This window comes from Franconibacter sp. IITDAS19 (assembly GCF_023079515.1).
Classification (GTDB): domain Bacteria; phylum Pseudomonadota; class Gammaproteobacteria; order Enterobacterales; family Enterobacteriaceae; genus Franconibacter; species Franconibacter pulveris.
Genome location: NZ_JALJCP010000002.1, coordinates 340008 through 452517, shown reverse-complemented (window position 1 = coordinate 452517; position 112510 = coordinate 340008). Strand labels below are relative to the sequence as shown.

General features: G+C 56.4%; 106 protein-coding genes and 4 pseudogenes (1 of these 110 running past the window's edge). 60 read left to right on the top strand and 50 right to left on the bottom strand.

What is annotated here, in order from left to right; genetic code table 11:
- The 3 genes in view from MT962_RS08020 to ugpC are tightly spaced (at most 9 nt apart) and all read left to right on the top strand, a layout consistent with a single transcriptional unit that may run on beyond the window.
- Positions 1–1437 carry the 3' portion of a glycoside hydrolase family 65 protein gene (locus MT962_RS08020; RefSeq protein WP_247365350.1) on the top strand. Its footprint begins 819 nt before the window's first position, so the window shows 1437 of its 2256 coding nt (coding positions 820–2256); the start codon falls outside the window, past its left edge; the stop codon is at positions 1435–1437.
- The gene (pgmB, locus tag MT962_RS08015) at positions 1434–2117 is read left to right on the top strand and encodes a beta-phosphoglucomutase (protein ID WP_024556154.1); all 684 of its coding nucleotides are present in this window, start codon (positions 1434–1436) and stop codon (positions 2115–2117) included. Before MT962_RS08020 ends, pgmB begins: the two co-directional genes overlap by 4 nt.
- A gap of 9 nt (positions 2118–2126) precedes the next feature.
- Positions 2127–3209 carry a sn-glycerol-3-phosphate ABC transporter ATP-binding protein UgpC gene (gene ugpC, locus MT962_RS08010; RefSeq protein WP_024561557.1) on the top strand — a complete coding sequence of 361 codons (1083 nt, stop codon included), beginning with the start codon at positions 2127–2129 and terminating at the stop codon, positions 3207–3209.
- Between the two features lie 53 nt (positions 3210–3262).
- Here ugpC and MT962_RS08005 read toward each other — a convergent pair whose 3' ends face one another.
- A complete protein-coding gene (locus MT962_RS08005; RefSeq protein ID WP_024556156.1) occupies positions 3263–4282 on the bottom strand; it encodes a LacI family DNA-binding transcriptional regulator in 1020 nt (339 codons plus the stop codon).
- Positions 4283–4424: 142 nt separating this feature from the next.
- On the bottom strand, positions 4425–5306 hold the full coding sequence (locus MT962_RS08000; RefSeq protein ID WP_247365349.1) for an alpha/beta hydrolase: 882 nt from the start codon (positions 5304–5306) through the stop codon (positions 4425–4427).
- Between the two features lie 273 nt (positions 5307–5579).
- Here MT962_RS08000 and MT962_RS07995 point away from each other — a divergent pair, with 273 nt between their 5' ends.
- From MT962_RS07995 to tyrR, 4 genes are all read left to right on the top strand, one after another.
- The gene (locus tag MT962_RS07995; RefSeq protein ID WP_188723598.1) at positions 5580–6170 is read left to right on the top strand and encodes an ABATE domain-containing protein; all 591 of its coding nucleotides are present in this window, start codon (positions 5580–5582) and stop codon (positions 6168–6170) included.
- Positions 6171–6269: 99 nt separating this feature from the next.
- The gene (locus tag MT962_RS07990) at positions 6270–7667 is read left to right on the top strand and encodes a YcjX family protein (protein ID WP_247365489.1); all 1398 of its coding nucleotides are present in this window, start codon (positions 6270–6272) and stop codon (positions 7665–7667) included.
- Complete coding sequence (locus MT962_RS07985) at positions 7664–8716, top strand: YcjF family protein (RefSeq protein ID WP_024561849.1); 1053 nt, start codon at positions 7664–7666, stop codon at positions 8714–8716. Before MT962_RS07990 ends, MT962_RS07985 begins: the two co-directional genes overlap by 4 nt.
- Positions 8717–8847: 131 nt before the next feature.
- Positions 8848–10410, top strand: coding sequence for a transcriptional regulator TyrR (gene tyrR / locus MT962_RS07980; RefSeq protein WP_028019910.1), 1563 nt, complete (start codon positions 8848–8850; stop codon positions 10408–10410).
- A gap of 64 nt (positions 10411–10474) precedes the next feature.
- On the opposite strand, the gene tpx is transcribed toward tyrR, so the two are convergent.
- Positions 10475–10981, bottom strand: coding sequence for a thiol peroxidase (gene tpx, locus MT962_RS07975; RefSeq protein WP_024561294.1), 507 nt, complete (start codon positions 10979–10981; stop codon positions 10475–10477).
- 135 nt (positions 10982–11116) lie between these two features.
- Between tpx and ycjG the strand changes: the two genes are divergently transcribed.
- Entirely contained in the window at positions 11117–12082 is a 966-nt protein-coding gene (gene ycjG, locus MT962_RS07970; protein ID WP_024557719.1) for an L-Ala-D/L-Glu epimerase, read from the top strand.
- Here the strand turns inward: ycjG and mpaA are convergent.
- A complete protein-coding gene (gene mpaA, locus MT962_RS07965) occupies positions 12073–12786 on the bottom strand; it encodes a murein tripeptide amidase MpaA (RefSeq protein ID WP_247365348.1) in 714 nt (237 codons plus the stop codon). The genes ycjG and mpaA overlap by 10 nt on opposite strands.
- A gap of 200 nt (positions 12787–12986) precedes the next feature.
- Here mpaA and MT962_RS07960 point away from each other — a divergent pair, with 200 nt between their 5' ends.
- Positions 12987–14606, top strand: a complete 1620-nt coding sequence (locus MT962_RS07960) for a peptide ABC transporter substrate-binding protein (protein ID WP_024557717.1) — start codon at positions 12987–12989, stop codon at positions 14604–14606.
- A gap of 158 nt (positions 14607–14764) precedes the next feature.
- Here MT962_RS07960 and MT962_RS07955 read toward each other — a convergent pair whose 3' ends face one another.
- Positions 14765–14974 carry a DUF1471 domain-containing protein gene (locus tag MT962_RS07955; protein WP_247365347.1) on the bottom strand — a complete coding sequence of 70 codons (210 nt, stop codon included), beginning with the start codon at positions 14972–14974 and terminating at the stop codon, positions 14765–14767.
- A 27-nt stretch (positions 14975–15001) separates the two neighbouring features.
- Positions 15002–15931, bottom strand: coding sequence for an aromatic alcohol reductase (locus tag MT962_RS07950; RefSeq protein WP_247365346.1), 930 nt, complete (start codon positions 15929–15931; stop codon positions 15002–15004).
- Between the two features lie 143 nt (positions 15932–16074).
- Here MT962_RS07950 and MT962_RS07945 point away from each other — a divergent pair, with 143 nt between their 5' ends.
- The gene (locus MT962_RS07945) at positions 16075–16989 is read left to right on the top strand and encodes a LysR family transcriptional regulator (protein ID WP_024561298.1); all 915 of its coding nucleotides are present in this window, start codon (positions 16075–16077) and stop codon (positions 16987–16989) included.
- A gap of 104 nt (positions 16990–17093) precedes the next feature.
- Here MT962_RS07945 and MT962_RS07940 read toward each other — a convergent pair whose 3' ends face one another.
- Positions 17094–18029, bottom strand: coding sequence for an AraC family transcriptional regulator (locus MT962_RS07940; protein WP_247365344.1), 936 nt, complete (start codon positions 18027–18029; stop codon positions 17094–17096).
- A 98-nt stretch (positions 18030–18127) separates the two neighbouring features.
- Between MT962_RS07940 and MT962_RS07935 the strand changes: the two genes are divergently transcribed.
- The gene (locus tag MT962_RS07935) at positions 18128–18871 is read left to right on the top strand and encodes an SDR family oxidoreductase (protein WP_247365343.1); all 744 of its coding nucleotides are present in this window, start codon (positions 18128–18130) and stop codon (positions 18869–18871) included.
- A 105-nt stretch (positions 18872–18976) separates the two neighbouring features.
- On the opposite strand, the gene MT962_RS07930 is transcribed toward MT962_RS07935, so the two are convergent.
- Positions 18977–19195, bottom strand: coding sequence for a KTSC domain-containing protein (locus tag MT962_RS07930; RefSeq protein WP_024557711.1), 219 nt, complete (start codon positions 19193–19195; stop codon positions 18977–18979).
- Positions 19196–19430: 235 nt separating this feature from the next.
- On the opposite strand from MT962_RS07930, the gene MT962_RS07925 reads away from it, so the two are divergent.
- The 4 genes from MT962_RS07925 (at position 19431) to MT962_RS07910 (ending at position 21843) form a co-directional block, all read left to right on the top strand.
- On the top strand, positions 19431–19616 hold the full coding sequence (locus tag MT962_RS07925; RefSeq protein ID WP_024557710.1) for a hypothetical protein: 186 nt from the start codon (positions 19431–19433) through the stop codon (positions 19614–19616).
- 295 nt (positions 19617–19911) lie between these two features.
- Complete coding sequence (locus MT962_RS07920; RefSeq protein ID WP_071788484.1) at positions 19912–20085, top strand: GhoT/OrtT family toxin; 174 nt, start codon at positions 19912–19914, stop codon at positions 20083–20085.
- A gap of 343 nt (positions 20086–20428) precedes the next feature.
- Positions 20429–21412, top strand: coding sequence for a zinc transporter ZntB (gene zntB / locus MT962_RS07915; protein WP_024557709.1), 984 nt, complete (start codon positions 20429–20431; stop codon positions 21410–21412).
- 278 nt (positions 21413–21690) lie between these two features.
- Complete coding sequence (locus MT962_RS07910) at positions 21691–21843, top strand: hypothetical protein (protein WP_154663427.1); 153 nt, start codon at positions 21691–21693, stop codon at positions 21841–21843.
- Between the two features lie 51 nt (positions 21844–21894).
- Here MT962_RS07910 and ttcA read toward each other — a convergent pair whose 3' ends face one another.
- Complete coding sequence (ttcA, locus tag MT962_RS07905) at positions 21895–22830, bottom strand: tRNA 2-thiocytidine(32) synthetase TtcA (protein ID WP_188723590.1); 936 nt, start codon at positions 22828–22830, stop codon at positions 21895–21897.
- Positions 22831–23345: 515 nt separating this feature from the next.
- Here ttcA and MT962_RS07900 point away from each other — a divergent pair.
- From MT962_RS07900 to dbpA, 3 genes are all read left to right on the top strand, one after another.
- Positions 23346–23558: a cold-shock protein gene (locus tag MT962_RS07900; protein ID WP_024557707.1), complete on the top strand. Its 213-nt coding sequence runs from the start codon at positions 23346–23348 to the stop codon at positions 23556–23558.
- A 16-nt stretch (positions 23559–23574) separates the two neighbouring features.
- Entirely contained in the window at positions 23575–23757 is a 183-nt protein-coding gene (locus MT962_RS07895; RefSeq protein WP_071788483.1) for a hypothetical protein, read from the top strand.
- Between the two features lie 197 nt (positions 23758–23954).
- A complete protein-coding gene (dbpA, locus tag MT962_RS07890; protein WP_247365342.1) occupies positions 23955–25334 on the top strand; it encodes an ATP-dependent RNA helicase DbpA in 1380 nt (459 codons plus the stop codon).
- Positions 25335–25375: 41 nt separating this feature from the next.
- Here dbpA and nifJ read toward each other — a convergent pair whose 3' ends face one another.
- Positions 25376–28906, bottom strand: coding sequence for a pyruvate:ferredoxin (flavodoxin) oxidoreductase (nifJ, locus tag MT962_RS07885; protein WP_247365341.1), 3531 nt, complete (start codon positions 28904–28906; stop codon positions 25376–25378).
- A 171-nt stretch (positions 28907–29077) separates the two neighbouring features.
- Positions 29078–29293, bottom strand: coding sequence for a fumarate hydratase FumD (fumD, locus tag MT962_RS07880; RefSeq protein WP_024557704.1), 216 nt, complete (start codon positions 29291–29293; stop codon positions 29078–29080).
- 282 nt (positions 29294–29575) lie between these two features.
- Here fumD and MT962_RS07875 point away from each other — a divergent pair, with 282 nt between their 5' ends.
- Positions 29576–29842 carry a DUF333 domain-containing protein gene (locus MT962_RS07875; RefSeq protein ID WP_024557703.1) on the top strand — a complete coding sequence of 89 codons (267 nt, stop codon included), beginning with the start codon at positions 29576–29578 and terminating at the stop codon, positions 29840–29842.
- On the opposite strand, the gene hslJ is transcribed toward MT962_RS07875, so the two are convergent.
- A complete protein-coding gene (gene hslJ / locus MT962_RS07870) occupies positions 29843–30268 on the bottom strand; it encodes a heat shock protein HslJ (protein WP_024557702.1) in 426 nt (141 codons plus the stop codon).
- 86 nt (positions 30269–30354) lie between these two features.
- Entirely contained in the window at positions 30355–31344 is a 990-nt protein-coding gene (locus tag MT962_RS07865) for a 2-hydroxyacid dehydrogenase (RefSeq protein WP_247365340.1), read from the bottom strand.
- Between the two features lie 212 nt (positions 31345–31556).
- On the opposite strand from MT962_RS07865, the gene MT962_RS07860 reads away from it, so the two are divergent.
- From MT962_RS07860 to MT962_RS07845, 4 genes are all read left to right on the top strand, one after another.
- Positions 31557–34199, top strand: a complete 2643-nt coding sequence (locus MT962_RS07860; RefSeq protein ID WP_247365339.1) for a YdbH family protein — start codon at positions 31557–31559, stop codon at positions 34197–34199.
- Entirely contained in the window at positions 34181–34381 is a 201-nt protein-coding gene (locus MT962_RS07855) for a YnbE family lipoprotein (protein WP_125454201.1), read from the top strand. The genes MT962_RS07860 and MT962_RS07855 overlap by 19 nt, the downstream gene beginning before the upstream one ends.
- 9 nt (positions 34382–34390) lie before the next feature.
- Positions 34391–34711, top strand: a complete 321-nt coding sequence (locus tag MT962_RS07850) for a YdbL family protein (RefSeq protein WP_024561656.1) — start codon at positions 34391–34393, stop codon at positions 34709–34711.
- Positions 34712–34785: 74 nt separating this feature from the next.
- Positions 34786–35115: a hypothetical protein gene (locus MT962_RS07845; protein ID WP_247365338.1), complete on the top strand. Its 330-nt coding sequence runs from the start codon at positions 34786–34788 to the stop codon at positions 35113–35115.
- Positions 35116–35472: 357 nt separating this feature from the next.
- Here the strand turns inward: MT962_RS07845 and MT962_RS07840 are convergent, their stop codons facing one another.
- Positions 35473–36369, bottom strand: coding sequence for a LysR family transcriptional regulator (locus tag MT962_RS07840; protein ID WP_247365337.1), 897 nt, complete (start codon positions 36367–36369; stop codon positions 35473–35475).
- Between the two features lie 111 nt (positions 36370–36480).
- Between MT962_RS07840 and MT962_RS07835 the strand changes: the two genes are divergently transcribed.
- Positions 36481–37644, top strand: a complete 1164-nt coding sequence (locus tag MT962_RS07835; RefSeq protein ID WP_247365336.1) for an alpha/beta fold hydrolase — start codon at positions 36481–36483, stop codon at positions 37642–37644.
- Between the two features lie 465 nt (positions 37645–38109).
- Positions 38110–39096 (top strand): DUF4238 domain-containing protein, encoded by a 987-nt coding sequence (locus MT962_RS07830; RefSeq protein WP_247365335.1) that lies wholly within the window; start codon positions 38110–38112, stop codon positions 39094–39096.
- Between the two features lie 213 nt (positions 39097–39309).
- Here the strand turns inward: MT962_RS07830 and MT962_RS22300 are convergent, their stop codons facing one another.
- The 4 genes from MT962_RS22300 to MT962_RS07810 form a co-directional block, all read right to left on the bottom strand.
- On the bottom strand, positions 39310–39642 hold the full coding sequence (locus MT962_RS22300) for a hypothetical protein (RefSeq protein ID WP_348773174.1): 333 nt from the start codon (positions 39640–39642) through the stop codon (positions 39310–39312).
- 489 nt (positions 39643–40131) lie between these two features.
- Positions 40132–40971 (bottom strand): MBL fold metallo-hydrolase, encoded by an 840-nt coding sequence (locus MT962_RS07820; RefSeq protein ID WP_247365334.1) that lies wholly within the window; start codon positions 40969–40971, stop codon positions 40132–40134.
- Positions 40972–40984: 13 nt separating this feature from the next.
- Positions 40985–41311: a hypothetical protein gene (locus tag MT962_RS07815; RefSeq protein ID WP_247365333.1), complete on the bottom strand. Its 327-nt coding sequence runs from the start codon at positions 41309–41311 to the stop codon at positions 40985–40987.
- Between the two features lie 6 nt (positions 41312–41317).
- Positions 41318–41848, bottom strand: a complete 531-nt coding sequence (locus MT962_RS07810; protein WP_247365332.1) for a sugar ABC transporter — start codon at positions 41846–41848, stop codon at positions 41318–41320.
- Positions 41849–42013: 165 nt separating this feature from the next.
- Between MT962_RS07810 and MT962_RS07805 the strand changes: the two genes are divergently transcribed.
- Together MT962_RS07805 and MT962_RS07800 are read left to right on the top strand one after the other, a co-directional pair.
- Positions 42014–42913 (top strand): LysR substrate-binding domain-containing protein, encoded by a 900-nt coding sequence (locus MT962_RS07805; protein ID WP_247365331.1) that lies wholly within the window; start codon positions 42014–42016, stop codon positions 42911–42913.
- Between the two features lie 281 nt (positions 42914–43194).
- Positions 43195–43545, top strand: a pseudogene (locus tag MT962_RS07800) (IS30 family transposase); the annotation flags it as partial.
- 133 nt (positions 43546–43678) lie between these two features.
- Here MT962_RS07800 and MT962_RS07795 read toward each other — a convergent pair.
- Positions 43679–44692, bottom strand: coding sequence for an AraC family transcriptional regulator (locus tag MT962_RS07795; protein WP_247365330.1), 1014 nt, complete (start codon positions 44690–44692; stop codon positions 43679–43681).
- A gap of 61 nt (positions 44693–44753) precedes the next feature.
- Here MT962_RS07795 and MT962_RS07790 point away from each other — a divergent pair, with 61 nt between their 5' ends.
- On the top strand, positions 44754–45956 hold the full coding sequence (locus MT962_RS07790) for an MFS transporter (protein WP_188723581.1): 1203 nt from the start codon (positions 44754–44756) through the stop codon (positions 45954–45956).
- A 370-nt stretch (positions 45957–46326) separates the two neighbouring features.
- On the opposite strand, the gene MT962_RS07785 is transcribed toward MT962_RS07790, so the two are convergent.
- The 3 genes and pseudogenes from MT962_RS07785 to azoR form a co-directional block, all read right to left on the bottom strand.
- Positions 46327–46791: a lysozyme inhibitor LprI family protein gene (locus MT962_RS07785; RefSeq protein ID WP_247365329.1), complete on the bottom strand. Its 465-nt coding sequence runs from the start codon at positions 46789–46791 to the stop codon at positions 46327–46329.
- Positions 46781–47710: pseudogene (locus MT962_RS07780) on the bottom strand (peptidoglycan-binding protein). Before MT962_RS07780 ends, MT962_RS07785 begins: the two are co-directional and overlap by 11 nt.
- Positions 47711–48279: 569 nt before the next feature.
- A complete protein-coding gene (gene azoR / locus MT962_RS07770) occupies positions 48280–48885 on the bottom strand; it encodes an FMN-dependent NADH-azoreductase (protein WP_024557488.1) in 606 nt (201 codons plus the stop codon).
- A gap of 208 nt (positions 48886–49093) precedes the next feature.
- On the opposite strand from azoR, the gene hrpA reads away from it, so the two are divergent.
- Together hrpA and MT962_RS07760 are read left to right on the top strand one after the other, a co-directional pair.
- Complete coding sequence (gene hrpA, locus MT962_RS07765; protein WP_247365326.1) at positions 49094–52996, top strand: ATP-dependent RNA helicase HrpA; 3903 nt, start codon at positions 49094–49096, stop codon at positions 52994–52996.
- Positions 52997–53153: 157 nt separating this feature from the next.
- The gene (locus MT962_RS07760; protein ID WP_247365325.1) at positions 53154–53981 is read left to right on the top strand and encodes a hypothetical protein; all 828 of its coding nucleotides are present in this window, start codon (positions 53154–53156) and stop codon (positions 53979–53981) included.
- Between the two features lie 92 nt (positions 53982–54073).
- Here the strand turns inward: MT962_RS07760 and MT962_RS07755 are convergent, their stop codons facing one another.
- The 5 genes from MT962_RS07755 to MT962_RS07735 form a co-directional block, all read right to left on the bottom strand.
- A complete protein-coding gene (locus MT962_RS07755; protein WP_024561391.1) occupies positions 54074–54727 on the bottom strand; it encodes an O-methyltransferase in 654 nt (217 codons plus the stop codon).
- A gap of 125 nt (positions 54728–54852) precedes the next feature.
- The gene (locus MT962_RS07750; protein ID WP_247365324.1) at positions 54853–56235 is read right to left on the bottom strand and encodes an efflux transporter outer membrane subunit; all 1383 of its coding nucleotides are present in this window, start codon (positions 56233–56235) and stop codon (positions 54853–54855) included.
- Positions 56235–57317 (bottom strand): HlyD family secretion protein, encoded by a 1083-nt coding sequence (locus MT962_RS07745; RefSeq protein WP_247365323.1) that lies wholly within the window; start codon positions 57315–57317, stop codon positions 56235–56237. The genes MT962_RS07750 and MT962_RS07745 overlap by 1 nt, the downstream gene beginning before the upstream one ends.
- A gap of 22 nt (positions 57318–57339) precedes the next feature.
- Positions 57340–59010 (bottom strand): MFS transporter, encoded by a 1671-nt coding sequence (locus tag MT962_RS07740; protein WP_048887494.1) that lies wholly within the window; start codon positions 59008–59010, stop codon positions 57340–57342.
- Positions 59010–59438 carry a MarR family transcriptional regulator gene (locus MT962_RS07735; protein WP_247365322.1) on the bottom strand — a complete coding sequence of 143 codons (429 nt, stop codon included), beginning with the start codon at positions 59436–59438 and terminating at the stop codon, positions 59010–59012. The genes MT962_RS07740 and MT962_RS07735 overlap by 1 nt, the downstream gene beginning before the upstream one ends.
- A 361-nt stretch (positions 59439–59799) precedes the next feature.
- Between MT962_RS07735 and MT962_RS07730 the strand changes: the two genes are divergently transcribed.
- A complete protein-coding gene (locus MT962_RS07730) occupies positions 59800–60282 on the top strand; it encodes a GNAT family N-acetyltransferase (protein ID WP_024561389.1) in 483 nt (160 codons plus the stop codon).
- Positions 60266–60673, top strand: coding sequence for a fosfomycin resistance glutathione transferase (gene fos / locus MT962_RS07725; protein WP_024561388.1), 408 nt, complete (start codon positions 60266–60268; stop codon positions 60671–60673). Before MT962_RS07730 ends, fos begins: the two co-directional genes overlap by 17 nt.
- A gap of 7 nt (positions 60674–60680) precedes the next feature.
- Here the strand turns inward: fos and MT962_RS07720 are convergent, their stop codons facing one another.
- Positions 60681–62000 carry an MFS transporter gene (locus MT962_RS07720; RefSeq protein WP_247365321.1) on the bottom strand — a complete coding sequence of 440 codons (1320 nt, stop codon included), beginning with the start codon at positions 61998–62000 and terminating at the stop codon, positions 60681–60683.
- A 504-nt stretch (positions 62001–62504) separates the two neighbouring features.
- On the opposite strand from MT962_RS07720, the gene MT962_RS07715 reads away from it, so the two are divergent.
- The 3 genes from MT962_RS07715 (at position 62505) to aldA (ending at position 65410) form a co-directional block, all read left to right on the top strand.
- Positions 62505–62813, top strand: coding sequence for a hypothetical protein (locus MT962_RS07715; protein WP_024557499.1), 309 nt, complete (start codon positions 62505–62507; stop codon positions 62811–62813).
- A gap of 153 nt (positions 62814–62966) precedes the next feature.
- A complete protein-coding gene (locus MT962_RS07710) occupies positions 62967–63770 on the top strand; it encodes a YdcF family protein (RefSeq protein ID WP_247365320.1) in 804 nt (267 codons plus the stop codon).
- Between the two features lie 200 nt (positions 63771–63970).
- Positions 63971–65410, top strand: a complete 1440-nt coding sequence (gene aldA / locus MT962_RS07705) for an aldehyde dehydrogenase (RefSeq protein ID WP_247365319.1) — start codon at positions 63971–63973, stop codon at positions 65408–65410.
- Positions 65411–65430: 20 nt separating this feature from the next.
- On the opposite strand, the gene MT962_RS07700 is transcribed toward aldA, so the two are convergent.
- From MT962_RS07700 to MT962_RS22225, 3 genes and pseudogenes are all read right to left on the bottom strand, one after another.
- A complete protein-coding gene (locus tag MT962_RS07700; protein ID WP_247365318.1) occupies positions 65431–66351 on the bottom strand; it encodes an alpha/beta hydrolase in 921 nt (306 codons plus the stop codon).
- 90 nt (positions 66352–66441) lie between these two features.
- Positions 66442–66735, bottom strand: a complete 294-nt coding sequence (locus MT962_RS07695) for a PsiF family protein (protein WP_235147559.1) — start codon at positions 66733–66735, stop codon at positions 66442–66444.
- Positions 66730–66882: pseudogene (locus MT962_RS22225) on the bottom strand (PsiF family protein); the annotation flags it as partial. The gene MT962_RS07695 and the pseudogene MT962_RS22225, both read right to left, overlap by 6 nt.
- A 251-nt stretch (positions 66883–67133) precedes the next feature.
- Between MT962_RS22225 and cybB the strand changes: the two are divergent.
- The 6 genes from cybB to MT962_RS07660 all read left to right on the top strand — a co-directional run bounded on the left by cybB (position 67134) and on the right by MT962_RS07660 (position 73324).
- Positions 67134–67667, top strand: a complete 534-nt coding sequence (gene cybB, locus MT962_RS07685) for a cytochrome b561 (protein ID WP_024557504.1) — start codon at positions 67134–67136, stop codon at positions 67665–67667.
- A gap of 135 nt (positions 67668–67802) precedes the next feature.
- Entirely contained in the window at positions 67803–69128 is a 1326-nt protein-coding gene (locus MT962_RS07680) for an MFS transporter (protein ID WP_247365317.1), read from the top strand.
- Positions 69129–69340: 212 nt separating this feature from the next.
- A complete protein-coding gene (locus MT962_RS07675; RefSeq protein ID WP_024557506.1) occupies positions 69341–69616 on the top strand; it encodes a metal/formaldehyde-sensitive transcriptional repressor in 276 nt (91 codons plus the stop codon).
- Between the two features lie 34 nt (positions 69617–69650).
- The gene (locus MT962_RS07670) at positions 69651–70769 is read left to right on the top strand and encodes an S-(hydroxymethyl)glutathione dehydrogenase/class III alcohol dehydrogenase (protein ID WP_048887501.1); all 1119 of its coding nucleotides are present in this window, start codon (positions 69651–69653) and stop codon (positions 70767–70769) included.
- A gap of 171 nt (positions 70770–70940) precedes the next feature.
- Positions 70941–72632 (top strand): methyl-accepting chemotaxis protein, encoded by a 1692-nt coding sequence (locus MT962_RS07665; protein WP_024557508.1) that lies wholly within the window; start codon positions 70941–70943, stop codon positions 72630–72632.
- Positions 72633–72826: 194 nt separating this feature from the next.
- Entirely contained in the window at positions 72827–73324 is a 498-nt protein-coding gene (locus MT962_RS07660) for a ferritin-like domain-containing protein (protein WP_024557509.1), read from the top strand.
- A gap of 82 nt (positions 73325–73406) precedes the next feature.
- Here the strand turns inward: MT962_RS07660 and MT962_RS07655 are convergent, their stop codons facing one another.
- The 4 genes from MT962_RS07655 to pcaH all read right to left on the bottom strand — a co-directional run bounded on the left by MT962_RS07655 (position 73407) and on the right by pcaH (position 77052).
- Positions 73407–74462: an alkene reductase gene (locus MT962_RS07655; RefSeq protein ID WP_247365316.1), complete on the bottom strand. Its 1056-nt coding sequence runs from the start codon at positions 74460–74462 to the stop codon at positions 73407–73409.
- 121 nt (positions 74463–74583) lie between these two features.
- A complete protein-coding gene (locus tag MT962_RS07650) occupies positions 74584–75507 on the bottom strand; it encodes a LysR substrate-binding domain-containing protein (RefSeq protein ID WP_024560761.1) in 924 nt (307 codons plus the stop codon).
- A gap of 187 nt (positions 75508–75694) precedes the next feature.
- Positions 75695–76315 carry a protocatechuate 3,4-dioxygenase subunit alpha gene (gene pcaG, locus MT962_RS07645; protein ID WP_048887504.1) on the bottom strand — a complete coding sequence of 207 codons (621 nt, stop codon included), beginning with the start codon at positions 76313–76315 and terminating at the stop codon, positions 75695–75697.
- Positions 76312–77052 carry a protocatechuate 3,4-dioxygenase subunit beta gene (pcaH, locus tag MT962_RS07640; RefSeq protein ID WP_247365315.1) on the bottom strand — a complete coding sequence of 247 codons (741 nt, stop codon included), beginning with the start codon at positions 77050–77052 and terminating at the stop codon, positions 76312–76314. Before pcaH ends, pcaG begins: the two co-directional genes overlap by 4 nt.
- A 243-nt stretch (positions 77053–77295) precedes the next feature.
- Here pcaH and MT962_RS07635 point away from each other — a divergent pair, with 243 nt between their 5' ends.
- The gene (locus MT962_RS07635; RefSeq protein ID WP_024557514.1) at positions 77296–78639 is read left to right on the top strand and encodes a VOC family protein; all 1344 of its coding nucleotides are present in this window, start codon (positions 77296–77298) and stop codon (positions 78637–78639) included.
- 42 nt (positions 78640–78681) lie between these two features.
- A complete protein-coding gene (locus MT962_RS07630) occupies positions 78682–80178 on the top strand; it encodes a carboxylesterase/lipase family protein (RefSeq protein WP_247365314.1) in 1497 nt (498 codons plus the stop codon).
- On the opposite strand, the gene MT962_RS07625 is transcribed toward MT962_RS07630, so the two are convergent.
- A complete protein-coding gene (locus MT962_RS07625; protein WP_247365313.1) occupies positions 80165–81025 on the bottom strand; it encodes a LysR substrate-binding domain-containing protein in 861 nt (286 codons plus the stop codon). The two genes, MT962_RS07630 and MT962_RS07625, sit on opposite strands and share 14 nt — an antisense overlap.
- Before the next feature lie 108 nt (positions 81026–81133).
- Here MT962_RS07625 and MT962_RS07620 point away from each other — a divergent pair, with 108 nt between their 5' ends.
- The 3 genes from MT962_RS07620 (at position 81134) to MT962_RS07610 (ending at position 85351) form a co-directional block, all read left to right on the top strand.
- Complete coding sequence (locus MT962_RS07620) at positions 81134–82303, top strand: pyridoxal phosphate-dependent aminotransferase (RefSeq protein WP_024560766.1); 1170 nt, start codon at positions 81134–81136, stop codon at positions 82301–82303.
- A gap of 12 nt (positions 82304–82315) precedes the next feature.
- On the top strand, positions 82316–83089 hold the full coding sequence (locus tag MT962_RS07615) for an ABC transporter substrate-binding protein (RefSeq protein WP_024557518.1): 774 nt from the start codon (positions 82316–82318) through the stop codon (positions 83087–83089).
- A 606-nt stretch (positions 83090–83695) separates the two neighbouring features.
- Positions 83696–85351, top strand: a complete 1656-nt coding sequence (locus MT962_RS07610; RefSeq protein WP_024557519.1) for a glucan biosynthesis protein — start codon at positions 83696–83698, stop codon at positions 85349–85351.
- Between the two features lie 79 nt (positions 85352–85430).
- Here the strand turns inward: MT962_RS07610 and MT962_RS07605 are convergent, their stop codons facing one another.
- From MT962_RS07605 to hpxO, 3 genes are all read right to left on the bottom strand, one after another.
- Positions 85431–85790 (bottom strand): type II toxin-antitoxin system HicB family antitoxin, encoded by a 360-nt coding sequence (locus tag MT962_RS07605; protein WP_024557520.1) that lies wholly within the window; start codon positions 85788–85790, stop codon positions 85431–85433.
- Positions 85787–86062 (bottom strand): type II toxin-antitoxin system HicA family toxin, encoded by a 276-nt coding sequence (locus MT962_RS07600; RefSeq protein WP_024557521.1) that lies wholly within the window; start codon positions 86060–86062, stop codon positions 85787–85789. Before MT962_RS07600 ends, MT962_RS07605 begins: the two co-directional genes overlap by 4 nt.
- A 119-nt stretch (positions 86063–86181) precedes the next feature.
- Positions 86182–87339, bottom strand: a complete 1158-nt coding sequence (hpxO, locus tag MT962_RS07595; RefSeq protein ID WP_048887509.1) for an FAD-dependent urate hydroxylase HpxO — start codon at positions 87337–87339, stop codon at positions 86182–86184.
- Between the two features lie 237 nt (positions 87340–87576).
- Between hpxO and rimL the strand changes: the two genes are divergently transcribed.
- Positions 87577–88131 (top strand): 50S ribosomal protein L7/L12-serine acetyltransferase, encoded by a 555-nt coding sequence (gene rimL, locus MT962_RS07590; RefSeq protein WP_024557523.1) that lies wholly within the window; start codon positions 87577–87579, stop codon positions 88129–88131.
- Here the strand turns inward: rimL and ydcK are convergent.
- Entirely contained in the window at positions 88128–89108 is a 981-nt protein-coding gene (ydcK, locus tag MT962_RS07585; RefSeq protein ID WP_188723563.1) for a YdcK family protein, read from the bottom strand. The two genes, rimL and ydcK, sit on opposite strands and share 4 nt — an antisense overlap.
- Before the next feature lie 124 nt (positions 89109–89232).
- On the opposite strand from ydcK, the gene tehB reads away from it, so the two are divergent.
- The gene (gene tehB, locus MT962_RS07580; RefSeq protein WP_024557525.1) at positions 89233–89826 is read left to right on the top strand and encodes a tellurite resistance methyltransferase TehB; all 594 of its coding nucleotides are present in this window, start codon (positions 89233–89235) and stop codon (positions 89824–89826) included.
- A gap of 204 nt (positions 89827–90030) precedes the next feature.
- Positions 90031–90708, top strand: a complete 678-nt coding sequence (locus MT962_RS07575) for a DUF3313 domain-containing protein (protein WP_024557526.1) — start codon at positions 90031–90033, stop codon at positions 90706–90708.
- Positions 90709–90735: 27 nt separating this feature from the next.
- On the opposite strand, the gene MT962_RS07570 is transcribed toward MT962_RS07575, so the two are convergent.
- Positions 90736–91959: a benzoate/H(+) symporter BenE family transporter gene (locus MT962_RS07570; RefSeq protein ID WP_281732650.1), complete on the bottom strand. Its 1224-nt coding sequence runs from the start codon at positions 91957–91959 to the stop codon at positions 90736–90738.
- 216 nt (positions 91960–92175) lie between these two features.
- Positions 92176–92364, bottom strand: a complete 189-nt coding sequence (locus tag MT962_RS07565; protein WP_024560771.1) for a hypothetical protein — start codon at positions 92362–92364, stop codon at positions 92176–92178.
- 364 nt (positions 92365–92728) lie between these two features.
- On the opposite strand from MT962_RS07565, the pseudogene MT962_RS07560 reads away from it, so the two are divergent.
- Positions 92729–93316: pseudogene (locus tag MT962_RS07560) on the top strand (XRE family transcriptional regulator); the annotation flags it as partial.
- Between the two features lie 195 nt (positions 93317–93511).
- On the top strand, positions 93512–95476 hold the full coding sequence (locus MT962_RS07555) for a U32 family peptidase (RefSeq protein ID WP_048887513.1): 1965 nt from the start codon (positions 93512–93514) through the stop codon (positions 95474–95476).
- Between the two features lie 27 nt (positions 95477–95503).
- Here MT962_RS07555 and MT962_RS07550 read toward each other — a convergent pair whose 3' ends face one another.
- Both MT962_RS07550 and MT962_RS07545 read right to left on the bottom strand, forming a co-directional pair.
- Positions 95504–95734, bottom strand: a complete 231-nt coding sequence (locus MT962_RS07550; protein ID WP_024560773.1) for a DUF2554 family protein — start codon at positions 95732–95734, stop codon at positions 95504–95506.
- Positions 95735–95889: 155 nt separating this feature from the next.
- Positions 95890–96219, bottom strand: coding sequence for an SMR family transporter (locus MT962_RS07545; RefSeq protein WP_024560774.1), 330 nt, complete (start codon positions 96217–96219; stop codon positions 95890–95892).
- A gap of 189 nt (positions 96220–96408) precedes the next feature.
- Here MT962_RS07545 and MT962_RS07540 point away from each other — a divergent pair, with 189 nt between their 5' ends.
- Together MT962_RS07540 and MT962_RS07535 are read left to right on the top strand one after the other, a co-directional pair.
- Complete coding sequence (locus tag MT962_RS07540; RefSeq protein ID WP_247365310.1) at positions 96409–98103, top strand: AAA family ATPase; 1695 nt, start codon at positions 96409–96411, stop codon at positions 98101–98103.
- On the top strand, positions 98087–99028 hold the full coding sequence (locus MT962_RS07535) for an HNH endonuclease signature motif containing protein (RefSeq protein ID WP_024557533.1): 942 nt from the start codon (positions 98087–98089) through the stop codon (positions 99026–99028). Before MT962_RS07540 ends, MT962_RS07535 begins: the two co-directional genes overlap by 17 nt.
- A 57-nt stretch (positions 99029–99085) precedes the next feature.
- Here MT962_RS07535 and MT962_RS07530 read toward each other — a convergent pair whose 3' ends face one another.
- The 3 genes from MT962_RS07530 to MT962_RS07520 are packed head-to-tail and all read right to left on the bottom strand — an operon-like array spanning position 99086 to position 101633.
- Entirely contained in the window at positions 99086–99220 is a 135-nt protein-coding gene (locus MT962_RS07530) for a DUF2474 domain-containing protein (protein ID WP_071788478.1), read from the bottom strand.
- On the bottom strand, positions 99220–100230 hold the full coding sequence (gene cydB / locus MT962_RS07525) for a cytochrome d ubiquinol oxidase subunit II (RefSeq protein ID WP_247365308.1): 1011 nt from the start codon (positions 100228–100230) through the stop codon (positions 99220–99222). Before cydB ends, MT962_RS07530 begins: the two co-directional genes overlap by 1 nt.
- On the bottom strand, positions 100230–101633 hold the full coding sequence (locus tag MT962_RS07520; RefSeq protein ID WP_024557535.1) for a cytochrome ubiquinol oxidase subunit I: 1404 nt from the start codon (positions 101631–101633) through the stop codon (positions 100230–100232). Before MT962_RS07520 ends, cydB begins: the two co-directional genes overlap by 1 nt.
- A gap of 202 nt (positions 101634–101835) precedes the next feature.
- Between MT962_RS07520 and MT962_RS07515 the strand changes: the two genes are divergently transcribed.
- The 7 genes from MT962_RS07515 (at position 101836) to MT962_RS07485 (ending at position 109917) form a co-directional block, all read left to right on the top strand.
- On the top strand, positions 101836–103266 hold the full coding sequence (locus MT962_RS07515) for a PLP-dependent aminotransferase family protein (RefSeq protein WP_024560778.1): 1431 nt from the start codon (positions 101836–101838) through the stop codon (positions 103264–103266).
- A 397-nt stretch (positions 103267–103663) separates the two neighbouring features.
- Complete coding sequence (ydcS, locus tag MT962_RS07510) at positions 103664–104809, top strand: putative ABC transporter substrate-binding protein YdcS (RefSeq protein WP_024557537.1); 1146 nt, start codon at positions 103664–103666, stop codon at positions 104807–104809.
- Positions 104810–104823: 14 nt separating this feature from the next.
- Complete coding sequence (locus tag MT962_RS07505; RefSeq protein ID WP_024560041.1) at positions 104824–105837, top strand: ABC transporter ATP-binding protein; 1014 nt, start codon at positions 104824–104826, stop codon at positions 105835–105837.
- A 1-nt stretch (position 105838) separates the two neighbouring features.
- Positions 105839–106783, top strand: coding sequence for an ABC transporter permease (locus MT962_RS07500; protein WP_024557539.1), 945 nt, complete (start codon positions 105839–105841; stop codon positions 106781–106783).
- Complete coding sequence (locus MT962_RS07495; protein WP_024557540.1) at positions 106773–107579, top strand: ABC transporter permease; 807 nt, start codon at positions 106773–106775, stop codon at positions 107577–107579. The genes MT962_RS07500 and MT962_RS07495 overlap by 11 nt, the downstream gene beginning before the upstream one ends.
- A gap of 23 nt (positions 107580–107602) precedes the next feature.
- Positions 107603–109027: an aminobutyraldehyde dehydrogenase gene (gene patD / locus MT962_RS07490; protein WP_247365306.1), complete on the top strand. Its 1425-nt coding sequence runs from the start codon at positions 107603–107605 to the stop codon at positions 109025–109027.
- A gap of 221 nt (positions 109028–109248) precedes the next feature.
- Positions 109249–109917 (top strand): DUF3313 domain-containing protein, encoded by a 669-nt coding sequence (locus tag MT962_RS07485; RefSeq protein ID WP_024557542.1) that lies wholly within the window; start codon positions 109249–109251, stop codon positions 109915–109917.
- Between the two features lie 161 nt (positions 109918–110078).
- On the opposite strand, the gene MT962_RS07480 is transcribed toward MT962_RS07485, so the two are convergent.
- From MT962_RS07480 to MT962_RS07470, 3 genes are all read right to left on the bottom strand, one after another.
- On the bottom strand, positions 110079–111215 hold the full coding sequence (locus tag MT962_RS07480) for an HlyD family secretion protein (protein WP_024560039.1): 1137 nt from the start codon (positions 111213–111215) through the stop codon (positions 110079–110081).
- A 3-nt stretch (positions 111216–111218) separates the two neighbouring features.
- Entirely contained in the window at positions 111219–111545 is a 327-nt protein-coding gene (locus tag MT962_RS07475) for a DUF3302 domain-containing protein (RefSeq protein ID WP_024557544.1), read from the bottom strand.
- A 711-nt stretch (positions 111546–112256) separates the two neighbouring features.
- Positions 112257–112451 carry a hypothetical protein gene (locus tag MT962_RS07470; protein ID WP_024557546.1) on the bottom strand — a complete coding sequence of 65 codons (195 nt, stop codon included), beginning with the start codon at positions 112449–112451 and terminating at the stop codon, positions 112257–112259.
- Positions 112452–112510: the final 59 nt, after the last annotated feature.

The window sequence follows — 112510 nt, the reverse complement described above, 5'->3', positions numbered from 1 at the left end:
GCCGCCGTATGGCAGGCATGGTGGCGACAATGCCGGGTAACGGTGCAGAGCGCGACGCAGGGCGATCAACGCGCGCTGGATTTCGCGCTTTATCATCTGGCGGCCATGACGCCGGTTCATGATGAGCGCAGCAGCATCGGGGCGAAGGGGTTAACGGGAGAAGGTTACAAAGGGCATGTTTTCTGGGATACGGAGGTCTTCCTGTTGCCTGTCCATCTGTACACGCAGCCGGAAATCGCGCGTCAGCTTTTGCGCTACCGCTGGTTGAACCTCGCCGGCGCCCACAATAAAGCGCAGCAGAACGGTTTTGCCGGCGCATTGTTTCCCTGGGAAAGCGGACGCACTGGCGAAGAAGAAACCCCTGCCTGGGCTGCAATTAATATTCGTACCGGGCTGCGGCAAAAAGTCGCGTCTGCACTGGCGGAGCATCACCTTGTGGCGGATATCGCCTGGGCCGTCGTGGCGTATTATCAGGCAACGGGCGATGACGCCTTTATGGCGAAGGAGGGCGTGGAGCTACTGAGAGAAACTGCGCGCTTCTGGTTAAGCCGGGCGACTGAGGTCGACGGCGCGCTCGAACTGCATGATGTCATTGGCCCGGATGAATACACGGAGCACGTGAATAACAACGCCTATACCAACTATCTCGCCTGCTACAACGTGGCGATGGCCCGCCATTTCAGCAAGCGTTTTGCTAAACCCGATGAGGCTTTCAGCAGCCAGCTGGACGATTTTCTCGCCCGCCTGAGGCTGCCGCAGCCACGCCCTGACGGCGTTATCCCACAGGACGACACGTTTTTCAGTAAACCAACTATCGATCTCACGCGCTATAAAGCGAACGCTGGCAGTCAGTCGATATTGCTGGATTACTCGCGCGCCGAAGTGAACGAGATGCAGATCCTGAAGCAGGCGGACGTGGTGATGCTGCTGTACATGCTGCCCTGGCTGTACGGTGAGCCGGTGTTGCGGGCAAACCTGGCTTATTACGAACCGCGCACCATTCATGACTCCTCGCTCAGCAAGGCGATTCATGGAATTGTCGCCGCGCGCTGCCACGAGCCTGAACAGGCGTACCGCTTCTGGCGGGAAGGGTGCCAGATAGATCTCGGCGACGCGCCGCACAGCAGCGACGACGGTATTCATGCCGCCGCCAGCGGCGCTATCTGGCTTGGCGCGGTGCAGGGGTTTGCGGGCGTCGTGGCAATGCAGGATGAACTGCACATTAACCCGGTGCTGCCGAAGGCGTGGACCAGCGTCGCGTTTCCCTGCTGCTGGCGCGGCCGCAAGCTTTACCTCACCCTGACGCACCAGCAGTTAAGCGTAGAGAGCGATGGGCCGGTCATGCTGCATGTGTGCGGCAAAGCGGTTGAAGTGGACGGCAGAGCCGATTTTTTTATCCCGGCGTCCGGGAGCGGTACCAGCCAGGAGGGCATATGAAACCGCAGGCAGTGATTTTCGATCTCGATGGCGTTATTACCGACACGGCGCACCTGCATTTTGTCGCCTGGCGCAACGTGGCGGCGGAAGTGGGCATTATGATCGATGAAAAATTCAATGCTGAGCTCAAAGGCATCAGCCGTATGGCTTCACTTGAGCGCATTTTGCGCCATGGCGGCAAAGACGCGGCGTTCGACCTGTCGGCCCGCGAGGCGCTGGCAGGGCGAAAAAACGCACTGTACGTTGATTCGCTTTCGCAGCTTACCCCGCAATCCGTGCTGCCGGGCATGACTTCGCTGTTGCATACGTTAAAAGCGCAGGGGATTAAAACGGGTCTGGCTTCGGTGTCGCTCAATGCGCCGGCAATCCTGACCGCGCTGGGTCTGCAATCGCATTTCGATTTTTGCGCCGACGCAAGCAGGCTTAAACGCTCCAAGCCGGACCCGGAAATTTTTCTCGCCGCCTGCGAGGGGCTAAAGGTCGACCCGGCACGCTGTATCGGAATTGAAGATGCGCAGGCGGGCATTGAGGCGATTAACGCCAGCGGCATGCTTTCCGTGGGTATCGGCGTTGGGCTAAAGCATGCGGATCTGCTGCTGGACAGTACTGAAGAGCTTACCTGGCCGCGGCTAGAGGCTTTCTGGAACCAACAACAACGCGCTTGCGCGTCCAGCCACTGAGGGATAACTATGGCTCAGCTCTCTTTACAACATATCCAAAAAATTTATGACAACCAGGTGCATGTGGTAAAAGATTTCAACCTGGAGATTGCCGATAAAGAGTTCATTGTCTTTGTCGGCCCTTCTGGCTGCGGCAAGTCCACGACGCTTCGCATGATAGCCGGGCTTGAGGAGATAAGCGGCGGCGACTTGCTAATTGACGGCGTGAGAATGAACGATGTGCCCGCCAAGGCGCGCAACATCGCCATGGTGTTTCAGAACTACGCGCTCTACCCGCATATGACGGTTTACGACAACATGGCGTTCGGCCTGAAAATGCAAAAGATCGACCCGCAAGAAATTGACGGGCGAGTCATGTGGGCGGCGCAAATTCTGGGGCTGAAAGAGTATCTCAAGCGTAAACCCGGCGCGCTTTCCGGCGGGCAGCGCCAACGCGTGGCGCTCGGACGGGCGATTGTGCGTGAGGCGGGCGTTTTTTTAATGGATGAGCCGCTCTCAAACCTCGACGCCAAACTCCGCGTGCAGATGCGCGCAGAGATCAGCAAGCTGCACCAGAAGCTTAATACCACCATGATTTATGTGACCCATGATCAGACCGAAGCGATGACCATGGCGACACGCATCGTCATCATGAAAGAGGGTATCGTACAGCAGGTGGGGGCGCCGAAAGAGGTTTATAACCATCCGGCAAATATGTTTGTGGCGGGTTTTATTGGCTCGCCAGCCATGAACTTTGTCCGCGGCGCGATTGACGGCGATTGCTTTGTCACCGAAACGCTTAAGCTGCAGGTACCGCAGCATTTACTGAAGTCGCTGAACGATCGCGGCTATCAGCGAAAAGCAGTGGTGCTCGGCATTCGTCCGGAAGATATTCTGACGCAGCCCGGCAATGGGCAGCCTGTCTCAGCGCATATCAGCGTGGCGGAATTAACCGGAGCGGAGTTTATGCTTTATTGCACCGTCGGCGGTCATGAACTGGTGGTGCGCGCCAGCGCAGAAAAAGATTATCAGGCGGGTGAAACTATTCCGCTGTGGTTTGATATGCAAAAAAGCCACTTCTTCGATGTCGAAACAGAGTGCGTGATTAGCTAAAACCAGGCCGGGATATGCCCGGCCTTTTTAATGAATTTCAGCAGGCAGATAAGTTAATTCTCATTTCGCAGTGAACCTTTAAGCACTATACGGGTGGGAATAATCACTTCCGGCTGCGCTTTGCGCCCGGCAATAATATCAAAAAGCACCTCACTGCTTTTTTCCCCTAACGACTGCGTCGGCACGTTAATGCCGCCCGGCTCAGGTGTTAACGTAAGAGAGAGCATCTCATTGCCGTAACCAATAATGGAAAGTTGCTGTGCGATGACGATATTTTTCATCGCCGCCGCGCGGTAAACGCCGACCATTTTCAGGCTATCGGCAACGAAAATCGCGTCGGGCGGCGAGGGTAGCGAAAGCAGCGTTTCAGCCGCCGCCAGCGCGCTCTGCTGGGTATAACCGCCATCAACGATAAGACTGGGATCGCAATCCAGATGATGTTTTTCCAGCGCCGCCTTAAAGCCCGCCAGCCGATCAACGCTGACATGGTGGTCCAGCGGCGCGTGGAGGCAGGCGAGCCGTCGATGACCACGTGCGATGAGCGCTTCGGTAAGCTTCAGGCTGTCGCCGAAGTTATCGGTATCGACAGAATAAATATTGCGATAATTGCCCGCGACTTTACCAATCACCACCACAGGAACGGCGCATTTCTCCAGCTCGCTATAAAACGTGTCGTCCATGGGCGAGCTCAGCATAATAATGCCTTTAATCATCTTCTGGCGGATTTTGAGCAAACATTTATTCAGGGCGTCCTGGGGATCTTTCGACGTTTGTAAAATAACGTCGAAACCTTCCTTCTCCGCCCGAGCGGTTATGGCGTGCAGCACTTCAGAGAAAAAAGGATTGCCCGCTGTTGTTTTGGTCGAGCGCGTAGTGATGACCAGAATGGCATCAAAGCCTGCCGACGAAAGGGCGCGGGCCATTATATTTGGCTGATAGTTTAATTCTTCTATCGCTTTTAAAACACGCTCTCGCGCCTGTGGGGAAATATTGGTTTGATTATTCAGCACGCGGGAGACGGTGGATTTAGAGACCTTCGCCACGCGGGCAATATCATAAATAGTGGGGGACATTGTCGACAGTGCTCCGTCACTTCGTCAAAACGGGAACATCTTACGTAAGCGTATAAAAGATGTCCATTCGCAAAGCGGACTGCCGGGAGGCACAGAGAAAAATGAGGCAATAGCCGCTACGCGGGAGCGGCTATTTAGAGGTTTATCGCTGTTCGCCGCCAATCACTTCGCGAATGCGGCTGGCTATCTGCTCAACGTGCGTTTCCAGCGCGAAATGGCCGGTATCCAGCAGCGCCACCACGGCGTTGGGGTTATCGCGTTGATACGCGTGCGCGCCTGGGGGAATGAAAAAAGGATCGTGCTCGCCCCAGATTATCAGGGAAGGAAGCTGGCGCTGGCGGAAAAAAGCCTGGAAATCAGGATAGCGTTTAAGGTTGTTCGCATAATCCAGAAACAGATCGAGTTGAATCTCTTTATTTCCAGGGCGTTCAAGCAGCAGGGCGTCCAACTGCCAGGTCTCCGGCGCCACGCGTTCCGGGTTCTTCACGCCATGCAGATATTGCCAGCGGATCCCTTCCAGATTCAGCACGGCGTCATGCACAAGCTGGCGATTTTCCGTCGACGGCGTATCCCAGTAAGCACGAATCGGCGCCCAGGCGTCTCCCAGCCCTTCAAGGTAGGCGTTGCCGTTTTGTGAAACCAGACCGGTTACCCGCTCCGGGTAATTCAGCGCCAGGCGCAACCCGGCAGGCGCGCCGTAATCAAACACGTAAAGCGCATAACGTTCCAGCCCCAGCGCATCCACAAATGCGGTCAGCGTCTCGCCGAAGGCGTCGAAGGTGTAGCGATAATTCCGCTCAGTCGGCACATCCGTAAACCCGAAGCCGGGAAGATCGGGGGCGACCAGATGAAATTTGTCAGCCAGCAGCGGGATCAGCTCACGAAACTGATGCGATGAGCTGGCGAAACCGTGGAGCAGCAACAGCGTTGGGTTAGAAGGCGCGCCGGCTTCTCGATAAAACACGCGAATGCCGTCTGCTTCAGTGAATTGATAACGTACCGGGTAATGCTGGTTCATCGTCATGGCCTCTTATGTAACTATTAAAAATCAGTTTAGTGGTTACCGCCTTTCAGTATGGCGAACCTTTGTAACCAGTCAAACTAATTTTTAAGGGTTTCAAAGAGGGTTCCAGTCTTATCCGGCAATCAACCGTCCTGGATCCTTACTTTTTCCTCGTGTTAATTGTTTGATACTGAACGATGTCTGGCGGGATAAGCACCTGCGGAATATCTTGTAACTGCTAAACCAGGTTTTTGAGGTTACAATAGCCCTTTGTTGTTACGCAGGAGGTTGGCCGTGAATTCTCTCTTTCCCGCACCGTTCGCTAACGGACCGCTCTTTCTGGCGGATCACGGCGCGCTGGATTTTCTTAACACGGTGGCGCTGGCAGAGGGGCAACGGCATGACTTCTGGCAGCGTGACGACGATGTAAAAGCCTGGCTGGCGCAATCCGGCCTGGTCGCGCTGCCGGATGAAACCCCTTTCGAACCCGGTGCGCTTTTGCATGAAGCGCGTGAGCTGCGCGAAACAATCAGAACGCTGGTGGCACAGAAAAAGGCGGGCGAGGCGGTCAATCCGGCGCCGCTTAATCGCTATCTGGCTTCAGCCAATAGTCATCAGCAACTGGTGACGGGAGAGGATGGCGCGCTACGTATTGAGCGGATCTATGCCAGCCAGACGCCTGCGCAATTACTCGCGCCTGTCGCGGAGCTGGCGGCGTCGCTGCTGGCTGAGCCCCAGTTCGAGCTGGTTCGGGAATGCGAGCATCCTGAGTGTTGCCTCTGGTTTTATGACAGAACGAAATCCCACCGCCGCCGCTGGTGCAGCATGGCGCTCTGCGGCAACCGGGCGAAAGTCGCCAGGTTCAGGCAGCAAAAGCGAGGCTAGGGCGGAACGCTGCGCGCAGCGGCGCCGACGCGGGTTTATAACGGCCTTAGCTGTTAATATTACAGCCATTCCTGAGTATTTGCGGACGCTATAACAATGATGCAGCGATTCAGAAACGAAATGCAGTCTCTGGTTAACCGCGGCGTGGATCGCCATTTGCGGCTGGCCGTCACCGGCCTTAGCCGTAGCGGTAAAACCGCTTTTATCACCTCGCTGGTGAATCAGCTTTTGTCAGTCAACAGCGGAGCCAGGCTGCCGCTCTTCAGCGCCGTGCGCGAAGAGCGCCTGCTCGGCGTAAAGCGCGTGCCGCAACGGGATCTCGGCGTGCCACGTTTTGCCTATGACGAAGGTCTGGCGCAGCTTTACGGCGAGCCGCCCGCCTGGCCGACACCTACCCGCGGCGTCAGCGAAATGCGTCTGGCGCTGCGCTTTCGCTCGCGGGAATCTCTGCTGCGCCATTTCAAAGAAACCTCAACGCTTTATCTGGAAATTGTCGATTATCCCGGCGAGTGGCTGCTCGATTTGCCAATGCTGGCGCAGGATTACCTCAGCTGGTCGCGGCAAATGACCGGGCTGCTTAAAGGCGACCGTGAAGTCTGGTCCCGCCGCTGGCGCGCGCTGTGCGAAGGGCTGGACCCGCTGGCGCAGGCGGATGAAAACCGGCTGGCGGAAATTTCGCAGGCGTGGACGGACTATTTGCTGGCCTGCAAGCGTGAAGGGCTGCACTTCATTCAGCCGGGGCGCTTCGTGCTGCCAGGCGACATGGCGGGCGCGCCAGCGCTGCAGTTTTTTCCCTGGCCCGATGTGGACGCCGTGGGAGAGTCAAAGCTGGCGCAGGCGGATAAATCGACAAACATCGGGATGCTGCGCGAGCGCTTCAACTATTACTGTGAGAAAGTGGTGAAGGGGTTCTATAAAAACCATTTTTTACGCTTCGATCGCCAGATTGTGCTGGTGGATTGTTTACAGCCGCTCAACAGCGGGCCGCAGGCCTTCAACGACATGCGCCTTGCGCTGACGCAACTGATGCAGAGTTTTCACTATGGTCAGCGCACCCTGTTTCGCCGCCTCTTTTCACCCGTGATTGATAAGCTGCTGTTCGCCGCGACTAAGGCGGATCACGTTACGGTAGACCAGCACGCTAATCTGGTGTCGCTGTTGCAACAGCTGGTGCAGGATGCCTGGCAAAACGCCGCGTTTGAGGGCATTAGCATGGACTGCATGGGGCTTGCTTCCGTGCAGGCGACGCAAAGCGGGCTGGTCGATCATCATGGTGAGAAGATCCCGGCGCTGCGCGGGCACTGTTTGAGCGACGGCGCGCCGCTTACCTTTTATCCCGGAGAGGTGCCGCCGCGCCTGCCTGGCAGCGCATTCTGGGAAAGCCAGGGTTTTCAGTTTGAGAATTTTCGCCCGCAGGTGATGGATGTCGATCAGCCGCTGCCGCACATCCGGCTCGACGCCGCGCTGGAGTTTTTAACAGGAGACAAACTGCGATGAGCGATCCGATTAAACCGCGCATTGATTTTGCGCAGCCGCTGGAAGCCGGGAAGCGCGAACAGCTGAAAGCCGCCCGGGCCTTTAACGAACCAGAAGCGGAGAAATTTATCCCGGCGGCGACCGGCGAAGTCCCGGAAGAGGGGCAGGCGGAGGCGGTGGTGGAGGCCGCATTGCGGCCCCGGCGCAGCATCTGGCGGCGGATGGTGACCGCCGGACTGGCGCTCTTCGGCGCAAGCGTCGTGGCGCAGGGCGTACAGTGGACGATAAACGCCTGGCAAACCCAGGACTGGATAGCGCTTGGCGGCTGTGCCGCAGGCGGACTTATCGTGGCGGCGGGCGTCGGTTCGCTAGCCACCGAGTGGCGCAGGTTATGGCGATTGCGCCAGCGCGCTGATGAGCGCGACGAAGCGCGGGAACTGCTGCATAGCCAGAGTATGGGCAAAGGGCGCGCCTTCTGCGAGAAGCTTGCCGCGCAGGCGGGGCTGGATCAAGGACACCCGGCGATGCAGCGCTGGTATGCGACGCTTCACGAAACCCATAGCGATCGCGAAGTGGTCACGCTGTATGCCCATCTGGTGCAGCCGGTGCTGGACAGCCAGGCGCGGCGCGAAATCAGCCGCTCGGCGGCAGAATCGACGCTGATGATTGCGGTCAGCCCGCTGGCGCTGGTGGACATGGCGTTTATCGCCTGGCGCAACCTGCGGCTTATCAACCGCCTCGCCGCCATTTACGGCATCGAACTGGGCTACTTTAGCCGTATCCGGCTGTTTCGCCTGGTGCTGTTAAATATCGCCTTCGCTGGCGCGAGCGAACTGGCGCGCGAGGTTGGTATGGACTGGCTTTCGCAGGATCTCGCCGCCCGGCTTTCCGCCAGAGCGGCGCAGGGCATTGGCGCAGGGCTCTTAACCGCCCGGCTCGGCATCAAAACGATGGAGCTTTGCCGCCCGTTGCCCTGGCTTGACGATGACAAACCCCGCCTGGGCGATTTCCGCCGTCAGCTTCTGACGCAGCTCAAAGAGACGATGCAAAAAGGCAAGGGCGGCGCGTGATGCCGCCCCGTTTACAGCCAGGCGCCCGTTTTTCCGTTACTCTGTAAATATTTGTTGACAGAATGTTCCGCACATCCTTCTTCTGAAGTATCATTCAGTTATTCGTTGGCTTTATACGTGTAGGTGCACTGATGCGTCTGGAAGTATTTTGTGAAGACCGCCTTGGTCTGACCCGCGAGCTGCTGGATCTTCTGGTGCTGCGCAATATTGATTTACGCGGAATTGAAATTGACCCTGTCGGGCGGATCTACCTGAATTTCGCCGAGCTGGAGTTCTCTGCCTTCAGCGACCTGATGACGGAAATCCGTCGTATTCCCGGCGTAACGGACGTCAGAAAAGTCCCCTGGATGCCTTCCGAGCGCGAGCACCGCTCGTTAAGCGCGCTGCTGGAAGCGTTGCCGGAACCGGTCTTTTCACTGGATATGAAAAGCAAGCTGGAGCTTGCCAACCCGGCGAGCTGCGCGCTCTTTAACCAGAATGAAGAGCGGCTTCGCAACCATAACGCCGCCGCGTTGATTAACGGCTTTAACTTCCAGCGCTGGCTGGAAAGCAACCCTGAAGGGTCGCACACCGAGCACGTAGTCATCAATGGACAAAACTTTCTGATGGAAATCACCCCGGTGCACCTGGATGACGACGGCGGCGGCAGCGTGCTGACGGGCGCGGTGGTGATGCTGCGCTCGACGGTGCGCATGGGGCGCCAGTTGCAGAACATTTCAAGCCAGGATCTCAATGCGTTCAGCCATATCATCGCCGTCAGCCCGAAAATGCGTCAGGTGGTGGAGCAGGCGCGCAAAATGGCGATGCTCAACGCGCCGCTGCTGATAGTGGGCGACACAGGGACCGGTAAAGACCTGCTGGCGCACGCCTGCCATCAGGCGAGCCCGCGCGCGGGCAAACCTTACCTTGCGCTTAACTGCGCTTCAATCCCGGAAGATGTGGTGGAAAGTGAGCTGTTTGGCCATGCGCCGGGCGCTTACGCTAACGCCGTGGAAGGAAAAAAAGGCTTTTTTGAGCAGGCTAACGGCGGCTCGGTGCTGCTGGACGAGATAGGCGAGATGTCCCCGCGCATGCAGGCGAAGCTGCTGCGTTTTCTTAATGACGGCACATTCCGCCGGGTGGGCGAAGAGCACGAGGTGCATGTAGACGTGCGCGTCATTTGCGCCACGCAAAAAAACCTGGTGGAACTGGTGCAGAAAGGGGCGTTCCGCGAAGATCTTTATTACCGGTTAAATGTCCTGACCCTTAACCTGCCGCCGCTGCGCGATCGTCCGCAGGACATCATGCCGCTGACGGAGATGTTTGTCGCCCGCTTTGCCGACGAGCAGGGAATCGCGCGACCCAAACTGGCACACGATCTGAGTACGGTGATGACGCGCTACGGCTGGCCGGGCAACGTTCGCCAGTTGAAAAACGCCGTCTATCGTGGGCTTGCCCAGCTTGAAGGGTATGAACTGCGCCCGCAGGATATTTTGCTGCCCGATTTTGACGCCGCCGCGCTGCCAGTGGGCGAAGAGGCGATGGAAGGCTCGCTTGACGATATTACCCGCCGCTTCGAACGTTCGGTGCTGGTCCAGCTTTATCGCACCTATCCCAGCACCCGGAAACTCGCTCGCCGCCTTGGCGTTTCGCATACGGCAATCGCTAACAAGCTGCGCGAATACGGCCTGAGCCAGCGCAAAGGCGAAGAATAAAAAAACCTCCCGCAGGAGGTTTTTCTGATTAAACCCCTCTGAGAGGGGTTTTTTTATGTGGCGATTACGCCTTCAGTGCATCCAGCGCCGCGTCGTAGTTCGGCTCGTGGGTGATTTCATTCACCAGCTCGCTGAAGACCACCTCGTCGTTTTCGTTGATAACCAGCACGGCACGCGCGGTCAGGCCTTTGAGCGCGCCTTCGCTGATGCCCACGCCGTAAGCCTGCTGGAACTCCGGGTTACGCAGGGTGGAGAGGGTGATAACGTTGCTCAGGCCTTCCGCGCCGCAGAAGCGAGACTGGGCGAACGGCAGGTCGGCGGAGATGCACAGCACCACGGTGTTCTCCATATCGGTCGCCAGCTGGTTGAACTTGCGTACAGAGGCCGCGCAGACGCCGGTATCAATGCTCGGGAAAATGTTCAGTACTTTGCGCTTACCGGCAAACTGGCTCAGCGCGACATCAGACAGATCTTTGGCGACCAGGCTAAACGGCTGCGCCTTGCTGCCTGCCTGCGGGATCTGGCCTGCTACGGAAACCGGGTTGCCCTGAAAATAGACGACTTGTGACATGATTATCTTCCTGTTTACATATAGTTAACGTCGCCGCTAGTTTAAGTCATGATTACCGCCTTGAATATAAAAAACTGAACGGCAGGGCAACTTTCTCCTCGCTATACTGAGGCAAAGCTCGATGCGAGGAAAATAATGAGAAGCGTAAAAGTCTATCAGGAAGCCTGGCCCCTGCACTCCCCCTTTGTCATTGCCCGGGGCAGCCGTAATGAGGCGACCGTCGTAGTGGTGGAATTGGTGGAAGAGGGCATTAAAGCCGCAGGCGAATGCACCCCTTACCCGCGTTACGGCGAGAGCGTGGATTCCGTCATGGCGCAGATTATGGCGGTAGGGCCGCAGCTGGAGGCGGGGCTCGACCGCGCGGGGCTGCAAACGCTTCTGCCCGCAGGGGCGGCCCGCAATGCGATAGACAGCGCGCTCTGGGATCTTGAGGCGCGGCGCAGCGGTCAGAATCTGTCTGCGCTGCTGCACATCGCGATGCCGCAGACTATCACCACGGCCCAGACCGTTTCTATCGGCACGCCGGATCAGATGGCGGCGAGCGCGGCGGCGCTGTGGGAGAAAGGGGCGCGGCTGCTGAAAGTGAAACTCGACGATCATCTGCTTACCGAACGTATCGTCGCCATTCGCGAAGCGGCGCCGCAGGCGCTATTAATCGTCGATGCCAACGAATCCTGGCGCAGCGAGGGGCTGGCGGCCCGCTGCCAGTTGCTGGCGGATCTCGGCGTAGCGATGCTTGAGCAACCTTTGCCAGCGAACGACGATAAGGGGCTGGAAACCTTTATTCATCCACTGCCCATTTGCGCCGATGAAAGCTGCCACACGCGCGAAAGCCTGCCGGGGCTCGCAGGGCGTTACGAGATGGTCAACATCAAACTTGATAAAACCGGTGGCCTGACGGAAGCGCTGGCGCTGGCGCAGCAGGCGAAGGCGCAGGGATTCGGCCTTATGCTGGGCTGCATGCTTTGCACTTCCCGGGCCATCAGCGCCGCATTGCCGCTGGCGCCGCTGGTGCGCTTCGCCGACCTCGACGGTCCCACCTGGCTTGCGGTGGATGTCGAGCCCTCCCTTAACTTCACGACCGGCACGCTTCATCTTTGAGGTTGCCAGTGCAGCAGCGCTGTCATGGGCGCCAGATAGCGCTCGGTGGCTTCGTCAGCGGAGATAGCCGGAAACTCCGCCGTAATGCAGGGCAGATCCATGTCGGCGCACCAGCTGCCAAACGAGCCTGGCGTTTCGTACCCGACGCTGCCTACCAGCGGCAGGGCGAAGGCGCGGGCAAGCCACTCGCCAAGCGGGCTACGCGCCGGGTCTTCAATGCAGCCCAGCGGATCGTGAAACGAGACTATCCAGGCGGGTTTACTCTGATGAATGAGCTGACAAAGCGCGGCGGTTTCCGGCTCGGAGGCGGGGTGTTCGCCGGTGGAGAGCGTGACGTCGCGCGCCTCGGCGGCGCTGTTCCAGCGATAAACCGTCTCGCCCGGCTTCCAGTTGGCGGCGGGGAAGTTACGGTTGAGATCCACCCCGCGCGCGTTAGCGCGCAGGCCAAGCTGGCACCCGTCCGGGTTCACCGCCAGCACCACCGAATGCAAACGGTGGCTTGATTCCAGCGTGCGAAGCGCGCAGGAGAGCGTCACCATCGCCGCGTTTTCATCGCCATGCGTGCCGGCAATAATAAGCCCGCTCTGCGCGCTGGGCTGCGTGGCGGGAAACCAGAGCAGCGGAGCGCCGAGCGCGGAAGCGCCGTAGCGTTCCGCGCCGGGCGGCAGTGGCCCGCGCTGCGGGCGAGGACGTAAAGCGGTCATGGAGTACCTTAATCTGGTGGCGGGGTTTCTGGCAGTGTTGTGCAAAACTACTGATAATTCAACCTGCTCCTCTATCTGGTTTCGCTTCCAGCGAGCGTGCAAAAAGCGCACGTGCGGTTTGCAATTGCTGCCGATAACCCAAATAATTCGCCAACACGAAACCCAATGACGGGTTGCGCTAACTAACGAGAGGGGATCGCATGAAGTTTCCTGTTTATCTTTCCGCAGGCGCACTTTGGGTGGCCGGTACGCTATCTGTCGCCTGGGCTGCACAAGTGCCGCCTGGCGTGAACCTGGCACAGCGCCAGGAACTGGTGCGCCATATCAAAGATGAACCCGCGACGCTGGACCCGGCAAAGGTTGTCGGTCTGCCGGAAATTCAGGTGCTTCGCGATCTTTTTGAAGGCCTGGTCAACCAGAATGAAAAAGGCGAACTCTCGCCCGGGGTGGCGACAAAGTGGCAGAGCATCGACAACCGTATCTGGACCTTCACCTTAAGGGATGACGCGCGCTGGTCCGATGGCACGCCGGTCACGGCGCAGGATTTCGTCTACAGCTGGCGGCGCCTGGTTGACCCTAAAACGACCTCTTCTTTCGCCTGGCTTGCGGCGCTTGGCGGCATCACCAACGCGCAGGCGATAATCGACGGCAAAATGCCTGCGGATAAGCTCGGTGTCAGCGCGGTGGATGCGCGTACGCTGAAGGTGCAGCTGGATAAGCCGGTGCCTTATTTCCCGAATCTTACCGCCAACGTCGCGCTTTATCCGGTGCCGGGCGCCGTAATCGAAAAGCAGGGCGCTGACTGGACTCGTCCCGGCAACCTGGTAGGTAATGGCGCCTTTGTGCTGGCCGAGCGGGTAGTCAATGAAAAACTGGTGGTCGTTCCTAATAAAAACTACTGGGATAACGGCAAAACGGTGTTGAAAAAGGTCACGTTCTTGCCAATAAACCAGGAGTCCGCCGCCACCAAACGCTACCTTGCAGGCGATATCGACATTACTGAGTCTTTCCCGAAAAACCTTTACCAGAAACTTTTAAAGCAGATCCCGGGCCAGGTTTATACGCCGCCGCAGCTGGGCACCTATTATTACGCCTTCAATACGCAAAAAGGCCCAACCGCGGACAGGCGCGTTCGTCTGGCGCTGAGCATGAGTATCGATCGCCGTCTGATTGCCGAAAAAGTGCTGGGCACCGGCGAAAAGCCCGCCTGGCGATTTACGCCGGACGTGACGGCTGGATTTAAGCCCGCGGTCGGCATGATGGAAGAGACCAGCCAGCAGGAGTTAAACCTGCAGGCGAAAACGCTGTTGCAGGCGGCGGGGTACGGCCCTGGTCGTCCGCTTAAGCTGACGCTGCTGTACAACACCTCTGAAAATCATCAGAAAATAGCCATCGCTGTGGCGTCGATGTGGAAGAAGAATCTGGGCGTTGATGTGAAGCTGCAAAACCAGGAGTGGAAAACGTATATCGACAGCCGCAACACCGGTAACTTTGACGTGATTCGCGCCTCCTGGGTAGGGGACTATAATGAACCTTCCACCTTTCTTTCGCTCCTGACCTCAACGCACAGCGGCAACATTGCCCGCTTTAAAGATCCCGCTTACGACAAGGTGCTTGAGCAGGCGAGCCTTGAGAGCGACGCAAAGGCGCGTAATGCGGACTATAACGAGGCGGAAAATATTATCGCCAGCCAGGCTCCGATTGCGCCCATTTATCAATACACCAACGGACGCCTGATTAAGCCCTGGGTTAAAGGTTATCCCATCACTAACCCGGAAGATGTCGCCTACAGCCGCACGATGTACCTTATTAAGCATTAAGGAGCAGCGCTGCGCAGGCTTGCGACGAGGCGCTTCTCTTCCTGGTGGAAGCGCCAGCCAAACGCAGGCGGTATTCCGTTTGGCAGGCAAAGGTTTGATTTAATCCAGGGCAAAGAAGATAGCGGGAAGCACGAGGGGCGATAGCGCCCCTCGCGTATTTATGACGTGGTTATTTTCGCAGTGATATGCGCTTTGTTACCCATTCGCGCCTCAATGATTTTATATGACGCGCCCTTTTCGTTTTGCGCCAACTGACGAATTTTGCTTTCTGCTTCCTCAAGCGTACCGCCGGTTGCAGTAACGGTGTGTGCATATAAGGAAAAGGGCAAGAGAAGATAAACCAATAACAGCGTGATAACGGTTTTCACGGCGTGGCTCCTGAACAGAAAAGTGAGTTAAATGAACGCCCTGAGCCAGGACTCAATATCCTGGGTTGGGAAATTATTCCGTACATTCCAGGTTTCATTTAATGGCCACCACACACCCTCTCCCCGGGCGAAAGCCGCCCGATAGCGGAGCATCGGGTCATCCGGGTTCAAATGCAGCGCATTCTGAAGCGCTGGCAGCGTAAAAACGGCTCTGGAAAAGGATTGCTGCGTTACCCGCTCGACCGTTTCCGCCAGTTTTCCGTAGGAGGTTGTTTCACCCGCCACAAATACCACTTCGTTTGCAATACGAGGTTGATAGAAATAAATGGCGCTGGTCAGTCGGCCTATATCCGCAGGTGACGTGACGGTGATTTGTGTTTCCCATCCGCCCAGCGCATTGATCGTTTTTTTAGCTAAATTCACGACATCAAAGGTGGGTTCAAAGAGAAAACTGGTAAACATTCCGGTTGAAATAATGACCCATTCCGTTGCGTTCTGTGCGCGCAATAACGTCCTGACATCATACTGTTCGTCCCAGACGGGCTGGCCGCTTCCTTTACCGACGACATCGTAATTAACGCCAAACTGCCAGGGAAAATAGCGTTTAACGCCCGCTTCAAGCACCGCGCGCGTTATCCTGATTTGTGTGCCCGTTCCGGCGACAAAGCCCATGCAATTGATGACCGTATCAAATGCTTTCATCTGCGCTGATAGTGTTTGAGTGGTGCTGGCCGCAATATCCAGCGCAATAAACTCTGCGCCTGCGTCAGCATATTTCTGATGCACAGCCGATCGCAGTTTGCCCTGGTTATCCCATGAGCCGGGCGAGACAATGACAGCGACGCTGCTCATCATGGCCCTTGCCGCCGGCACAAGCGTATCCAGAACGGCAGCGCCCAATTGTCCTGCCCCCAGCACTAATATTTTTTCGCCTTCAGTAGAATTATGTTGTTGCATCAGGAACCCTCTCTCTTTCAGGCAGCAAGATTACTGCGTGTAGGGTAATTTTACGGCGTGGGTTTTCATTCGATAAGCTGGCAGGCATGGGTTAGATTGTTCGCTTAAATGGCACAATTGCCGCCTTCGGGGCAGGAGAGACGATGGATAAGCTTGAATCAATGAAGGTCTATGTTTCAGTGGTGGATACCCAAAGCTTCGCCAGGGCGGCGGAAGTGCTGGGACTTCCACGCTCGACCGTGTCGCGAGTGATTAAGGAGCTGGAATCCTGGCTTGGCATTCAGCTTTTACAGCGCACCACCCGCAAACTCAGCGTGACCGCCGATGGGCGCACTTACTACGAAGAATGCAGACGGATCCTCACTGATATCGCGACCATGGAGTCCTCCTTCCCGGGCCTGTCTTCCCAACCCAAAGGCCGCTTTAAGGTGGGAATGCCGCAATCCCTCGCCCGGCACTGTTTCATCCCCCGTCTCCAGTCATTTTTGCGCCAATACCCCGAACTGGAGCTGATGCTTTGTTCAAGTGACAACGTGGAGGACATCATACAGGAAGGGTATGACTGCGTTATCCGCACCGGAAGAATCGAGGATTCAACCACGCTGGTGGCCCGTCCGCTCGCGAATTTTAAATGGGCGGTGCTGGCTTCCCCAAACTACCTTGACGCGCATGGCAAACCAGAAACGTTAGACGAGCTGGAAAGGCATCGCGCAGTGGGGTACCTGAACCATCGCACCGGACGCACTACCGAATGGTTTTTTACGCTGGAGGAAGGCGATCGCGCTATCCGTATGAAAGAGACGCTGGTGGTCGACGATACGGATGCCTACATCCAGGCAGGAATAGCGGGTATCGGCTTAATTCGCGCCGCCAGCTACCTGGTCGCCCCGTATCTGAAGAGCGGGGAGCTCGTTGCCTGCCTGGATAATTACGCGTTTGATCTGCCTTTATCGCTGGTATATCCGCAAACCCGCTACCTTCCGCCGGCCGTGCGCGCATTTTATGACTGGAGCCGAACCGTATTGAATCAACCCGTGGCTCATGAAGTAAGAGAATGACTGGGTGCGGCATCAGGCACGCGGTTGACTGGCGAATGAGGCGCTCGTTTGGCGTTTAGCAAACAACCCGCCCGCGCGGGAAGCAGTCAACAGAAGACGCAAAATCAGACGGTAGACCCTGAGTTGTTTACATCAGTGTGTTTCCCGCTGCGTTGCTGAGCATATCTTCCTGGCGGAAGGCCGACATAGCGGGTAAACGCCACGCTGAACGCGCTGGCGGAGTTATAACCAATGTGTTCCGCCACCGCAGAGATACTAACGTCAGACCGGCAAAGCAACTGCATGGCAAGCGTCATTCGCCACGACTGGAGATATCCTATCGGCGTGATGCCCGTCATTGCCGTGAAACGCTCGAACAAGGTTGAGCGCGATAAGGCGCAGCCGCTTGCCAGTTCCTTTACCGTCCAGCGGCGGGCCGGCTGCTGGTGTATGAGCCGGATCGCCTGCGCGATCCGGGGATCAGCCAGGCCGCGCATCAGGCCGGGCGTGGCAAGCGTTTCTGTTGAGCGGATAGCCTCAATAAAAAGCAATTCAATAATTCGGGCAAGAATGAAATCTTTTCCAGAACGCTGCGCCTGCGCTTCATCTCTGAGCAGGGCGACGAGCAGCGCCAGACGCTTTTCATCGCGCGCTAAAACAAACTCTGGCAGAAGCGAAACCAGCAGACCGGCATCGGATGAATCAGACACACAGTGTCCTACCAACGCCAGCATTTGCGCAGGCGCGTGCAGATCCCCAAGCCTGAAATGCCCGTCTGCCACCTTTACCGGGAGCGTATCTTCAGCATCGGCAGCAGGAGGGATAATGCTGGTCAATGCGAAATGGTAAGCCGCCGGTATCAAAACAAAATCACCGGCATTCAGCGTGAGCGGGTCATGATGTTCTAACTCAAGCCGACAAGCCCCCTCAAGAACGGCGCAGTAAAACGGCTGCCCCTGCTCTGAACGCCGCACTCGCCAGGCATCTGTACCAGTAATGGTTTTGGACAGCGCCGCCCTGAGCTTAAGCATGGCGATCACTTCCGCTAACGGGTCAGTCATTTCCGGACTCTCGCTAAAGAAACAGGGATTCCTGAATATATATCGTCCAGCGCCAGGCGTCTATTATTTGCACAGGCACATCACTGACTGGAGTACACATGAAAACGGTTATGATTACCGGCTGTTCATCAGGGTTTGGTCTCGAAACAGCACATTATTTTTTAGCGCAAGGCTGGAACGTTATCGCCACCATGCGCGAACCCAGAGAAAACCTTCTGCCTTCGGGCGAACGTTTACGTCTGCTGCGCCTGGACGTGACAAAACAGGAAAGCATCGATCGGGCTATCGCTGAGGCCGGGCATATTGACGTACTGGTAAACAATGCGGGCGTGGGCATGTTAAATGCGCTGGAGGGGGTTTCTGCGGATGCCGTGAGGGAAGTGTTTGAAACCAATACGCTTGGGACGATTGCGATGACCCGCGCCGTACTCCCGCAGTTCAGAGAGCGACGCGCAGGTGTGGTTATCAACGTGACTTCCGCTGTCACCCTCAAGCCGCTGCCTCTGCTTGCGGTTTACTCCGCCAGCAAGGCGGCGGTGAACGCTTTCACCGAATCTCTGGCCATGGAAGTCAGTCCGTTCAATATCCGCGTGGGGCTTATCCTGCCGGGACGCTCGCCAGCGACCCGTTTTGGTGAAAATGCTCAACGCATCATGGGCACTATTCCTGCGGATTACAGGGAACTGAGCCAGCGTGTATTTAACGGTATGGCTGAAAGCGAAAGGGTTACGCATCCTGCGGATGTCGCAAAAGCAATCTGGCAGATGGCAAACGATCCTGCTGCGCCGATGCGCCTCCCGGCAGGCGAGGATGCGCTGGAAATGGCAGGCCTGCTTGCATAAGTTAAAAGCATTGAAACAGCGAGCCTGGTTTATAAACCGCTTTGCCGTGCCAGCGCATCCTGTTGCGCGGTTCAGGGTTAACGACAGGCCGACAGGCGTCATTTTTTAACCGCCTTCGACGCGCCGGAAGGGGTATCGCTCCCGGATGGCGCGATCGAAATAGCGCCCTTTTGATGGTGCACGCATCAGTTGCGCCCAGGTCTGCTGCGGCACGTTAAGATAGTGATAAACGGTGCCGTTGCGAAAGGCGATTTCCAGCACCCGGTTATCCATGTCATAGCCCACGGAATCAAGACTCGAAGAGACCACATTCTCTCGTTGCAATGCATTATCTCCACAGGGGTAATGTAAATAGTATAAATGCAGAAAGAGGCGTCAGAAATTCATCTGGCAGGAGAGTGATATGGGTATGAAATAAGCTAAAAGAAGCGGTTAAAATAAAAAAAGTTCCAGCGTAACGAGAGAAGATTTGCAAAAAATAAATTGGACAACGTCCCGGTAAAATAACACGACCTGGCTATACTCAGTGCTCCTGATACAGGTTTTTATGGGGGTGTGTATGACAGACCGTCCTGATTATGATGAGCCTTTACCGGATGACGAATCCGTACCGCTGGATGATGATGAGCCATTAGACGATCCGCTGGATGAGGATGATGACTATATCGACTCGCCAGAGGATGGCGCGGATGATATCGACCCGCTTGATGATGACGAAGATATCGATGATACGCGCCCGTTATGAGGCTTAAATGCCGAATAATCAGCCGCCTGCGGGCGGCTTTTTTATGTCGCCAGGGAAATGGCTTCCTCCGTGAAGCCGCGATCCCCTGGTGTTGGGATAAGGTCACACTCAGCAAAGTCTGATCACAATTGCGCTTCTGGCAAGCGTAGCCGAAGCTTTTAGGATTTGTACCATACGTATGGTCTGAAAAGGGACGAATGCAGGCGGGGCGTGGGAAAAGGGCGATAAAAAAGTTGATCTGCGTCATAAAAAGTCGCATAGTTCAGCGCCACAAATGCTTACCTTTTGCAACTCCATGACACTCTATCAACATATGCTTATCTTTTACGCCGTAGTGGCGCTGGTCGCTGCGGTCATCACGTTTTTCATCGCTAAAGACCGGATGCGCATCAAGCTGCTGAGCGCGGCGCTGGTAGGAGCGACCTGGCCGATGAGTTTTCCTGTCGCGCTGCTGGTAGCGTTATTCTGACCGGGCGACCCTTGCGGTTGCCTGGCCGCTGACTTTCTTTTTTGCCCATCAGTTCATCCTTAATCTGGTCGCGCCCTTAAGCCGCTGCGTAATTATGCTGCGGTGGGGTAGTGCTATTCGAAACGGTATTTTCTCTCTTTCTTTTACTCGCCTGAATAAGCGAAGCGTAAAACCAGAAGAGTAAGTTCACTTATTTTTGCCGGGACCTGATTTAATAATCATAAGCAAAAAGAAAGCGCCGAACAGCGTATTGACATGATGTTAAAAAGTATCAGACGAAGCGGGTTGCTTCGCGACGCAACGTGGCTAGACTGAGTGAATTGTTATTGCGTAAGGAGGCAAGGTGGACGCAATTAAAGGATCGGATGTGAATGTGCCGGATGCGGTTTTCGCCTGGATGCTGGACGGCAAGGGCGGCGTAAGACCGCTCGACGATGATGAAATAATCGATAAAGACCATCCCTGCTGGTTGCACCTTAACTACACCAACCCGGAAAGCGCGCAGTGGCTCGCCACGACGCCCTTGCTGCCGAACGCCGTGCGCGATGCGCTGGCGGGAGAGAGCTTGCGGCCGCGAGTCACGCGCATGGGGGAGGGAACGCTTATTACGCTGCGCTGCATCAACGGCAGCACCGATGAACGCCCCGACCAGCTTGTGGCGATGCGCCTGTACATGGACGAACGGCTGATTGTCTCAACGCGTCAGCGCAAAGTCCTGGCGCTGGATGATGTGGTAAATGACCTGAATGAGGGCTCCGGTCCGACGGACGGCGGCAGCTGGCTTGTGGATATTTGCGATGCGCTGACCGATCACGCCAGCGAATTTATCGAAGAGTTGCACGATAAAATTATCGATCTCGAAGATAACTTACTCGACCAGCAGGTGCCGCCGCGCGGTCATCTTGCCCTGTTGCGTAAGCAGCTCATCGTGATGAGGCGCTACATGACGCCGCAACGCGACGTCTATTCCCGCCTCGCCAGCGAGCGTTTTAACTGGATGAGCGATGACCATCGTCGCCGTATGCAGGATATTTCGGACCGACTTGGCAGGGGGCTTGATGAAATCGACGCCTGTATCGCCCGTACGGCCGTGATGTCTGATGAAATTTCCCAGCTGATGCAGGAGTCGCTGGCGCGCCGCAGCTATACCATGTCGCTAATGGCGATGGTGTTTCTGCCCAGCACCTTTTTAACCGGTCTGTTTGGCGTTAACCTCGGCGGCATTCCCGGCGGCGAATGGCACTTCGGCTTTAGCCTGTTCTGTATGCTGTTGGTGGTATTGATAGGCGGCGTTACGTGGTGGTTACATCGCAGTAAATGGCTGTAAATATTAACTATTTTAACAAAATATAAACATGAAAAGGCGGTTTAACTTGAGCCATATCAAAACATGCGCTCTCGTTTCGGGGCATTATCTCTCTCGCAGGTGAATGCAACGTCAAGCGATGGGCGTTGCGCTCCATATTGTCTTACTTCCTTTTTTGAATTACTGCATAGCACAATTGATTCGTACGACGCCGACTGAATAAGTCGGCTTTTTTTTGCCTCTTTATCCTGAGCCACTACGCTTAAAGGGACAGCATCTCCCACTTTCAGGAGGCAAGCATGAACGATGATTTTGCGCGACGCATGAGCGACCCTGTACCCACCGACCCGGTGCCCGTACCCGATCCTATCCCTAAACCGCAGCCCATTCCTGACCCGCCGCTTGAGCCAGACCCGAAACCGATTGTCGATCCGCCGCCGCATATGCGCTAAGCGCGTTGAAAAATGTGCCCCGCAGAATGCGGGGCACAAATAAAGAAGAGATTATTTGATTTCGAGCACGTCTAGACGCAGGGCAAGCGGATCGTTGTCCTCTTCTTCCGGCTGCCAGCCGACTGGCTGCATCGGGATCGCTTCACGGTCGAAGGCGAGATCGCCGCCGGCCACCACTTCCGCGCCGTGCTGAAGGCCTTTGAAGTCGAAAAGCGCTGTATCGCACAGGTGTGAAGGCACCACGTTCTGCATCGCGCTGAACATGGTTTCGATACGGCCCGGATAGCGTTTATCCCAGTCACGCAGCATATCGGCAATCACCTGGCGCTGCAGATTCGGCTGCGACCCGCAGAGGTTGCACGGAATAATCGGGAAGCCTTTCGCTGTAGAAAAGCGTTCGATATCTTTCTCGCGGCAGTAGGCGAGGGGACGAATAACGATATGTTTGCCGTCATCGCTCATTAGCTTCGGCGGCATGCCTTTCATCTTGCCGCCGTAGAACATATTCAAAAACAGCGTCTGCAGAATATCGTCGCGGTGATGGCCCAGCGCAATTTTCGTCGCGCCAAGCTCGGTCGCGGTACGGTAGAGAATGCCGCGGCGCAGGCGGGAACAGAGTGAACAGGTGGTTTTCCCTTCCGGGATTTTCTCTTTCACGATGCCGTAAGTGTTCTCTTCGACAATTTTGTATTCCACGCCAAGAGAATCAAGGTATTGCGGCAGAATGTGCTCCGGGAAGCCTGGCTGTTTCTGGTCAAGGTTTACCGCGACCAGACTGAAATTCACCGGTGCGCTCTGTTGCAGATTGCGCAGGATCTCCAGCATGGTATAGCTGTCTTTGCCGCCAGAGAGGCAAACCATAATGCGGTCGCCTTCTTCAATCATGTTGAAATCGGCGATGGCTTCGCCTACGTTGCGGCGCAGGCGCTTCTGAAGCTTGTTGAGGTTATACTGCTCTTTTTTGCTAATTTCTTGATTCTCTGACATTTATTCGTTGTCCACGTTGACAGGTGACGCCAGGATAACAACAGGGCCCAGCGTGCGAGTATGGCGTTAAGCGCAGGTTCAGGCCAGTGGGCTTCACCTTTATAAGGTAAACGCCGGCGGGTTTTCGCGGCGTCCTGCTGCTGCACTCAGTGTGGCGTGTATGGTACGGATTACGGCGGCGAATGCCAGCGCGTTTTACTGCTTAAGCAACAACTTGTTGACAGGGAAATCAAAGACAGCGCTTCGTTTTTTGCCTGGCGGCGGTTGCGGCGAAGAAAAGCATAAAGCGAAGCGCCAGAAAACAATTTAAATATAATGCTTGCGTAAAAAAGAAGGGCGTGCGTTAATAGCGTCCTCGGTTTGATATACAGACCCGATCATAAGCAGTTAGTAAAGCAGTTCTCTCTCAGGCGTTATCCTTCGATACCTCTCCTCTTTGAGTCTCCACTTAAGCTCTGATTAAATTCTGTCTCAGACCTCATTCGCCGGAAGGCTACAATCAAAAAGGTAAAATTATGTCTACTAAAATGACTGGTATCGTTAAATGGTTCAACTCCGAGAAAGGCTTTGGCTTTATTTCTCCGGTTGACGGCAGCAAAGACGTTTTCGTGCATTTTTCTGCAATTCAGAGCGACGCATACCGCACGCTGGAAGAAGGTCAGAAAGTTGAGTTCTCTGTTGAGCAAGGCCAGAAAGGCCCGGCAGCAGCGAACGTGGTTGCTCTTTAAGGACGCCACTAAACTTATGCATTTTAAATGTCCATGCTGCCAGGGATCGCAGTACCGGACGTCGCATTTTGACGTATCGGAAAAGAATCCGTATGGCGCCAAATGTATTTTTTGCAAATCGAATATGCAGGTGAGCATGCAGCCCACGGAATATAAGCGTACTGCAATAATGCAAAACGGTTATCGCGCTGCGCTGTAAATTTATTTGTCCGGGAATAAACTTCACGTTATTTCCATAAAATAAGTAAACAGCCACCTGTAATAAAACCCGCCCTGTGCGGGTTTTTTGCATTTATACAAATACCTTACACGTAAAATCCAGATGCGATTCAACGCGCAAAGCGCGACGCTTTATGCGAGGATACGCGCTTTACGCTTTCTTATGAGCAGAGATTTATGACCCAGGCTTCGTTTTCATCCCTTAACGCACTTTCCCCCGAGCAGCTTAGCAACCTTGAGGCGCTGGGCTACCATACCATGACGCCGGTTCAGGCGGCCTCGCTGCCGGCGATTCTTGCGGGCAGCGACGTGCGGGCGCAGGCGAAAACGGGCAGCGGTAAAACCGCCGCTTTCGGCCTGGGCGTGCTGGCGCGTATGGATGCCTCGCGTTTTTCCACCCAGTCGCTGATCCTGTGCCCGACGCGTGAGCTGGCGGATCAGGTGGCGAATGCGCTGCGCCGTCTGGCGCGCCATCTGCCAAACGTAAAAGTGCTGACGCTTTGCGGCGGCCAGCCGTTCAATATTCAGCGCGATTCGCTCGCCCACGCGCCGCACATTATTGTCGCCACGCCTGGCCGACTGCTGGAGCATCTGGCAAAAGGCACCGTTAAGCTTGACGAGCTCCAGACGCTGGTGCTGGATGAGGCGGACCGTATGCTTGATATGGGCTTTAGCGATGACATTGACGAGGTTATCCGCTTCAGCCCGCAACATCGCCAGACGCTGCTCTTTTCCGCCACCTGGCCTGCGTCTATCGCCGCGGTGAGTGAAAGGGTACAGCGCAACCCGGTAACGATTGATATCGACAGCGTCGAGGCCTTGCCCGCCGTTGAGCAACGTTTCTTTGAAGTGGCCGGGCGCGAGAAAATCTCCCTGCTGCAAACGCTGCTCAGCGAACGTCAGCCCGCTTCCTGCGTGGTTTTCTGCAATACCCGCAAAGCCTGCCAGGAGGTATGCGACGCGCTCAACGCCAGCGAGCAGAGCGCGCTGGCGCTGCATGGCGATATGGAGCAACGCGACCGCGACCAGACGCTGGTGCGCTTTGCCAACGGCAGCAGCCGCGTGCTGGTGGCGACTGACGTGGCGGCCCGCGGCCTGGATATTAAGGCGCTGGAAATGGTTATCAACTTTGAGCTCGCCTGGGAGCCGCAGGTGCACGTGCATCGCATCGGCCGCACCGCCCGTGCGGGGGAGCAGGGGCTGGCGGTCAGCTTCTGCGCCCCGGAAGAGATTTCGCGGGCCAATGCGCTGGCGGATATGCTCAAGCTTGATATCGACTGGCAAACGCCGCCCGCGCGCCGCATAGTGAAGCCGCTGGAAGCGGAAATGGCGACGCTGTGCATCGATGGCGGCAAAAAAGCCAAAATGCGTCCGGGCGACGTGCTCGGCGCGCTGACGGGTGATGTGGGCTTAAGCGCGGCGGATATCGGCAAGATAGACGTTTATCCGGTACATGTTTACGTGGCGGTGCGTCAGGCGCTGGCACGTAAAGCGTACAAGCAACTGCAGCAGGGCAAAATCAAGGGCAAAAGCTGCCGCGTGCGCTTCCTGAGTTGATACCTTTCCTGTAAAAAAGGCCGCTTTCGCGGCCTTTTTACTTACTCGGCGCTGGTTTTTTCCGCCTTGCCCGCCATTTGCGCCAGGAAGTCGTAGCGTTTTTGCAGGTCGGCGGCGGCGTCCTTCCACAGCTGCTCCGCCACGTCGGGCTGTTGCGCGTTCAGGCGACGGAAGCGTTGCTCGGCAAGCAGCGTTTCCGCCAGCGCATCGGAAGGCGGACGCGAATCGAGCGCCAGCGGCAGCTTGCCCTCCTCAGCGCGGCGCGGATCGAAGCGGTAGAGCGGCCAGAAGCCGGTCGCGGTGAGCTGTCGCATCTGGTCATGGCTCAGCGCCAGATCGTAGCCGTGCTCTTCGCAGGGGCTGTAAGCGATGATAAGTGAAGGACCAGGGTACGCCTCCGCTTCCTGTATCGCTTTCACCGTCTGGTTAAGCTGCGCGCCAAGCGAGATTTGCGCTACATAAACATGGCCGTACATCATCATGCTGACGCCCAGATCCTTACGGGCTTTACGCTTGCCATGCTCGCCAAATTTTGTGACGGCGCCGAGCGGCGTCGCTTTCGACGCCTGGCCGCCGGTATTGGAGTAACACTGGGTATCGAGTACGAGGATATTAACGTTTTCAGTCAGGCTCAGAACATGGTCAAGACCGCCAAAACCGATATCGTACGCCCAGCCATCGCCGCCGATAAGCCAGATTGATTTTTCCACCAGCGCATCGGCATCGGTCAGAAGCTGTTGCGCATCGACGTCATCGACATTCGCCAGCTGCTGGCGCAGCGCGGCTACCTGTTCCCGGCGCACTGGTGGCGTCGCCTCAGCGCGCAGTTGCGCGTTCAGCTCGGGAGTAAGCCTGTCGGCAAACTTATCCAGCAGGCGCATCACTCGCGCTTTGTGCTGGTCTACCGTCAGGCGAAAGCCAAGCCCAAATTCCGCGTTATCTTCGAAGAGTGAATTCGCCCATGCCGGGCCGCGGCCGTTGGCATCGGTGGTGTAAGGCGTGGAGGGCAGGTTGCCGCCATAAATCGAGGAGCAGCCGGTGGCGTTGGCAATCAGCAAGCGGTCGCCATAAAGCTGGGTCAGCAGCTTAATGTAGGGCGTTTCGCCGCAGCCGGAACAGGCGCCGGAGTATTCAAACAGCGGCGTAATCAGCTGCGAGGTACGAATATCGATGCGCTCAAGCGCGGTGCGGTCGATCTCCGGCAGGCTGAGGAAAAAGTCGTAATGCACTTTCTCTTCTTCCACATGCTCAAGGCGGGACATCATGTTGATGGCCTTAACCTCCGGGTTTTCCCGATCTTTCGCCGGGCACACTTCCACGCAGAGGTTGCAGCCGGTGCAATCTTCAGGCGCAACCTGCAATACATATTTCTGGCCGCGCATATCGCGGGATTTCACATCCAGCGAATTCAGCGAGGCCGGGGCGTCACTCATCGCTTCAGGGGAAACCACTTTGGCGCGTATCGCCGAATGCGGACAGGCGGCGACACAGTGGTTGCACTGGGTGCAAAGTTCAGGTTTCCAGATGGGGATCGCTTCCGCGATATTGCGTTTTTCCCAGCGGGTGGTGCCGAGCGGCCAGGTGCCGTCTGGCGGCAGCGCGGAGACCGGCAACGCGTCGCCAAGGCCCGCCAGCATGGCGGCGGTAACGGTTTTGACAAAATCGGGCGCGGCGTCGGAAACGACCGGCGGACGCAGCGGGCTTTGCGGGTTCACCGCTTCACGGCTGACCTCAAACAGCGATTCGCGGGCCAGCGCCAGCGCCTGCCAGTTGCGCTCCACCAGCTCCTGGCCTTTGCTGCTGTAGCTTTTGGCAATCGCGGCCTGCAGCGCCTGTAGCGCTGCGTCGCCGGGCAGGATCTGCGTGAGGTGGAAAAACGCCATCTGCATAACGGTGTTAATGCGCGCGCCAAGACCGCACTCGCGGGCGATTTTCGCCGCGTTAACCACGTACACTTTCGCGTGTTTATGGTTCAGTACCGCCTGCACCTCTTGCGGAAGCCGGCGCCACACTTCATCCGGCGCATAAGGCGTATTGATAAGGAAAATGCCGCCGGGTTTTAGCCGTTCGGCCATCTGGTATTTATCGATAAACTGCAGCTGGTGGCAGCCGACAAAATCTGCCTGGTTCACCAGATAGGCGGAGTTAATCGGCCGCTCGCTGACCCGCAGGTGGGAAACCGTCAAGCCGCCCGCTTTTTTCGAGTCGTAGACAAAATAGCCCTGCGCGTAAAATGGCGTGGCGTTACCGATGATCTTAATGTTGTTTTTGGTGGCGGAAACGCTGCCGTCGCTGCCAAGCCCGTAAAACAGCGCCTCCAGCCTTGCGTGAGAAGGCAGTGTGTTTTCCGGCAATGGTAAAGAAAGATGCGTGACGTCATCGTAAATCCCCACCGTAAAGCGCGCTTTCGGCTGCTGCGCCTTCAGCTCGGTAAACACCGCCAGCGCGCACTCCGGGCCGAACTCTTTTGAGGAAAGCCCGTAACGTCCGCCAATGACGCGCGGCAGGGTTTCGCGCTCGCCTGCGTTGAACGCTTCGGCAAGCGCAGTCATCACATCAAGATAAAGCGGCTCCGCCTGCGCGCCAGGCTCTTTGGTGCGATCGAGCACCGCAATGCGCTTCGCGCTTTCCGGCAATGCCGCCAGTAAATGCTTCGCGCTGAAAGGGCGGTAAAGGCGTACTTTCAGCACGCCCACTTTTTCGCCCTGCGTCAGCAGTTCGTCCACCACCTCTTCACAGGTGCCGATAGCGGATCCCATTACAACGATAACGCGTTCCGCCTGCGGGTGGCCGTAATAGTCAAACGGGCGATAGTGACGACCCGTGGCCTGCGCAAAGTCATTCATCGCCGTTTCGACATGATCGTAAACGGCGTTGTACCACGGGTTGGTCGCTTCGCGGGACTGGAAGTAAGTGTCGGGGTTGGCGGAGGTGCCGCGGATCACCGGATGCTCCGGGTTCAGCGCCCGGGCGCGGTGAGCGTCGATTTCCGCCTGCGGCATCAGGCTGCGGATGGTATCGTCCGCCAGCGGCACGATTTTGTTAATTTCATGCGAAGTGCGAAAACCATCAAAGAAATGGATAAACGGCACGCGGCTTTTCAGGGTGGCGATATGGGAAATCAGCGCAAAGTCCTGCGCTTCCTGCACGCTGCTCGCGCAGAGCATCGCGCAGCCGGTCTGGCGTACTGCCATCACGTCGGAATGGTCGCCGAAAATCGACAACGCATGGGTCGCGACCGTGCGCGCCGCCACGTGCAGCACGAAAGGGGTAAGCTGGCCCGCAAGCTTATAGAGCGTTGGGATCATCAACAACAACCCCTGGGAAGAGGTAAACGAGGTGGAGAGGGCGCCGGTTTGCAGCGCGCCGTGCACCGTGGCGATGGCCCCGGCCTCGGACTGCATCTCCACCACGCGCGGCGTATCGCCCCAGACGTTTTTGAGGCCGTTGCCCGCCCAGGCGTCCGCCTGTTCCGCCATGGTCGAACTGGGGGTGATGGGGTAAATGGCGATGACTTCACTGGTGCGAAACGCCACCGAAGCAACCGCGCCATTGCCGTCGATTGTGATCATAAGTGACCCTTTGAGTGCGCAAAATTGAGGGATGCGTGATACGGCGACGCACCCTGTCGTAATACCTCAATTTTAGCAAAGCGCCAGGCCAGACATTTTCACTTTTGTGTACTGTGTCAGTCAGATGGTAAAAAAAACCGTGGAATTACCAGGGAAAACAGGCACGCCGCGCTAAACCTCATACCCCAACGCGCGGATCACCGCTTCCATCGCCTCTTGCGTCAGCTCAGAGCGCTTTACTTTCTGGTTCGCTAAGGCAGTACGCACGACGCCCGCAATAACAATATGTTTAGGCTCCTGGCCGAGGTCGCGCATCTCCAGCACCACTTTGCCCACCACCCGACACATTTCCTGATACAGCGCTTCATCTCTACGTATTTTATCCATATCCGCCTCGTTTTATGGGGGTTTACAGGCAGCATAACATCCGCGACGCGTAAAGCTAAACAGCGAAGAAATCAGCCCGTTGCCGCATATTGACCGCAGTGAAAAAGCAAACTTTCGCTTTTCGCGCCTTGTCTTGCGCGTGTGAACAAGCGAAACGGCTGAAGAAGTAGAATTGCTAAAAAATGTGTTTAAGCGAGCAAAAGCCGCGATCAGAGGCTCGACGCTAGCGGTCAAGGTGGCCTATGATGCTGGAGTTTTTCAGGTCATCGAAAGGGGAGAATCATGCGTGCAGCGTTTTTAGTGGGGTGTGCCGCGTTAGTTTTATCGGCATGCAGTAGCGAACCCGAACAGCAGGCGACGGCGGCTCACGTTTCGCCCGGCCTGCGTGCGGCGATGTCCGACTCCGGGCAGGCCAACTGCGCAATGGTGGGCGGGTCGCTCTCTGTTGCGCGCCAGTTAGATGGTTCCGCTATCGGCATGTGCGCGCTGCCCAACGGTAAACGCTGTAGTGAAAGCGCCCTGGCGTCAGGCAGCTGCGGCAACTACTGATTAGTTGACCAGATCCGCCAGTTTATAAGTCAGCGTATGCTGGCTGGTTTCCAGCACCAGCGTCTTTTGCGACTGGCTTACTTTGGCGCCCTGCGTCAACATTTCGCCAATCAGCGTATCCAGCTCGTTCAGGCGTGGCTCGGCACAGAGCATCCGCGTTGAGGCCATGCCTTTCACCTTCAACACATCACCGTGCAGTTCGCCCTGGCCCATAAAGCGGTTACACATGCTGCCTGCAACGTGAAGGTTCTCGCCAAAGCTGATTTCCGGCATGCGGGTAGAAGCGTCGAGCGGCGCGCCATCCACGGTAGAAAGCACATAGCGGTGGTGAACCAGCTGCTGTGCTGTAACGTTAGCTTTATGACCCGGCGTCGCGCATCCCGCCAGAACAACCGCGGCCAGTGCCGGAACAACATACTTTTTCATATCACCTCCATGATATTCATATCATCAATGATTCACGCCAGTCTGCCTGCCAGCTGACGCGAATACATCGGATATATTCTTAAAAATCAGTACAACGCGTTTGGACAAGCTTCGCCTTTTTCCAGCTGGCGCAGGTTTTCAAGCGTAGTCTGGGAAATGCTGATGAGCGCCTCTTCGGTTAAAAACGCCTGATGACCGGTAAACAGGACGTTGTGACAGGCGGAGAGGCGACGGAACACGTCATCCTGAATCACGTCGTTAGACTTGTCTTCAAAGAAGAGGTCGCGCTCGTTCTCATACACGTCCATGCCCAGCGCGCCGATTTTTTGCATCTTCAGCGCTTCGATGGCGGCCTGCGAGTCGATAAGCCCGCCGCGGCTGGTGTTGATGATCATCACGCCATCTTTCATCTTCTCAAACGCAGTGCGATTCAGCAGATGGTAGTTATCTTTTGTGAGCGGACAGTGCAGGGAGATGACATCCGACAGGGAAAACAGCGTATCGACATCGACATACTCCACGCCAAGCTCAAGCGCCGCCGCGCTGGGGAAAGGGTCGGACGCCAGCAGGCGCATGCCGAAACCTTTCAGGATACGCAGCGCCGCCACGCCGATTTTCCCGGTGCCGATAACCCCCGCAGTTTTGCCGTACATCGTAAAACCGGTGAGTCCTTCCAGCGAGAAGTTAGCGTCGCGCGTGCGTTGATAGGCGCGGTGAATACGACGATTAAGGCACATCATCATGCCGACAGCATGTTCAGCAACCGCTTCAGGCGAGTAGGCCGGTACGCGTACCACCTGCATTCCCAGTTCTTTCGCCGCGTCCAGATCGACATTATTAAAGCCTGCGCAGCGCAGTGCGATAAATTTCACGCCATGCTTTTTCAGCTCTTCCAGCACCGGACGGCTGCCGTCATCGTTAACGAAAATGCAGACCCCATCACAGCCATTGGCGGTTTTAGCGGTTTTTTCCGTTAACAGGAAGTCGAAAAATTCAAGTTCAAAGCCAAACTCTTCGTTAACATGCTGCAAGTACTTTTTATCGTACTGCTTTGTGCTGTAGACGGCCAGTTTCATAAGACTTTCTCCAGTGTTGTACTGCATTCACGGTAGCATAGTTAAAATAATCTTACAAAGTTTAAAAAATAATTAATATTTCAGGCGCTTATCGCTGTTTTAAGCATAATAGTTTAGTTCAATGACGGTCGGCTTCACCTGCAGCGGCTAAACTGACACAATACGGCGCTCTGGCGCGTAATTTTATCAAAGAATCAGGATATTAACGGCCCATGAAGGGTAAATACAGAGCGGCTATCGCCTTAGCGCTATTGCTTGTCTTGTTACCATTAACGCTGGTTTTTACGGTGGGCTACTGGCTGCCCGGCTTTGCTGGCATCTGGCTGCCGCCGGGCACCCGCATTGCGCTGGAGCAGCCCCCGCGCCTGACTCGCCACGCCATTATCCTTCCCGACTTACGCTACCTTGCAGGGGAGTGCGAACTGGCGACCGTAGACAACGCCATTCTCACGCACCCGAGCCGCTGGCAGCTTCATGTCGATGCCTTAACGCTTAACCCGGAATGTTTCAGCGACATGCCCGCTGGCAATGAAAACCCCGCCGCGCCGCGCACGCTCGCCGAATGGCAGGCGATGCTGCCGATGAGCTGGGTTACCATCAAAAAACTGACGCTCACGCCCTGGCCGCAGTACGCCGGCGCGCTGGACGCGAGCCTCACGCCTGAGCGTCAGCGCTTACGTTTCTCAGGCGATCGGATTGAGTTTGAGGCGCAGTTGCAGGGGCAGGCGCTGCGCGTAACAAAACTGAACCTTAACGTGGCGGACGCTATCCCGCCGATTACGCTACTGGGCGATTTCACCCTGCCGCTGGTGCCAGACGGCCTGCCGACCCAGGGGCGCACCGTGGCCCGTCTCCATCTGCCTTTTGCGCCTCAGGAGGCCCAGGCGGAGCTGGAGTGGCAGGATAATCGTGGTCAGTTGCTGATAAGCGCGACAGGCGATGCGGACCCGCTGCTCGACCTCCCCTGGACCCTCACGGCACAAACGTTCACCCTGAGCGACGGGCGCTGGCGCTGGCCTTACCAGGGGTTCCCGCTAAGCGGCAGAGTGGCGCTTAAGGCGGAAAACTGGCGCGCAGGGCTGGAGGGCGCGCAGCTTAGCGGGCGCATCAACGTGCTGACTGAAGGCGCGGCGGGCAAAGGCAACGCGGTCATGACCTTTGGGCCGGGGCGCTTAAGCATGACGCAGAGCGAGATGCCGCTGCGCATTACTGGCGAAGCCAAGCAGGACGCCATGGTGTTTTACGCGATGTTGCCTGCTGACCTGAACGGTCCGCTGCTTGCTCCACAGGTGCGTTTTCAACCCGGCGCGCTGCTGCGCTCACGCGGGCGGGTTATCGATTCGCTGAATATCGACGAAGTGCGCTGGCCTTTAGCGGGCGTAAAGCTGACTCCGCAGGGCGTAGATGGCCGTTTGCAGGCTATCCTGCGCGCGCACGAACCGGCCATGGGAGATATGGCGCTGCACCTGGATGGCCGCGCTGACAATTTCCTGCCGGATGCGGGCGTGTGGCGCTGGCGCTACTGGGGAGAGGGTAACTTCAAACCGATGCAGGCGCGCTGGGATGTGGCCGGGCGGGGCGAGTGGCGAGACAGCGTTATCGAACTCAGCGAGCTTGCAACCGGCTTCGACAAACTGCAGTACGGCGCGATGCTGATGAGCAAACCGCGCCTGCGGCTCACCTCGCCGGTGCGCTGGGAGCGGCAGGACGCCGCCACGGATTTTAGCGGCGCGCTACAGCTTGACGCCGGACCAACAACCTTCAGCGGCGGCAGCGTCTTGCCGCCATCGACCTTAACGTTCAGCGTGAAAGGCAGCAGCCCGACCGCGTTTCAGTTCAAAGGCGACCTGCGCGCGCAGGCTATCGGCCCGGTGCGGGTGCATGGCCGCTGGGACGGCGTACGCTTGCGCGGACAGGCGTGGTGGCCGGCGCAGCCGCTGACGGTGTTTCAGCCCCTCATTCCGCCCGACTGGAAAATGGCGCTGCGCGACGGGCAATTTTACGCCCAGGTCGCTTTCTCCGCCGCAGGCGATCAGGGCTTTGAAGCGGGCGGGCACGGCGTGGTGAAAAAGGGCAGCGCCTGGACCACCGATAACAAAATCAACGGCGTCGATTTTGTGCTGCCCTTTCGCTACAGCGACGCCGTCTGGCAGCTTGGCGCGCGCGGCCCGGTGCGGCTGCGCATAGACGACATCGAAAGCCAGGTCACGGCGCGCAACGTCACTGCGGATTTGCAGGGCAGCTACCCCTGGAGCGAGGCGCGGCCGCTGCTGTTGAGCAACGTCAGCGTCGATATGCTGGGCGGGCAAATTTCCCTACAGCAGTTGCGCATGCCGCAGCACGACGCGGCGCTGCTGCGCCTGCACAATCTTTCCGCCAGCGAATTTATCACCGCCACCAAAGTGAAGCAGGTCGCGCTCTCTGGCGCGGTTAACGGCGCCTTGCCGCTGTGGCTGGAAAACCCCCGATGGATAATCAAGGATGGCTGGCTTACCAGCCCCGGTCCGCTCACGCTGCGCCTCGATAAAGAGATGGCGGACGCGATGGCGAAAGACAACGTGGCGGCGGGCGCGGCGATAAACTGGCTGCGTTACATGGAGATTTCACACTCATGGACGACGCTGACTCTGGATAATCTCGGGGTGCTGTCGATGAGCGCGGAGCTGGAGGGCACCAGCCGCGTGAACGGGAAAAGCAACGCCGTGAGGCTTAATTACCGCCATCAGGAAAACCTCTTTACCCTGTGGCGCAGCCTGCGCTTTGGCGACAATTTACAGACCTGGCTTGAGCAGCACGCGCAGCTTCCCGGCGCGCCGTGTCAGCCGGCGGGTGCGGTATGCGAGGAAGAAAAATGAAAATAATGATGCTGGCGCTGCTGCCCGCAGCGCTTTTAACCGGCTGCACGCCGCGTATCGAGGTGGCGGCGCCTGAAGAGCCCATCACCATCAATATGAACGTTAAAATTGAACATGAGATCCATATCAAGGTGGATAAGGATGTCGAAGCGCTGCTGAAAAACCGCAGCGATCTCTTCTGAGGGGGCGATATGGCCAAAAAAGCGCTACTTCTGCTGGCGATGCTGATGCTCACGCCGCCCGCGTTCGCCCTGACGCTGGAGGAGGCGCGCCAGCAAGGGCGGGTGGGCGAAACGCTGAGCGGCTACCTGGCCCCCATCGCACAGGACAGCGAAACGCTGACGCTTGTGAAAAACATCAACGCCGCGAGGGCCGAAAGCTACCAGCAGGTGGCGGACAGCAACCATCTGCCGGTGGATGATGTGGCGAAAATGGCAGGCGAGAAGCTGGTCGCGCGCGCGCGGCCTGGCGAGTACGTGCGCGGCCTCAACGGCCAGTGGCTGAAGAAATAGGCCCTTACCCCGCAGGGATAACAGACGTTATCCGCAATCTGTGTCAGGCTGAGGGCAAACAGGAGGAGACAACCATGGCAACGCAAACCTATACCCTGCCGCTTGACGGCGCGGCGGCGAACGATACGGCCTCGCTGGCGCGCTTGCTGCGCGAAAACGCGGCGCTGTTTAACAAGTTTGTCATGTCTGAATACCCGGAAGATATGCGCTATGCCTATCAGCCGGAAACGTTCGACGTCACGGCGATGGACGAGCGCCGCTTTACCTTCCGCTGCATGATTCACTATTTCGAACCCTGCTGCGACCGGAACATGCACGACCCGCATACCTACACCGTACCTTATGAAGTTCGTGATAACGCGCTGGTTTTTACGCTGGATGAAACGCCCTGGACGGTGGCGTAAGGCGGCTACCCGTTACTGCCGACGCTCAGGCCCGAAATCACGTCTTTACATCGCAAGCGCCGTAAAGCGCGCTCACCGGGTCAGAAAGAATTACACAAGCGTCTTCATTGCTGACAGTAGGTTTGGGCTAAGCAGGGTAGGGGGGAGGGGCAAAAATTATGGCTCTGTATCCCACTACGCCGGGCGTACGGCGCTTTTCCGCCACGGCGTGCAAGGCAACATCCTCTGGCGCCGCCATGCCACTCCCGCGGCATTCAGGGGCAGGCTGCGCTGCCCGCCTGATCGTGCAGTACTAAGGAATGTCCGCTTTGTGCCGGAAGCGGACATTACTTAATGGATATTTCATTTTGTCTCTCCTCACAGCGGTGTATCTCTTAAAGCTTCAGCAATAAAATCTACAAAGCTGCGAACCTTGAAAGGAATGCGGATCGCGCTGGGATACACTGCCTGAATGGTAAGTTCCGTTGTCTTGTACGCTGGTAACAGCTCAATCAGCCTGTCCTGTTTTATATGCTCGCGAAAAACAAAACTGGGACCATATGCTATGCCTGTTCCGGCCAGGGCGGCTTCCAGAAGCAGCTGAATATTATTGGCTGTGATTCGGCATGCACTTTCGATACGGTGCAACCTGCCCTCAGGGTCGTAAATTGTCCAGTCTCCCGCTGAAACCGCCTGGCTGAACGCCAGACGCGGCGCACTGGAGAGATCTTCCGGCGTCTCTGGCGTGCCGTGTTTTTTCAGATACTCTGGTGATGCACACAAAACCATCTTGCAGGGCGCCAGCCGCCGGGTAACCAGCGACGGATCGGCAAGACGCCCAACCCTGATGGCAACATCAATTCGATTTTCAAGCAGGTCTACGTATTTATCTTCAAGCACAACATCCAGACTGACTTCCGGAAATTGTTCCAGATAGCGTGACACGATCGCTCCAAGATGCATTGCACCGAAGGCGACCGGCGCAGCAACGCGAAGTAACCCTCGCGGTGTTGCCTGAACATCACTCGCTTCTCTGTTCGCCTCTTCCAGAGCCTCAAGAATAACTTTGCAACGTTCATAATATCGCTGTCCCGCATCGGTCAGGCTCAGACGGCGTGTCGAACGCTGAATAAGCCGGACATTTAAATCGGATTCTATTGCGCTGACATGTTTTCCTGCCATTGCAGCCGAAAGCTTAAAACGTCTTGCGGCGGCCGCAAAACTGCCTTCTTCCACTGCCGCGATAAAAAGCTGCAAGCTAGTAAATTTATCCATTAAGACCCGTCATTCGATAATCTGAGTATCGGCTGTCGATATTTTTCAATAGATTATCATTAATTTAGATCGTAATTAACATTGTTTTAATTCCTCAGGAGGTATGAAACGATGAAAATTAAGGTCAACAATACGGGCATCAACGTTCAGCAACAGGGCAGCGGTGAACTTGCGCTGGTATTTCTGCATTATTATGGCGGCTCATCCCGTACATGGGAGAACGTGATAGGTCAGCTACCTGACCACTACCGCACGGTTGCCATCGATCATCGTGGCTGGGGCTTGTCAGACGCGCCGAAATCCGGATACGGGATTGAGGACCTTGCACGGGATGCCGAAGGCGTTATTTCGGCGCTTGAGCTTAAACGCTACATTCTGGTTGGCCATTCGATGGGGGGAAAAGTCGCCCAATTGATGGCATCGCGCCGGCCCGAAGGGCTTGAAGGTCTGGTTCTCATTGCACCTTCCCCACCTTCGCCCATGCTGCTTTCCTCAGAGGAGCGCGACAGACTTTCCAGCGCCTATAACAGCCGCGAATCAGTCGGGTTTGTCATCGACAATGTCCTGACGGCGCGGCCGCTCAGCCCTGCGCTTCGTGAGCAGGTCATCGAGGACAGTTTAAGAGCGTCAGCCGGAGCCAAAGCAGGCTGGCCCGGCGTGGCGATCAGCGAGGACATCACCCGGGAAGTCGCCTCCATTAATGTTCCGGTCAGAGTCATCTCAGGGGAACTGGACCGGGTCGATACCCCGGAAACTTTGCAAAGAGAGTTGCTACCCCGTATTCCTCACGCAGCGATGTATATTATTCCCGGCACGGGACACCTTTCACCGCTTGAATCACCCGGTGTGATCGCCAGTCACCTGTCTGCCTTCGCAGCATCGATTGAGAAGCGTGCCGCAGTCTATCGCTCCCCTGTTGAAACCATCGCCGCCTTTGATGAAGCATTCAACGCGGGAAAAATTGATAATTTAATGTCCGTTTTCAGTAACCGCGCCACCATGAAAATGACTGATGGCGCTGTCATTGAAAGTAATCCTGAAGCACTACGGATGGCTTTAATCGCGCTGACAGCATCACGGCCGGTTATCAGGAACCAGATACGCGCTCTCATCTCTTCTGGTGATCTCGTTCTCGCCCTCATCGACTGGTCGCTGACTATGACTTCAGATGACGGCACTCAACGAGTTGAGCACGGTATCGCCACGCAGGTAATGGAGCAGGGTGCGGACAAGGGCTGGCGGATACGCATTTCAAACCCATCAGGGATTGTCTGAATGCTATTAAAGATGGATCGAACTTACAGATGCAGGTATTCATATGCAGTAAAACATAACAAGTCAGGGCCGGTTGTAGATGCAGCCTTGCCATTGGCTCCAGCCACAAGCTCAGAACACCGCCCCTGACGGTTCGGCAGAGCCTACCAGCTCTGCCGTTTTGCTAAGCCGGGCTGAGAGCCCGACCTGTCGGGGCGCCTGTAAGGTATATGAGCAGATGCGTAATGCTGAAGGATATGTGATCTTATATCAGACCAGAGTATTCACAGTGAAACGCTAACGCACGATTGCAAAACACCATAAATGTTTGTCCGTTTAGTGCCAGGAGCGGACATTTAATGATTCTAAAAACTATGTTGTCGCAGCCAAGTTTTGCCGACCGTAGCTTGGCAACAAATGACGTGATTGACTATTTTTGTTTAAACAGAGAAGCTTTAAGGATAGCCTCTTAAGGAATAGATTCTCATGTTACGAACAAGCATTGAAGCTAAGAAGAGACACCATTATGTTTGGGCGAATTACCTAACGCGCTGGGGTAATGGTACAAAAAATGTTTTCTACACAACCAAGACTGGAAAGATTGCCTGCGACAGTGTACGTGCAATAGCTGCTGACGACTTTTTCTATAAAACAACAACGCTTACTAGCGAGAACGTTGATATAATTAAGGCTTTCTCTCGAAAAAGCCCCAGCCATCTCCATACTCAACACATTTCCTACCTAGATGACGTCCTTAAACTGCAAAGATTAGAGGCTATATATAGGGCTTCTGGTAAACAAGATCAGGAAGCGGAAGCACTTCTTCATGCCACAAAGTGCAACTTAATGGAGAATCTCCATTCATCTCATGAAATGAAGGCATTATCGATATTAGAAGCGCTCGCAAATGAAAGGCTTGATATACTTCATGATAAACAGCACATGATTGAATTCATGATGTTTTTTGGTCATCAGATTACGCGTACAAAGCCTTTCAGGGACGCAGTGTTTAATGCTCAGCCTCGTCGTAATAATCTTGAAATAAAAGTATCCGACACGATTGTTCATGCTTGGTGGTTTATAAGCTACATGTTTGGGATGAATATTGGGTGGAGTTTATATTCAAGTCGTAATGAAGATATACATTCATTATTGGTAAACGATACCGGGCTACCTTTCATAACATCAGATCATCCAGTCGTTAACGTTCACTCATGTGTCTCAGAGACAGATTTTATCGCGCCTGAGTATGCTGACTTTTACTACCCAATTTCACCACGCATAGCCTACATCATATGTAATTCAAAACGATTTTCTCCAGGCGTGAACTATATCGATAAAAATACTGTTGAGGAGCTAAATATAAAAATTGCAAACCAAGCCATGGTGCATATTATAGGAAACACAACAAACGCCCTACTACCCTATAAAAAACACCTGGGTTTAAGATATAAAAAAAGGCCTCTTTTTTAAGATGCTATGTTTTATATAAAGCTAAATATAAGCATCAACCTTAAACTCATTCATCGCAACATTGTACCAATGTCCGCTTCTCGCTCATAGCGGACATTGGCCGTAGCATCAGTTCGTTGTGTACCGAAAGCGAAATTACTAACTTTCAGTGTCTGGAGACGCCGGATGTGTATTCAAGATATCTACTTACTAAAGCCTGTAGATACTCGCGTTTCAGTAACTATTACCCTGACAATAATATTCTTTGAAACCCAACGACCTCAGTTCCCTTGCAATTAGCCGATTCATTACCCCGTGTCCCATAAGAAGCACGGGGCCGTCGGATCCTTTTGCAAACGCTATGAGGATATTTGTAGCCTGAGCAGCACGTTTCTTTGCTATTCTCACGCGCTCCACATTACGGGATATGCCGCATAACCACATGACGCGGAAAAAAGCAGCCCACACGGTCGGGGATAACCTGAAACCGGGCATGTGAAATACCGGCAGATCTGCTTCCCTGAAAACCTCATCAATAACATCCGGCTCAAGCCCTAATGCTTTCAGGGAAGAAAGTGCTCTGGGAAGAGAACTACTTATAATTCGCGATGCGCTGAATGCTAATGATTTACTGGACTCAGGCGGTATATCTTCTCCAGTATCAGAAAGATCATATTCTGCAATTCAGTTGGACATTTCACGGCTCGTTACTTTCGCAGATCCTGTAAAAGCGGGCTTTCCATGACGCATTAAAATAATTTCCATACAGAGCTTCTTGTTTGTGGTTCTTTCCAGGCAGACAAACTAACGCGATAAAGACAGGACGCACTACTATCATATCCAGGGTTGACACTGATTGCTGAGATGATGTGTCAGGTGAGAATCAATGTGTGAATAAGTAAATACATTAATACAGTCTTCACACTTCTCACAGTCCTGATATCCGCTTCTCGCTCATAGCGGACCTTACGCCCGGACCCGTCCGCTTTGCGCCACAAGCGGACAAGGATGACGTTGAACGTCGCTCATCAATAACGAGCCAGTCAGGCATAGCCATCATTTTTCAGCGTAGGAAATGCGGTATCCACTACCATCCCTGAGAACGCTGGCAAACCCGGCCTGACTTAAGTGCATGCCTGCAATGAGCAGTTTTTCGCTGACCGCTTTTTCCATCATCGATTTCCTTGTTTCCTCGGCCTGAGCGGGATCGGTGTCGAATAAAATAGACACCGCCGGTTGTGCTGACTGAATATGGGGGTAATGGACGATGTCTCCCCATATTAATAAACATTGATCATCCGAATCGATGCGAAAACCTGTATGCCCGGGCGTATGGCCCGGCAACCATACCGGGAGAATGGCTTCTGCTATTTTATCCCCGTTAAAAAAACGCACCTTCCGGGCATAGGCGTGCAACATTTGGCGGACCAGCCGAAAATTACGTTGCCCGCGCTCATTCGCTATGTTGAGTTTTTTATCATCCTGCCAGTGTTGCGCTTCGAGAGGATGAAGAATAATGTCAGCGCGTTTAAAAACGGGCTGTTTTTCAGGATCCAACAGGCCGCCAATATGATCCGGATGACAGTGCGTCAATAAAACGCTATCGACATCGTCAGGGCTGACCCCCGCTGCGGCAAGGTTTGCTGTGAGTTGGCCTCCCACGTTATTCAGCGGCCCTGCGCCGGCGTCGACCAAAATGACTCGACCCCGACCGCGGATAAGGTAACAGTTTATATGGATATCGCCGGGCCGATCGATTCCGGCACGGTATTGAATGACGTCGGCATCAGCTTTTTCAATGCCTGACAGTAAATCCAGACTGGCGGCCATATTGCCGTCACTCAGCGCAGTTATCTGAAAATCGCCAATCTGACGGAATGGAAGGGGATGGCTCATCAATACCTCAGAATTAGTTGCGGGCGAACAGGTGTTCTGCTGGGAATCCAAAGCAGCGGATACGGGTCGTAAGACCAGAGGCCTCGTGAGTGGCGCAATCCAGTTCACGCATAAAGTTCTCCATTACTTCATGCGTTCGCCATGTTGTCAGACGATAAAAGAGTTCGGCATACACCGGTTGCCCGCATCCCGGCTTTACATCGACAAAAATGATATGAACATTTTTGGGTTCTGCGCCGAGCGTGGCGCAACAGAGGGCGCTGCATTGACGGGTAAAATCGGAAAGGTTTTTAAACTTGTCCGCGTGATTTTCAGAAATATAAAAAGTGAGATTAGGCATGCGTTATCACTTCCCTTTTTCAGCACTCTGCAACTGCGGTGTAAGAGGCTCGTAGAGGTACACCCCGGGTATATCGGTAAATAGCGAGGCAATCTTAACCGGCAAAACATACGCAACCCGATATTCAGGAGATTTATCCAGCCCCACCGCAGCCATTTCCAGCCCCTGATATCCCAATTCTCTTTCTAAATAATCTACTGGCTTTGCGCTCAGTAGCAGAATTTCATCGCAAGACAGGGCTGGCGCGAGGCCTTCACCTGCATACAGATTACGATGCCAGTCAGTAATGCAGGCCTGCCAGCGAGAGAAATTACCTCCTCCTTTTAAACGGTATTCATCACTGCTGAGAATATCCGCATCATTAATAGTATGGATGGCAAGGTAAACAGGGCAGCCAGATTTGACGGCACGAAAGCGCTGAGAGGTGGTGAACCCGGTAACAGATATTAATGCGGGTAATTTTTGCTGGCTGTAAAACGCATTCCATTCTGCCTCGCTTTCAGGATCGTTATACGAGCATTCCACGATATAGAACATCAGCTCATCTCCAGATAAGTCATAAACGCAAGCAAACAGATTTGCTCAATGATTTTTCATCATGCTACACGCTGTTATTCCCACCTGAAATCGATAATATGGCACGGGTCAGTGACTTTAAGTCAATAAGCGCAGGTTACAGGCACAGGAAAAGGAACACGTGTTATGCGTAGAAAAATACCCAGTAGCGCTTCTCTGCAGGCTTTTGATGCCGCCGCAAGGCACGGTAATTTTGCCCGGGCCGCAGAGGAGTTGTCGTTAACGGAAGGGGCCATTAGCCGTCAGATTGCCCGTCTTGAAGCATTGCTGAACTGTAAATTGTTTGACCGCATGGGAAGCCGCGTAAAGCTTAATCCTGTCGGCGCGCGCTATGCACATCACGTGCGTGAAACGCTCGATCGGCTCGAAAGAGATACGCAGTACATCATGGGAATGCCTGAAGGCAGTAAGAGTCTGGATATCGCTGTCCTGCCGACCTTTTCCAGCCGTTGGCTTATTCCCCGCCTGAACGGCTTTAACGCGTTGTTCCCGGACATAACGTTAAATATTGCGGCCAGAACGGATCCTTTTATTTTGCCCGGCAGTGGCTTTGACGCTGTCATTCATTTTGAACATCCCGCATGGGCAGGCATGCGTATGCAGTTTCTGTTTCAGGAAACGCTGGTGCCTGTTTGCCATCCGGCACTGTTAACAAAGAGTGACGTCAATCAACAGTTAAACGAACTCCCACGGATTCACCGTCGACAGAATCCTGATGCCTGGCATCGCTATGCCCGGGAAAGTGGAATAGCCCTCGATAACCCGGCTCAGGGCGTGCGGTACGATCTTCATGAAATGGCAATCGCTGCCGTCATGGCCGGACAAGGCGTAGCATTGGTTCCACGTATGTATATTGAGAATGAACTGAGTAGCGGCATGCTTGTTTCACCCTGGCCTGCATCAGAGGGCCTGAGCAAAAAATTCTGTTTAGTAAAATCGAAGGAAACGGGAATAAATGAGGCTGCGCTGGAGAGTTTTGAGCACTGGTTGCTTGTCGAACTGAATACGCTCACCAGTACCGCTTAATGCCGGGCGACGACGTTGCGTCCGTTCTTCGCTGTGAGTTCAACGTGTCGATGCAACGCTATCCTCAATCAAGGGAGACGTTGCCATGAAACGAAGAACGCGCATTGACTACGCGCCAGAACAGAAAGCGATTATCCGGGACAGATATAAGCAAGGTGATTCCCTGCATGATATCGCCAGAATGTTCGACAGATATCATTCTTCTATCATGCCCACTATCCACCAGACTGGTGGATACCGTCCCCCCTGTCCGAAAGCGGCACAAAATCAGGGACAACAAGACCATAACGGTTATATCAGCGCTCATCAAACAAGCACGGGAATTGCCTGTTGAGCTTTATAAAACATTAACATGGGATCGTGGCGCTGAAATGACCAGCCACACTCGATTTACGGTAGCGAAAGACATTCAGATTTATTTCTGCGATCCTCAATCCCCCTGGCAACGTGGCTCTAATGAAAATACGAACAGATTGCTCAGGCAATATTTTCAAAAAGGAACTGACTTATCGGTTCACAGCCAGCAAAGACTGAACAGTGTTGCCGGGCAGCTCAACGAGAGGCCAGGAAAAACGCCAGACTATAAATCACCCGCAGAGCGGTTCAATAAGTGTGTTGCATCCATCGGTTGAACTCACAGCCATAAGCGGACATGAGAGAAAATGCGATACGTTAATTTATGAAAATTAGTTTATGCTCAGCACTCACTGTTGTATGCAGCATCCCGCTCAGAATCCTGTCAATAACATGCATAGTTTCAGTCACTTAATTCTGGCCCGCTTTGAGCCGGTTGCTTCGCATAGCACCCGGCGGATATCCATTGATACGTTTGAAAGCTCTGCTAAATGCTGCCTGTGAGGAATAGCCGAGACGTAAAGCTACCGTGTCGATTGAGATCTTATCGTGAATGATCCAGTGACCAGCGAGGCGCATTCGCACTTCCCTTGCATAGCGCTGGGGAGGTATCCCAATGATTGATGTAAAACGTTCAGCGAAAACAGAACGTGACATATGAGACTGGGCAGCAAGCTCAGCAACAGACCACTCCCGACTTGTATCGCGATGGAGAGTCAGAATCGCACGGGCAAGCCGCGGATCACGTAGTGCAGCGATAAGGCCAGCGGCATTCTCGCTGCCGTTTTCGATCCATCCACGCACAATCATGGCAGCAGCCACTTCTGCAAGGCGTGCCAGAATGCCCGCGAAGCCAGCGCGTCCGGAACAGATCTCAAACTTCATGGCACCCAGAATGGGAACCAGCCCTGGATATATCTGTTCGTTTGCCTCAACCACTATGGCTTGCGGCATCAGTTTACCCAGGCCCTGCATTCCACCGAGATCGAACTCCATACAGCCATAAAAGAGAACTGTGCTGGGGGTTGGATGTGTACTGGGGCAGGTATTGATTCCGCTGACGGCCTCGCCTAAAGGCGCAGAGCCTAGCGTATCGATATGCTGAATTGCACAGCCGATATCCGATATAAGCTGATGCTCGTCACCCTGGGGCATAAATACCATGCTTCCGGCTTTCAGCTCATGAATCGCACCTTCGTTTGTACGAAGCAGAGCCGTTCCCACAGCAACGTAGTGAAAATAGGCATGGCCCGGTCTATTGCTAAAACTGACACCAAACTCAGAGCCAGTCTGTAAACGGCGGTACTGTACGCCACGCAGGCGCATTTCAAGCAGCAGTTCACTGATGAGTTCGGATGACAGAGCAAAATGTTTATTCACATCTATTTCCGGCGTTTCGGGTAAATAATCAGGATGTGGCATCATAGATCGTCCGGCTTCTCAGCTCTAGACTTGGAACCTGAATTTTCCCTGAAAAGAGCGTGTTATGAGAAATGAAGCAACCGAAGCGATATCCGCTAGTCTGAATAGTTCAGAACCCAAAGAATCCGCATGGATGGCTGTTATTTCACTGACCATGGGAGTGTTTGGGTTGCTGACTGCAGAATATCTTCCTACCAGCCTGCTGACACCTATGGCCGCCGATCTTGGTGTGACCGAAGCCCTTGCAGGTCAGGCTGTGACGGTAACAGCAGTGGTGGCACTATTTGCAGGTCTGATGGTTCCCCGCCTGACGCGTAATTATGATCGCCGAAATGTGTTGCTTGGTTTTACCGTGCTAATGATTGCTTCCAACCTGCTTGTGGCACTTTCATCAAGCCTGTCAATCCTGCTGGTAATGCGTATTTTGCTGGGCATCGCGCTGGGAGGTTTCTGGAGTATGGCGGCCGCCGTAGCTATGCGGCTGGTCCCTGCAAAGAGCGTCCCGCGTGCTCTCTCCATTATTTTTAGCGGTATTGCCGTAGGCACCGTTGTTTCGATTCCTCTGGGAAGTTACTTAGGGGGGCTTTACGGCTGGCGCAGTGCTTTTATCGCTGCAACCGCAGTAGGCGTGCTGACACTGATTTTCCAGCTGTTTACGCTTCCTGGTATGGCTCCGCGCAGAATAATGGTAACAGCGTCAGTCATGGATGTTCTTCGCCGCCCAGGTATTGCGATCGGAATGACAGGATGTGTTATTGCCCATACTGGTCAGTATGCGTTGTTTACCTATATTCGTCCGGCTCTTGAAAATATTACGCATCTTGATATAGACCATTTGTCTTTAATATTGCTTGGATTCGGCGTGGCTAATTTTATCGGGACGCTGCTGGCCGGTTGGCTGATGGAAAGAAGCCTGCGTTTAACGCTTATAATGATGCCGGCACTTGTCGGTCTGGCAGCACTGGGCATGATTTTATTGCCACTTGAAGAAAACGGATTGATATTGTTCGTTGCGTTATGGGGGATGGCCTTTGGTGGCGTACCCGTGGCGTGGTCAAACTGGGTAGCACGTTCCGTTCCGGATCAGGCCGAAACCGCAGGGGGTATGGTAGTGGCAGCTGTGCAGTCTTCAATTGCTGCTGGAGCTGCGTTGGGAGGCTTACTCTTTAGTATCAGCGGCGTAACGGGAGTTTTCATCACGGCTGGTTGCATAATGTTTCTTGCCGCACTTGTTATTGGACTGAAAGTGAAGGTCGCGAGATCCTGATTATTTCGAAAATAGCCCCACTTTAAATAATGGCCAGCAGAATCCAATGGCTGGCCTGAATAGAAATATTCAAATTTCCTACGGCTTTGCGTTCAATTTAATGTCTGCAATTCGCTCATAGCAGACCTTCACATTTGCCCGCTTCGTGCCAGGAGCGGCTATTGCCAGGTGCGTACTGCATTGATTTTCCGGAAGCAGATCGTAATGGGAAGCAGGTCACAATAATTCAATGCCGCCGCTAAGGGCTAAGGGCTAAGGGCGGCATTTTGTCCCCGCTGAGCACTATACTTAAAAGTCGCTTTCATTACGTTCCGCTTAGCCGAACACCTTATAGACTGTGCTCTCCGGGCTGGACATTAACAAAAAACTTTTATTCCGATTTTAACTGCGCCATCAGCTGTTTCAGTTCGGCGATTCGCGCCTGATTCATATTAATTTTGCACTGGGTTATTAAGGTTGGGTAGTCAGGAGCGTTGGAACTAATCTGCGAACTGGCTACCTGACAAAATAATACCTTATGTTTTTCCCATGCTGCCTGATCGTTTCTAAGTGCATTTGCTGTATCTTTAACGATTTGTGAATCTCCGTCTTCATAATCAATATTAGGCAAAAGCCAGTCCTCCGATTGCACCCGCTTCAGCGCTGACTCAAGAGTATGTTGTACAGTCTGCTCTGTTTGCTGAAGCTGTTTTTCAAGGCATCGTATTCCTGTGGCATTATCGCTCGCGCTCTTCGAACATACGGTTACCGCTTCCCCATAAATGATAGGCGTGGCAGAAGCGTAGCTGGTAGTTAGCAACAAACATGGCAGGAAAAAAGATAATTTATAAGCCATCAATATACTTTAACCTTTTTAAATTTCTTCCGTATGAGCTCATCTGTGCGCCATCTGTTTTCAGGTATGTACGCACTGCCTCCACATCATTAAGTAAAATCACCCGGCAAAACTCATCCGCTGACGTACAGCCTTGATATATGCTATCGATGTAGATATCTCTTAACTTGGGTCGCACAGTCTCCCAGCTTATGGTGGACTCCGACTTCGCTTTGCGTTTATTAAAAATCCTCTTTGCCCGTGCGATATAAATTTGGATGGCGATTTCAAACAACCTTATCTGCTGCTGATGTGTAATTTCGCCGAAAAGCGGACCATAAACCTTGATGAAATAAGCAGCGTTCCGTCCTTTAAGAAAAGCAGATTTGGAGGCCAGAATAGCCTTGTATTCCTCAACACCCGCGTGTCTCAGCGTTGCAAAAATTTCACCTGAGCTTCGACCTCCCATATCGTAGCCACGCCCCAATGTAACGCCTGATTCGGCAGAATTAGGCCAGTGTAAGATACGGGAGAACCAGGGATAGCGTTGCTGACGGAAAGGCTCTGTGGCTGTAATATAATCTACCCCTTCATTGTCAAAAGTGAACTGTGCTTCTCGCACTTGTAACGGTCCGGAAGTAGCTCAAGGGCGCCACACGGGTTGACTGGCATTTTTTAAAGCCTGAATAAACCATTGATCCGTAGGCTGTACTAAACCTGACGAAGACATTGTCAATAAACGCTGATACCAGATGATGGCTTCATTGGTTTCGTTGTTACATTGTCCATCAGCTTTCAGAGCTCGCCCTGTAGCGGCCTGGTAACCGGCCTCCATCATCATTACCTGCAGCGCTTTAACATCATCAGCATAATTCACGCCGCAAATGCCCACTGACGATTGCAAACGCAGCACCTGCGGTTCATGAAAATTCCTTCTCATACATCCCTTTACCTTTAATCAGTACTTAATGATTTCCGCTTTCAACATACTCCTGAAACCGCCCAAAACAAACTATCCTCCTTATTGTTCCCCTGTAACGCATTGGATAGATTGGCGGTCACTAATCGAAAACGTTTGACCAGCAACCAGTTCGGTAAACAGGAACACGAAACACTGATTGAATCACGGTTGCGAACGGAAACGCTACTTAATTGCCTAAGCTATAGTAACTGTCTGTTTCCACAGAATAACCACTAGTACATGCTTTTCCCGGAGTTCTTTTGCTGCAGATTGCCAGCTTATGGCTCATTCCTCATCCAGGCGTCCTTCACCCCGATTTTCAGAGCGATGGTATACCGCGTGCTACCCGGCAGCCACAGCGCAGGGTTATCGTTTTCGGTGTCAGGAATACCGTCAGGGGCGCGAGTCTTCTAAGACTGAGCCTTCGGAAGGGGGGCTGGTTCACGCTGCTTTACAGGGTGATAGCGAATCACCACGCAATGTAGATAAAGGGAAGGGGAGAAAACAAAAACCGCCCCGGGCGGGGCGGTTTTAAGCAGGGTTGCGGCTTATGCGGCAACCAGGCTGTCGATAGCGGTTTTTGCGTCGCTCTGCGCTTTTGCCGCCACTTCCGGGCCGTACGCCACGCCTTCGGCGAAGACAAAGTTAACATCGGTAATGCCGATGAAGCCCAGGAAGAGTTTCAGGTACGGCACCACCAGGTCGGTCGGGGTGTCTTTATGAATGCCGCCGCGGCTGGTGAGGATCACTGCGCGTTTGCCGGTTACCAGGCCTTCCGGACCGTTTTCGGTGTAGCGGAAGGTCACGCCCGCGCGGGCGACCAGGTCAAAGTAGTTCTTCAGCTGCGTCGGGATGTTGAAATTGTACATCGGCGCCGCAATAACAATCACATCGTGCGCTTTGAGTTCAGCAATCAGCTCGTCAGAGAGGGCCAGCGCTTCCTGCTGACGCGGAGAGAGCGCCGCATCGCTCGGACGCATCGCGCCTACCAGCTCGCCATCCAGCACCGGGATCGGGTTAGCCGCCAGGTCGCGAACGGTAATTTCATCCGCGCCGTGCTTCTCGCGCCACTGCTCAACAAAATAGTCGGAAAGCTGGTTGGACTGGGAGTAACCTGCCAGAATGCTGGACTTCAGAACGAGTACTTTGCTCATGGGTAGTTCCTTTATTTGATTTGGTTGTCAGGGCCGTTGCCCCCGTTGCTTATTCACAACTCTATTCACAAACCGATTGCAGTGATAGCGCAATATATCGAAGTCTATGTTCGAAATTATTGAACAAGGCGCACCTGAAAGCAGTGTGGTACTCTACGCTTAATGAATTCCTTTGATTTGACAGGCCGTGTACAGGCCGCATAACCCGATGATGGAAAAACAAAATCTGACCCTTTCCGCGCTAACGTCTCGTCTGGAGTCGCTGATGCTGCGGGACAAATCACGCTTCTCGCGCCGTCTGCATGGGGCGAAGAAGGTTAAAAATCCTGAATCTCAGCAGGCGCTTTTCGCCGCGCTCGCCCAGGAGATAGACCAGGCGGCAGGGAAAGTCCTGCTGCGCGAAGCGGCGCGACCGGCCATTACCTACCCGGAAAACCTGCCGGTCAGCCAGAAGAAACAGGCGATCCTTGAGGCGGTACGCGACCACCAGGTGGTTATCGTCGCCGGGGAAACCGGCTCCGGTAAAACCACGCAGCTACCGAAAATCTGCATGGAGCTTGGCCGCGGCCTGAAAGGGTTGATTGGCCACACCCAGCCGCGTCGTCTCGCCGCGCGCACGGTGGCGAACCGCATCGCCGAAGAGCTGCAAACCGAGCCGGGCGGCTGCGTTGGCTACAAGGTGCGTTTTAGCGACCATGTCAGCGACAACACCATGGTCAAGCTGATGACCGACGGCATCCTGCTGGCGGAAATTCAGCAGGACCGCCTGCTGATGCAGTACGACACTATCATCATCGACGAAGCGCACGAGCGCAGCCTGAACATTGACTTCCTGCTCGGTTACCTGCGCGAGCTGCTGCCGCGTCGCCCGGATCTGAAAGTCATTATTACCTCGGCGACCATCGACCCGGAGCGTTTCTCGCGCCACTTCAACAACGCGCCGATTATCGAAGTCTCCGGCCGCACGTATCCGGTTGAGGTGCGCTATCGGCCAATTGTCGAAGAGGCGGATGATACCGAACGTGACCAGCTGCAGGCTATTTTCGACGCCGTGGAAGAACTGGGGCAGGAAGGGCCGGGGGATATTCTCATCTTTATGAGCGGCGAGCGCGAAATTCGCGACACCGCCGATGGCCTGATGAAGCTCAATCTGCCGCATACCGAGGTGCTGCCGCTCTATGCCCGCCTGTCTAACAGCGAGCAAAACCGCGTGTTCCAGCCGCATACCGGGCGGCGCATCGTGCTGGCGACCAACGTGGCGGAAACGTCGCTGACCGTGCCTGGGATCAAATATGTCATTGACCCGGGTACGGCGCGCATCAGCCGCTACAGCTACCGCACCAAAGTGCAGCGCCTGCCGATTGAGCCGGTTTCTCAGGCTTCCGCCAACCAGCGTAAAGGGCGCTGCGGACGCGTTTCGGAAGGCATTTGCATCCGGCTTTATTCGGAAGATGATTTCCTCTCGCGCCCGGAATTTACCGACCCGGAAATTCTGCGCACCAACCTGGCTTCCGTCATTCTGCAAATGACCGCGCTGGGCCTTGGCGATATCGCCGCGTTTCCGTTCGTCGAAGCGCCGGATAAGCGCAACATCCAGGACGGCGTGCGCCTGCTGGAAGAGCTGGGCGCGATCACGACCGATGAACAGGCTTCGGTTTATAAACTCACCCCGCTTGGCCGTCAGCTTTCCCAGCTTCCGGTGGACCCGCGCCTGGCGCGCATGGTGCTGGAAGCGCAAAAACATGGCTGCGTGCGCGAGGCGATGATTATCACCTCGGCGCTCTCCATTCAGGACCCGCGCGAACGCCCGATGGACAAGCAGCAGGCCTCTGATGAGAAGCACCGCCGCTTCCACGACAAAGAGTCCGACTTCCTGGCGTTTGTGAACCTGTGGAACTACCTTGGCGAGCAGCAAAAAGCGCTCTCCTCGAACCAGTTCCGCCGTCTGTGCCGCACCGATTATTTGAACTACCTGCGCGTGCGCGAATGGCAGGACATCTATACCCAACTGCGCCAGGTGGTAAAGGAGCTTGGCATTCCGGTTAACAGCGAGCCGGCAGATTACCGCGCCGTACACACCGCGCTGCTCACCGGTTTGCTTTCGCATATCGGCATGAAAGACGCCGACAAGCAGGAATACACCGGCGCGCGCAATGCCCGCTTTGCCATCTTCCCAGGGTCCGGCCTGTTTAAAAAGCCGCCCAAATGGACGATGGTCGCGGAGCTGGTGGAAACCAGCCGCCTGTGGGGGCGCATCGCCGCCCGCATCGAGCCGGAATGGATAGAGCCGGTGGCGGGGCATTTGATTAAGCGCTCGTATAGCGAGCCGCACTGGGAGCGGGCGCAGGGCGCGGTGATGGCGAGCGAGAAAGTGACGCTCTACGGCCTGCCGATCGTGGCGGCCCGCAAGGTCAACTATAGCCAGATAGATCCGGCGCTCAGCCGCGAGCTGTTTATTCGCCATGCGCTGGTGGAAGGCGACTGGCAGACCCGTCACGCTTTCTTTCGCGAGAACCAGAAGCTGCGCGCGGAAGTGGAAGAGCTGGAGCATAAATCCCGCCGCCGCGACATTCTTGTCGATGACGACACGCTGTTTGAGTTTTACGACCAGCGCATCAGCCATGAGGCGATTTCCGCCCGCCACTTCGACAGCTGGTGGAAAAAGGCGAGCCGTGAAACGCCGGATCTGCTCAACTTTGAAAAGAGCATGCTCATCAAGGAAGGGGCAGAGCAAGTCAGCAAGCTCGACTACCCTAACTTCTGGCATCAGGGCAACCTGAAGCTGCGCCTGACCTATCAGTTTGAGCCGGGCGCCGACGCCGACGGCGTAACGGTACATATTCCACTGCCGTTGTTAAACCAGGTGGAAGAGGCGGGCTTTGAGTGGCAGGTGCCGGGCATGCGCCGCGAGCTGGTGGTTGCGCTGATTAAGTCGCTGCCGAAGCCGGTGCGGCGTAATTTCGTTCCCGCGCCGAACTACGCCGAGGCGTTTTTAGGCCGCGCCACGCCGCTTGAGCTGCCGCTGCTGGAGAGCCTTGAGCGCGAGTTCCGCCGCATGACCGGCGTGACCATCGACCGTGAAGACTGGCAGTGGGATCAGGTGCCCGATCACCTGAAAATGACCTTCCGGGTGGTGGATGAAAATAACAAGAAGCTGCGGGAAGGGCGCTCGCTTGAAGCGCTAAAAACCGGGCTGAAAGAGAAAGTGCAGGAGACGCTCTCCGCCGTGGCGGATGACGGCATCGAGCAGAGCAACCTGCATATCTGGAGCTTCGGCCAGTTGCCGGAAAGCTACGAGCAAAAACGCGGCAACTACCGCGTCAAGGCGTGGCCGGCGCTGGTGGATGAGCGCGACAGCGTGGCGATTAAGCTTTTTGATAACCCGCTCGAGCAGCAAACCAACATGTGGCGCGGCCTGCGCCGCCTGCTGCTGCTGAACATTCCATCGCCTATCAAATACCTGCACGAGAAGCTGCCGAACAAGGCGAAGCTTGGGCTTTACTTCAACCCTTACGGCAAAGTGCTTGATCTGATCGACGACTGTATCTCCTGCGGCGTGGATAAGCTGATTGCCGAAAACGGCGGGCCGGTGTGGACGGAAGAAGGGTTCGCGGCGCTGCACGATAAAGTGCGCGCAGAGCTTAACGACACGGTAGTCGACATCGCAAAGCAGGTAGAGCAGATCCTCACCACCGTGTTTAACATCAACAAGCGGTTGAAAGGGCGCGTGGATATGACGATGGCGCTGGGGCTGTCCGACATCAAAGCGCAAATGAGCGGGCTGGTTTATCGCGGTTTTGTCACCGGCAACGGTTATAACCGTCTGGGCGACACCCTGCGTTATTTGCAGGCGATTGAACGGCGTCTTGAGAAGATGGCTGTCGACCCGCACCGCGATCGCGCGCAGATGCTGAAAGTGGACGCCGTACAGCAGGCCTGGCAGCAGTGGCTTAACAAGCTGCCGCCAGCGCGGCGTGAGGATGAGGATGTCAAGGCGATCCGCTGGATGATAGAAGAGCTTCGCGTGAGCTACTTCGCCCAGCAGCTCGGCACCCCGTATCCGGTTTCCGACAAGCGCGTATTGCAGGCGATGGAGCAGATAAGCGGCTAGCATAGTCCGCGGTTCTGGCTTTACGGGTGGGTGGCGCTGCGCTTACCCATCCCTGCAAAACGCCCCTTAAATCGATAAAGATTTTTCCCGCCGCGCCGATGTCACCCTGACTGGCCCTGGGAAGCGGGTTCCCGGACGGGGTCTAAAAGGAATGACTATGAACAATCGTCGCGTCCTGCTGTGGACGCTGGTGGGATGGGCTGGCATTGCGTTACAGGCCAGAGCGCAGCCTGCCTGCGATAAAACCCAGTATGCCATTAACAGCGCTAACGCTTTCATCCTCACCAATAACGCCTTCTCGCCGGACGATGTGGAAATCGCGTCGTGGGTGGTAAAAGGCAAAGGCGAGGATATTAACGCGCAAATCGAGGCGGAAATGACCTTCGAGCGCTGCAATGTGCTGACGCATACCATGGCTGACGTGCGCCGCGACGACGGCACGACGCAATTGACCATGCATACCGAAACCGCGTACAACGCAGGCGACTGGCAGCAAACGCAAATAACAAAGCTGGAGTTAAAAGGAAAAATATTGACCCAGGGGTCCAGCACGAAGCGGTTTATCCGGGACGAACGGGGGCGTATTACCGATGCCGTAGAGCAGTTCACGCTTGACGAACGTCCGGGCGAAACGCGAACGCACTTTGACTATGACGATGCCAACCGGGTTGTGCGTTCCGTTTCTCACAGCACGCTGCAATTCTTTGAAGAAACCATTGAATATCAGTACGACGAGAAGGGGCGACTGGTTCGCGCCGCCAGCGGTAAAGAAATCAGAAAAACCATCTGGGATGAAAAAGGACGCTGGCTGCGGTCAGAGAAAGAAACCAATCACCCCTACAGCGTGCTGTTCACGGTAGACAGGTGCGAAAAATGGGATGAGCAGCAAAACTGTCTCTCCGGCATCAGCCAGGAGACAGAAAAGTACCCTAAAAAGACCACGCAATACCATACGGCTTACCAGAACGAATACCGCTACTACTGAGCGCGTCGTTACAACGGCTTTCAGGGCAGGGAAGCGTCAGTGCTAAAGCAAGGCGCGACTTGCCGTTTTCAAGTGTGGTATTCGTTACAATGTCACTTTACTCTCGCCAGCGTAAACCCGTCCCACCCCTTGCTGCCCACGGTTTGCAGGGCTGTGACGGTGAGGCGCGGGTCCTGGCCAAGCATCTCAATAAACTTCCGCACGCCCTGAACCCGCTCGTCCGGGCTTTCAGGGTTAGTCACTTCGCCATCGCGCACCACGTTATCGCCAATTATCAGCGTACCGGAACGGCTGTATTTCAGCGCCCATTCAAGATAGAGCGGGTTATTGGGTTTATCCGCGTCGATAAAAATCAGGTCAAAGGGGGCAAGCGCGGCAAGGCCGGGCAGCGTATCCGCAGCCGGCCCCACGCGAATCTCGACGTTGTTAAGCCCGGCGCTGCGAATATTTTCCTGCGCCACGCGGGCATGATGCGCATCCGCCTCAAGCGTCACGACGCAGCCGTCCTCTGGCAGCGCTCGCGCCATCCAGACGGTGCTATAGCCGCCCAGCGTGCCTATCTCCAGCACCTTGCGGGCGCCTGAAATTTGCACCAGCAACGCCAGCAGTTGCCCCTGGTTAGGCGCGACGTCGATGGGAGGAAGACTGGATTGCTGATTGTGCAACAGAAGGTTATCTAAAACCGGATCGGCAGGAAGGAGGGTATTAACCAGGTACTCATCAACAGCAGACCATTTCGCGTGCATCGTCAGGCTCCTCGGTTGTGAATTAACACAATCATAACATCGAGGCGGCGGAATAAGGCGCTGAAAAAAGGGCCAGAGTGTCAGACGCGGCGAAGAATGCGCGCTTTGCCGCGCCTGACGGAAAATTACGACGTCGCCAGCCCGCCCCAGCCGCCGCCGAGTGAACGATACAGATCGATCTGCGCCTGCAGCAGGTTGTTTTTCACCTGCGCCAGGTTTAGCTCAGCCGAAAAGAGCGTGCGCTGGGCGTCCAGCACGTCAAGAAAAGAGGAGTAACCATTACTGTAGCGGTTCTGCGCGATGCGCAGCGTCTCCTGCGCCACGTCCACCTGGCCCTGCAGTTCCGTCATCTGTTCCCGGTAGCGACGAATGGCGTCGAGACTGTCGTTTACTTCCCGGAAAGCGTTGCGCACCGTCGATTCATAGCTGTAAAGCGCCTGATTACGTTGCGACATCGCCACATCCACGCCCGCGTTAAGCGTTTCACGGTTCAGCAGCGGCGCCAGAATGCTGCCGCCGATGCTCCACAACCGCAGCGGGTTATCAAGCAGGCCTGCCAGGGTATCGTCCTGCAGGCTGCCGCTGGCGGTCAGGTTAATGGAGGGCAGCAGTCTGGCGCGCTGCGCGGCGAGCGAGGCGTCCGCCGCCACCAGCGTTCGCTCCGCCTGGACGATATCGGGGCGGCGATTCAGGAGCGTGGAGGGCAGTTGACCAGGCAGCGCAAGCGGCGTCAGCGTGTTGATATCGCCGCCGCGCGCCACCGCGCCCGGGTTAACGCCCAACAGCACGCTGAGCGCATTTTCCTGGCTTGCTATCTGGTGCTGTAACGGCGGGATTTGCGCCCGGGTGGCGCGCCGCTCGGAATCGGTCTGCATCAGCTCAAGGCGCGAGGTATAGCCGGTTTCATATTGCCGCTTCGCGAGCCGGAACGCCTCGTCCCACGCTTTTAGCGTCTCCTCTGTGACGCGCAACTGCTCGTCCAGCGCCAGCAGGGTGAGGTAGCCGGAAGCGACCGATGAGGCGACGGTTAAATCCGCCGCCGCCGCCGCGGCTCTTTGCGCCTCAAGGCTTGCCTGGGCGGCGTCGCTCGTCCGACGGTTCGCTCCCCAGAGATCCACATCGTAGCTCGCCGTCAGGCTGCCCCGCCAGAGCGTGCTGTGCGTCGGCAGGCCGGTGGCGGCAGACTGCGAGCGGCTGCGCGTGCCGCCCAGCTCTGCGCTGAGCGTCGGCCAGAGCGCGCTGTCGGCGGCGTTCAGCCGCGCCTGATATTCATTCACCCGCTCGCGGGCGGTCAGCACGTCGCTGTTATAGCGCAGCGCCTGGTCCACGTAGCGGTTAAGGGCGACATCGTGAAAATTTCGCCACCAGAACCCTTCGACGGAGGATGATGGCCCAACGGCTTCGCGCCACTGGTCCGGGATTTGCAGCGACGGCTTAGCCTGCTGCACTTCAGTGCTCTGACACCCCGCCAGCAGAAGCGCGAGCGCAACCAGTGAGAGACGACGCATTACTCCGCCTCCTCGCCGGTGTTGATATGCACCTGTACCGACATGCCAGGGCGCAGCCGCTGGCGCTGTTCATTGTCGCCAAGCACTTCAATGCGCACCGGAATGCGCTGGGCGATTTTTACGAAGTTGCCGGTGGCGTTATCCGGCGTGATGGCGCTGAACTCCACGCCTGTCGCCGGCGAGATACTCTGTACGCGCCCCTGGAATTTCTCGCCGTGCAGCGCGTCCACGCTGAAGGTGACAGGCTGGCCGATGCGCAGGTTCGCCAACTGCGTCTCTTTGATATTGGCGATAACCCAGTTCTGCGGCGGTACCAGCGACGTCAGATGCGTGCCGGCGGTAACATAGGCGCCAAGGCGCACGGCTATCTGCCCAAGCTGGCCGTCACGCGGCGCGATAATCCGCGTGTTTTGCAAATCGATTTGCGCCAGCTCCAGCGCCGCTTTGGCGTTTTCCACATCCGCCTCCAGCGCGGCGCGGTTGACAATCACGCTCTGCAAATTCTGCCGCGACACGTCGAGCTGCGCCCGGGCTTGTTCAACCCCCGCGCTGCCCTGAGCGGCGCTCGCGAGCGCCGCGTCGCGCTCGCGCACCGAAAGCGAGCCATCGGACGCCAGCTCCTTAACGCGGCGCAAATCCGCCTGGTTGCGTTTGTATTGCGCCTGGGCGTTAAGCAGCGTCGCTTTATTCTGGGCGATAGTCGCCTCAGCGCTGCGGCGCTGCTGAATGTTATTCGCCAGCGCCGCTTCGCGCATGGCGAGGGTCGCCTGCGCCTGATGCACGCGCTGACTGTATATGCGATCGTCAATGGTCATCAGCACATCTCCCTTTTTGACGACCGCGAAGTCCTGCACGTTCACGGCGGTGATATAGCCATTCACCTGCGGGCTGATAAAGGTCGTCATGCCTCGCACGTAGGCGTTATCGGTAAACTCCACGTTGCGGGTGAAAGGGGGCAATTTCCAGGCGTAGAGGATAATCAACACGCCAAGAATGCCGATGGCGGCGGCGGCGAAAAATGAAACCACGCGTAAATTGTTGCGTTCCGGGGTTTGAGCGGGCGTAGCGTCTTGCTGGCTCATAACTGCTCCATACAGGTGAACATTATGGGTTCTTCTCTTCAGGTTTAGCGGACATCGCCTGCTTCAGGGCCTTGCGCGCGGCGATGCGCAGGCGGATAAGCCGCCAGAAAATCCACAGCAGCGTTGACGCGGCGATAGTGGCGGTCAGCAGATAGGTGTCGTTATAGGCAAGGATAGTCGCCTCCGTGGTGCTGACGGTCTGCAACTGCTGTGAAGCCTGTACGCTTAACAACGCAGGGTCGCCGATGCGGCTTTGAAATAGCTGGCTATAAAGCTGTAACCGTTCGGTCACCAGAGGATTGAGCGTAGTGAGCTGATCGGCCAGCAGGTTTGAATGGTACTTCTCACGCCAGGTCTGGAAAGTGCCGAGCAGCGCCGAGCCAATCAGCCCTCCCAGGTTCTGGCTCATGCCGAACAGCACCGAAAAGCTCACCAGGTTGCGCGGGTCCGCGATGACGCCGCCAATCGCCGCCAGCGTCGCGGGCCCTAAGAAAAAGGCGCTGCTGAAGCCGAACAGGAACTGGCTAAGCAGCAGCTGGTTCGGACGGGTAAGGCTCGTGGAGTGGCTGTCCATCAGCGAGGCGATGACCATCAACACCAGCGACGTGACGATAGGCCAGGCGGTTTTTTGCGGATTGATAGTCAGCGCGCTTATCACGATGCCGCAGACTGTGCCGGCGAGAATAGAGAGCGCGAGCGTTGTCATCTGCTCATTTTGCAAGCCGACATACTGCAGCCAGCCGATAGCGCCGGTGTTCTGCTCCGCCAGCGCAATGCGAATCAGCACCATCACCAGCCCGAGCCGCACAATACTGCCGCTGGAGAGCCAGCGCGTGTTCAGCAGCGGGTTCGTGCGATTATGTTCAAAGGTGATGGCGGCGATAATCAGCACCACGGCACCCGCCAGCGTCCAGCCAAGCCACGGCGTTTCAAACCACCATTCAATACGGCCTAGTGAAAGCACCGCGCAGAGCATCGCCATGCCCGGCGCCAGCAGAAAGAAGGTGAGAAAATCTTTTTTCTCAAAAACTTTACGCCGGTCGCCCGGCGGCAGCTTCAGCGCGATAACGCAGGCGAGCGAAATCAGCGCCAGCCCCAGCTCGAAGAGATAAAGCCCGCGCCACTCGTCAAGCTCCAGCAGTTCCGAGGAGAAGAGCCGGGCGATGGGAATCGCCAGTTGCGAACCGGTGATGCCGATGGTCAACGCCTTCAGGCGGTGCTTCGCGGGCCAGGCCTGGATTTGGTAATAAATGCCAAGCGAACTCAGGGCCGCCCCCACCATGCCGTGGGCGGCGCGCACCATGAGCGCTGATGAGAGATCGTTAACGAACAGGTGGAAGAAGGTGACCAGCACGTAGAGCACCAGAAAGCCTTCGGTAAACGCCCGCAGCCCGTACTGCTGGCGAAACTTCACCAGCAACAGGTTGATGGAGATATTGGTCATCACATAGACGGCGGGAAGCCAGGCTATCTCCGTCGACCAGGCGGCGAAGGTCCCCTGTAAATTTTGCAGGTTCGCCGTCACCATGGCGTTGCCAAGGCCGCCGGTCAGGCAGACCAGCAGACCGACAATGCCATAAGCAATGCGTCTGGGCGTCGGATGAACAGGCGTTGAGGGAGAGCCGAGCAGCATCGGCTTTTCGTGCGGCTGCCACTCGCGCGGCGCGTACGGGTCTGATTTCGGCAAACGCATTACTGTTTTTCCACTTCCTGCAGCAGGCGGCTCAGCACGCGGCGCGTGACGGCCTGGTCTTCGGGGCTAATCAGCGTGAGGATCTCTTCGCGCAGGCGGTCCGCCTCGATTTTCACTTTTTCATAAAGCGCCTCACCTTCAGGTGTCGCCACCAGCAGGCGTTTACGTTTGTCGCCGGGCGTAATGCGCGTTATCAACCCTTGCGCCACCAGCCGGTTCAGGAGCGGCACCAGCGTGGCGCTCTCAACGCCCAACTCCTGTGCAAGCTCGCTTTGCGAAAGCGGCGTTTCATGGCGGGCAATCGCCGAGACGGCGACCCAACTTGCCTGGCTCATTCCGAGCCCTTTAAGGCGTTTGTCAACCGCGCGGCGCCAGTGATGAGCGGTCAGATAAAGCAGGTGAGAAAAAGAAAGCCGATCGTGATCCACAAGACATACTCAATCGTTAGATATCTAACGAGTTTAGAGCCTGACTAATTCATAATTCAAGTGAATGATAAGAGGTATTGAATGGTTTGGCGTGAATAGCAGATAAATCTGCCTCCCCTGGTGGTGTAGAAGTGACGTTGTCACATATCCCGGTATTGTGCATGCCCCAACGCGTCCTGCATGAAGGTAAGGGCTGAAAAAAGCGCAACTCGCGTCAGGCCTGCGTTTGCGGATACTGGCGGGCAGTTACACCACCCAGGCACGCTGGTCATCGCGATGAAGCAGAAAGAAGCATAAGCCCGCTTTGGCGAGACGTTATTTTTGCGCTATGTTCCTTGCAAACCCTGAATGAGGAGATGTGATGACGGAGTTCACCATTGAAAAGGCCGACCCTGAACACCCGGACGCGATTGTCCTGCAGGCGGCGCTGTCAAAAACTCTGGAGGCGATGACGGGCAGCTCCGGCGCCCAGTCGTTTAACCATCGCGACGTCAAGGTGGAAGGCGCCCGGTTTTTACTGGCGCGTGACGCTGGCGGCAGGGCGGTTGGCTGCGTCGCCTGTCGGCCGCTTGAACCTGGGATCGTTGAGATTAAACGCCTTTTCGCCTTACCCGGCAGCCGGGGCGCAGGCCGCGCGCTGCTGCGGCATATCGAAGCGTTCGCCCGGGACTACGGCTATCGCGAGGCCTGGCTCGAAACCCGCCGCAGCAACCCGGCGGCAGTCGACTTCTACCTGCGTAACGGGTATCGCATTATCGAAAACTATGGCCGCTACGTGGGCCAACAGGACGCGGTCTGCTTCGCCAGAACGCTCGGGGAGACAGACTATGCTGAGCGGGCTTAATCACCTGACGCTTGCCGTGCGCACACTGGATAACAGCCTCGCTTTTTATGTCGACCTGCTGGGGTTGAAACTGCATGCCCGCTGGGATAAAGGCGCCTACCTGAGCTGCGGTTCGCTGTGGCTGTGCCTTTCGCTTGACGACGCGGCGGGCGCCGCGCCCACCGATTACACGCATTATGCTTTCACGGTGAGCGAGACGGATTTCCCTGCGCTTGTCGAAACCTTAACCCAGGCAGGCGTGCGGATATGGAAAACTAACCGCAGCGAGGGCGAGTCATTCTATTTTCTCGACCCGGATAACCATCAGCTGGAACTGCATGTCGGGTCGCTCGCTTCGCGTCTTGCCGCCTGCCGCGAGAAGCCCTACGCCGGCATGCGCTTCTATCCCTGAAGCCCTCTTACAGCGGGCTGGTTTCGCCATTCAGGGGCGTTTTGCGCCCGATGCGGCTGGCGAAGAATATCGCTGCCAGCGAAATCGCCACGGTTACGCCCAGATACCAGGCAACCGGCGTCCAGTCGCCCCCTGAATGGGCAAGCAGGCCGGTGGCGATAAGCGGCGCGGTGCCGCCCGCCAGCGCTGCGCCAAGCTGATAGCCAAGGGTAATGCCGGTGTAGCGAACGCGCGCTTCAAAAATTTCTGAACAGAGCGTGCCGAGCACGGCGGTGACCGGCGCCCACAATATGCCAAAGGCGACAACCGTTGCCAGCACGATGCCCCAGGTGGTGCCGGTATCCAGCAGCCAGAACCACGGCACAATAAACAGCCCCAGCAGCACTACGCTACAGGCGTACATCCGCCGACGTCCCGTTTTATCGGAGAGCAAACCCATCAGCGGGATCATCACCGTTGCTACCAGCGCGCCCAGCGTGACGGCTTCCAACGCCTGGGATTTTTGAAAGGCGAGCGTCGTGGTGGCATAACTCACTACGAACGTGGAGAAGATATAAAACGGCCCGGTTTCCACGACCTTCAGCCCGGCGGCGATCAACACTTCACGCCAGTGGTGCTTTACCGTGATGCTGAGCGGCGCTTTGCTAACCTGTCCGGCGCGTTTGACCTGCTTAAAATCAGGCGTTTCGTCGATATCTTTTCGGATCCACAGCCCCAGCAGCACCAGCACGGCGCTCAGCAGAAACGGGATGCGCCAGCCCCAGGAAAGAAACGCATCTTCGCTGAGCAGCGTCATCAGCGAGACGATAAACGTCGCCATCAGCATGCCGATGGTCACGCCTGCCTGCGGAATGCTGCCGAAAAAGCCTTTGCGGTTCGCCGGCGCATACTCATAGGCCAACAGCAAAGCACCGCCCCATTCACCGCCAATGCCCATGCCCTGGATAATACGCATCAGGATTAGCAGCACTGGCGCCCAGATGCCGATAGTTTCATAGGTTGGCAACAGGCCAATCATCACCGTCGCGCCGCCCATCAGCGAAAGCGTCAGCACCAGCGTTTTTTTGCGCCCGATCCGATCGCCGATATGCGCGAAAATCACGCCACCGATGGGACGGATAAAAAAGGTCAGCGAGAAAGAGAGATAAGAGAGGATAAGCCCGATAACCGGGTCCACCATCGGGAAGAACACCTTGTTGAACACCAGCGCAGCGGCGGTGCCGTAAAGAAAATAATCAAACCACTCTATGGCGCTGCCGGTGAGGCTGGCAATCAGCACTTTTTTGTTTTCCCGCAGAATCGCGGCGCTGCTTTTTTGCGTAGTCATAACAGGTAAATCCTCGCAGGTGAAAGTAGGCGAGGTGTCACCTGGCGCGCGACAGGTGCAACCTCAGGCGGCAATAAAGTTGTAAATTTGTTAATTAAATAAGGGAGAGGTGTAACTTTTGGCAAGCGCAAGAGACGCGTTTCAGGCATTAAAGTGATTATTTATGCAGAGATTTGTGCCAGGTCGTCGCTTGTAAAGCAAACAGTATGCGCATCTGGCTGGCGTTATCAGAATGGGCTACAGGTGCAACCTGTCGTTTTTTAGACAATTAACGTTATTTTCCAGTAACGCGACATTCTGCGCTTTTTCATACCCGGCTTGCAGGCTGCCCGGACAAGGACAAGGACAAGGACAAGGAAAAGGAAAAACCGCTGGGCGTAGGATGCAAGGGGGGGCCTGCTAACGCGCTGCGCATTGAAAAGAGATACAGCCTGTATACGGCAAAGGAGGGCTGATAAACTTACGTCAATTGTTTAATTATCATGTAATAAGCGAAAAGATCGGATGCAAACAATAAAAGATCTGGCGACAGGGAGAATAAGCCTGGCGCAAACCTTCTGGGGGTATGGCGTCTGCGGGAATATTATTTTAGGCCTCGTCGGAACCTCGGCAATAAATAATGAATTTTTGGGATTTTTTATTCTCACGCTTATCTTAAAGTTTCTGCTATTCGCCACGGTGCTCTCGGGCATCACGTTTATCATGCGTAACGGTAAGATAACCGTCTGGCGCATACTGGCTTTCGCCGTGGTGCTTATTGAGGTTATCGTCGGGCTGATCATGGCCGCGGTGCTCGCCTCTGTCGCGTTCTGAAACCAATTTTTTCTGTGGGTTACAGCGATTTGTTTTATTTTCCCGCCATGCGGTGACAGTGGGTTTGCGCCCCTGCGCCTTTAAGGTTGATCCGATAGGGGAACAGCACAAACCTCGTTACTCTGGCGGCAGAATAGCAATTAAGGAGGCACTATGGAGCTGATGCCCATGCCAAAACTTTCTGAAAGCACGCTCAATGCGATCAATACGCTGGGCCAGTGGCTGGCGCAAACCGACATGGCTTCGCCTGCCGACGCCAGCGCAGCGCAACTGGTCGTGCTGGCGGGCAACGCGGCGCTGCCGACTCTGGAAACTGCCGCGCAGATTTCAAACGCCCACGCGCTGCCATTGTTGATTACCGGCGGGATCGGCCACTCCACCACCTTTCTTTACGCCGCCGTGGCGCGCCATCCCCGTTACAACAGCTTGCGCACTACCGGGCTGAGCGAGGCGGATTTGCTGGCGTCTATCGCCAGAAAGTACCTTAAAGTGCCTGAGGAGAGGCTGATAATCGAGCGACGCTCCACCAACAGCGGAGAAAACGCCAGCTTTACCCGCCAGCTGATGGAGGATAAAGGGCTAAAGCCGCAGCGCGCGGTGTTGATTCAGGACCCCACCATGCAGCGGCGCACGGCCGCCACCTTCGCGCGCGTCTGGCGTGACGCGCCAGCTAAGCCGCAGTGGTTAAGCTTTCCCGGTTTTGTGCCGCGGGTGATGAACGGTGAGCGGAACCTGACGTTCGCTAACCCTCAGGATGGGTTGTGGGAAGTGGCGCGTTATCTTTCCCTGGTGCTGGGCGAAATGCCGCGTCTTAACGATGATGAGCAGGGGTACGGCCCGCGCGGAAGAGGATTTATCGAACATGTCGATATGCCTGCCGACGTGCATGAAGCGTGGGAACAGGTGCAAAACGACGCGGCGCTGACGGGCCCCTTGCGCAGCCGCTCGCTCATTTAATTTCCCTGCCCGCCGTTTACAGCGCGCCGCTGTAAACGGTTTTCTCGACTCCTCTCCAAATTTTCTGCAACAGCGTTTCTTTTTTTAGATTTCCTTCACACATTCCTCTTTTTCACCGCGCCGGGTGAGGCAATGCCGTTTAGTTTTTAACAAACTGTTTACTTCTAACACACATCAATAACCTGACAAGGGAGTAAGGCATGACACTACCTGTGCAACACCCGATGTATATCGATGGCCAGTTCGTCAACTGGCAGGGCGATAACTGGCTTGATGTCATTAACCCGGCCACCGAAGAGGTGATTTCACGTATCCCGGACGGCACGGCGGAGGATGCGCGTAAGGCTATCGAGGCGGCTGAACAGGCACAGGCGCCGTGGGAAGCGCTGCCCGCCATTGAGCGCGCCGGGTGGCTGCGCAAAATCGCCGCCGGCATCCGCGAGCGGGCCGGGGAAATCAGCGCCATGATTGTTGCTGAAGGCGGAAAAACGCAGCAGCTGGCCGAAGTGGAGGTGGCTTTCACGGCGGATTATCTGGAATACATGGCGGAATGGGCGCGCCGTTACGAGGGCGAAATTATCCAGAGCGACCGCCCTGGCGAAAATATTCTGGTATTCAAACGCGCGCTCGGCGTCACCACCGGCATCCTGCCGTGGAACTTCCCGTTCTTCCTGATAGCGCGCAAGCTCGCGCCGGCGCTGGTGACCGGCAATACCATTGTGATTAAACCGAGCGAATTTACGCCAAACAACGCCATCGCCTTTGCGGAGATCGTTCATCAGGTGGGGTTGCCGAAAGGGGTGTTCAACCTGGTGCTCGGGCGCGGCGAAACGGTAGGACAGGAGCTGGCGGGCAACCCGAAAGTGGCGATGGTCAGCATGACCGGAAGCGTTGCAGCCGGGGAAAAGATCATGGCGGCGGCGGCCAGGAACATCACCAAAGTCTGCCTTGAGCTGGGCGGTAAAGCGCCGGCGATTGTGATGGACGACGCGGATCTGGAGCTTGCGGTGAAAGCGATTGTCGATTCCCGCGTTATCAACACCGGGCAGGTGTGCAACTGCGCCGAGCGCGTCTATGTGCAAAAAGGCATTTATGACCGCTTTGTCAGCAAGCTTGGCGAAGCCATGAAAGCGGTGACCTTTGGCGACCCGGCGCAGCGTAATGATGTCGCGATGGGGCCGCTTATCAACGCCGCGGCGCTGGAGCGCGTGGAGCAAAAAGTGGCGAAGGCGGTGAGCGAAGGGGCGAAAGTGGTCTTTGGCGGCAAAGCGGCGGAAGGCAAAGGGTACTTTTACCCGCCTACGCTGCTGGTGGACGTCAACCAGCAGATGTCCATCATGCATGAAGAGACCTTCGGCCCGGTGCTGCCGGTGGTGGCGTTCGATACGCTCGACGAGGCGCTAAAGATGGCCAACGACAGCGACTACGGGCTGACCTCATCGATTTACACCACCAATCTCAACACCGCGATGAAATCCATCAACGGGCTGAAGTTTGGCGAAACCTACGTGAACCGTGAAAACTTCGAGGCGATGCAGGGTTTCCATGCCGGGTGGCGCAAGTCCGGCATCGGCGGCGCCGACGGCAAACATGGCCTGCATGAATACCTGCAAACGCAGGTGGTGTATCTGCAAGCGTAATAAAAGGGGGCATGGCCCCCTTAGTGGTTCTCAAGCTTTCGCGCCAGCCAGCGCATCAGCAGCTGCGGCCATGCCTGGGCGGGCAACCCTTCGGCATCGCGAATGCCAAAGCCGTGGCCGCCCTCCTCAAAAAGATGCAGCTCGGCGGCCACCCCTTTTTCACGCAGCGCGCTAAACATCGCCAGGCTGTTTTCCACTTTCACCGAAGGATCGTCCACGGCGTGAAACAGAAACGCGGGCGGCATCGCCTCCGGCAGCGATTGTTCTGGCGAATAACGTTTTATGTGGACGCTATCGGGATCCTCGCCCAGCAGTTGCTGGCGAGACCCGGCATGCGCAATGGCCGGAGTCATGGAGATGACCGGATAGCCGAGGGCCAGAAACGCCGGGCGGGCGCTCAGGTGGTCAATGTCATCAAGCGGCGCGCTGATCGCCTCGTCATAGCGGGTGGCGAGGCTTGCCGCCACATGGCCGCCTGCTGAGAACCCCAGAACGCCGATTTTTTCAGGCGTGACGCCAAACTCCGCCGCCCGGTGGCGCACCAGCCTTAGCGCGCGCTGCGCATCGGCAAGCGGCGCATCTGCCCCTTCGGCATGGCCGTCGCCGGGCAGACGATAGGTCATGACAAAAAGCGTATATCCCGCGTCGGTAAAGGCGGGGGCGAGCGCGCTGCCTTCTTTATCCAGCACAACGCGACGATACGAGCCGCCCGGCATGACCAGCAGTCCAATGCCATTCGGTTCATCAGGCTGGTAAACCGTGATTTGCGGGGCGCGCACGCCGGTCACGGCCCGGTCGAGCAGCGTTTCGCCGGTGTGTTGTTCTTCAAGGGTAAAATGGGCGTGCGATTGCCGCGCGCCAGGCGCTTCGCCGTCAGGCCACACGGGAAACGTGTCGGCGTGGGCGACGGCCTGCGCCATACGGTCGGAGAGTTCTGTCATAGGCTTTTGCCGTTACGATAAGGTCTTTTAAAGATAACGCATGCGCGCGATGACGCAGAAAAAAACCCGCGCGAGGCGGGTTTTATGTCACTAATCGGTCACCGTTTTAAGGCAGCCGCTCATAAAGGTTCGGCGGGCATCGCCGGAGAGCGACTGGTTGGTCGCCTGAGCGTTGCAGTCTTTCATTTTCTGCTGCTGCGTCATCGGTTTTTCATCGGGGGTTGTGGGGCTGTTTTTCAGGCAGTTGCCCATAAAGGTTTTACGGGCATCGCCGGAGAGCGACTGGCTGGCGGCCTGGGCGTTGCAGTCTTTCATTTTTTGCTGCTGAGGGTTGACGCTTTTTTCCACCTTAGCCGCGGCGCTGTTTTTCAGGCAATTGCTCATAAAGGTTTTACGATCGTCGCCGGAAAGCGACTGGGTTACGGCCTGAGTATTACAGTCTTGCATTCTTTTTTGCTGCGGCGTAACGGACTTTTCCGCCGCATGCAGCGCCGTTGCGCACAGCAGCGTGGCCAGAAACGTCGTTGTCATGGTGAGTTTCATTATGTCGTCCTTTTTATGTTGAGGGGCACAGGATCGGGGCGCGATGGCAAAAAAGCGATTTGCTGATTTCTGATTTCTTTTTTACCGGCGCCTGATAGTAGTTTACTCACTGTCGGAAAAAGCGCGTTTTCAGGTGCAAAACTTATTCATTTACAGGGGATTATCCAAATAAAGTTAATGAATTCTTAATCTACTCCCGTTATGGTGAGGCAATCCTCGCCTTGGTTCAGGATTTTCTTATGCGCAGCAAATACACCTCATCGCAAATTACACTTCACTGGCTGGTCTTTTTACTGGTGGTGGTCGCGTACAGCGCTATTGAGTTACGCGGGCTGGTGCCGCGAAGCGTAGGCCGTATTTTTATCTATACCCACTTTAGCTGCGGTATCGCCATTCTGGTGTTGATGGTGAGCCGGTTGCTGCTGCGGGCGAAATACCCTGAGCCGCCAATTGAGCCGAAGCCAAAAGCGCTCTATACCGGCCTTTCTCATCTCGTTCACGTGATTCTCTACCTGATGTTTATCGCGCTGCCGCTGCTCGGCGTGGCGGCGAAATATTATGGCGGACGCGAATGGTTCGCTTTTGGCGTCAGCATGCCGGTGGCGGCGGAAGGGGATGAAGATGTCGAAATGCAGCTGCGGGCGATTCACGCATTTATCGCCAATAGCAGCTATTTTGTGGTCGCGCTTCATGCCGGGGCGGCGCTGGTGCACCACTATTTCTGGCGCGACAATACGCTGCTGCGCATGATGCCCGGTAAACGCAGCCGGTAAAATGGACGCTCTGTCTCTTTTTTGAACATATTTTCCATTGCAGTTCACACTTTGCGCACTGCGCATTCGTGAAGTCCGCTCCGTTCGGCCTACAACTATATCTATTATAGAAACACTCAGGTGAGCGGGGGAGCTATGGCGCAGTCGATTCAACGTCCGGTAACAGAGGTAGCGATGCAGGAAGAAGCGCATGAGGCGCGCAGGCTGCGTAAGGTCTTGCTGGCGACCGGCGTTGGCCATTTTGTCGAGTGGTTTGACTTCGGCCTTTACGGGACGCTGGCCGCCATCATCGGCATGCAATTTTTCCAGTCGAGCAGCCCGGCGGCTGCGCTGCTCTCCTCATTTGCAGTATTTGGCGCGGGCTTTGTGATGCGTCCTCTCGGCGGGCTGTGGTTCGGATCGCTCGGCGACAGGATCGGGCGCCAAAAAGTGCTGGCGAACGTCATCCTGCTCACCTCGGGGGCTACCTTTGTCATGGGGTTGCTTCCCACCTGGCAGCAGGTGGGCTTGCTGGCACCAGCGCTGCTGGTGATCACCCGTCTGGTGCAGGGGTTCGCCGCAGGCGGCGAGACCTCCGGCGCCACCACCTATCTTGCCGAATTCGCGCCCGCGCGGCGGCGCGGCTATTTCACCTGCTGGATAGACAACTTTGGCTTTATGGCGTTTGTTGCCGGCTCCGGCCTGGTTTTTCTGCTTACGGCTTCGCTTGGCGAAACGGCGATGAACGAATGGGGCTGGCGCATTCCGTTTCTGATTGCCGGGCCGCTCGGCGCCGTGGGGCTTTATCTGCGCACCCGGCTTGAGGACTCGCCGGAGTTCACCGCCGCCGTCCGGGCCGGCAAAACGGCGCAGGCGCCGCTGCGCACGGCGGTGACGTCCGCCTGGCGGGCGCTGCTGTTCTGCGTGGGGTTTGTGGTTATCAAAGCGGTGGGTCACTGGACGCTGCAAACGTTTATGCCAGGTTATCTCTCAACGGAGCTCCATTTCAGCAAGCTTGATTCCTACGCCATTACCACCCTCGGCCTGTTCGCTATCGCCGTGATGGTGCCGTTTATGGGCTATCTCTCGGACCGCTTCGGGCGCAAGCCGTTAATGCTGGCGGGCTGCGGCGGGTTTATTCTCTTCACCTGGCCCGCGATGATGGTGATGGCGCAGGGCGATATGCTCTCCGCCATGCTGGCGATGCTGGTGCTCGGCGCGTTTATCGCCGCCTTCGACGGCGCCTGCAGCGCGGCGATGGCGGAGCTTTTTCCCACCGGCGTGCGCTACGGCGGCATGTCGATAGCCTACAACTTCGCGGTCGCCTTTTTCGGCGGCATCACCCCCTGGTTTTCGGCTTACCTCATTACCACCACCGACAATCCCTTCTCACCGGCGTTTTACGTCATGGGCGCGGCGCTGGTAACCTTCCTGACGGTGATGCGGGCGAAAGAGACGGCGGGTCAACCGCTGCGGCGATAAACAAAAAAAAAGCGCCTGCGGGCGCTTTTTTGCTGCCGGGGTTCAGGCCGCCGTTAAAGCTCTGGCTACAGCTTCGGCTTCCTAAAGCGCCGTCAAGGCGTGATCTTTTTACTTATGCAGCCACCGGATTAAACAGCCTGTACGTCACTTCAGGTTTACACAGCATAATAGCGTGATATACCATACCCCCCTATAGTATATGGAGGCGTCTGATGCCGCATTCCCCTGAAGATAAAAAACGTATTCTCACCCGCGTGCGCCGCATTCGCGGCCAGGCCGAGGCGCTGGAGCGGGCGCTGGAGGCGGGCGAACCTTGTCTTGCCATTCTGCAACAGATTGCCGCCGTGCGCGGCGCCGCGAACGGCCTGATGGGCGAGATGGTGGAAATCCACCTGAAAGACGAGCTGGTCAGCGGCGACACGACCAGCGCCGAGCGCGCGGAGCGCATGGCGGAAATCGGCCAGCTTCTGCGCGCCTATCTAAAATAACAATGACCATCCACTCGAACGGAAAAGGACAAGTATGAAATCACGTGCAGCAGTTGCATTTGGTCCCGGCAAACCGCTGGAGATTGTTGAGATTGACGTCGCGCCGCCGAAAAAGGGCGAAGTGCTGGTGAAAATCACCCACACCGGCGTCTGTCATACCGATGCCTTTACGCTTTCCGGCGACGATCCGGAAGGGGTCTTCCCGGCGGTGCTCGGCCACGAAGGGGGCGGTATTGTGGTGGAAGTGGGCGAAGGTGTCACCAGCCTGAAGCCTGGCGATCACGTTATTCCGCTCTATACGGCTGAATGCGGCGAATGTAAGTTCTGTAAGTCTGGCAAAACCAACCTTTGCCAGGCGGTGCGCGCCACCCAGGGCAAAGGGCTGATGCCGGACGGCACCACCCGTTTCTCCTACAACGGCGAGCCGGTGTATCACTATATGGGCACCAGCACCTTCAGCGAATACACCGTCTGCGCGGAAATTTCGCTGGCGAAGGTCAACCCGCAAGCGCCGCTGGATAAAGTCTGCCTGCTGGGCTGCGGCGTCACCACCGGTATCGGCGCGGTGCATAACACGGCGAAAGTCAAAGAGGGGGATACGGTTGCGGTCTTCGGTCTTGGCGGCATCGGCCTTGCGGTTATTCAGGGGGCGGTGCAGGCGAAAGCGGGGCGTATTATCGCCATCGATACCAACCCGTCTAAATTCGCGCTGGCGCGCGAAATGGGCGCGACCGACTGCGTTAACCCGAACGACTACGACAAGCCGATTCAGGAGGTCATTGTCGAGATGACCGACGGCGGCGTGGAGTTCAGCTTTGAGTGCATCGGCAACGTTAACGTTATGCGCGCGGCGCTGGAATGTTGCCACAAGGGCTGGGGCGAGAGCGTGATTATCGGCGTGGCGGGCGCAGGTCAGGAGATCCGCACCCGTCCGTTCCAGCTGGTGACCGGGCGCGTCTGGCGCGGCTCCGCATTCGGCGGCGTAAAAGGCCGCAGCCAGCTGCCGGGCATGGTAGAAGACGCCATGGCGGGCAAAATCCGCCTTGATCCGTTCATCACCCACCGCCTGCCGCTTTCGCAAATCAACGAGGCGTTTGATTTAATGCATGAAGGCAAATCGATTCGCACCGTGATTCACTTCGGCGACGAATAAATTCTCTTTAATGATAAAGCGGCCGTTGCGCCGCTTTTTTTTGCGCCGTTTCCGGACGCAAATAGTGAATCTGTGAGCCAGGTAGCGATCTTCGCACTAACCCTTCGCCGCGCTCTGCCGATGGTTCTCTTAAAGGCTTATTCCTGACCTACACACAAGAGAAAACTGGCCATGACTAAAACGACAACAAAGCAACAAACGGACGTCCTGAGTTTCTGGCACCATATCCGGCTGGTTCCGCTGTTCTCAGCCATTCTTGGCGGCATCTTGCTGCTTTTCGCGCTCTGCGTAGGGCTGGCGGGGTATTTCCTCGTCCAGAGCGACAGCGCGCTTAATGATGTAAAAGAAGAGATTCAGGTGCGAAGCGGGCTTGCCGACAGCGCCAGCCTGCTGCGCACTGCGCGCATCAATATGATCCACGCGGGCGCCGCCAGCCGCGTGGCGGAAATGGACGATATGCGTCGCAACATCAGCGATGCGGAAAAGAATATCAAGCTCGCCCGTCAGGGGTTTTCCAGCTATCAGGCGCGGCAGGAGCAGACCGGCGACGCGCTGGATAACGACCTGAAAACGCGTTTCGACGCCTATCTGCAAGGTTTGCAGCCGATGCTGAAGTTCGCTAAAAACGGCATGTTCGAGGCTATCATTAACCATGAAAACGAACATGCCCGCCAGCTTGATACGGACTACAGCGCCGTGCTGCAAAAAGCGGTGGCCTTGCGTTCCGAGCGGGTACAGGCGCTGAGCGATCAGGCGGCGAAACGCACCCACTTTAGCGTCATGATGATGGCTGGCGCGTTCGCCGTGGCGCTGGTGATGACGCTGCTGACGTTCGTGGTATTACGCCGCATTGTGATTAAGCCGCTCCAGCACGCCGCCAGCCGCATTGAAACCATCGCCAGCGGCGACCTGACGCTGCCGGAAGAGCCGACCGGGCGCAGCGAAATTGGCCGTCTGAGCGAGCATCTGCAACTGATGCAGCGCTCGCTGGTAAAAACAGTCGGCACCGTGCGTGAAGGCGCTAACGCTATCTATCAGGGCACCAGCGAAATTTCCGCCGGCAATACCGATCTCTCCTCGCGCACCGAGCAGCAGGCGGCCGCGCTTGAGCAAACCGCCGCCAGCATGGAGCAACTCACCGCCACCGTGAAGCAGAACGCCGATAACGCGCATCACGCCACGAAGCTCGCCGAAGACGCCTCCGGCAAGGCAAGCGACGGCGGACGTATCGTCTCCGGCGTGGTGACCACAATGGGCAATATCTCCGCCAGTTCGAAGAAAATCTCTGAAATTACCGCCGTAATTAACAGCATCGCCTTCCAGACCAACATCCTGGCGTTAAACGCCGCGGTGGAAGCCGCCCGCGCCGGCGAACAGGGACGCGGGTTCGCTGTGGTGGCAAGCGAAGTTCGCACGCTGGCGAGCCGCAGCGCCCAGGCGGCGAAAGAGATTGAAGGGCTTATCAGCGAGTCTGTGGCGCTGATTGATAAAGGCTCCACGGAAGTGGTGCACGCAGGCGATACCATGAAAGGCATTGTCGAAGCAGTGAAGCGCGTCACCGATATCATGCTGGAAATCGCCGCCGCGTCGGACGAACAGAGCCGTGGCATCGAGCAGGTGGCGCAGGCTATCGCTGAAATGGATAACGTGACGCAGCAAAACGCCTCGCTGGTGGAAGAAGCCTCCGCCGCCGCCGTGTCGCTGGAAGAGCAGGCCGCTCGCCTGAATGAGGCGGTTGGCGCCTTCCGCCTGCGTCAAAGCGCTCCGGCTGTCGGGCAGCGCGCTGCGCCGGTTGAGCCGCGTCCGGTGGCAGCGGCGCCCCGCCCGGCGTTAGCGAGCGGGGATAACTGGGAGACCTTCTGAACAGAGCGTAAACCTGCCGATCACCCTTAGCCATCGGCAGGCTGACTTTTGTCGCCCTTCGGGGCGACTTTTTTTACTTTAGGAATATACTGCAACGTTTTCTGCCTTTGCCGCCTGGCTTATTTCCGGGTTCATCGTCCAGGCTTATCAGGGTCTGGATATGACATTCTGAAATAACTAACGGAGACAACGACATGCAGATTAAAACCGCTCAAGACCTTTTCGTTCATTTACTTTCAGACACCTACAGCGCCGAAAAACAGATTACCCGTGCGCTGCCGAAACTGGCGCGCGCCGCGTCAGATGAAAAATTAGCCGAAGCCTTCAAAATGCACCTTGAAGAAACCCATGGCCAGATTGAACGTATCGATAAAGTGGTTGAAAGCGTGCCGGAGCTGAAACTGCGTCGTATCAAATGTGTGGCGATGGAAGGGCTGATTGAAGAAGGCCAGGAAGTTATCGATGAAATCGAAAAAGGGCCGGTGCGCGATGCGGGCCTGATCGCCGCCGCGCAGAAAGTGGAGCACTATGAAATCGCCGCGTACGGTACGCTCTGCACCCTGGCGGAACAATTGGGTTACACCGAAGCGAAAAACCTGCTTGGCGAAACCCTGGCGGAAGAAAAATCAACCGACGGCAAGCTGACGACCATTGCGGAGGCTGGCGTAAACACTAAAGCCTCGACTAAATAAGGCTAAAAAGGGTTAAGCCGCTATCCTGTAGCGTAAAAAAAAACCACTCCTTCGGGAGTGGTTTTTGCTTTTTCAACGCTCATTAAGCCAGCGCGGGGTAATCGGTGTAACCCGTTGCGCCTGGCGAATAGATCGTGTCGGCATTAAGCGGGTTATAAGGCCCGTTTTGCGAGAAGCGCTCCACCAGATCGGGGTTGGCAATATAGAGCTTGCCGAAGGCGGCGGCATCCGCTTCGCCTTTTTCAATCAGCGCTTCGGCGCTCTCTTTGGTCAGGCCATCGTTGGCAATCCATGCGCCCTGGAATTTAGCTTTGATCTGCGGGCCGATGCGGTTCGGGAAATCAAGCGCTTCACGCGCGAAGATAAAGGCGAGACGGCGTTGATTGAGCTGCTCCAGCACGTAGCCGAAAAGCGCCGCTGGCTGCGAGTCTTCCATCGAATAGGAGTTCGACATCAGGTTCAGGTGCACGCCGAGGCGGTCGGCAGGCCATTCGCCAAGCAGCGCGTCGACCGTTTCCAGCAGAAAGCGGGCGCGGTTTTCAATGCTGCCGCCATAGCGGTCGGTGCGCTTGTTAGAGCCATCATGCAAAAACTGGTCGAAAAGATAGCCGTTGGCGGCATGCACTTCGATGGCGTCGAAGCCAGCGCGCTTCGCGTTGACAGCCGCTTTGCGGAAATCTTCCACAATGCCCGGGATCTCTTCGGTTTCCAGCGCGCGCGGCTCGCCGTAGGGGCGTTTAGGGCGCACGGTGGTAACATGGCCTTCCGGCGCGATGGCGCTCGGCGCGACCGGCTTTTCGCCGTCAAGAAAGACCGGGTCGGAAACGCGGCCTACGTGCCAGAGCTGAAGCACGATTTTGCCGCCTTTGGCGTGCACCGCCTCGACAATCTCTTTCCACGCTTCAACCTGCTTTTCAGACCAGATGCCCGGCGTATTGGGATAACCCACGCCCTGCGGCGTAACGGAGGTCGCTTCGGTGAAAATCAGCCCGGCGCTGGCGCGCTGCACGTAATATTCTTTGGTCACTTCGCCCGGCGAGCGCTCATCCACCGCGCGCATGCGGGTGAGCGGGGCCATCACGATGCGGTTGTTCAGCTCAAGCGCGCCTATCTTTACGGGATCAAACAGCGAAGGCATAACAAATTCTCCTGTCAGGAATAATGCGGTTCGGTCATTAATGCGTTATTGCGCAGCAATTCGCAAGGGCAGGGAATTAGCACTTTATGCGCTTAATTATGCCCTTACGTCATACACGCGCTCAGACAGGCATGGATTTGCGAATCGAAGCCAGCAGGGTTTGCGCGCCGCTGGAGAGCGGGCTGTCCACCCGCGTCAGGATGCCGATAGGCTCGCCCGCCCCCTGGGTGGGAACCGGCAACGCGGTCAGCGTTCCCTGGCGCAAATCCTCTTTTACCGCGCCGGAAGGAACAAACCAGACGTAGTTGTAATCCACGGTGAGCTGGCGTGAGAGCGAGGCGGAAAGCGTTTCAATGCAGGTGGCGGGTAAGCGGCAGCCCTGGCTTGCCAGCAGCGTTTCGGCGTTCTGGCGCGGCACGGTGCCTTTGGGTGACACCACGGCGGGCCACTCCATCACCCGGCTTAAGGTAATGTTATCGTTCAACAGCGGGTGGCCTGGGCGCACCACCAGCTTCAGCGACTCGAGAAACAGCAGCTCATAATTAAGCCCGTTCATCAGTTCCGGGTCCGACATGCGCCCGATGCCCAGATCCAGCTCGCCCGATTTCAGTCCCGCCAGCAGCATGGTGTTGTTCATGGTGGCGACCTGCAGGGTAATATCGCTCTGCTGCTGGTGAAACTGGCCGATCACGGCGGGAAGAATGCCAAGGGCGGCGGTGGGAAGCGCGCCGATGCGCACCACGTCGACGCTGTCGTTCTCTTTGCGGGTCAGCGCCTGGCCTGCATGGTTCAGGGCGTCGAGCACCTTCACCGCGTGGGTGAGAAACTGCTCGCCGACCAGCGTTAACTGCGCGCCGAGCCTGCCGCGTTCAAACAGGCGGGTGCCGGTGAGCTGCTCAAGTTCATTAAGCGTTTTGGAAAGCGCAGGTTGGCTCAGGTTGAGGGTTTCTGCCGCGCGCCCCAGAGTTCCCTGCTGTGCGACGGCCACGAAGGTATGAAGATGGCGCAAGCGAATGCGCTGATTAAATAGACCATTTTTTTCCATAGCTGATGTTAAAAACAGAGCGGGAAGCGTGACAAGATAAGTTGTTTAATTTTGATAACTTGCTAGCAAAATAATATTAACAATAGGCCATTATTTTCAACATCAAGGCGCCTGAAACAGGGCAGATGTCCATATGCCGTAATAAGAAAACAGAAAGGGCGCGCGAAGGGCGCGCCCGGGTGAAGGGTCAGACGTCGAAAAAGACCGTCTCTTTTTCGCCCTGCAGATGAATATCAAAGCGGTAAACCACCTCGCCGCCGCGCTGCTCGCGGACGCCGATTAGCGTGTTGCGGCGCACTTCCCATTCAATCAGGTTAAGTACCGGATCTTTTTCGTTCGCCGCCTGCTCATCAGAAAAGTACATGCGGGTGTTCAGCCCGATGTTTATCCCTCGCGCCACAATCCACAGGTTGACATGCGGCGCCATGATGCGCCCGTCGCGCCCCGTTACCGCGCCTGGTTTGACCGTTTCAAAGCGCCAGACGCCGCTGTCGAAATCGGAGCAGGTACGGCCCCAGCCGCGAAAATCAGGGTCGAGCGCCTTTTCGTGCTGTAAATCCGCCGGGTGGTTATAGCGCCCGGCGGCATTAGCCTGCCAGAGCTCCAGCAGCACGTCGCGCACCGGCGTGCCCGAGCCGTCAATCACCCGGCCTTCGATAACGATGCGTTCGCCTTCGGTATGGCTGTTGGTCAGCACGTGGTTGAAATTTTTCTCAAAAATGTGAAACCCCGCCGCGTGCGGCGCGAGGCCGATATGCACATAGGGCCCGGCGGTCTGCGAAGCGGTTTCCGGCAGATAATCTTTCATCGGGCGGCTCCTTGCGTACGGTTTTCAAACAGCGTGGCGCGTTGGCCGCGCAGCACCAGGTCGAAGCGGTAAGCCAGGCAATCCAGCGGCACCGCCGCGTGTGTATCCAGCTCGGCAATCAGCGTGCGCACCGCATCGTCGTTATTAATGGTGCGGACAATAGGGCACTGGCGGATAAGCGGGTCGCCTTCAAAGTACATCTGGGTGATCAGCCGCTGGGCGAAGGCGTTGCCGGAAAGCGAAAAGTGAATATGCGACGGGCGCCAGTCGCTTGCCTGGTTACGCCACGGATAGGGGCCGGGCTTGATGGTGCGGAAAAAATAGTAGCCGTTTTCGTCGGTCAGCACGCGGCCGCAGCCGCCGAAATTCGGGTCGATGGGCGCCAGGTATTGATCTTTCTTGTGACGATAGCGCCCGCCCGCATTCGCCTGCCACACTTCCACCAGCGTGTTTTTCATCGGGCGGCCGAAGCCGTCGCGCACATAGCCGTGCACAATGATGCGCTCGCCAATCGGCAGGCCCTCTTTGGCGTAATTCATGATGAGATCGTTATCCAGCGGGCCGAGATCCTGCTCGCCGAACACCGGGCCGGTTATTTCGGAAAGCGAGCTTTGCAGCGAGATAAGCGCATTGCGCGGCGAGCGCAGCACGCTGGTTTTATAGCCCGGCGCAAAAGCGGGCGGATGTTGATTGTAATCGCGGTGCACGACCTCGCGCGCGGGCCATTTTTCACTCATAGGGGACTCCATCAGGCAGGGTACAGGGTAAAGTTGTTTTAATCGCCTGCAGGCAGTCTGTGTAAACGCAATGTTAAATTAAAGTGAATTTATAGCGATATTTGCATAACCGATAGTTATGAATAATGGAAAAGGCATCACTAATCGTCACTGCCGCTGTAGATCACAATTTACACATTGTTCCCACCAGGCGCGTAAGTCGTTCTCTACACTCACATCAATACTCACTGGAGGCACGAGAATATGGCGAACAGCATCACGGCTGATGATATTCGGGAGCAATTTTCACAGGCGATGTCGGCGATGTACCAGAAAGAGGTGCCGCAGTACGGCACGCTGCTTGAACTGGTGGCGGACGTTAACCTTGGGGTTCTGGAGAATAACCCGCAGCTGCATGAACAGCTGGCGAACGCCGACGAACTGGCGCGCCTTAACGTGGAGCGCCACGGGGCGATCCGCGTCGGCACGGCGAAGGAGCTTGCCACGTTGCGGCGCGTCTTTGCGATTATGGGCATGTATCCGGTTGGCTATTACGATCTCTCCCAGGCGGGGGTGCCGGTGCACTCGACGGCCTTTCGCCCGGTCGACGACGTTGCGCTGGCGCGCAATCCGTTTCGCATCTTCACCTCGCTGCTGCGCCTTGAGCTGATTGAGAACGAAAAGCTCAGGAAACGCGCCGCCGCCATTCTCGCGAAGCGCGATATCTTCACGCCACGCTGTTACGCCTTGCTCGATATTTATGACGAGCAGGGCGGCTTTACGGAAGATCAGGCGAAGGAGTTTGTGCGCGAGGCGCTGGAAACCTTCCGCTGGCACAGCCACGCCACCGTAGACGCGCAGACTTACCAGGCGCTGCATGATGAACACCGCCTGATTGCCGACGTGGTCTGTTTTCGCGGATGCCATATCAACCACCTGACGCCGCGCACGCTGGACATTGACCGGGTGCAGGCGTTGATGCCGGAGTATGGCATCACGCCGAAAGCGCTGATTGAAGGCCCGCCGCGCCGGGAGTTTCCGGTGCTGCTGCGCCAGACCAGCTTCAAGGCGCTGGAGGAGCCGATAATGTTTGCCGGCGAAAGCGCGGGCACCCACACGGCGCGGTTTGGCGAAATCGAGCAGCGCGGCATGGCGCTCACGCCGAAAGGCCGGGCGCTGTACGATGCGCTTTTGCAGGAAGCGGGCAGCGGCAAAGATAACTTTACCCACCAGTACCATCTGCAGGAGGTGTTCAGCCGCTTTCCGGACAGCGACGCGCTGCTGCGCCGCCAGGGGCTGGCCTATTTCCGTTACCGCTTAACGCCGGTGGGCGAAACGCACCGTCACGCTATTCACCCCGGCGATGACCCGCAGTTGTTGATTGAGCGCGGCTGGGTTACCGCGCAGCCTATCATCTATGAGGATTTTCTGCCGGTCAGCGCCGCCGGGATTTTTCAGTCCAACCTGGGAGCGGATAACCGCGCCCGCAGCCACGGCAACGCCAGCCGCGAGAGCTTCGAGGCGGCGCTCGGCTGCCCGGTGTTTAACGAGTTCACGCTATATCAGGAGGCGGAAGATCGCAGCAAGCGACGTTGCGGTCTGCTCTGAGCGCGCTACGCTCTCAGCAGTGATGCTGAAAAGGAAAAGTAAATGGAGAGTTCGCCGGAAGTCGCAGTGGCTCAGGGGCTGCTGTCGGGCGTGGTAGAAGAGAATATAGCAGTCTGGCGCGGCATTCCCTACGCCGCGCCGCCGGTAGGCGAATTGCGCTGGCGCGCGCCGCAACCCCCGACCAGCTGGCAGGGGGTATTGCAGGCCGACCGTTTCGGCGCGGCGAGCTGGCAGAATCGCGACTTTTGTAAAAACCTCGCAGGCGGCGACCCGGGCGCCTTTTCCGAAGATTGCCTTTATCTGAATGTCTGGTCGCCCGTTGAACGGCAGGGCGCGCTGCCGGTGATGGTCTGGCTCCACGGCGGCGGCTTCACGCTTGGTTCCGGCGGGCTGCCGCCTTATGACGGCAGGCGGCTTGCTGCGCGCGGCGTGGTGCTGGTGACGGTGAATTACCGGCTGGGGCATCTTGGCTTTTTCGCCCATCCGTCGCTCGAAGAAGAGACGCCGGTCAATAACTTCGCACTGCTTGATCAGATAGCCGCGCTGCGTTGGGTGCAGGAGAACATCGCGGCGTTTGGCGGCGATCGTGACAACGTCACCTTATTCGGGGAGTCCGCCGGCGCGCGCAGCGTCCTCTCGCTGCTCGCTTCGCCGATGGCGAAAGGGTTATTTCACAAGGCTTGCGTGCAAAGCGGCTATACCCTTGCGGATACGCCGCGCGAGCAGGCGCTGCGAAAAGGCGTGGCGCTGGCGACCCATTTCGGCCTTGAGAATGCCAGCGCGGCGCAGCTTCGCGCCTTGCCCGCCGACGCCTTCTGGTCGCTTGCGGCGCCCCATAATATCGCCCCGGTTCCCATCTGTGGCGACAGCGTGCTGCCGCAGCCGATGCTGGAGACCTTCTTCGCCGCGCAGCAGCATCCCATGCCTGTGCTGGTCGGCAGCAACAGCGACGAGGCGAGCGTACTGGCGTATTTCGGCGTTTCGCTGGAGGCGCAGATAGCGAAGCTGCGTCGGGAACGGCGGCTGGGGTTAGGGTTGATTCGCCTGCTTTACCCCGGCGTGCGGGAAGACAGAGAACTGGGCCGCCAGGTCTGCCGCGACATGGCTTTCACCACGCTCGGATTTGTGGTGATGCAGGCGCAGCAGCGCATTAATCAACCCTGCTGGCGCTACTGGTTCGACTATGTGGCGGAGGCGGAGCGGGAAACCTACGCCAACGGCGCGTGGCACGGCAACGAGGTGCCTTATGTGTTCGACACGCTGCGCCTCACCGAGCCTGCCTGCCAGTATGTCACGCCCGACGACCTCGCTTTCGCGTCGCAGGTGGCGGACTACTGGGCGCGTTTCGCCCACTATCAGCCCGGCACGCCGCCGGTGCTGGAAGGGCCGGTGCGCTGGTGGGCGAGCCTGCGTGGGCGCGAGCGGCTGTTGCGCATTGGGCTTGATAAGCTGGCGGGGTTTAAGCTTGAGAACCGTTTTATGCGCGCCCGCATGCAGCTCTTTAAACGGGTGATGAAACACCACGTCAGCTTAGAGTAAGCAACTGTTCGCGAAAGGCGAGCAGCGGCGCCGCGTCCTCTGGCTGCTCGCGGATCACCAGCCGGTAAGCGGCCCCGGTTTTTACGCTGGCAGGAAACGGGCGTAATAACCGGCCCGCGCGTAAATCCTCCTCCACCAGATTAAGATCGGCAATCGCGATGCCGAAGCCCTGGATTGCGGCGCTGATGGCGAGATCCATGGTGTCGAAGTGTTGATTTTTTCGCATAGCGGGCAGCGGCGCTGTTTGCTGAGAAAGCCACAGCGTCCAGTCGGTTTTATCGCGAGTAGGGTGCAGAAAAGTCAACGCTGAGAGGGAATCAAGCGCGATCGGGTTTTCGCCCGCCAGCGCAGGGCTGACGACGGGGGTGAGCGCCTCTTCAAACAGCAGATCGCCGCCCCGGTTGTGCGAGCCGAAAATAATCGCGGCGTCGAAAGGCTCGGTTTTGAAGCTCACGCCGTGGCCGATAGTGGTGGTGAGCGCCACCTGCATATCGGGCAGGCTTTTTTCGAGCCGCATCAGCTTTGGCAACAGCCAGCGCATGGCGCAGGTGGGCGCTTTAAGGCGCACCACGCTCTGCTTGTGCCGCGCCTGCTCCGCCGTGCGGATGAGCTCGCCATACGCCTGTTGCAGTTCGGGCAACAGCGCCTCGCCTTGCGGCGTCAGGTGCAGCCCGCGGGCGTGACGCTCGAACAGGGCGAAACCGAACCAGGCTTCCAGCGCGGCGATTTTTCGGCTTACTGCGCTCTGCGTCAGACACAGCTCGCGAGCGGCATGGGTAAGATTAAGAAAACGGGCGGTGACAAGAAAGGCATCCACCGCTGTGAGAGGAAAAGTGCGCCGCGACATGCTTGCTCCAGCTATGCGTTTTATGCATGGCTATTATGACAACAATTCGGTTGTGGCGGCAAACCATTCTGTTGAATAGTTATGCATATTTTGTGATTAAGTGAAGGTGTGATGATGCAAACTCCGGTACAGAGCCGCTCGAAACTGCCCGACGTGGGCACCACGATTTTTACGGTGATAGGCCAGCTTTCAGCGCAGCATAACGCCATCAACCTCTCTCAGGGCGCGCCCAATTTCCCCTGCGACCCGCAGCTCACGGCGGGCGTCACCCGGGCGATGCAAGCTAATCATAACCAGTATGCGCCGATGACCGGCCTGCTGCGCTTAAAGGAGTTGATTGCTGAAAAAGTGGCGCGCCTCTACCAGGCGCGCTATGACGCCGCAAGCGAAATTCTTATCACCGCCAGCGCCAGCGAAGGCCTCTACTCGGCAATAAGCGGTCTGGTGCATCCGGGCGATGAGGTCATCTATTTTGAACCCTCCTTCGACAGCTACGCGCCCATCGTGCGGCTGCAGGGCGCGACGCCTGTCGCCATCAAGCTGACGGTGCCCGAATTCAGCGTCGACTGGGATGAGGTGCGCGCCGCCATTACGCCGCGCACCCGCATGATAATCGTCAACACGCCGCACAACCCGAGCGGGCAGGTTTTCAGCCGTGCGGACCTGGAGCAACTGGCAGCGGTAACGAAGAACACCGATATCATTATTCTCTCTGACGAAGTGTATGAGCACATCGTGTTTGACGGTGAGCGTCACCATGGCATGGCGACGCACCCGCAGCTTGCCGAGCGCAGCGTGATTGTCTCCTCGTTTGGCAAGACCTTTCACGTTACCGGCTGGCGCGTGGGCTACTGTCTGGCCCCGGCGGCGCTGATGGAGGAGGTCTGCAAGGTCCATCAGTTTTTAATGTTTTCCGCCGACACGCCAATGCAGTACGCTTTTGCCGATTACATGGCCAACCCGGAAACCTATCTGGCGCTGGGTGACTTTTATCAACGCAAGCGCGACCTGATGCAGCAGTTGCTGGCGGCCTCGCCGTTTACACTGCTGCCGAGCGGCGGCGCGTTCTTTTTGTTGGCGAGCTACGCGCATTTCAGCGACGAGGCGGACAGCGAACTGGTCAAACGGCTGATCACCGATTACGGCGTGGCGACCATTCCGCTTTCCGCGTTCTACGCCGACGGAACCGATAACAAACTCATTCGCCTCTCTTTTGCCAAAGATGAAGCGACGTTAAGGGCAGGCGCGCAGGCGCTCTGCCAGGTAAAGCCACGTTAAGAAGGGGTGAAGATGAACAAAGTGAAAGTGTTGTGCCTGACGCTTGGGATGTTTTCCTGTGCGGCCTTTGCCGCAGACGAACTGCGCTATGGCATCGAAGCCGAATACCCGCCGTTTGAAAGCCGCAACGCTGCGGGCGAGCTGGAAGGGTTTGACGTGGATCTCGGCAACGCCATCTGCAAGGCGGCCAGGCTTAAGTGCTCATGGGTGGAAACCTCATTCGACGCGCTGATCCCGGGGCTGATGTCAAAAAAGTTCGACGCCATTAACTCGGCGATGAACATTACTGACCAGCGCCGCCAGAGCATCGACTTCACCCAGCCGATTTATCGTATTCCTTCACAGCTGGTGGGGAAAGCGGGCAGCGCGCTGGACGCCACGCCGCAAGCGCTGAAAGGCAAAACCATCGGCGTGCTGCAAGGCTCCATTCAGGAGACCTACGCCAAAGAGCATTGGGAAAAGCAGGGCGTGACGGTCATCTCCTATAAAGATCAGAATATGGCGTGGGGCGATCTGGTGAACGGGCGTATCGACGCTTCGCTGGTGATGTCCGCCGCAGGCCAGGGCGGTTTCCTCAGCAAGCCGCAGGGCAAGGGCTTTGGTTTTATCGGCAAGCCGGTAGAGGATGACAAGATCCTGGGCAGCGGCATCGGCTTCGGCCTGCGCAAAGGCGACGAGGCGACGAAAAAACAGCTCGACGCCGCTATCGATAAAGTGCGCGCCGACGGCACCATCGACCAGCTTGCGAAAAAGTATTTTCCCGGCATCGACGTCAGTGTGAAATAACCTTCATAAAATTAAAAACCCCGGTTCGCTGAGCGCCGGGGTTTTTTTATCGGTGTTTCTCAAAGAGAACCCGGCCAGGCCGGGCCACCGCGAGCTATCATCATTAAATTCAGGTGTTATCCGGCGAGATTTTTATTGTGGCGCCGGACCCTCCCAGCGGGAGGAATAAAAGGCATATACAGCCGGTGCGATGACGGCGCATCACGCCGGACTGCGTCGCTGAAACTACCCTTCGGCGCTTCGTCTGGCAAGAGGAGCAGACATATTTTTTTTGAATACGTGCATGCTGCCATCGATGACGCGCAACCAGGAGGAATCGTCTGATAACGAAGCTGGTTTTCGCGTTTTATCCGGCGCTTTCCCGGCCGTCGCGCTGTCCTGAAATTCCTTTCACAATTAAGACGTTAGACTTAGCCCGTGCGGACGTTCGCTTGCCGTTTGCTGACAAATAACTTTCTGAAAAGTAAAAGAAAAATAAGTTTTCGGCTGGCTATTGGCTTCATTCTGAATTTTGTCTACAGTGTGCGGTCTGATCGCTTAACACTTGCCGTGTTCTGCCCGTGGGCAGGACAACCTGTATCGACAACTAAGGACGATTTCTCAGGCATGAACCGCAGACGTTTTATCAAAGCCTCATTCGCACTCGCCGCGGCGTGTGGCGCGCCCGGCATGGCCGGTCTCTTTTCCCGTACGGCCTGGGCGGACGAGGCCGGTATCGCCGACGGGCAGACCCGCGCGTTTGATTTCTCTGAGTTGCAGAACATGGCGAGTAGCCTTGCAAAGAACCCCTGGGGCGGGGCGCCACGACCGCTGCCGAACACGCTCGCTACGCTTACGCCGCAGGCCTATAACAGTATTCAGTACGACGCGGGTCACGCCTTGTGGAACAACATTGAAGGCCGTCAGCTCGACGTGCAGTTCTTCCACGTCGGCATGGGTTTTCGCCGCCGCGTGCGCATGTTCTCGGTCGACCCCTCCAGCCGCCAGGCGCGCGAAATTCACTTCCGGCCGGAGCTGTTTAACTATCATGACGCGGGCGTGGATACCCGCCAGCTGGAAGGGCAGACCGACCTCGGGTTCGCCGGTTTTCGCGCGTTCAAAGCGCCTGAGCTGGCGCGACGCGACGTTGTCTCTTTCCTCGGCGCAAGCTACTTCCGCGCGGTGGACAGCACTTACCAGTATGGCCTTTCCGCACGCGGCCTGGCGGTAGACACCTTCACCGACCAGCCGGAAGAGTTCCCGGATTTCACCGCTTTCTGGTTTGAAACGCCGAAAGCAGATGACACCACGTTCGTGGTTTATGCGCTGCTCGACAGCCCCAGCATCACTGGCGCTTACAAATTTACTATCCATTGTGAGTCGACCCAGGTGATGATGGAGGTGGAAAATCACCTCTTCGCCCGTAAAGACATTAAACAGCTCGGCATCGCGCCGATGACCAGCATGTTTAGCTGCGGCACCAATGAGCGCCGCATGTGCGACACCATCCATCCGCAAATTCACGACTCCGATCGTCTCGCCATGTGGCGCGGCAACGGCGAGTGGGTCTGCCGTCCGCTGAACAACCCGCAGCGTCTGCAGTTCAACGCGTTTATGGATGAGAACCCGAAAGGGTTCGGTCTGTTGCAGACCGACCATAAGTTTGAGAGTTATCAGGACATTATGGGCTGGTATAACAAGCGCCCGAGCCTGTGGGTGGAGCCGCGCAACCGCTGGGGCAAGGGCACCGTTGGGCTGATGGAGATCCCGACCACCGGCGAAACGCTGGATAATATTGTCTGCTTCTGGCAGCCGGAGAAACCGGTCAAGGCGGGAGATAAGCTTAACTTCGAATACCGTCTTTACTGGAGCGGCGACGCGCCGGTCCATACGCCGCTTGCCCGCGTCTACGCCACCCGCACGGGCATGGGCAGCTTCCCGGAAGGCTGGGCGCCGGGCGAGCATTACCCGAGCCAGTGGTCGCGCCGCATCGCCATCGACTTTATCGGCGGCAAGCTGAAAGAGTCGGCGCCGAAGGGCATCGAACCGGTGATAACACTCTCCAGCGGCGAAGCGAAGCAGGTGGAGATCCTCTACGTCGAGCCTTTCGACGGCTATCGCATCCTGTTCGACTGGTATCCGAATTCCGACTCGGTTGATCCGGTGGAAATGCGCATGTTCCTGCGCTGCCAGGGCGAGGCCATCAGCGAAACCTGGCTTTATCAGTATTTCCCGCCCGCGCCGGATAAGCGCAACTACGTCGACGATCGCCAGATGCGATAAGCTAACGACCGCCAGATGCGATGAGCTGGCGCTCGCGAGAAGCGTTAAAAAAGCCCCGGCAGCGGGGCTTTTTTTCGTCTCAGCGCAGCTTCATGCGCCTCGCCAGCGTATCGACAATAAAACTGTTCACCGACATGTTTTGCTCAGCGGCGGCCACCGCCAGACGTTCGCTAAACGAGGCAGGGTAGCGCAGCGTGAATGTTTTTAGCTTATCTTCGCGCTCAAAAGGGGCGACTGAACGCGCCTCGCAATCCGCCAGATATTCAGCGAGCGAAATTTCCCCTTGCTCCTGCAATCCCTTCAGGCTGTCGGCCATAAAATCGCAGTAGCCTGTCAGCCCCAGAAAACGGCCGCGAAACAGCCGCAGCTCGGGCTCATAGGTGATGAGCGCTGGCTGGCCCTGAATCAGCAGCGTGTTGGGCGGTAACGTAGTGGTCATGGCATAACTCCTTGTTCCTGTAGCCAGTAGCGTAAACCGAGCACCGCGCCTTTGTCCGTTGTCGGGTCGGGGTGCGGGCGATGAAAATGGGCTACCGAGTCGTTGAGCAGAAACCGCACGCGCGAGCCTCGGCCCATGCTCACTTCGCCACCGAGCGCAATGATGAGCATTTCAATATCCTGCCATTTTATCGCCGTGGAAACCGGCGAGGCGAAAACCTGACATAACGTATGGTGGTGCTTTTTCCTTAAATATTCTTTGCCATAGCCCATAGTTCCTTCCGTGGCGTCAGTTTATGAAGTCATAGTAGCGTACAAAAAAATGACGTCAATTGCTGACGTCATTTTGCGAAGAGGATTCAGATTCTAACTACAACATGGGTGCAACGATGTCAGGCCAGCGGTCCGCCGAGAATGGTTTCCCGCATGCCCGCCAGAATGCGGTCGCCGGTTTCGCTCTTTAGCTCCTCATACCAGCCAGCAGTGACGCTCATCTCTTTGCCATGCGTGACGTCGCTGCGCTTGCGCGCTTTCAGCACCAGGTCTTTTACCCGCCAGGCGCGTTTGTCCTGATAGCGCAGCAGCGCGTCCTCTATGCCAAGGGAGTTTGTCTGCAAGGCTATCGCCAGCACCACCGCGTCCTCCATCGCCGCGCAGCCGCCCTGGCCGATATCCGGCGTGGTGCTGTGCCCGGCGTCGCCGAGCAACGCCACGCGCCCGCGCACCAGTTGCATAAAGGGTTCAATATCATGGATCTCAATGCGGTTAGTGGTTTGCGGATCGATTGCGTTAATCAGCTTTTGCACCGGCGCGGCCCAGCCGGAGAAGTACCGCTTAAGATCCTCGCGCACGGTAGTGCGATCTTCCGCCAGCCCTTTGGGCAGCGGCACGTCGAAAAAGAAATAGAAACGGTTGCCCGCCACCGGCATCAGCGAAACGCGTTTGCCCTCGCCGACAAACGTGGTCCACTGGTTCGCCGGCGCAATGGATTCATCAATCTCCACCAGCCCGTTCCAGTTAACGTAACCGGCATAGCGACGCTCCGTTTGATGGCCCAGCACCCAGGGGCGAATCACGGAATGGGTGCCGTCAGCGGCGATCAGCAGGTCGCCTTCGGCGATATGTCCGTCGCTAAAAAAGGCGCGAACGCCGCCGGGCGTCTCTTCAATATGCGTTACGCGTTTGCCAAACTGCACCGCGTCGCGACCATAGGCGGCGAGCAGCATATCCTGCAATTCCGCCCGCGCCACGGGGTAGGGGCGCTCGCCCACGCTTTTCACTAAAGGATCAAGACTAAAGCGCGTCAGCGTCTGGCCCTGGCGGAACTCCTGATAAGCCATAAACTCCATCGGTCCGCCGAGGGCGGCTAAAGGTTCTTTCATGCCTAGCCAGTTAAGACACTTTACGCCATTCGGCCAGATGGATATGGCGGCGCCAACGGGTTTTATCTCCTTTACCGCCTCGTAAACTTCGGTGCTGATGCCGCAACGCTTGAGCGCTATCGCCGCGCTAAGGCCGCCTATGCCGCCGCCAATAATGATCGCTTTCATTCTTCGTCTCCTTCGTGGTTACGAAAACGTTAAGCAATTTCTATACCAGCCAGCCGCAGCCATAAGCGGGCGCAATAGCGGCGCAAAGGTGTCGGCGCTGCGCCAGTTTGGTGAGCGAGCCTGGTGCAGTTGCCGCTTTTTACAGCAAACCATAAATTCTGGTGGTGTTGCTGCTCGCCAGGCTATGTTAACTATCAGGTTTATTCGCACGCATTCAGGAGCGCTCCCTTGCAGGACATCCCAAACTGGCAGGATGAGGTAATCATCGTAAACGACCATCTTAAGCTTCATTCCGTGAACGAGGCGTTTTCCGAAGCGCTGTATGACCTGGTAGTGCGCAATAAAGCCGCGCTGCAAAAAGCGATGGACTGGCCAAAGCAGGTGAAATCGGCGGAAGACACCCGCAAAACGCTCCAGGGCAACTATCTTTTGCACCACCGCGGCTATGCGAAAATGTTCATGATTCTGCAGCAGGATCGCTTGATAGGCGTGCTGTCGTTTAACCAGATAGAGCCTTCCAACAAAACGGCTTACATTGGTTACTGGCTGGATGAGGCCTGGCAGGGAAAAGGGCTGCTGTCACAGGCGCTACAGGCGTTTATCGCCCGTTATGCGGATTCGGGCGAGGTGCGGCGCTTCGTTATAAAATGCCGCGTCGCCAATGAGGCGAGCAACCGCGTGGCCCTGCGCAACGGCTTCCGGCTGGAGGGCACGCTGAAAGAGGCGGAATACCTCAACGGCCAGTTTTACGATCAGAACATCTATGCTCTGATCGTCGACAAGCGGCGCTAGAGCGCGCCCAGCATCGGGGTGCGGGTAATATGCTGGTCGCCGTTGAGGGTTCTGCGCCCCCGCAGATGCAGCGGGTCGCCGTTGTAAGCCTCGACGACGGCGTTATCAAAAACCTGCACGCCATCTTCAATCAGCACGTTGCCTTTGATTTGCGCGTTACCGAAAATGCGCGCGCCGTCGTCCAGCATCAGCGGGCCGCCTGAGAGGCGGGCGTGGTCAAAAACTTCCACATGGTGCTTAAGCACGCAGTTGCCTTCCACGACGGCATGCCCGTAAACCTGCGCGCTGTAGCGAAGCGTCGGCACATCCTCTTCGCCTTTTCCCGCCACGATGCGGGCGTTGCCGTAAACCTGCGCGCAGTCGCATACCCAGACATCATTCTCTTCGTTGCCTTCCAGCATGGCGTTTTCATACACCTCCGCCCGATGCTCAACAAAGGCGTAGCTGAGCAGCGCATGGCCATAGATTTGCGCCTGATGCACCACCCGGGAAGCGTTGACCGTGGCGTGCCCGTAGATATGCAATTGTTGCTCGCGATCGGGCGTCAACCCTTTCGCCGCCAGCACCAGGCTGCCGTTCATCACCCGCGCTTCGCCGAAGATGTGGCATTCGCCCCGCACCTGGGAGCGTTGCACCATGGCGTTGCCGCTGACGTGGGCGTGGTCGCTTATTTGCGCGTGGTCAATCCAGGCGTTATCGCTGATTTTAGCGCCGTCGCGAATATCGCAGGGCTGCGTGAGGCGCGCGTTGCCGCTGACTCTGGCGCCGCCAAACACCACGCTGTTTTCATCGTAGATCCAGCAGTCGCCCTGCTGGCTGAGGCTGGCGTCATCCTCCACCCAGCCGCCAGGCGCGCCGGCTTTAACATCGGCAAAGTCGCGCAGGGCGCGGATCTGGCGCAGATCAACGCTCTTTTTCTCGCCCCCTTCAGACCAGGTAAACTTACGTATTTCGTGGCCCAGCTCATATTTGCTCATGGTTCCGCTTTCCTCATCACGCTCTGCAATAAACGTAGCAGAGTTTTTAGCGCTGGCGGCGCGCTGCCCGCTTCCTTAAAATGCAGATCAAATACATCTTAGAAACGACGCAGGAACCCTCGTAATGACTATTCGCGACGAAAATTATTTCACTGAAAAATATGGCCTGACCGCCACCCATTCAGAAGTGCTGAACGCCGTGCGCTATGTGCAGCCGGGCAAAACGCTCGATCTCGGCTGCGGCAACGGGCGCAACAGTCTCTATCTGGCGGCGCGCGGCTTTGACGTGACCGCATGGGACAAAAACCCGATGAGCATTGCGAATCTGCAACGCATTATTGAAGCGGAATCTCTGGCTAACCTGAAGGCGGATATCGCCGACCTGAACGCCATGACCTTTGACGGCGACTATGACTTTATCCTTTCTACCGTGGTGCTGATGTTTCTGGCGCCCGCCACCATTCCACGTCTGATAGAAAATATGCAGCGTTGCACGAAACCGGGCGGATATAACCTGATTGTGGCGGCGATGAATACTGAAGATTACCCCTGTAATGTCGGGTTTCCTTTCGCGTTTAGTGAAGGGGAATTAAAAAACTATTACGCCGGTTGGGAACTGATTAAATATAACGAGAACCCGGGCGAGCTTCATAAAACGGATGAAAATGGCAACCGCATTAAACTGCGTTTCGCCACGCTTCTTGCCAGAAAAGCATAATGACAGGGCGGGCAAGTCCTTGCGTGCCCGCCATATTTATTGTTTTTGTGAATGTATTATTTTAATTTATTAATTAAATAAATCTGGCTGCATTGAAAGTATTCAGTTAGCCTGCATTTATCAGTAAATCGCATTATTACGCCGTAATCCCGCCGCGCTTTTGCTATAACGTCCCGGTTAATTCGTCATAACAGGGAACAAAAAATGCGTAATAAATGTTTTATTAAGGCGACATTGCTTTCTTCGCTGCTGGTTCTGGCTGGCTGCGCGTCAAAAGTGGCTGAGCCTGAAAACTATTCCGGTTTTTTAAAAGATTACTCCAGCCTGCAGGAAACGAAATCGGCGACCGGCAAACCGGTGCTTCGCTGGGTGGACCCTGCCTTTAACAGCGCCAGTTACGACAGCATTGTGTATAACCCCGTGACCTTCTACCCCGAAGCGCGCCCGACAACCCAGGTGGGGCAGCAGGTGCTGGATGGGTTGCTCAATTACACCAACAATAAGCTGAAAACCGCCGCGCAGCAGCGCAAACCGCTGGTGACAACACCGGGGCCGCGCAGCCTTATCTTCCGCGGCGCCATCACCGGCGTGGACAGCAGCAAAGAAGGGCTTCAGTTCTATGAAGTGGTGCCGGTGGCGCTGTTGGTGGCGGGCACGCAGATGGCGACCGGGCACCGCACCATGGATACACATCTCTATTTTGAAGGCGAACTGATTGACGCGGCCACCAACAAGCCGGTGGTGAAAGTCGTGCGCAAGGGCGAAGGCGAAACGCTCAACAATGAAAAAACGCCGATGACCCTGGCAACGCTTAAGCAGGTGGTGGACGACATGGCCGCCGACGCCGCCCTGTTTGATACAAAAAGCGGCGACAGCAAATAAAATAAAAGGGAGCCGCGGCTCCCTTTTTCATACCTGTTTCTCTTGTTTTAACGCCGGGCCACGGCGTGTCGTTGCCAGCACCGCGTAGCTTATTCCGCCCGCCATCAGCCCCCAGAATGCCGAGCCGACGCCCAGCAGCGTCACGCCGCTCGCGGTCACCAGAAAGGTAATAATCGCCGCGTCGCGCTCGTTTTCTCTCACCAGCGCCTGGTGCAGGCTGCCGCTGATGGTGCCAAGCAGCGCCAGCCCGGCAAGCGTCTGTATCCAGGGCAGCGGCAATGCGGCAAGCAGTGAGGTGATTGAAGCGCCGCACAGGCCCGCCAGCAGGTAAAAAACGCCCGCTGCCGCCGCCGCGAGCCAGCGCCTGTGGACATCCGGATGGGCGTCGGGGCTCTGGCAGATAGCGGCGGTAATGGCGGCGATGCAGATGGAAAAGACGCCGAAGGGCGACAGCAGCATCGCCAGCCCGCCGGTCATCGCCATAAGCGGCGAGACAGGTAAGCGGTAGCCCGCCGCCTGCATGGTCGCAAGCCCCGGCGCGTTTTGTGACGCCATGGTCACCAGGAAAAAGGGCAGACCAATGCCGGTCAGTGAAGCGAATGTAAATTCAGGCGCGGTAAAGGCGGGCGCCGCCACGCTGAAGTGCAACGCGGCGCTATCTACTTCGCCGCCAAGCCAGGAAACCGCGAGCCCCGCCAGCAGCGCAGCCACAATGGCATAGCGCGGCATCAGCGCTTTCGCCGCGAGCCACACGGCCAGCATGCTGCCACACAGCCAGAAATGATCTTCCATCGCGCTGAAGGCCTGCAGCCCAAAGCGCAGCAGAATGCCGGCCAGCATCGCGGCGGCAAGCGAGGGCGGGATAATTTTCATAAGCCGTGCAAATAACCCCGTCACGCCGCAAAGCACAATCAGCAGATTGGCGAAGAGAAAGACGCCCACCGCCTCATTCAGCGTGCTGCCCTGCAGGCTGGTGGCAAGCAGCGCCGCGCCGGGCGTAGACCAGGCCGTCAGCACCGGCGCGCGATACCAAAGGCTCAGGGCAAGCGTGCTGACGCCCATGCCGATACCGAGCGCCGTCATCCAGCCCGCAATCTGCGCGATGTTCGCGCCCGCCGCCGCCGCGGCCTGCCAGATAATAGCGGCGGAACTGGCGTAACCGACCAGCACCGCCACGAATCCCGCCAGTACGGTGGGAAGAGGAAGAGAAAACTGACGCATGAAAGCTCCGCTGTGCGTTATAACGTCCATGCAGAATAACATTGTGCGTTATAACGCACAAGCTGGACTGACTTTCAGCAGCTACGCGTCGCCAGGCGTTTATTTGCAAAAAACAGGCGGAGCGGGAAATAAATCGCAGGGCAAACGGCAATATTACTCGGATAACGTTTTTTGGTTACGGCGGAATTATCGTCAGGCTTATTCAGTTGAATACTAATAATAAGACGGGCAATCCCTTGCCGGGGTTTATTTACGCTCCTGGGGCGGATCGTTTGGCGGAGGCGTTGTTTTACCCGCTTTTTGCCCCGCATCGACCGATCTTTCATGGGTATTTTTGTAGCCAACGCCATCTTTATTGCCGCGCCGCCCGCCAGCGTGCAGCGGCACAGGTGCGTACCCGGCAGAGTTTTCTGAACGGATTCTGTTCTCAGTCATACCAACCTCCTGAGAGTCATCGCTTCATTGCATAAACGCGCCGCGAAGTAAAAGTAATTGCGCGCGCATGAGTAACTAACTATAGCAGTCGAATTATCATGCGTAAGAATAATAGCCCGCCGCCTTAAGCGGCAGAGGGAATAATTTCCCTGAAGCGTCTGTAAGGTAAAAATATATTTTTTTCGCCATTGTTTTTGCGCCAAAAGATTTACGTTTATTGACTGGCCAGTAAAAGACGTGGCGGGGTAAACGACACGTGAAAAAGGGCGGCACGGCGGCGAGGGTTGCCAGCGGGCTGGAAGCAGACTGCGGCGCAGTGGTATCGTTAACGCCTCATCAACCCGCCCTGGAAGCCAGCCACCTTATGGATATCGCCACTTATCTTGCCGCCACGCTGAAAACCCTGCGCCTGAGCCGTAGCCTGAGCCTGACGCAGGCGGCGGAACTCACCGGCGTTTCAAAAGCGATGCTCGGGCAGATTGAGCGCAACGAGTCGAGCCCGACGGTGGCGACGCTTTGGAAAATCGCCACTGGCTTCAACGTGCCGTTTTCGCTCTTTATCGCGCCGCCCGCCGCGCACGCGCCCACCGCCTACGATCCGCAGCAGCAGGCGATGATCGTCACGCCGCTCTTTCCCTGGGATGAAGCGCTGCGCTTTGAGCTCTTCGCCATCACGCTTGCGCCGGGCGCCGTCAGCGAATCCACGCCGCACGAAAGCGGGGTGATTGAGCACGTGGTGGTGATAGAAGGCGAACTGGAGATGCAAACCCAGGGGCGCTGGCAACGCCTTGCCGCTGGCGAAGGGCTGCGGTTTCGGGGCGATGAGCCGCACGCTTACCGCAACGCCAGCGCGCTGCCGGTGCGCTTTCACTCGCTCATCCATTACGTGAAAACGGCATAAAAAAAACCGCAAGCAAGCTTGCGGCAAGTGACAACGACAAACTACAACGACTAGCGATACTGAGGTGAACAATCAGGAATACCGCCTCAGCATACCCACCGCACTTTCCCGCAGGAAATAACAAATCCGCCCATGCTTTGCCGCCCTGTGCAATAGCCCGTAAAGCCAGGCGGCGAAACTATTTCTGATCTGCCGGGGTTCTGACTACAATAGCCGCCTTTCCATGACCAATAATGAACAAAATTTATGCGCCTGCAATCTCATCATCTCGAACTGCTCAGCCCCGCCCGTGACGCCAGCATCGCCCGTGAGGCCATTCTGCACGGCGCAGACGCGGTCTATATCGGCGGCCCCGGCTTTGGCGCGCGCCATAACGCCAGCAACAGCCTGAAGGATATCGCCGAGCTGGTGCCGTTCGCCCATCGCTTCGGCGCGAAAGTGTTTGTCACGCTGAACACGATTCTGCATGACAACGAGCTGGAGCCCGCGCAAAAGCTGATTACCGATCTCTACCAGACCGGCGTGGATGCGCTGATTGTGCAGGATATGGGCATTCTGGAGCTGGATATTCCGCCGATTGAGCTGCACGCCAGCACCCAGTGCGATATCCGCACGCCGGAAAAGGCGAAGTTCCTTGCCGATGCCGGTTTTACGCAGATTGTTCTGGCGCGCGAGCTTAACCTGAACCAGATTCAGGCTATCCACGACGCGGCTGACGCGACTATCGAATTCTTTATCCACGGCGCGCTGTGCGTCGCGTATTCCGGCCAGTGCTATATTTCTCACGCGCAAACCGGGCGCAGCGCCAACCGCGGTGACTGCTCCCAGGCTTGCCGTCTGCCTTATACGCTGAAAGACGATCAGGGCCGCGTGGTGGCATATGAAAAACATCTGCTGTCGATGAAAGACAACGACCAGACCGCGAACCTGGCGGCCCTTATCGACGCGGGCGTGCGTTCCTTCAAAATTGAAGGGCGCTACAAAGACATGAGCTATGTGAAGAACATCACTGCCCACTACCGCCAGATGCTGGATGCAATTATTGAAGACCGCGGCGATCTGGCGCGCGCTTCTGCAGGCAACACCGCGCACTATTTTGTGCCTTCTACCGAAAAAACGTTCCATCGCGGCAGCACCGATTACTTCGTCAACGCCCGTAAAATCGATATCGGCGCGTTCGATACGCCGACGTTTGTCGGCCTGCCGGTGGGCGACGTGCTGAAGGTGGGTAAAGATCATCTGGACGTGGAAACGACGGAGCCGCTGGCGAACGGCGATGGCCTGAACGTGATGATCAAACGCGAAGTGGTGGGTTTTCGCGTGAACGTGGCGGAGAAAACCGGGGAAAACCGCTACCGCGTCTTCCCGAACGAGATGCCGGAGGCGCTGAAAACCCTGCGTCCGCCTCATCGTCTGAACCGCAACCTGGACCACAACTGGCAGCAGGCGCTGCTAAAAACCTCCAGCGAGCGTCGCGTGGGGGTGGATATCGAGCTGGGCGGCTGGCAAGAGCAGCTTATCCTGACCGTCACCAGTGAAGATGGCGTGAGCGTAACCCGCACGCTGGAAGGGCAGTTCGACGTGGCGAACAACGCCGAGAAAGCAATGGCGAACCTCAAAGAGGGGCTGGCGAAACTCGGACAGACTATCTATTACGCCCGAAATATCACTGTTTCGCTGCCGGGCGCGCTGTTTGTGCCAAACAGCCTGCTGAACCCGCTGCGCCGCGAAGCGATGGACGCGCTGGACGACGCGCGTCTGGCGAATTACCAGCGCGGGCGCCGTAAGCCGGTTTCCGTACCGCCGCCAGTTTACCCGGAAACGCACCTGACGTTCCTTTCTAACGTGTACAATCAGAAAGCGCGCGATTTCTACCAGCGTTACGGCGTGCAGCTTATCGACGCCGCCTACGAGGCGCATGAAGAGAAAGGCGACGTGCCGGTGATGATCACCAAACACTGTCTGCGTTTTGCCTTCAACCTCTGCCCGAAACAGGCGAAGGGCAATATCAAGAGCTGGAAGGCGACGCCGATGCAGCTGGTGCATGGCGACGAAGTGCTGACGCTGAAGTTCGACTGCAAACCGTGTGAAATGCACGTGGTCGGCAAAATTAAAAATCATATCCTGAAAATGCCGCAGCCCGGCAGCGTGGTGGCATCCATCAGCCCTGACGAGCTGCTGAAAACCCTGCCCAAGCGTAAAAACGCCTGACGAAAAAGCCCGCGAAAGCGGGCTTTTTTATTGCGCGTGGCGGCCAGGCTTGCGTGAGCTGAACCAGCCGTGATGCTCGCGCAGGGTATCGGCAGATTCCTGCGCGGCGGCGCGAATTTCATCGCTGTCTGCTTCATGGCGCAACTGCGAGTCGGGGTTCTTCACATTTAAGAATTCATGTGCGCCCGCGTGGGCGGCATATTGTCCGGAAAAGAGCGCGCCGCAAAGCAGCAGAGCGCTTAACGCCTTCTTTAGCATTTCTTTGTGTCCCTTTCTAATCAGCGGTGCACGCACTATCGCAATAATAACGTCTGGTTATTATTGCGAATTTAAAAGCGATGAAAAGGCGTGTCAGGAATGCAAAGTTTCCACGGCAATCGTCTTTGTTGCATGCGGGTTTAACCGCGCTGTGCTTAGTGCGCCACGGAGCGGGAGAAGAGGTTTATCACCAGCACGCCCGCAATAATCAGCGCCATGCCGATAATTGCCGGCCAGTCCAGCTTTTGCCCAAGCAGCAGCCAGCTCACCACGCCAATCAGCACAATGCCGACGCCTGACCAGATGGCATAAATGACGCCGGTCGGCAGCGTGCGCATGGGAAAAGTCAGGCAGTAGAACGACAGCGCGTAAAAGACCACGGTGGCGATGCTCGGCAGCAGTTTCGTGAAGCTGTCGGAGAGCTTAAGGCAGGTGGTGGCGATAACTTCGCAAATAATAGCGACGCCGAGCAGTAAATAATGCATTTCACAGGCTCCGTTGTAAAAAAGAGTGGAAAGGATAGCGGAGGGGGCGGGAGAGGGGCAAGGCAAGAGACCCTGGCTGCATCAGGTGAAAACGTTGTTCTTACGCTTATTTTCCCACCTGAATCGGTAAGTTGTTGTAGCGGGGCATCTGCAGTAGGCTTTGGCAAAACAAAAACTGGGGTCGCTACCGTGGCAAAGCTGAACATTTTCTTTTCTGAAAAAACAACGCTGGCGCAAGAGGATGGTTTATACCTTGTGCCAGATAACGCTATCTCCGGCTACGCCAGACCCTGGAACGATTTTGGTCATGAAGTGCTGTTTGGGCTCTATTACAAAAAGCAGGCGTACCAGGAGCGGGTGGGCATGACGAAAATTCTGCACAGGGATAATCCCGTTACCGCAGAGTATTTTCGCAGCGGTCGCATGCAGGCGGATTCAGTCTGGAATATCACGTCGCTTATGTCGTCAGACAACGTAGTCTCGCTTGGCACAAAAATCGATTTTTATAAAAACATTAATTACCTGAGAACGCATTACGCTATTTCTGCGACGCAGGTTCTGCAATCGCTCTGCGACGCCAGCTTTTTAAAAGAGAGAGGAATTCAGGGCTGGCAACAGTGGAATGGTTACGAATTAGCGCTCATGCGCAATACCACCACCGCTGAGGCGCTGCTGGAAAAAGGGATGGATATCGCGCAGGGTATCGATAGCGGCCCCGCGGACATAACATTAAGCGGGATGCATTTACCTGCGTCGTTTGACTGTATTGAGTTCGTTTTTGCCAGAAACTTCAGCATTAACCGCAGCAATATTAATGTGCTGATTGGCAAAAACGGCCTGGGTAAAACCCGTATCTTGCAGGAAGTCATTGATAGCGCGACGGGACTAAAGCCCACGCCTGAAGTGAAAGGAAAGTTTCTGAAGGTGGTGGTGGCGGCATACAGCCCTTTCGAGGAGTTTTATACGCAACAGCAGTATATTGACTTAAAAGATAATGCTGCCGGCGATGTGCAGGATTCCAATGAGGATAAACTCAAACGCCAGAAAGAGATGCTGGACTCCTATACGTACATCGGCTTTAAAAATCCGCAGGGGCAGTTTGATAAAACCTGGCCGATGCAGCAAGCGGCGGCAGCGCTAAAAACGATTCTTGACTACGACGCCGTTAATAAACGCTGGAACCGACCCTCGCGCTTCAAACTCCTTACCGACACACTTGGCCTTGCGCTGAAATTTGACGATATCGCGTTTATCTCTGCCGAAGAGAGTCTGGTTTCTGTTCATCAAGAGAGTATCGATTTTTCAAAAATAGATCTGACGGCCGGGTTGGTTTTTTTACGCAACGGCGAAGCGATTAAACTCAGCGCAGGGCAACGTATTTACACTTACCTCATCCCGCCGCTGATTGCGGAAATCGTTGACGAAACGCTGGTGGTGCTGGATGAGCCAGAGCTTTACCTGCATCCTGAGCTTGAGATCGGGCTCATCAATATGCTCAAGTCGTTGTTGAACGAAACGCGCTCTTACGCGCTGATTGCCACGCATTCCGCGCTGATGGTACGGGAAACGCACAGCAACAGGGTAACGATATTGCAGCAGGGGCAAAAAGAAGAGGATGGTAAGTCCGCGACCCGCGCCGTGAAACCGCAAAGCGAAACCTTTGCCGCGTCGCTGGAAAAGATTATTGGCGAGGCGTTCAACGACTATTACCAGAAAAAGCCGTTTGAAGACGAGATTGATAAAAAGGTAGCCGCCTACGGTTCGCTGGACGAAGCGATTGCGGAACTTTATCAAGAGGTGGGATCTTCAGGCCAACTCTATTTATTATCTAAACGCAGCGACACACCGTGGAAACTGAAAGATAACGATGAAGAATCTCACTGAACTGCGCACAAGTAGCGGCAGCGACTGGTTAACGCTGGCGATTGAATCAGATAAAGAGGAACGCGCAAAGCTCAAGGCTATTGAGCAGCAGTTACTCACGCGTTATGGCGACTACAAGGGCATAATAGATAACTTCGATAAGCAACCGGCGAAAAGTATCTATCTCCAGGCTAACGGCGAGTTCACCGCCGAGAAAAAACTATTAATGGATTTTTATAAGTGGCCGCCCGCTAAGCTTAAAGCCATATTTTATGATTTACGCAATAAAAACAAAATGAGGGAGTGCCCATACTGTGGCAACCCTGTCAGACCAAATACCCTGGACCATTTTGTTCCTGAGTCACACTGGCCGGAATTTGCGCTTTATCCGGATAATCTGGTGCCGCAGTGTCAACAGTGCGCCAGCAAGAAAAGCAATCGCTATTATATGCTGCCCGATAAGGGCTGCTTCTTTATTCACCCCAAGTTTGTCGACGAGTTATCCCGGTTAGGTTTTAAAATTGAGATGACGGCCAATAGCGATGCTATCGCCTACACACCCTCGATTAACATTAGTGGCGCGGTGACAGATAAATTAAAAGAGAGGATAAAGCGCCATATTACCGCCCTGGATATCCCGGCTTATATGGTGGCCTACTGCCAAAAGCAAGAGCGTGAGTTACTCGATATGATAGAGCAGGCGAACAGTAAAAAAATGCACTTCAGCGTGCAAGAGCATTGCCAGCGTCAGTACAATACGCAACGGCTAATAGCAGGCTTGTCGCTTGATGAAAACCCTGAATTTTACCCTAACTGGGCCTGTGCCTATTATTATGCATTGCTGGCTTCGCCTGTGATAATCAACGACTACCAGAAGCTGCTGAAGGCGACGCGCAATCCCCCCGTTACGAGCGCGGCTGTCGCTTCAAGCGTGCTCTTTCCCTGAGATAACCGCGCGTCATTGGGCCTCTTACAAGATGAAGGGGGCCTGGCCCCCTTCGCATTAATGTGTTTTCAACCCCGCCGCCGTCATCAGCATGCGGAACACCATCGAAACCGCCGTGAGCGCCAGCACGCTGGCGGCCCAGATTGCCGCCATCCACAGCAGGCGTTTCCATAAAGGCGTTGACGAAGCCATCAATGGTAACCCTCCCCGTGCTGCACTTTGCCGCGAAACACGTAGTAGCTCCAGAAGGTATACATCAGGATAACCGGCAGGATCAGCAGCGCGCCCACCAGCATAAAGCCCTGGCTTGCCGGCGGCGCGGCGGCTTCCCAAAGGGTAATATCAGGCGGAATAATATTCGGCCAGATGCTGATGCCAAGCCCGCTAAACCCTAAGAAAATCAGCCCCAGCGTCAGCACGAACGGCAGCGTATGGCTGGTGGGGTTGCTCAGGCGGCGCCAGAGCCCGAGGCTGAATAGCACCACCAGCACCGGTACCGGCAGCAGGAAGTAGAGGTTCGGCAAGGAGAACCAGCGCTGCGCCACGGCGGCATGCGCGAACGGCGTCCAGGCGCTGATGATGGCCAGCACTACCAGCAGCACCAGCAGCAGCGTTTTCGCCACGCTGCGCATGCGGCTTAACAGCGGATCTTCGCTTTTCATTACCAGCCAGCTTGCGCCCAGCAGCGCATAGGCCACCACCAGACCGACCCCGCAAAAGAGGTTAAACGGCGTCAGCCAGTCAAGCGCGCCGCCGCTAAAGCGTCGGCCCGTCACGGAAAAACCGTTCAGCACCGCGCCCACCACGATGCCCTGGCAGAAGGTGGCGAGAATCGAACCGCAAACGAACGATTTGTCCCAGAAGGCGCGGTGCGCGGCGACCGCTTTAAAGCGAAATTCAAACGCCACGCCGCGGAAGATCAGGCCAATCAGCATCAGCGTCAGCGGGATGGTCAGGGCGTCGATAATCACCGCGTAGGCCAGCGGGAAAGCACCAAACAGCCCCGCGCCGCCCAGCACCAGCCAGGTTTCGTTGCCATCCCAGACCGGCGCCACGGTGTTTACCATTACGTCGCGGTCGTGCGGGTCGCGCACAAAAGGAAACAGAATGCCGATGCCCAGATCAAACCCGTCCATCACGATATACATCAGCGTGGAGAAAACGATTATCACAAACCAGATTAAAGAGAGATCGATACCCATTACGGTTTCTCCTGTTCCAGAGATTCGCCAGCCGCAGAGAGCGGGCGCGCCGGTGTACCGGTTGTGGAAGAGGGCAGATGATCCACAGGCTCCGGGCCTTTCTTAATCAGCCGCACCATGTAGTAGTAGCCCACCCCGAAGACCGCCGAATAGACCACGATAAAGGTCAACAGGCTCAGGCTCATCTGCAAATCGCTGTGGCCGGAGACGGCGTCCCGCGTGCGCAGCAGGCCGTAGACCACCCAGGGCTGACGGCCCACCTCGGTGGTCACCCAGCCCGCCAGTATCGCCACCAGCCCGGCGGGTCCCATCCACAGGGCGAAGTGATGAAAAGGCCTTGAGCGGTAAAGCGTGCCTTTATGGCGCAGCCACAGGCTCAGCACGCCCATCAGAATCATCAGCAGCCCCATGCCGACCATAATGCGGAACGACCAGAAAATGATGGTGGAGTTAGGCCGCTCCTCTTTCGGGAAATCTTTCAGTGCCGGCACCTGCTGGTCCAGGCTGTGGGTCAGGATGAGGCTGCCGAGTTTGGGGATCTCCAGACCGTATTTCGTGCGCTCCTCTTCCATATCAGGCAGGCCGAAGAGCAGCAACGGCGTCGCTTCGCCCGGCGGGTTTTCCCAGTGTCCCTCGATGGCGGCGATTTTTACTGGCTGATACTTAAGCGTATTCAGGCCGTGCATATCGCCGACGAACGCCTGTATAGGGGCGACGATAAGCGCCATCCACAGCGCCATGGAAAACATTCTGCGGATCGCCGGCGTGTTGTTGCCGTGCAGCAGATGCCAGGCGGCGGACGCGCCAACAAACAGCGCGCTGCTAAGGAAAGCCGCTATCGACATATGCAGCAGGCGGAAGGGGAAGGAGGGGTTAAAGACCACCTCGAACCAGTTCACCGGCACCACCTGGCCGTTATGGATCTCATAGCCCTGCGGCGTATGCATCCAGCTGTTAGAGGAGAGGATCCAGAAGGTCGACATCAGCGTGCCGAGCGCCACCATGCAGGTGGCGAGAAAGTGCAGCCCCGGCCCCACTTTGTTCCAGCCAAACAGCATGACACCCAGAAAGCCCGCCTCGAGGAAGAAGGCGGTCAGCACCTCGTAAGTCAGCAGCGGGCCGGTAATACTGCCGGCGAATTGCGAGAAGCCGCTCCAGTTAGTACCGAACTGATAAGCCATCACCAGCCCGGAGACCACGCCCATCCCGAAGTTTACGGCGAAGATCTTGACCCAAAAATGGTAAAGCGAACGCCATACCGGGTTATTCGTTTTGAGCCATAAGCCCTCCAGCACCGCCAGATAGCTGGCGAGCCCGATGGTAATGGCGGGGAAAATAATATGGAAAGAGACAGTAAAGGCGAACTGAATCCTTGCCAGGATAAACGCGTCTAAACCAAACATGCACACCTCATGACATAACGTTGTCTGCGACAAAGGGTACTCAGGGGCAGCAGAAACTTGCAGAAACAGAATGGCGCTATTTGACTATAACAGTTAATTAAAAAGTTGCGATTTTACGCAGCTGATCTAACCAAGCGGCAGGCAGTTGCTTTATACTCGTTAACTCTTTGTTACCACTGGCTCCCGTCGCAGGGAGGTGAGCATGAAAAAGTATCAACGGCTGGTGCAGCAGATAATCGACCAGATAGCCCTCGGCGTCTGGCACCCGGGAGACAGGCTGCCCTCCCTGCGCGAACAGGTCGCCAGCAGCGGCATGAGCCTGATGACGGTAAGCCACGCTTACCAGATGCTGGAAAGCCAGGGCGTCATCGTCGCCCGGCCGCAGTCGGGCTACTATGTCGCGCCGCAGCCCCAGGCCCGCGTGCCGCAGCCGCCCGAGCAGATACGCCGTGACGAGCAGGTGGATATCAACACCTATATCTTCGACGTCTTGCAGGCGAGCACCGATGCCTCGGTGGTGCCTTTTGGCTCCGCTTTTCCGGACCCGCGTCTCTTTCCGCTCGCCCAGCTCAACCGGTCGCTGGCGAATGTCAGTAAATACGCCAACGCCATGAGCGTTATCGAAAACCTGCCGCCGGGCAACGAGGCGCTGCGTCACGCTATCGCCCGCCGCTACGCCCAGCAGGGGGTGAATGTTTCGCCGGAAGAGATAGTGATTACCGCAGGCGCGCTTGAAGCGCTCAACCTGAGCCTTCAGGCCGTGACGGAGCCGGGCGACTGGGTCATTGTCGAGAACCCCTGTTTTTACGGCGCATTGCAGGCGCTGGAGCGGCTGCGTCTGAAGGCGCTGTCGGTGGCGACCGATGCAGAAGAGGGCATCGACCTCGACGCGCTGGCCCAGGCGCTGAACGACTACCCGGTAAAAGCGTGCTGGTTGATGACCAACGCGCAAAACCCGCTCGGTTTCACCTTAAGCCCGGAAAAAAAGCAAAAGCTGGTGGCGCTGCTTTCGCAGCACAACGTGGCGCTGATTGAAGACGACGTTTACAGCGAGCTTTACTACGGACGCGACAAGCCGCTGCCCGCCCGCGCCTGGGATGAGCAGGGGATAACGCTGCACTGCTCGTCGTTCTCGAAATGTCTGGTGGCGGGGTTTCGCATCGGCTGGGTGGCGGCGGGCAGGCACGCCAGGCGAATTCAGCAGCTTCAACTGATGAGCACGCTTTCCACCAGCTCGCCGATGCAGATGGCGCTGGTGGATTACCTCGCCACCCGGCGCTACGACGCGCATCTTCGCCGCCTGCGCCGCCAGCTCGCCGAGCGCAAGCAGCAGGCCTGGCAGGCGCTGCGCCGCCATCTGCCCGCCGAGGTGCGCATTCACCGCAGTGAAAGCGGCTATTTTCTCTGGATTGAGCTTCCCCCCGGGCTGGACGCCGGTGAACTGGGTGAGCAGGCGCTGCGCCACCAGATAAGCATCGCGCCGGGACGCATGTTCTCTACCAGCGATACCTGGCACAATTTCTTTCGCTTCAATACGTCATGGGCCTGGGGCGAGCGGGAAGAGCAGGCGGCTATCCGGCTCGCCGAGCTTATTCGCCAGGCGATATCAGCGCGCACGCCCCTTAGCGCCTGACGCCCTTTATTAAATAAACCCGGTCATTATTAATCCTTCATGGCCGGGTTTTCTCATTTCATGAAGAGGTTATTCCTGCTGAGGAAATAATTAAAAAATAAGGGTTGAGAGCCGTTTTATTATTTTTTTTACGCGGCTTGTTAACCCGGTCATAGGGAATTCTGATAGTTTTCTAAAAAGGCTTCACAAAGCTAACCCACTGTCTACACTCTGAAAAAGCGCCCACTTATTTCTGCAACTTTCTTCGTAGAGAACAAAGAGTGCGCGGCTTGTCACATCCTTAACAAAATCTTTACACCCAGCGAGAGAAACCTCTTCGCTACGTATATGTTTATTTCGGGAGATATTTTTACGGCAAGGCGGCCGGCTAATTAATTCAGACAGGAGTAAGAGAACCATGAGCAAATCTTTCGCGCTTAGCACGCTCTCTGCGCTGTGCCTGACCGTGCTCACCGCCCAGGCCGCAGAACCTCCCAAAGAAATCGGCCAGGGCGAGGGCCGCCTCGATATCATCGCCTGGCCGGGCTACATCGAAAGCGGGCAGACGGATAAAAATTACGACTGGGTCACCGGCTTTGAGAAAGAGACCGGCTGCAAGGTAAACGTAAAAACCGCCGCCACCTCAGATGAGATGGTCAGCCTGATGGCGAAAGGAGGCTATGACCTGGTGACCGCCTCCGGCGACGCCTCGCTGCGCCTCATTATGGGCAAACGCGTGCAGCCCATTAACACCGCGCTTATCCCGAACTGGAAAAACGTCGATCCGCGTCTGGTGAAAGGCGACTGGTTTAACGTGGGCGGCAAGGTTTACGGCACCCCTTACCAGTGGGGGCCGAACCTGCTGATGTATAACACCAAAACCTTCCCGCAGCCGCCGGACAGCTGGGCGGTGATTTTCGAAAAACAGAATTTACCGGACGGCAAAACCAATCAGGGACGCGTGCAGGCTTACGACGGGCCGATTTATATCGCCGACGCCGCGCTTTATCTCAAGGCGAAACAGCCTGATCTGGGCATTACCGACCCCTACCAGCTCACCGAAGCGCAATACAACGCGGTGCTCAAAGTGCTGCGCGATCAGCATCAGCTCATCCACCGTTACTGGCACGACACCACGGTACAGATGAGCGATTTTAAAAACGAAGGGGTGGTGGCCTCCAGCGCCTGGCCCTATCAGGCGAACGCGCTGAAAAACGAAGGCCAGCCCATTGCCACCGTGTTCCCGAAAGAAGGGGTGACCGGGTGGGCGGATACCACCATGCTGCACGCCGAGGCTAAACACCCCAACTGCGCCTATAAATGGATGAACTGGTCGTTAACGCCGAAAGTGCAGGGGGATGTCGCCGCCTGGTTTGGCTCGCTGCCCGCCGTGGTGGAGGGGTGCAAAGCCAGCACGCTGCTTGGGGATAAAGGGTGCGAGACTAACGGCATGGGCTTCTTCGACAAAATCGTCTTCTGGAAAACGCCGGTCGCTCAGGGCGGAAAATTCGTACCCTACAGCCGCTGGACGCAGGACTACATCGCCATTATGGGCGGCCGTTAACCCGGGAGTTTTTTATGTCGTACGCAGTTGAGTTTGATAACGTCTCCCGGCTGTATGGCGAGGTGCGCGCCGTGGACGGCGTCACCATCCAGATAAAAGACGGCGAGTTTTTCTCCATGCTGGGGCCTTCCGGCTCCGGCAAAACCACCTGCCTGCGGCTTATCGCAGGCTTTGAACAACTCTCTTGCGGCGCTATCCGCATTTTTGGTCGCGAAGCGAGCGAGCTGCCTCCCTGGGAGCGCGACGTCAACACGGTGTTTCAGGATTATGCGCTCTTTCCGCACATGTCGGTGCTGGAAAACGTCGCCTACGGGCTGATGGTGAAAGGGGTGGCGAAAAAAACGCGGCTTGCCCAGGCGCAGGAGGCGCTGGAGCGGGTGGCGCTCGGCTTCACCCATTCGCGCAAACCGTCGCAGCTCTCCGGCGGCCAGCGCCAGCGCGTGGCCATCGCCCGGGCGCTGGTGAACCAGCCGCGCGTGCTGCTGCTGGACGAACCCCTCGGCGCGCTGGATTTAAAACTTCGCGAGCAGATGCAGGTCGAGCTGAAAAAACTGCAGCGCGAGCTTGGCATCACCTTTATTTTCGTCACCCACGATCAGGGCGAAGCGCTGTCGATGTCGGACCGCGTGGCGGTCTTTAATAACGGCCGCATTGAGCAGGTCGATTCCCCTCGCGCGCTTTACATGCGCCCGCGCACGCCGTTCGTGGCGGGGTTTGTCGGCACCGCCAACGTGCTTGAGGACGGGCTGGTGCAGCGCCTGTGCGGTACAGAGGGCGCGTTTTCGCTGCGCCCGGAGCATATCCGGCTTAACGAAGCCGGGGAGATTCAGGTAAACGGCACCGTGCAGGAGATCCAGTATCAGGGCGCGGCTACCCGGCTTGAGCTGCGCCTTGCGAGTGGCGAGAAACTGCTGGTAAGCCAGGCGAACCTGCACAGCGCCTTGAGCGAAGGGGACTTTCGCATCGGCCAGCAAGTGACCGCCTCCTGGGCGCGCGAGGCGATGATCCCGCTGCGCGGGGAGGGGTAAGATGGAGATGACCGTCATGCCCGCGACGTCTCGCGAAGGGGTGCTGCGCCGCGTCACGACGCTGCTCTGGCAGCGCCCGACGCTGTGGTTATTTTTACTGCTGCTGCCGCCGCTGCTCTGGTTCGGCATTATCTATCTCGGGTCGCTGCTGACGCTGCTCTGGCAGGGGTTTTATACCTTTGACGACTTCACCATGTCGGTGACGCCGGACTTAACGCTCGCCAACCTGCAGGCGCTGTTTATTCCCTCCAACTACGACATCATCCTGCGTACCCTGACGATGGCGATTGCGGTGACGATAGCCAGCGCCATTCTTGCCTATCCTATGGCCTGGTACATGGCGCGCTATACCAGCGGCAAGATGAAAGCGTTTTTTTATATCGCCGTCATGCTGCCGATGTGGGCGAGCTATATCGTTAAGGCCTACGCGTGGACGCTGCTGCTGGCGCGGGATGGCGTGGCGCAGTGGTTTTTACAGCATCTGGGGCTGGAAGGGGCGCTTAACGCCGTGCTCGGCATACCCGGCATCGGCGGCAACACCCTTTCTACGTCGGGCCTTGGGCGCTTTCTGGTCTTCGTCTACATCTGGCTGCCGTTTATGATCCTGCCGATTCAGGCGGCGCTTGAACGGCTGCCGCCTTCGCTGCTGCAAGCCTCGGCGGATCTCGGCGCGCGTCCGGCGCAGACCTTCCGTCATGTCATTTTGCCGCTCTCCATCCCCGGCGTGGCGGCGGGTTCAATCTTCACCTTCTCGCTGACGCTGGGCGACTTTATCGTGCCGCAGCTGGTGGGACCGCCGGGGTTCTTCATCGGCAATATGGTCTATTCCCAGCAGGGGGCGATTGGCAACATGCCGATGGCGGCGGCCTTTACCCTCGTGCCGATTGTGTTAATCGCCGTTTATCTGGCGTTCGTGAAGCGCCTGGGAGCCTTCGATGCACTCTGAACGCCCACCGCTGTTTTTGAAAATCGCCGCCTGGGGTGGAGTAATTTTTCTGCACTTTCCGCTGGTGATTATCGCGCTTTATGCCTTTAACACCGAAGACGCCGCATTTAGCTTCCCGCCGAAAGGCTTCACCCTGCACTGGTTCAGCGTGGCGGCAGGGCGGTCCGATATTCTCGACGCGGTGATGCTTTCCGTGAAGGTGGCGGCGCTTGCCACCGCGCTTGCGCTGGTGCTGGGCACGCTTGCGGCGGCGGCGCTCTGGCGGCGGGAATTTTTTGGTAAAAACGCCATCTCGTTGCTGCTTCTGTTGCCTATCGCCCTGCCGGGGATAATTACTGGCATCGCCCTGCTGACGGCGTTTAAAACGCTAAACTTTGAACCAGGGTTCCTGACGATTGTGGTCGGTCACGCCACCTTCTGCGTGGTGGTCGTGTTTAACAACGTGATTGCGCGTTTTCGCCGCACTGCCTACAGCCTGGTCGAAGCCTCGATGGATCTCGGGGCCGATGGCTGGCAAACCTTCCGGCATGTGATCCTGCCGAACCTCAGTACGGCGCTGCTGGCGGGCGGCATGCTGGCTTTCGCGCTGTCGTTCGATGAGATTATCGTCACCACTTTCACCGCCGGGCATGAACGCACGTTGCCACTCTGGTTGCTCAACCAGCTTGGCCGACCGCGCGACGTGCCGGTGACTAACGTGGTGGCGCTGTTGGTTATGCTGGTGACAATGATCCCCATTCTGGGAGCCTGGTGGCTGACCCGCGACGGCGAAATGGTCGCCGGCGGCGGTAAATAACTTTTCGTTCAAAGGAAAACGCTATGCAGAATCAACTACTGATTAACGGGAAACTCCTGAGCGGCGAAGGGGAGAAGCTGCCCGTTTACAACCCGGCAACCGGCGAAGTGCTGCTGGAGATTGCCGAAGCGACGCCTGCGCAGGTGGATGAGGCGGTTAACGCCGCCGACGCCGCCTTTGAGCAGTGGGGGCAAACCACGCCGAAAGAACGCGCCGAAGCGCTGCTCAAACTGGCGGACGCCATTGAGCAAAACGCGGAAACGTTCGCGAAGCTTGAATCGCAAAACTGCGGCAAGCCGCTGCACTGCGTCATTAACGACGAAATCCCGGCGGTGGTGGATGTGTTTCGCTTCTTTGCGGGCGCGGCGCGCTGCCTGAGCGGCCTTGCCGCGGGCGAATACCTGAGCGGCCACACGTCGATGATCCGCCGCGATCCGGTAGGCGTGGTGGCGTCCATCGCGCCCTGGAACTACCCGCTGATGATGGCGGCCTGGAAGCTGGCGCCGGCGCTGGCGGCGGGCAACTGCGTGGTTATCAAACCTTCTGAAATCACGCCGCTTACCGCGCTCAAGCTCGGGGAGCTTGCAAAAGAGATTCTGCCGCCAGGGGTGCTCAACGTGCTGTTTGGCCGCGGCCAGACGGTAGGCGACCCGCTCACCGGGCATGAGAAAGTGCGCATGGTTTCGCTGACCGGCTCGATAGCCACCGGCGAGCACATCATCCGCCACACCGCCTCGGGCGTTAAGCGCACCCATATGGAGCTTGGCGGCAAAGCGCCGGTGCTGGTCTTTGACGACGCGGATCTCGACGCGGTGGTGGAGGGCATTCGTACATTTGGTTTCTATAACGCCGGCCAGGACTGTACGGCGGCCTGTCGCATTTACGCGCAAAAGGGCATTTACGAGCAGCTGGTGGAAAAACTGGGCGCGGCGGTGGCGAGCCTGAAGCAGGGCGCGCCGGAAGAGGAAACCACCGAACTCGGCCCGCTCAGTTCGCTGGCGCATCTGGAGCGCGTAAGCAAGGCGGTCAACGAAGCCAAAGCCTTGCCCCACGTTAAGGTGGTGACCGGCGGCGAGAAGCTCGAGGGTCCGGGTTATTTCTTCAAACCAACGGTTATCGCCGGCGCGAAACAGGAAGACGCCATTGTGCAGCGCGAAGTTTTCGGCCCGGTAGTCAGCGTAACGCCGTTTGACGACGAAGCGCAGGCGCTCGCCTGGGCGAACGATTCGCAATACGGACTGGCTTCCTCTGTCTGGACGCAAGACGTAGGCCGCGCTCACCGCTTAAGCGCGCGATTGCAGTACGGCTGCACCTGGGTCAACACGCACTTTATGCTGGTCAGCGAAATGCCGCACGGCGGACAGAAGCACTCCGGCTACGGCAAGGATATGTCGATGTACGGGCTTGAGGACTACACGGTCGTAAGGCATGTGATGATAAAGCATTAATTTGCCCATGAGTCCTTTAAAAAAGGGGGTTACGCCGCGCGTGAGAATAACGTCGCGCGGCGTAAGCTAGCGCCTTGTCATTAAGACAACATCGTTAATGTTGTTTGTGAACTGTCACGCTGTTTCTTAAAAATATTTCCATTGTCGGCCTCTGGTTTTTTATGCATCTTTTATAATTTCAACGTGAAATAAACGCGGCAATAATATCACTCGGAGGCACCATGGTCGTCACCACAAAGTTATCGCTAAGGCTGGGCGCAATATTACTGACCTGCGCGCTCGCAGGCTGCTCATCAAAGGTTGCGGAAACTAATCAATACTCCGGATTCCTGCAAAATTATTCTGACTTAAAACCGGCGAAAACGCCTTCAGGACACGAGGTGTTGCGCTGGATTTCACCCGATTTTCGCGTCAGCAATTATCAAAGCGTTTATTTCGCGCCCGTTGTCTATTATCCCGCCGCAACGCCTGACAGCCGGGTTAGCGCCCAGACGCTTGAGCAGATTCGTTCCTATACCGAGCAGCGTTTGAAAACCGCCGTCGGCTCTCGCCTGCAGCTCGTCCCGCAGCCGCAGCCGGGAGGGCTGATATTTAAAACAGCCATCACTGCCGTTTCGGCAGAAAATAAAGACGTAAGATTTTATGAAGTATTGCCTGTCACGGCTGTGGTCGCCGGCACCATGGCGTTAACGGGTAAACGTTCGCAAAACGCATTGCTGTTTATTGAGGCGGAAGCAATTGACGTTTCAACAAACAAGCCGGTATTAAAAGTGGTAAGAAAAGGCTATGGCCGTTCGGTTTCCAATAGCACTACGCAAATCACTGAAGCCGATGTAAAAAGCGCGATTGATGAAATGGTCGCCGACGTGGGCGCATTTCCCGCCAACTAACGGTTGAATATTAAATTAAGCTTAAGGCGAATCCCGTTATGGGACTCGCCTTTATTAGCAGGCTAGTTATTTATCCGATCATGAACCGTCATTGTTTCACCCGCGCCAGAATAACCTTAATGTAAATACTACCTGTGAATGGCAGGAAAAAATTATTTGTATTAATGATCAAGATACAAATAGTGCATCCAGCTGGTCATTCGCAGCAGGACTTTACGCATGACGGACACATGCGTGAAATGCTGAGAATAGATAGCCACCTGGGCGAAAATGCCATCCGGCAGGGCATCCACCTCCGCATCAGGTGCAAGCTCAATCACCGCCAGCACGCCATCGCTGCCGGGTTGCAGGGTGAGCGATTGCAACGTGCCCTGCGCCTGGTAAGCGCCGCCGGGCACCACGGGAAGGATTTCAATCAGTTTTCCTGCAAAGACCTGACCTGGCAGGGCGGTAAAAACCACTTCCGCTTCATCGCCCGCCTGCAAACGCAACAGCGAGTTTTGCCGGAACTGCGCGATAATTTGCCGCTTTTGCTCGGGTATGAAAACCATCACCGGACGCAGCGGCAGGGCGGCGGCATAGGTGCCCGGGCGAATTAACACCTGTGTGACATAGCCGTCGTCAGGCGCGCGAACCACCGTTTGGTTGAGGTTATAGGTGGCCTCCGCCAGTTGCGCCCGCAGGCTTACAATCTGCGACTGTTCGCCGTTGAGCGTGCTCTCAAGCTGGCTCTGAATTTGCGCCTGTTCGGCAACGGAAGCTTTTACCAGCGCCTCTTGCGCCAGATAATTTTGCCGCGCGTTATCAATATCGCTTTCTGAGAAAGGATTCACTCTCGCCTGACTGCCCCTGACATAACGCTGGTAATCTTTATATAAACGATCGCGCTCCGCCGTAATGCGCGACGTGTTGGCGATAGCTTCATCTAATTGTCCTTTCAGGGCGCGAATATTGTGTATTGCTGTGACCAGGTCGGCCTGTAATCTTTCCACGCGGGCCTGATACCGGCCTTTATCAAGCTCAAAAAGCATTTCGCCTTTTTTTATCAGCTTATTCTGTTTATCCGTCACCTTCGTGACGACGCCAGTAACCTGCGGCGTTATCGGCACCGAGATCACGGCTTTCTGAGCAAGGTAAGTATAAGGGTGGTTATAGTTCATCAATAAAATAAGCGCGCCAATTAAAAACACGCCGCCGAGCGCCGCTGTGGGCACGGTCCATTTATTTACCGGTATTTTGAAAACCTTAAAAATCGACCAGGCGATGGCGACATAAGTGAGAATGATGAGCAAGTCCATCTCTTACTCCTGCGGCGGTGGTGTAATATGGCCAAGCTTACGCTCCAGCTCCTGTACCCGTTGCTGCAACTGCGCAAGCTCAGCTTCATCTTTTTGCTGCATGCCCCAGCCACGCTCCGGGCGGTATAAGGTCGCCCAAATCCACAAAAAGGGCCAGATTACGTGAAGCGTAAATAAACTTACCCAGCCTGCCACATGAATAGCATCGGCGTGAGGATGGTTGCGCGATTTTGCAATCAGATAGGGGATGTCATGCAGGATAATAATCCCGTAAAAAATAATCAGGAAAACAAAAATAAGTACACCCAGCGCAAAATAGTTAAGGAACATAGCCGCCTCGAATAAACGATGTACTGTTCAATAATAATATAGTCGCTAACGCCATCACCCTGTTAAAAAAGTAAATGATTTTTGCGCGTTATCGCAGAGATTAAAATGGGCTATCAGAAACAAGCGGCAAAGAAAATAATGCTTTCATGGCATTTTGCGGCGCGCCCTGTTTTATTATGTTGATTTTTTAAACCAATTTTTTGCCGCTGCGAAGAGTAGGTTCTTAATGGTTTAAAAAATAAGCGGTGAGTCTGTCAATACGCCGAAAGTAGAGAGCAGCGCGCGTGTCGCTCAGACACAGCTTTTTACCGAACCGGTGGCGCGGTGAAAAATTAACCTGTTTCATTGTTGGCGGCAGGCGCTGGAAAAAGAAACCTCTGAAGGTAGAAATCCAGGCACCTTCAGAGGCGATGCAAGGCATCATTCGTTACCTGTGACCAACGTCACGGAGCAAAAATGTAGATAAAGGTGTGAAGGTTCTCAAGGCGACAGGTTTAACATTTTGTGTGGTAATACATGTGGTTAAAATACGCCTCGGCCGCGGCACGCTGCGTTCTCTGCGCATTGTCGTTTTTTTAAGCGAAATATTCATGGCGAGACAGCAACAGTAAAAAATAAACGTCAGAGCGGGTTGTTCATCAACCATGAAAAGTGACCAGGGGCGATAAACGAAACCGGGTAGCTTACGCTACCCGGCTGAGCTTTATTCCCTTAATGCTGACTTGCTAAATAGCTGAGGTAGAACTGATAACGTTTAACGAACCATACTCTACTGTCGCTATCCATATTTCCTGTGATGGTATCTATATCGAACTGCCTACCGTGAACGCACATTTGAGCAAAACTACGTGCCAGAAAATCAAAATTACCAGATAACATAATGCTTTGTTGTTCAACAGACTGCATCAATTCCTCCTTCATCAGTGGGTGGGGATAAAGAGGAAAGGGATCATTATAAAAAGTAT

Excerpts from the sequence above, each read along its gene's own strand:
- pgmB (WP_024556154.1), top strand. The coding sequence starts at position 1,434 with ATGAAACCGCAGGCAGTGATTTTCGATCTCGATGGCGTTATTACCGAC.
- ugpC (WP_024561557.1), top strand. The coding sequence starts at position 2,127 with ATGGCTCAGCTCTCTTTACAACATATCCAAAAAATTTATGACAACCAG.
- MT962_RS08005 (WP_024556156.1), bottom strand. The coding sequence starts at position 4,282 with ATGTCCCCCACTATTTATGATATTGCCCGCGTGGCGAAGGTCTCTAAA.
- MT962_RS08000 (WP_247365349.1), bottom strand. The coding sequence starts at position 5,306 with ATGACGATGAACCAGCATTACCCGGTACGTTATCAATTCACTGAAGCA.
- MT962_RS07990 (WP_247365489.1), top strand. The coding sequence starts at position 6,270 with ATGCAGCGATTCAGAAACGAAATGCAGTCTCTGGTTAACCGCGGCGTG.
- MT962_RS07985 (WP_024561849.1), top strand. The coding sequence starts at position 7,664 with ATGAGCGATCCGATTAAACCGCGCATTGATTTTGCGCAGCCGCTGGAA.
- tyrR (WP_028019910.1), top strand. The coding sequence starts at position 8,848 with ATGCGTCTGGAAGTATTTTGTGAAGACCGCCTTGGTCTGACCCGCGAG.
- tpx (WP_024561294.1), bottom strand. The coding sequence starts at position 10,981 with ATGTCACAAGTCGTCTATTTTCAGGGCAACCCGGTTTCCGTAGCAGGC.
- ycjG (WP_024557719.1), top strand. The coding sequence starts at position 11,117 with ATGAGAAGCGTAAAAGTCTATCAGGAAGCCTGGCCCCTGCACTCCCCC.
- mpaA (WP_247365348.1), bottom strand. The coding sequence starts at position 12,786 with ATGACCGCTTTACGTCCTCGCCCGCAGCGCGGGCCACTGCCGCCCGGC.
- MT962_RS07960 (WP_024557717.1), top strand. The coding sequence starts at position 12,987 with ATGAAGTTTCCTGTTTATCTTTCCGCAGGCGCACTTTGGGTGGCCGGT.
- MT962_RS07950 (WP_247365346.1), bottom strand. The coding sequence starts at position 15,931 with ATGCAACAACATAATTCTACTGAAGGCGAAAAAATATTAGTGCTGGGG.
- MT962_RS07945 (WP_024561298.1), top strand. The coding sequence starts at position 16,075 with ATGGATAAGCTTGAATCAATGAAGGTCTATGTTTCAGTGGTGGATACC.
- MT962_RS07940 (WP_247365344.1), bottom strand. The coding sequence starts at position 18,029 with ATGACTGACCCGTTAGCGGAAGTGATCGCCATGCTTAAGCTCAGGGCG.
- MT962_RS07935 (WP_247365343.1), top strand. The coding sequence starts at position 18,128 with ATGAAAACGGTTATGATTACCGGCTGTTCATCAGGGTTTGGTCTCGAA.
- MT962_RS07925 (WP_024557710.1), top strand. The coding sequence starts at position 19,431 with ATGACAGACCGTCCTGATTATGATGAGCCTTTACCGGATGACGAATCC.
- MT962_RS07920 (WP_071788484.1), top strand. The coding sequence starts at position 19,912 with ATGACACTCTATCAACATATGCTTATCTTTTACGCCGTAGTGGCGCTG.
- MT962_RS07910 (WP_154663427.1), top strand. The coding sequence starts at position 21,691 with ATGAACGATGATTTTGCGCGACGCATGAGCGACCCTGTACCCACCGAC.
- ttcA (WP_188723590.1), bottom strand. The coding sequence starts at position 22,830 with ATGTCAGAGAATCAAGAAATTAGCAAAAAAGAGCAGTATAACCTCAAC.
- MT962_RS07900 (WP_024557707.1), top strand. The coding sequence starts at position 23,346 with ATGTCTACTAAAATGACTGGTATCGTTAAATGGTTCAACTCCGAGAAA.
- MT962_RS07895 (WP_071788483.1), top strand. The coding sequence starts at position 23,575 with ATGCATTTTAAATGTCCATGCTGCCAGGGATCGCAGTACCGGACGTCG.
- dbpA (WP_247365342.1), top strand. The coding sequence starts at position 23,955 with ATGACCCAGGCTTCGTTTTCATCCCTTAACGCACTTTCCCCCGAGCAG.
- nifJ (WP_247365341.1), bottom strand. The coding sequence starts at position 28,906 with ATGATCACAATCGACGGCAATGGCGCGGTTGCTTCGGTGGCGTTTCGC.
- fumD (WP_024557704.1), bottom strand. The coding sequence starts at position 29,293 with ATGGATAAAATACGTAGAGATGAAGCGCTGTATCAGGAAATGTGTCGG.
- MT962_RS07875 (WP_024557703.1), top strand. The coding sequence starts at position 29,576 with ATGCGTGCAGCGTTTTTAGTGGGGTGTGCCGCGTTAGTTTTATCGGCA.
- hslJ (WP_024557702.1), bottom strand. The coding sequence starts at position 30,268 with ATGAAAAAGTATGTTGTTCCGGCACTGGCCGCGGTTGTTCTGGCGGGA.
- MT962_RS07865 (WP_247365340.1), bottom strand. The coding sequence starts at position 31,344 with ATGAAACTGGCCGTCTACAGCACAAAGCAGTACGATAAAAAGTACTTG.
- MT962_RS07860 (WP_247365339.1), top strand. The coding sequence starts at position 31,557 with ATGAAGGGTAAATACAGAGCGGCTATCGCCTTAGCGCTATTGCTTGTC.
- MT962_RS07855 (WP_125454201.1), top strand. The coding sequence starts at position 34,181 with ATGCGAGGAAGAAAAATGAAAATAATGATGCTGGCGCTGCTGCCCGCA.
- MT962_RS07850 (WP_024561656.1), top strand. The coding sequence starts at position 34,391 with ATGGCCAAAAAAGCGCTACTTCTGCTGGCGATGCTGATGCTCACGCCG.
- MT962_RS07845 (WP_247365338.1), top strand. The coding sequence starts at position 34,786 with ATGGCAACGCAAACCTATACCCTGCCGCTTGACGGCGCGGCGGCGAAC.
- MT962_RS07840 (WP_247365337.1), bottom strand. The coding sequence starts at position 36,369 with ATGGATAAATTTACTAGCTTGCAGCTTTTTATCGCGGCAGTGGAAGAA.
- MT962_RS07835 (WP_247365336.1), top strand. The coding sequence starts at position 36,481 with ATGAAAATTAAGGTCAACAATACGGGCATCAACGTTCAGCAACAGGGC.
- MT962_RS07830 (WP_247365335.1), top strand. The coding sequence starts at position 38,110 with ATGTTACGAACAAGCATTGAAGCTAAGAAGAGACACCATTATGTTTGG.
- MT962_RS07820 (WP_247365334.1), bottom strand. The coding sequence starts at position 40,971 with ATGAGCCATCCCCTTCCATTCCGTCAGATTGGCGATTTTCAGATAACT.
- MT962_RS07815 (WP_247365333.1), bottom strand. The coding sequence starts at position 41,311 with ATGCCTAATCTCACTTTTTATATTTCTGAAAATCACGCGGACAAGTTT.
- MT962_RS07810 (WP_247365332.1), bottom strand. The coding sequence starts at position 41,848 with ATGTTCTATATCGTGGAATGCTCGTATAACGATCCTGAAAGCGAGGCA.
- MT962_RS07805 (WP_247365331.1), top strand. The coding sequence starts at position 42,014 with ATGCGTAGAAAAATACCCAGTAGCGCTTCTCTGCAGGCTTTTGATGCC.
- MT962_RS07795 (WP_247365330.1), bottom strand. The coding sequence starts at position 44,692 with ATGATGCCACATCCTGATTATTTACCCGAAACGCCGGAAATAGATGTG.
- MT962_RS07790 (WP_188723581.1), top strand. The coding sequence starts at position 44,754 with ATGAGAAATGAAGCAACCGAAGCGATATCCGCTAGTCTGAATAGTTCA.
- MT962_RS07785 (WP_247365329.1), bottom strand. The coding sequence starts at position 46,791 with ATGGCTTATAAATTATCTTTTTTCCTGCCATGTTTGTTGCTAACTACC.
- azoR (WP_024557488.1), bottom strand. The coding sequence starts at position 48,885 with ATGAGCAAAGTACTCGTTCTGAAGTCCAGCATTCTGGCAGGTTACTCC.
- hrpA (WP_247365326.1), top strand. The coding sequence starts at position 49,094 with ATGATGGAAAAACAAAATCTGACCCTTTCCGCGCTAACGTCTCGTCTG.
- MT962_RS07760 (WP_247365325.1), top strand. The coding sequence starts at position 53,154 with ATGAACAATCGTCGCGTCCTGCTGTGGACGCTGGTGGGATGGGCTGGC.
- MT962_RS07755 (WP_024561391.1), bottom strand. The coding sequence starts at position 54,727 with ATGCACGCGAAATGGTCTGCTGTTGATGAGTACCTGGTTAATACCCTC.
- MT962_RS07750 (WP_247365324.1), bottom strand. The coding sequence starts at position 56,235 with ATGCGTCGTCTCTCACTGGTTGCGCTCGCGCTTCTGCTGGCGGGGTGT.
- MT962_RS07745 (WP_247365323.1), bottom strand. The coding sequence starts at position 57,317 with ATGAGCCAGCAAGACGCTACGCCCGCTCAAACCCCGGAACGCAACAAT.
- MT962_RS07740 (WP_048887494.1), bottom strand. The coding sequence starts at position 59,010 with ATGCGTTTGCCGAAATCAGACCCGTACGCGCCGCGCGAGTGGCAGCCG.
- MT962_RS07730 (WP_024561389.1), top strand. The coding sequence starts at position 59,800 with ATGACGGAGTTCACCATTGAAAAGGCCGACCCTGAACACCCGGACGCG.
- fos (WP_024561388.1), top strand. The coding sequence starts at position 60,266 with ATGCTGAGCGGGCTTAATCACCTGACGCTTGCCGTGCGCACACTGGAT.
- MT962_RS07720 (WP_247365321.1), bottom strand. The coding sequence starts at position 62,000 with ATGACTACGCAAAAAAGCAGCGCCGCGATTCTGCGGGAAAACAAAAAA.
- MT962_RS07715 (WP_024557499.1), top strand. The coding sequence starts at position 62,505 with ATGCAAACAATAAAAGATCTGGCGACAGGGAGAATAAGCCTGGCGCAA.
- MT962_RS07710 (WP_247365320.1), top strand. The coding sequence starts at position 62,967 with ATGGAGCTGATGCCCATGCCAAAACTTTCTGAAAGCACGCTCAATGCG.
- aldA (WP_247365319.1), top strand. The coding sequence starts at position 63,971 with ATGACACTACCTGTGCAACACCCGATGTATATCGATGGCCAGTTCGTC.
- MT962_RS07700 (WP_247365318.1), bottom strand. The coding sequence starts at position 66,351 with ATGACAGAACTCTCCGACCGTATGGCGCAGGCCGTCGCCCACGCCGAC.
- MT962_RS07695 (WP_235147559.1), bottom strand. The coding sequence starts at position 66,735 with ATGAGCAATTGCCTGAAAAACAGCGCCGCGGCTAAGGTGGAAAAAAGC.
- cybB (WP_024557504.1), top strand. The coding sequence starts at position 67,134 with ATGCGCAGCAAATACACCTCATCGCAAATTACACTTCACTGGCTGGTC.
- MT962_RS07680 (WP_247365317.1), top strand. The coding sequence starts at position 67,803 with ATGGCGCAGTCGATTCAACGTCCGGTAACAGAGGTAGCGATGCAGGAA.
- MT962_RS07675 (WP_024557506.1), top strand. The coding sequence starts at position 69,341 with ATGCCGCATTCCCCTGAAGATAAAAAACGTATTCTCACCCGCGTGCGC.
- MT962_RS07670 (WP_048887501.1), top strand. The coding sequence starts at position 69,651 with ATGAAATCACGTGCAGCAGTTGCATTTGGTCCCGGCAAACCGCTGGAG.
- MT962_RS07665 (WP_024557508.1), top strand. The coding sequence starts at position 70,941 with ATGACTAAAACGACAACAAAGCAACAAACGGACGTCCTGAGTTTCTGG.
- MT962_RS07660 (WP_024557509.1), top strand. The coding sequence starts at position 72,827 with ATGCAGATTAAAACCGCTCAAGACCTTTTCGTTCATTTACTTTCAGAC.
- MT962_RS07655 (WP_247365316.1), bottom strand. The coding sequence starts at position 74,462 with ATGCCTTCGCTGTTTGATCCCGTAAAGATAGGCGCGCTTGAGCTGAAC.
- MT962_RS07650 (WP_024560761.1), bottom strand. The coding sequence starts at position 75,507 with ATGGAAAAAAATGGTCTATTTAATCAGCGCATTCGCTTGCGCCATCTT.
- pcaG (WP_048887504.1), bottom strand. The coding sequence starts at position 76,315 with ATGAAAGATTATCTGCCGGAAACCGCTTCGCAGACCGCCGGGCCCTAT.
- pcaH (WP_247365315.1), bottom strand. The coding sequence starts at position 77,052 with ATGAGTGAAAAATGGCCCGCGCGCGAGGTCGTGCACCGCGATTACAAT.
- MT962_RS07635 (WP_024557514.1), top strand. The coding sequence starts at position 77,296 with ATGGCGAACAGCATCACGGCTGATGATATTCGGGAGCAATTTTCACAG.
- MT962_RS07630 (WP_247365314.1), top strand. The coding sequence starts at position 78,682 with ATGGAGAGTTCGCCGGAAGTCGCAGTGGCTCAGGGGCTGCTGTCGGGC.
- MT962_RS07625 (WP_247365313.1), bottom strand. The coding sequence starts at position 81,025 with ATGTCGCGGCGCACTTTTCCTCTCACAGCGGTGGATGCCTTTCTTGTC.
- MT962_RS07615 (WP_024557518.1), top strand. The coding sequence starts at position 82,316 with ATGAACAAAGTGAAAGTGTTGTGCCTGACGCTTGGGATGTTTTCCTGT.
- MT962_RS07610 (WP_024557519.1), top strand. The coding sequence starts at position 83,696 with ATGAACCGCAGACGTTTTATCAAAGCCTCATTCGCACTCGCCGCGGCG.
- MT962_RS07605 (WP_024557520.1), bottom strand. The coding sequence starts at position 85,790 with ATGACCACTACGTTACCGCCCAACACGCTGCTGATTCAGGGCCAGCCA.
- MT962_RS07600 (WP_024557521.1), bottom strand. The coding sequence starts at position 86,062 with ATGGGCTATGGCAAAGAATATTTAAGGAAAAAGCACCACCATACGTTA.
- hpxO (WP_048887509.1), bottom strand. The coding sequence starts at position 87,339 with ATGAAAGCGATCATTATTGGCGGCGGCATAGGCGGCCTTAGCGCGGCG.
- ydcK (WP_188723563.1), bottom strand. The coding sequence starts at position 89,108 with ATGAGCAAATATGAGCTGGGCCACGAAATACGTAAGTTTACCTGGTCT.
- tehB (WP_024557525.1), top strand. The coding sequence starts at position 89,233 with ATGACTATTCGCGACGAAAATTATTTCACTGAAAAATATGGCCTGACC.
- MT962_RS07575 (WP_024557526.1), top strand. The coding sequence starts at position 90,031 with ATGCGTAATAAATGTTTTATTAAGGCGACATTGCTTTCTTCGCTGCTG.
- MT962_RS07570 (WP_281732650.1), bottom strand. The coding sequence starts at position 91,959 with ATGGACGTTATAACGCACAGCGGAGCTTTCATGCGTCAGTTTTCTCTT.
- MT962_RS07565 (WP_024560771.1), bottom strand. The coding sequence starts at position 92,364 with ATGACTGAGAACAGAATCCGTTCAGAAAACTCTGCCGGGTACGCACCT.
- MT962_RS07555 (WP_048887513.1), top strand. The coding sequence starts at position 93,512 with ATGCGCCTGCAATCTCATCATCTCGAACTGCTCAGCCCCGCCCGTGAC.
- MT962_RS07550 (WP_024560773.1), bottom strand. The coding sequence starts at position 95,734 with ATGCTAAAGAAGGCGTTAAGCGCTCTGCTGCTTTGCGGCGCGCTCTTT.
- MT962_RS07545 (WP_024560774.1), bottom strand. The coding sequence starts at position 96,219 with ATGCATTATTTACTGCTCGGCGTCGCTATTATTTGCGAAGTTATCGCC.
- MT962_RS07535 (WP_024557533.1), top strand. The coding sequence starts at position 98,087 with ATGAAGAATCTCACTGAACTGCGCACAAGTAGCGGCAGCGACTGGTTA.
- MT962_RS07530 (WP_071788478.1), bottom strand. The coding sequence starts at position 99,220 with ATGGCTTCGTCAACGCCTTTATGGAAACGCCTGCTGTGGATGGCGGCA.
- cydB (WP_247365308.1), bottom strand. The coding sequence starts at position 100,230 with ATGGGTATCGATCTCTCTTTAATCTGGTTTGTGATAATCGTTTTCTCC.
- MT962_RS07520 (WP_024557535.1), bottom strand. The coding sequence starts at position 101,633 with ATGTTTGGTTTAGACGCGTTTATCCTGGCAAGGATTCAGTTCGCCTTT.
- MT962_RS07515 (WP_024560778.1), top strand. The coding sequence starts at position 101,836 with ATGAAAAAGTATCAACGGCTGGTGCAGCAGATAATCGACCAGATAGCC.
- ydcS (WP_024557537.1), top strand. The coding sequence starts at position 103,664 with ATGAGCAAATCTTTCGCGCTTAGCACGCTCTCTGCGCTGTGCCTGACC.
- MT962_RS07505 (WP_024560041.1), top strand. The coding sequence starts at position 104,824 with ATGTCGTACGCAGTTGAGTTTGATAACGTCTCCCGGCTGTATGGCGAG.
- MT962_RS07500 (WP_024557539.1), top strand. The coding sequence starts at position 105,839 with ATGGAGATGACCGTCATGCCCGCGACGTCTCGCGAAGGGGTGCTGCGC.
- MT962_RS07495 (WP_024557540.1), top strand. The coding sequence starts at position 106,773 with ATGCACTCTGAACGCCCACCGCTGTTTTTGAAAATCGCCGCCTGGGGT.
- patD (WP_247365306.1), top strand. The coding sequence starts at position 107,603 with ATGCAGAATCAACTACTGATTAACGGGAAACTCCTGAGCGGCGAAGGG.
- MT962_RS07485 (WP_024557542.1), top strand. The coding sequence starts at position 109,249 with ATGGTCGTCACCACAAAGTTATCGCTAAGGCTGGGCGCAATATTACTG.
- MT962_RS07480 (WP_024560039.1), bottom strand. The coding sequence starts at position 111,215 with ATGGACTTGCTCATCATTCTCACTTATGTCGCCATCGCCTGGTCGATT.
- MT962_RS07475 (WP_024557544.1), bottom strand. The coding sequence starts at position 111,545 with ATGTTCCTTAACTATTTTGCGCTGGGTGTACTTATTTTTGTTTTCCTG.
- MT962_RS07470 (WP_024557546.1), bottom strand. The coding sequence starts at position 112,451 with ATGCAGTCTGTTGAACAACAAAGCATTATGTTATCTGGTAATTTTGAT.